General features: G+C 56.2%; 99 protein-coding genes, 1 tRNA gene and 2 riboswitches (1 of these 102 running past the window's edge). Of the genes, 32 read left to right on the forward strand and 68 right to left on the reverse strand.

The window, feature by feature from the left end; genetic code table 11:
• Window positions 1-448: 448 nt before the first annotated feature.
• From IEY11_RS10505 to IEY11_RS10520, 4 genes are all read right to left on the reverse strand, one after another.
• Window positions 449-850, reverse strand: coding sequence for a hypothetical protein (locus tag IEY11_RS10505; protein WP_188886504.1), 402 nt, complete (start codon window positions 848-850; stop codon window positions 449-451).
• 65 nt (window positions 851-915) lie between these two features.
• The gene (locus tag IEY11_RS10510) at window positions 916-1332 is read right to left on the reverse strand and encodes a hypothetical protein (RefSeq protein WP_188886505.1); all 417 of its coding nucleotides are present in this window, start codon (window positions 1330-1332) and stop codon (window positions 916-918) included.
• A gap of 81 nt (window positions 1333-1413) precedes the next feature.
• A complete protein-coding gene (locus tag IEY11_RS10515; protein WP_118478176.1) occupies window positions 1414-1680 on the reverse strand; it encodes a metal-sensing transcriptional repressor in 267 nt (88 codons plus the stop codon).
• Complete coding sequence (locus IEY11_RS10520; RefSeq protein ID WP_188886506.1) at window positions 1677-4220, reverse strand: heavy metal translocating P-type ATPase; 2544 nt, start codon at window positions 4218-4220, stop codon at window positions 1677-1679. Before IEY11_RS10520 ends, IEY11_RS10515 begins: the two co-directional genes overlap by 4 nt.
• A gap of 267 nt (window positions 4221-4487) precedes the next feature.
• Here IEY11_RS10520 and IEY11_RS10525 point away from each other — a divergent pair, with 267 nt between their 5' ends.
• Window positions 4488-4988, forward strand: a complete 501-nt coding sequence (locus IEY11_RS10525) for a DUF2798 domain-containing protein (RefSeq protein ID WP_118728855.1) — start codon at window positions 4488-4490, stop codon at window positions 4986-4988.
• 622 nt (window positions 4989-5610) lie between these two features.
• Here the strand turns inward: IEY11_RS10525 and panD are convergent.
• From panD to IEY11_RS10605, 16 genes are all read right to left on the reverse strand, one after another.
• Entirely contained in the window at window positions 5611-6006 is a 396-nt protein-coding gene (gene panD / locus IEY11_RS10530; protein ID WP_117751412.1) for an aspartate 1-decarboxylase, read from the reverse strand.
• Window positions 6007-6009: 3 nt separating this feature from the next.
• Window positions 6010-6858: a pantoate--beta-alanine ligase gene (gene panC / locus IEY11_RS10535; RefSeq protein WP_118728854.1), complete on the reverse strand. Its 849-nt coding sequence runs from the start codon at window positions 6856-6858 to the stop codon at window positions 6010-6012.
• 20 nt (window positions 6859-6878) lie between these two features.
• Complete coding sequence (gene panB, locus IEY11_RS10540) at window positions 6879-7724, reverse strand: 3-methyl-2-oxobutanoate hydroxymethyltransferase (RefSeq protein ID WP_117489630.1); 846 nt, start codon at window positions 7722-7724, stop codon at window positions 6879-6881.
• Window positions 7721-8587: a Rossmann-like and DUF2520 domain-containing protein gene (locus IEY11_RS10545; protein WP_188886507.1), complete on the reverse strand. Its 867-nt coding sequence runs from the start codon at window positions 8585-8587 to the stop codon at window positions 7721-7723. The genes panB and IEY11_RS10545 overlap by 4 nt, the downstream gene beginning before the upstream one ends.
• A gap of 273 nt (window positions 8588-8860) precedes the next feature.
• A complete protein-coding gene (locus IEY11_RS10550; RefSeq protein ID WP_118728852.1) occupies window positions 8861-10543 on the reverse strand; it encodes a GspE/PulE family protein in 1683 nt (560 codons plus the stop codon).
• Window positions 10540-11244: a type II secretion system protein M gene (locus IEY11_RS10555; RefSeq protein WP_118728851.1), complete on the reverse strand. Its 705-nt coding sequence runs from the start codon at window positions 11242-11244 to the stop codon at window positions 10540-10542. The genes IEY11_RS10550 and IEY11_RS10555 overlap by 4 nt, the downstream gene beginning before the upstream one ends.
• The gene (pilM, locus tag IEY11_RS10560) at window positions 11241-12680 is read right to left on the reverse strand and encodes a type IV pilus biogenesis protein PilM (protein WP_118728850.1); all 1440 of its coding nucleotides are present in this window, start codon (window positions 12678-12680) and stop codon (window positions 11241-11243) included. The genes IEY11_RS10555 and pilM overlap by 4 nt, the downstream gene beginning before the upstream one ends.
• A gap of 41 nt (window positions 12681-12721) precedes the next feature.
• Window positions 12722-13978 (reverse strand): type II secretion system F family protein, encoded by a 1257-nt coding sequence (locus IEY11_RS10565; RefSeq protein WP_188886508.1) that lies wholly within the window; start codon window positions 13976-13978, stop codon window positions 12722-12724.
• 21 nt (window positions 13979-13999) lie between these two features.
• Window positions 14000-14767: a prepilin peptidase gene (locus IEY11_RS10570; RefSeq protein WP_188886509.1), complete on the reverse strand. Its 768-nt coding sequence runs from the start codon at window positions 14765-14767 to the stop codon at window positions 14000-14002.
• A 257-nt stretch (window positions 14768-15024) separates the two neighbouring features.
• Window positions 15025-15468: a prepilin-type N-terminal cleavage/methylation domain-containing protein gene (locus tag IEY11_RS10575; RefSeq protein WP_118284678.1), complete on the reverse strand. Its 444-nt coding sequence runs from the start codon at window positions 15466-15468 to the stop codon at window positions 15025-15027.
• Window positions 15469-15554: 86 nt separating this feature from the next.
• Complete coding sequence (locus IEY11_RS10580; protein WP_188886510.1) at window positions 15555-16250, reverse strand: type IV pilus modification PilV family protein; 696 nt, start codon at window positions 16248-16250, stop codon at window positions 15555-15557.
• A gap of 4 nt (window positions 16251-16254) precedes the next feature.
• Window positions 16255-16617 carry a type IV pilus modification PilV family protein gene (locus IEY11_RS10585; protein WP_118564084.1) on the reverse strand — a complete coding sequence of 121 codons (363 nt, stop codon included), beginning with the start codon at window positions 16615-16617 and terminating at the stop codon, window positions 16255-16257.
• Window positions 16610-17464 carry a hypothetical protein gene (locus IEY11_RS10590; protein ID WP_188886511.1) on the reverse strand — a complete coding sequence of 285 codons (855 nt, stop codon included), beginning with the start codon at window positions 17462-17464 and terminating at the stop codon, window positions 16610-16612. Before IEY11_RS10590 ends, IEY11_RS10585 begins: the two co-directional genes overlap by 8 nt.
• A gap of 21 nt (window positions 17465-17485) precedes the next feature.
• Window positions 17486-26806 (reverse strand): prepilin-type N-terminal cleavage/methylation domain-containing protein, encoded by a 9321-nt coding sequence (locus IEY11_RS10595; protein ID WP_188886512.1) that lies wholly within the window; start codon window positions 26804-26806, stop codon window positions 17486-17488.
• Window positions 26807-27035: 229 nt separating this feature from the next.
• Window positions 27036-28397: an NCS2 family permease gene (locus tag IEY11_RS10600; RefSeq protein ID WP_188886513.1), complete on the reverse strand. Its 1362-nt coding sequence runs from the start codon at window positions 28395-28397 to the stop codon at window positions 27036-27038.
• A gap of 62 nt (window positions 28398-28459) precedes the next feature.
• Window positions 28460-28984: an adenine phosphoribosyltransferase gene (locus tag IEY11_RS10605; protein WP_118753490.1), complete on the reverse strand. Its 525-nt coding sequence runs from the start codon at window positions 28982-28984 to the stop codon at window positions 28460-28462.
• Between the two features lie 440 nt (window positions 28985-29424).
• Here IEY11_RS10605 and IEY11_RS10610 point away from each other — a divergent pair, with 440 nt between their 5' ends.
• Window positions 29425-29619 carry a hypothetical protein gene (locus tag IEY11_RS10610; protein WP_118728843.1) on the forward strand — a complete coding sequence of 65 codons (195 nt, stop codon included), beginning with the start codon at window positions 29425-29427 and terminating at the stop codon, window positions 29617-29619.
• Between the two features lie 81 nt (window positions 29620-29700).
• Here the strand turns inward: IEY11_RS10610 and IEY11_RS10615 are convergent, their stop codons facing one another.
• A complete protein-coding gene (locus IEY11_RS10615) occupies window positions 29701-30075 on the reverse strand; it encodes a DUF4186 domain-containing protein (RefSeq protein ID WP_118728842.1) in 375 nt (124 codons plus the stop codon).
• A gap of 138 nt (window positions 30076-30213) precedes the next feature.
• On the opposite strand from IEY11_RS10615, the gene IEY11_RS10620 reads away from it, so the two are divergent.
• Entirely contained in the window at window positions 30214-32628 is a 2415-nt protein-coding gene (locus IEY11_RS10620; protein ID WP_118728841.1) for an ATP-dependent helicase, read from the forward strand.
• Between the two features lie 36 nt (window positions 32629-32664).
• On the opposite strand, the gene IEY11_RS10625 is transcribed toward IEY11_RS10620, so the two are convergent.
• A complete protein-coding gene (locus tag IEY11_RS10625) occupies window positions 32665-32901 on the reverse strand; it encodes a helix-turn-helix domain-containing protein (protein WP_118728840.1) in 237 nt (78 codons plus the stop codon).
• Between the two features lie 136 nt (window positions 32902-33037).
• Between IEY11_RS10625 and IEY11_RS10630 the strand changes: the two genes are divergently transcribed.
• Window positions 33038-33661 carry a hypothetical protein gene (locus tag IEY11_RS10630; protein WP_118728839.1) on the forward strand — a complete coding sequence of 208 codons (624 nt, stop codon included), beginning with the start codon at window positions 33038-33040 and terminating at the stop codon, window positions 33659-33661.
• 37 nt (window positions 33662-33698) lie between these two features.
• On the opposite strand, the gene IEY11_RS10635 is transcribed toward IEY11_RS10630, so the two are convergent.
• The 8 genes from IEY11_RS10635 to pflB all read right to left on the reverse strand — a co-directional run bounded on the left by IEY11_RS10635 (window position 33699) and on the right by pflB (window position 42320).
• Window positions 33699-34406 (reverse strand): sigma-70 family RNA polymerase sigma factor, encoded by a 708-nt coding sequence (locus tag IEY11_RS10635; protein WP_243022600.1) that lies wholly within the window; start codon window positions 34404-34406, stop codon window positions 33699-33701.
• Window positions 34403-34840 carry an anti-sigma F factor gene (gene spoIIAB, locus IEY11_RS10640; RefSeq protein WP_110435313.1) on the reverse strand — a complete coding sequence of 146 codons (438 nt, stop codon included), beginning with the start codon at window positions 34838-34840 and terminating at the stop codon, window positions 34403-34405. Before spoIIAB ends, IEY11_RS10635 begins: the two co-directional genes overlap by 4 nt.
• Window positions 34840-35160: an anti-sigma factor antagonist gene (locus tag IEY11_RS10645; RefSeq protein WP_110435314.1), complete on the reverse strand. Its 321-nt coding sequence runs from the start codon at window positions 35158-35160 to the stop codon at window positions 34840-34842. The genes spoIIAB and IEY11_RS10645 overlap by 1 nt, the downstream gene beginning before the upstream one ends.
• Window positions 35161-35317: 157 nt before the next feature.
• The gene (locus IEY11_RS10650) at window positions 35318-36622 is read right to left on the reverse strand and encodes a bifunctional folylpolyglutamate synthase/dihydrofolate synthase (RefSeq protein ID WP_188886514.1); all 1305 of its coding nucleotides are present in this window, start codon (window positions 36620-36622) and stop codon (window positions 35318-35320) included.
• Between the two features lie 183 nt (window positions 36623-36805).
• Window positions 36806-37246, reverse strand: a complete 441-nt coding sequence (locus IEY11_RS10655) for a NifB/NifX family molybdenum-iron cluster-binding protein (protein ID WP_110435316.1) — start codon at window positions 37244-37246, stop codon at window positions 36806-36808.
• The gene (locus IEY11_RS10660; RefSeq protein ID WP_188886515.1) at window positions 37243-38061 is read right to left on the reverse strand and encodes a P-loop NTPase; all 819 of its coding nucleotides are present in this window, start codon (window positions 38059-38061) and stop codon (window positions 37243-37245) included. The genes IEY11_RS10655 and IEY11_RS10660 overlap by 4 nt, the downstream gene beginning before the upstream one ends.
• A 1149-nt stretch (window positions 38062-39210) precedes the next feature.
• Window positions 39211-39909, reverse strand: a complete 699-nt coding sequence (gene pflA / locus IEY11_RS10665) for a pyruvate formate-lyase-activating protein (RefSeq protein WP_118645964.1) — start codon at window positions 39907-39909, stop codon at window positions 39211-39213.
• Between the two features lie 182 nt (window positions 39910-40091).
• Complete coding sequence (gene pflB / locus IEY11_RS10670; RefSeq protein ID WP_188886516.1) at window positions 40092-42320, reverse strand: formate C-acetyltransferase; 2229 nt, start codon at window positions 42318-42320, stop codon at window positions 40092-40094.
• Window positions 42321-42396: 76 nt separating this feature from the next.
• Window positions 42397-42511: riboswitch (ZMP/ZTP riboswitch) on the reverse strand.
• A 191-nt stretch (window positions 42512-42702) separates the two neighbouring features.
• Between pflB and IEY11_RS10675 the strand changes: the two genes are divergently transcribed.
• Entirely contained in the window at window positions 42703-43782 is a 1080-nt protein-coding gene (locus IEY11_RS10675; RefSeq protein ID WP_117751038.1) for a 6-phosphofructokinase, read from the forward strand.
• Window positions 43783-44192: 410 nt separating this feature from the next.
• Here IEY11_RS10675 and IEY11_RS10680 read toward each other — a convergent pair whose 3' ends face one another.
• Complete coding sequence (locus IEY11_RS10680; protein ID WP_188886517.1) at window positions 44193-45476, reverse strand: adenylosuccinate synthase; 1284 nt, start codon at window positions 45474-45476, stop codon at window positions 44193-44195.
• Between the two features lie 223 nt (window positions 45477-45699).
• On the opposite strand from IEY11_RS10680, the gene IEY11_RS10685 reads away from it, so the two are divergent.
• The 10 genes from IEY11_RS10685 (at window position 45700) to IEY11_RS10730 (ending at window position 59677) form a co-directional block, all read left to right on the forward strand.
• Complete coding sequence (locus IEY11_RS10685; protein WP_188886518.1) at window positions 45700-46827, forward strand: cysteine desulfurase family protein; 1128 nt, start codon at window positions 45700-45702, stop codon at window positions 46825-46827.
• Window positions 46828-46867: 40 nt separating this feature from the next.
• Window positions 46868-47542: a hypothetical protein gene (locus tag IEY11_RS10690; protein WP_188886519.1), complete on the forward strand. Its 675-nt coding sequence runs from the start codon at window positions 46868-46870 to the stop codon at window positions 47540-47542.
• A gap of 5 nt (window positions 47543-47547) precedes the next feature.
• A complete protein-coding gene (locus tag IEY11_RS10695) occupies window positions 47548-47934 on the forward strand; it encodes a hypothetical protein (RefSeq protein ID WP_188886520.1) in 387 nt (128 codons plus the stop codon).
• Between the two features lie 23 nt (window positions 47935-47957).
• Complete coding sequence (thiI, locus tag IEY11_RS10700; protein WP_110435324.1) at window positions 47958-49127, forward strand: tRNA uracil 4-sulfurtransferase ThiI; 1170 nt, start codon at window positions 47958-47960, stop codon at window positions 49125-49127.
• Window positions 49128-49213: 86 nt separating this feature from the next.
• A complete protein-coding gene (locus tag IEY11_RS10705; protein ID WP_110435325.1) occupies window positions 49214-50443 on the forward strand; it encodes a competence/damage-inducible protein A in 1230 nt (409 codons plus the stop codon).
• Window positions 50444-50686: 243 nt separating this feature from the next.
• A complete protein-coding gene (gene glgB, locus IEY11_RS10710) occupies window positions 50687-52858 on the forward strand; it encodes a 1,4-alpha-glucan branching protein GlgB (protein ID WP_188886521.1) in 2172 nt (723 codons plus the stop codon).
• Between the two features lie 96 nt (window positions 52859-52954).
• Window positions 52955-54163, forward strand: a complete 1209-nt coding sequence (locus tag IEY11_RS10715) for a glucose-1-phosphate adenylyltransferase (RefSeq protein WP_118478122.1) — start codon at window positions 52955-52957, stop codon at window positions 54161-54163.
• A 15-nt stretch (window positions 54164-54178) separates the two neighbouring features.
• The gene (glgD, locus tag IEY11_RS10720) at window positions 54179-55306 is read left to right on the forward strand and encodes a glucose-1-phosphate adenylyltransferase subunit GlgD (protein WP_118478120.1); all 1128 of its coding nucleotides are present in this window, start codon (window positions 54179-54181) and stop codon (window positions 55304-55306) included.
• A gap of 192 nt (window positions 55307-55498) precedes the next feature.
• Complete coding sequence (glgA, locus tag IEY11_RS10725; protein WP_188886522.1) at window positions 55499-56935, forward strand: glycogen synthase GlgA; 1437 nt, start codon at window positions 55499-55501, stop codon at window positions 56933-56935.
• 294 nt (window positions 56936-57229) lie between these two features.
• Window positions 57230-59677, forward strand: a complete 2448-nt coding sequence (locus IEY11_RS10730; RefSeq protein WP_188886523.1) for a glycogen/starch/alpha-glucan phosphorylase — start codon at window positions 57230-57232, stop codon at window positions 59675-59677.
• 234 nt (window positions 59678-59911) lie between these two features.
• Here the strand turns inward: IEY11_RS10730 and spoIID are convergent, their stop codons facing one another.
• Window positions 59912-60871: a stage II sporulation protein D gene (spoIID, locus tag IEY11_RS10735; protein ID WP_188886524.1), complete on the reverse strand. Its 960-nt coding sequence runs from the start codon at window positions 60869-60871 to the stop codon at window positions 59912-59914.
• A gap of 156 nt (window positions 60872-61027) precedes the next feature.
• On the opposite strand from spoIID, the gene IEY11_RS10740 reads away from it, so the two are divergent.
• Both IEY11_RS10740 and IEY11_RS10745 read left to right on the forward strand, forming a co-directional pair.
• The gene (locus tag IEY11_RS10740) at window positions 61028-61270 is read left to right on the forward strand and encodes a hypothetical protein (RefSeq protein ID WP_118359956.1); all 243 of its coding nucleotides are present in this window, start codon (window positions 61028-61030) and stop codon (window positions 61268-61270) included.
• On the forward strand, window positions 61248-61565 hold the full coding sequence (locus IEY11_RS10745) for an RNA polymerase sigma factor (RefSeq protein WP_110435333.1): 318 nt from the start codon (window positions 61248-61250) through the stop codon (window positions 61563-61565). Before IEY11_RS10740 ends, IEY11_RS10745 begins: the two co-directional genes overlap by 23 nt.
• A gap of 241 nt (window positions 61566-61806) precedes the next feature.
• On the opposite strand, the gene thiC is transcribed toward IEY11_RS10745, so the two are convergent.
• The 3 genes from thiC to IEY11_RS10760 all read right to left on the reverse strand — a co-directional run bounded on the left by thiC (window position 61807) and on the right by IEY11_RS10760 (window position 65460).
• On the reverse strand, window positions 61807-63129 hold the full coding sequence (gene thiC, locus IEY11_RS10750; protein WP_188886525.1) for a phosphomethylpyrimidine synthase ThiC: 1323 nt from the start codon (window positions 63127-63129) through the stop codon (window positions 61807-61809).
• 353 nt (window positions 63130-63482) lie between these two features.
• Window positions 63483-64673, reverse strand: a complete 1191-nt coding sequence (thiH, locus tag IEY11_RS10755) for a 2-iminoacetate synthase ThiH (RefSeq protein WP_188886526.1) — start codon at window positions 64671-64673, stop codon at window positions 63483-63485.
• Between the two features lie 22 nt (window positions 64674-64695).
• Window positions 64696-65460, reverse strand: coding sequence for a thiazole synthase (locus IEY11_RS10760; RefSeq protein WP_118478112.1), 765 nt, complete (start codon window positions 65458-65460; stop codon window positions 64696-64698).
• A 78-nt stretch (window positions 65461-65538) separates the two neighbouring features.
• Between IEY11_RS10760 and mscL the strand changes: the two genes are divergently transcribed.
• Complete coding sequence (mscL, locus tag IEY11_RS10765) at window positions 65539-65952, forward strand: large conductance mechanosensitive channel protein MscL (RefSeq protein WP_188886527.1); 414 nt, start codon at window positions 65539-65541, stop codon at window positions 65950-65952.
• 47 nt (window positions 65953-65999) lie between these two features.
• On the opposite strand, the gene thiF is transcribed toward mscL, so the two are convergent.
• Entirely contained in the window at window positions 66000-66635 is a 636-nt protein-coding gene (gene thiF, locus IEY11_RS10770; RefSeq protein ID WP_117489694.1) for a sulfur carrier protein ThiS adenylyltransferase ThiF, read from the reverse strand.
• A 205-nt stretch (window positions 66636-66840) separates the two neighbouring features.
• Window positions 66841-67035, reverse strand: coding sequence for a sulfur carrier protein ThiS (gene thiS, locus IEY11_RS10775; protein WP_192924392.1), 195 nt, complete (start codon window positions 67033-67035; stop codon window positions 66841-66843).
• A gap of 73 nt (window positions 67036-67108) precedes the next feature.
• Window positions 67109-67211, reverse strand: a riboswitch (TPP riboswitch).
• Window positions 67212-67309: 98 nt separating this feature from the next.
• On the opposite strand from thiS, the gene dinB reads away from it, so the two are divergent.
• Window positions 67310-68524 carry a DNA polymerase IV gene (dinB, locus tag IEY11_RS10780; protein ID WP_188886528.1) on the forward strand — a complete coding sequence of 405 codons (1215 nt, stop codon included), beginning with the start codon at window positions 67310-67312 and terminating at the stop codon, window positions 68522-68524.
• Between the two features lie 33 nt (window positions 68525-68557).
• On the opposite strand, the gene IEY11_RS10785 is transcribed toward dinB, so the two are convergent.
• The 11 genes from IEY11_RS10785 to yajC form a co-directional block, all read right to left on the reverse strand.
• On the reverse strand, window positions 68558-69598 hold the full coding sequence (locus tag IEY11_RS10785) for a hypothetical protein (RefSeq protein WP_117489696.1): 1041 nt from the start codon (window positions 69596-69598) through the stop codon (window positions 68558-68560).
• On the reverse strand, window positions 69564-70064 hold the full coding sequence (locus IEY11_RS10790; RefSeq protein ID WP_117751052.1) for an RNA polymerase sigma factor: 501 nt from the start codon (window positions 70062-70064) through the stop codon (window positions 69564-69566). The genes IEY11_RS10785 and IEY11_RS10790 overlap by 35 nt, the downstream gene beginning before the upstream one ends.
• A gap of 87 nt (window positions 70065-70151) precedes the next feature.
• Window positions 70152-71558 (reverse strand): MocR-like pyridoxine biosynthesis transcription factor PdxR, encoded by a 1407-nt coding sequence (gene pdxR, locus IEY11_RS10795; RefSeq protein ID WP_188886529.1) that lies wholly within the window; start codon window positions 71556-71558, stop codon window positions 70152-70154.
• A gap of 710 nt (window positions 71559-72268) precedes the next feature.
• Complete coding sequence (locus IEY11_RS10800; RefSeq protein ID WP_110435343.1) at window positions 72269-73219, reverse strand: AEC family transporter; 951 nt, start codon at window positions 73217-73219, stop codon at window positions 72269-72271.
• Window positions 73212-73676, reverse strand: a complete 465-nt coding sequence (locus IEY11_RS10805) for a MarR family winged helix-turn-helix transcriptional regulator (RefSeq protein WP_110435344.1) — start codon at window positions 73674-73676, stop codon at window positions 73212-73214. The genes IEY11_RS10800 and IEY11_RS10805 overlap by 8 nt, the downstream gene beginning before the upstream one ends.
• 225 nt (window positions 73677-73901) lie before the next feature.
• On the reverse strand, window positions 73902-74435 hold the full coding sequence (locus IEY11_RS10810; protein WP_188886530.1) for a hypothetical protein: 534 nt from the start codon (window positions 74433-74435) through the stop codon (window positions 73902-73904).
• A 71-nt stretch (window positions 74436-74506) separates the two neighbouring features.
• Window positions 74507-75001 (reverse strand): NAD(P)-binding domain-containing protein, encoded by a 495-nt coding sequence (locus IEY11_RS10815; RefSeq protein ID WP_188886531.1) that lies wholly within the window; start codon window positions 74999-75001, stop codon window positions 74507-74509.
• 98 nt (window positions 75002-75099) lie between these two features.
• The gene (scfB, locus tag IEY11_RS10820) at window positions 75100-76479 is read right to left on the reverse strand and encodes a thioether cross-link-forming SCIFF peptide maturase (RefSeq protein WP_117751057.1); all 1380 of its coding nucleotides are present in this window, start codon (window positions 76477-76479) and stop codon (window positions 75100-75102) included.
• Window positions 76480-76549: 70 nt separating this feature from the next.
• Window positions 76550-76693 (reverse strand): six-cysteine ranthipeptide SCIFF, encoded by a 144-nt coding sequence (scfA, locus tag IEY11_RS10825; protein WP_110435348.1) that lies wholly within the window; start codon window positions 76691-76693, stop codon window positions 76550-76552.
• Window positions 76694-76705: 12 nt separating this feature from the next.
• On the reverse strand, window positions 76706-77122 hold the full coding sequence (locus IEY11_RS10830; RefSeq protein WP_110435349.1) for a TIGR04086 family membrane protein: 417 nt from the start codon (window positions 77120-77122) through the stop codon (window positions 76706-76708).
• Window positions 77123-77182: 60 nt separating this feature from the next.
• Complete coding sequence (gene yajC / locus IEY11_RS10835) at window positions 77183-77536, reverse strand: preprotein translocase subunit YajC (protein ID WP_242988051.1); 354 nt, start codon at window positions 77534-77536, stop codon at window positions 77183-77185.
• Window positions 77537-77880: 344 nt separating this feature from the next.
• Between yajC and sigK the strand changes: the two genes are divergently transcribed.
• The 4 genes from sigK (at window position 77881) to IEY11_RS10855 (ending at window position 81259) form a co-directional block, all read left to right on the forward strand.
• Window positions 77881-78588, forward strand: a complete 708-nt coding sequence (gene sigK, locus IEY11_RS10840) for an RNA polymerase sporulation sigma factor SigK (protein ID WP_110435350.1) — start codon at window positions 77881-77883, stop codon at window positions 78586-78588.
• A gap of 134 nt (window positions 78589-78722) precedes the next feature.
• A tRNA-Gln gene (locus IEY11_RS10845) sits at window positions 78723-78796 on the forward strand.
• Window positions 78797-78919: 123 nt separating this feature from the next.
• Window positions 78920-79384: a zinc ribbon domain-containing protein gene (locus IEY11_RS14660; protein ID WP_201309088.1), complete on the forward strand. Its 465-nt coding sequence runs from the start codon at window positions 78920-78922 to the stop codon at window positions 79382-79384.
• A gap of 120 nt (window positions 79385-79504) precedes the next feature.
• Window positions 79505-81259 (forward strand): 1-deoxy-D-xylulose-5-phosphate synthase, encoded by a 1755-nt coding sequence (locus tag IEY11_RS10855; RefSeq protein WP_188886532.1) that lies wholly within the window; start codon window positions 79505-79507, stop codon window positions 81257-81259.
• Window positions 81260-81418: 159 nt separating this feature from the next.
• Here the strand turns inward: IEY11_RS10855 and ppdK are convergent, their stop codons facing one another.
• The 5 genes from ppdK to IEY11_RS10880 all read right to left on the reverse strand — a co-directional run bounded on the left by ppdK (window position 81419) and on the right by IEY11_RS10880 (window position 90244).
• Window positions 81419-84052 carry a pyruvate, phosphate dikinase gene (ppdK, locus tag IEY11_RS10860; protein ID WP_188886533.1) on the reverse strand — a complete coding sequence of 878 codons (2634 nt, stop codon included), beginning with the start codon at window positions 84050-84052 and terminating at the stop codon, window positions 81419-81421.
• A gap of 220 nt (window positions 84053-84272) precedes the next feature.
• The gene (locus tag IEY11_RS10865; RefSeq protein ID WP_188886534.1) at window positions 84273-85988 is read right to left on the reverse strand and encodes a trypsin-like peptidase domain-containing protein; all 1716 of its coding nucleotides are present in this window, start codon (window positions 85986-85988) and stop codon (window positions 84273-84275) included.
• Between the two features lie 124 nt (window positions 85989-86112).
• On the reverse strand, window positions 86113-86607 hold the full coding sequence (locus tag IEY11_RS10870; protein WP_110435354.1) for a flavin reductase family protein: 495 nt from the start codon (window positions 86605-86607) through the stop codon (window positions 86113-86115).
• A 97-nt stretch (window positions 86608-86704) separates the two neighbouring features.
• Window positions 86705-89272 (reverse strand): DNA translocase FtsK, encoded by a 2568-nt coding sequence (locus tag IEY11_RS10875; RefSeq protein ID WP_188886535.1) that lies wholly within the window; start codon window positions 89270-89272, stop codon window positions 86705-86707.
• Between the two features lie 150 nt (window positions 89273-89422).
• Window positions 89423-90244, reverse strand: a complete 822-nt coding sequence (locus tag IEY11_RS10880; protein WP_188886536.1) for a Cof-type HAD-IIB family hydrolase — start codon at window positions 90242-90244, stop codon at window positions 89423-89425.
• A 163-nt stretch (window positions 90245-90407) separates the two neighbouring features.
• Here IEY11_RS10880 and IEY11_RS10885 point away from each other — a divergent pair, with 163 nt between their 5' ends.
• The 9 genes from IEY11_RS10885 to IEY11_RS10925 all read left to right on the forward strand — a co-directional run bounded on the left by IEY11_RS10885 (window position 90408) and on the right by IEY11_RS10925 (window position 98581).
• Window positions 90408-90620 carry a hypothetical protein gene (locus IEY11_RS10885; RefSeq protein ID WP_118728809.1) on the forward strand — a complete coding sequence of 71 codons (213 nt, stop codon included), beginning with the start codon at window positions 90408-90410 and terminating at the stop codon, window positions 90618-90620.
• Between the two features lie 20 nt (window positions 90621-90640).
• Window positions 90641-91915 (forward strand): phage terminase large subunit, encoded by a 1275-nt coding sequence (locus IEY11_RS10890; RefSeq protein WP_118728808.1) that lies wholly within the window; start codon window positions 90641-90643, stop codon window positions 91913-91915.
• Window positions 91916-91930: 15 nt separating this feature from the next.
• A complete protein-coding gene (locus IEY11_RS10895) occupies window positions 91931-92122 on the forward strand; it encodes a hypothetical protein (protein ID WP_118728807.1) in 192 nt (63 codons plus the stop codon).
• On the forward strand, window positions 92112-93671 hold the full coding sequence (locus IEY11_RS10900) for a hypothetical protein (protein ID WP_188886537.1): 1560 nt from the start codon (window positions 92112-92114) through the stop codon (window positions 93669-93671). Before IEY11_RS10895 ends, IEY11_RS10900 begins: the two co-directional genes overlap by 11 nt.
• Window positions 93646-94137: a hypothetical protein gene (locus IEY11_RS10905; protein ID WP_118728805.1), complete on the forward strand. Its 492-nt coding sequence runs from the start codon at window positions 93646-93648 to the stop codon at window positions 94135-94137. Before IEY11_RS10900 ends, IEY11_RS10905 begins: the two co-directional genes overlap by 26 nt.
• 48 nt (window positions 94138-94185) lie before the next feature.
• The gene (locus IEY11_RS10910) at window positions 94186-95217 is read left to right on the forward strand and encodes an FN3 associated domain-containing protein (RefSeq protein WP_117751069.1); all 1032 of its coding nucleotides are present in this window, start codon (window positions 94186-94188) and stop codon (window positions 95215-95217) included.
• A gap of 112 nt (window positions 95218-95329) precedes the next feature.
• Window positions 95330-95698 (forward strand): hypothetical protein, encoded by a 369-nt coding sequence (locus IEY11_RS10915; protein WP_119191251.1) that lies wholly within the window; start codon window positions 95330-95332, stop codon window positions 95696-95698.
• Window positions 95698-97518, forward strand: a complete 1821-nt coding sequence (locus IEY11_RS10920; protein ID WP_188886538.1) for a hypothetical protein — start codon at window positions 95698-95700, stop codon at window positions 97516-97518. The genes IEY11_RS10915 and IEY11_RS10920 overlap by 1 nt, the downstream gene beginning before the upstream one ends.
• Window positions 97519-97534: 16 nt before the next feature.
• Window positions 97535-98581, forward strand: a complete 1047-nt coding sequence (locus IEY11_RS10925) for a hypothetical protein (RefSeq protein ID WP_188886539.1) — start codon at window positions 97535-97537, stop codon at window positions 98579-98581.
• Window positions 98582-98931: 350 nt separating this feature from the next.
• On the opposite strand, the gene eno is transcribed toward IEY11_RS10925, so the two are convergent.
• From eno to rnpM, 15 genes are all read right to left on the reverse strand, one after another.
• A complete protein-coding gene (gene eno / locus IEY11_RS10930; protein WP_117489732.1) occupies window positions 98932-100251 on the reverse strand; it encodes a phosphopyruvate hydratase in 1320 nt (439 codons plus the stop codon).
• Between the two features lie 251 nt (window positions 100252-100502).
• Window positions 100503-102236: a 2,3-bisphosphoglycerate-independent phosphoglycerate mutase gene (gene gpmI / locus IEY11_RS10935; RefSeq protein WP_279220761.1), complete on the reverse strand. Its 1734-nt coding sequence runs from the start codon at window positions 102234-102236 to the stop codon at window positions 100503-100505.
• A gap of 116 nt (window positions 102237-102352) precedes the next feature.
• Entirely contained in the window at window positions 102353-103123 is a 771-nt protein-coding gene (gene tpiA / locus IEY11_RS10940; RefSeq protein WP_110435367.1) for a triose-phosphate isomerase, read from the reverse strand.
• A 112-nt stretch (window positions 103124-103235) separates the two neighbouring features.
• Window positions 103236-104426, reverse strand: coding sequence for a phosphoglycerate kinase (locus tag IEY11_RS10945; RefSeq protein ID WP_118728802.1), 1191 nt, complete (start codon window positions 104424-104426; stop codon window positions 103236-103238).
• 223 nt (window positions 104427-104649) lie between these two features.
• Window positions 104650-105528, reverse strand: a complete 879-nt coding sequence (locus IEY11_RS10950) for a DegV family protein (protein ID WP_116704728.1) — start codon at window positions 105526-105528, stop codon at window positions 104650-104652.
• 11 nt (window positions 105529-105539) lie between these two features.
• The gene (gene trmL / locus IEY11_RS10955) at window positions 105540-106025 is read right to left on the reverse strand and encodes a tRNA (uridine(34)/cytosine(34)/5-carboxymethylaminomethyluridine(34)-2'-O)-methyltransferase TrmL (protein ID WP_116704729.1); all 486 of its coding nucleotides are present in this window, start codon (window positions 106023-106025) and stop codon (window positions 105540-105542) included.
• A gap of 175 nt (window positions 106026-106200) precedes the next feature.
• Window positions 106201-107121, reverse strand: coding sequence for a hypothetical protein (locus IEY11_RS10960; protein ID WP_188886540.1), 921 nt, complete (start codon window positions 107119-107121; stop codon window positions 106201-106203).
• Complete coding sequence (locus IEY11_RS10965; RefSeq protein ID WP_188886541.1) at window positions 107042-107608, reverse strand: RNA polymerase sigma factor; 567 nt, start codon at window positions 107606-107608, stop codon at window positions 107042-107044. Before IEY11_RS10965 ends, IEY11_RS10960 begins: the two co-directional genes overlap by 80 nt.
• 574 nt (window positions 107609-108182) lie before the next feature.
• Window positions 108183-109088, reverse strand: coding sequence for a riboflavin biosynthesis protein RibF (ribF, locus tag IEY11_RS10970; protein WP_117489865.1), 906 nt, complete (start codon window positions 109086-109088; stop codon window positions 108183-108185).
• Between the two features lie 153 nt (window positions 109089-109241).
• Window positions 109242-110159, reverse strand: coding sequence for a tRNA pseudouridine(55) synthase TruB (gene truB, locus IEY11_RS10975; RefSeq protein ID WP_188886542.1), 918 nt, complete (start codon window positions 110157-110159; stop codon window positions 109242-109244).
• Window positions 110146-111105: a DHH family phosphoesterase gene (locus IEY11_RS10980; RefSeq protein ID WP_118728798.1), complete on the reverse strand. Its 960-nt coding sequence runs from the start codon at window positions 111103-111105 to the stop codon at window positions 110146-110148. The genes truB and IEY11_RS10980 overlap by 14 nt, the downstream gene beginning before the upstream one ends.
• A complete protein-coding gene (gene rbfA, locus IEY11_RS10985) occupies window positions 111102-111473 on the reverse strand; it encodes a 30S ribosome-binding factor RbfA (RefSeq protein ID WP_110435377.1) in 372 nt (123 codons plus the stop codon). Before rbfA ends, IEY11_RS10980 begins: the two co-directional genes overlap by 4 nt.
• Window positions 111474-111724: 251 nt before the next feature.
• A complete protein-coding gene (gene infB / locus IEY11_RS10990) occupies window positions 111725-114034 on the reverse strand; it encodes a translation initiation factor IF-2 (protein WP_117489859.1) in 2310 nt (769 codons plus the stop codon).
• Window positions 114035-114242: 208 nt separating this feature from the next.
• Window positions 114243-115112 (reverse strand): ribosomal L7Ae/L30e/S12e/Gadd45 family protein, encoded by an 870-nt coding sequence (locus IEY11_RS10995; protein WP_188886543.1) that lies wholly within the window; start codon window positions 115110-115112, stop codon window positions 114243-114245.
• On the reverse strand, window positions 115102-115343 hold the 3' portion of the coding sequence (gene rnpM / locus IEY11_RS11000) for an RNase P modulator RnpM (RefSeq protein WP_117489855.1). The gene runs 40 nt beyond the window's last position; 242 of the gene's 282 nt are visible here — the last part of the coding sequence; its start codon lies beyond the right edge, outside the window; it ends in the stop codon at window positions 115102-115104. Before rnpM ends, IEY11_RS10995 begins: the two co-directional genes overlap by 11 nt.

Below are 115343 nucleotides of genomic sequence, written 5' to 3' on the forward strand. Positions count from 1 at the left end.
TTGCAGCCGGGTTCGTCATGTACCAACCGGCAGAGGGTCACAGGTTCGAGCCCTGTAACTTCCACCATCAAGCACTCATTGTAAGATGAGTGCTTTTCCTTTTTATCTTTAGCAGAGGCCATTCTCGACACCGGTTTTGCTTGGCACACGAGGCGCGTATGCGCTACGCCCTGTCCGGGCGGCAGCTTTTTCAGCACCGGCTGAGCGGAGTACTCGAACTGCGTAAGCGTGTTCGTCTCTAACGGACTGGATGTTTTTCGCTGAGATTCAACGGGGATGTGCCTACCCGGCAGGGGCACAAGAGGGTAGACACCTACGGTTTCCACCCTCTGATTTTCATCCCTTTCCCTTGTTTGTTAGTCTGGCGCAGACCAGAGACCGGCGACCGCTCCGAAATGGGGAACGGCAGTCGGTTACCGTCGAGTGTCTTTCGTGAAATATTCGCAGTTCACAGACAGCGTACTGCTACACATACGGTTAAGGCGATACCGCAAGCGCGACACGAGGTGAATCGCCGAAGAGCAAGAGAGAGGCCCTGGGTGATAACAGTGCTGCACAACTCGTCAGTCTGGTGGCGATGGACAACACCTGCGAATCTAACAATTAGTACAATCCACCCCGCAGGGTGCGCCGAGGTCGGTACATCATCCGGAATGTCAACGGTCGGCTTGCTGCTGCCGCCGCCACCGCCGGACGATCTGCGGGTCCATACGCCGATCAGCTTGACATCCTGCTGAATGTCCTTGATCTCGGTTACAACATCGCCACTACAGTTGATCCGCCAGCCGCTGAACGTGTAGCGGCTCTGCGAGATGGTCTGTACCGGTGCTACGGTGTAGCTACCGTTCATCTTAACCTTGGCTGCCGCCGGAACTGCGCCTGCATCAGACGGAATGTCGCCGGTTACTTCGTAGGTTACGCTGCAGAACTGACCGTGTGCAGCCTTGAGCGCAGTGCATCGGAAACAGCCTCTTCGCTAACCGTATATTCGTCAGCGTAGTAGGCATCGCCTTCACCATCACCGTTCCAGCGCTTGTAGGCATTGTCCGTCAGCTTTTCCTTGCCGTCGTGATACCAGCCTACGATCGGGTCGTTGCAGTCGTCCAGTACCCAGTCCTTGCCGACAGGGGCAAAAGTGATGCGGCCATCGCAAGTGTAAGTTTTATACTTATAGGTACCGTTGTAAATATCATCGCCAGCAATCAGTGCATGGTTGTTATACAGCTGTGCACCAGCAGAAACAGTAATTTCACCGTAATTGCGGATACCGCCGCCATACTGAGTTTTGCTGCCGTTGTTCTTGATAACCGTGTCGGCACCGATTTCGATCATACCGCAGTTTCTGATTGCGGAAACTGCAGAAAACTTCAATTTTCAAACAAAAAGGACGTGCCTTTTAGCACGTCCTTCCGTTTACGCTTTATCCAGCAGCTTGATGATCTCTGCGATCTTCTGCTCGCGTTCGTTCTGATCTCCGGTCTCAAACGCATCCTGCACACAGCCGGAAAGATGTCCGCGAAGAACCTCCCTCTGCGCCTTATGCACCAGCGATTCCACCGCCTGCAGCTGCATCATAATATCCATGCAGTAGCGGTTGTCCTCGATCATTTTGAGCACGCCGTCGATCTGCCCGCGCGCAGTTTTGAGCAGCGGCTCGACCTTTTTACGATCTGCCATCATTTGATGTCAACCACCTCATAGCCCGCCTCGGTGACGGCTGCGGTCAGAACGGCATCCTCCGGCAGCGTTTTACCCGAAACAACTGCCTTGCCTGCATCCAGATCGACCGCAACATTACAGCCGGCTGCAGCACCCTCGAGCGCCTTTTTGACGTGTGCCACGCAGTGCTGACACATCATGCCCTCAACCTTGATTGTCTTTTCCATAACATTTTCCTCCTTTTTATGTGCCGTAAGCGGCTTTTCGCCGCTTATGGGCAAAACAGCAGGCGTCCCCGCCGTTTTTCTCGGTGTTGCGCTGAAAAAGCGCAGGCGCAGCGCGTTGGATACCACGCAGACGGACGAAAGGCTCATTGCCGCCGCGCCGATCATCGGACTGAGCTTGATGCCGAACGGCACCCACAGCAGACCCGCCGCAATCGGAATGCCGATGCAGTTGTAGAAGAACGCCCAGAACAGGTTCTGGCGAATGTTGCGCATAGTCCGGCGCGACAGCCGGATGGCGTCCACCGCGTCCATCAGGTCGCTCTTCATCAGCACAACGTCCGCAGACGAGATAGCCACGTCCGTGCCTGCACCAATCGCAATGCCGACATCGGCACGCGCAAGCGCCGGTGCATCGTTGATGCCGTCACCGATCATGGCAACCTTGCGGCCCTTGCCCTGCTTTTCGCGCACGATGCGCTCCTTGTCCTGCGGGAGCACCTCAGCGATCACATCGGTCACGCCAAGCTCGGACGCGATAGACTGGGCGGTTTTCTTATTGTCGCCGGTGAGCAGCGTTACGTCGATGTGCATGCTGCGCAGCGCTTCGACTGCCGCTTTGCTGGTCGGCTTGAGCACATCAGCGACCGCAAAAATGCCGACAATCTGACGGTTTGCCGCGAAGAACAGCGGCGTTTTGCCTGCTGCGGCAAACTCATCGCCCAGCTTCTGCATCGAGCCGGACAGCGCGAGACCGTTGGCGAGCAGCATGCGGCGGTTGCCCGCAAAGCACGGCACGCCGTCCACGGATGCGCGAATGCCCTGCCCCTCGAGCATCTCAAAGTCGGTTACCGAACGCTCCTGCGCGTTCTTCTCGCGTGCATAGCGCACAATGGCGTCCGCCAGCGGATGGTCACTGCGGCTCTCGAGTGACAGTGCCAGCGAGAGCAGGTCACCGGACTCCACGCCGAAGGATTTTACGTCGGTTACGACCGGACGTCCTTCGGTTACGGTACCGGTCTTGTCCATGATGACCGCGTTTACGTTGTGCAGATTCTCGAGCGCCTCCGCCGACTGGAACAGCACGCCGTTTTTCGCACCGACACCTGTGCCGACCATGATAGCGACCGGCGTAGCCAGTCCCAGTGCGCACGGGCACGAGATAACCAACACTGAAATCGCGCGTGTGAGCGCAAAGCTCGGCGTTTCGCCGGCCAGCAGCCAGATGATTGCCGTCACGAGCGCAATACCCATAACGACCGGCACAAACACGCCTGCCACCTTATCCGCCAGCTTGGCGATTGGCGCCTTGGACGCGCCTGCCTCCTCTACCAGACGGATGATCTGGCTCAGAGTCGTATCGTCACCGACACGCAATGCCTTCATGACAACATAGCCGCTCTTGGACACGGTTGCACCGATTACGGTATCGCCGACATGCTTTTCGACCGGCATGCTCTCGCCGGTGATGGCGCTTTCGTCCAGATAGGCGCTGCCCTCAGTGATCTCTCCGTCAACCGGCACGGACTGACCGCCGCGCACGATAACGAGGTCGCCAACCTGTACCTGCTCGATGGGAACCTGCACGGTTTCACCATTGCGGATGACCTCGGCGGTCTGCGGACGCAGGTCCATCAAAGCCGCAATGGCTTCGCCGGTCTTGCGCTTGGCACGCGCTTCAAAGAACTTGCCGAGCGTTACCAGCGTCAAAATCATGCCTGCGGACTCAAAATACAGGTCGTGCATAAAGCTGTGGGCTGCCTCAGGCGTGGGCGCGAGAGCGATTTGAATCAGCGCGTAAATGCCGTACACGAGCGCCGCACCCGAGCCGACGGCGATGAGTGCGTCCATAGTCGGGGCACGATGCAGCAGCGTTTTGAAGCCGTTGATATAATATTTGCGATTGATAATGACAATCGGCAGCGTGAGGATCAGCTCCGTGAGCGCCAGATTGAACATGCCGTCCATGCCTGCCGCATAGGACGGCAGCGGCAGCCCGACCATCTCGCCCATCGAGAAGTACATCAGGACAAGCATGAAAATCGCCGAAACGATAATGCGGGTCTTCATTTCCTTCAGCGCCTCGTCCGCCTGCGGGCTTTGCGCCGGAGCCGAGGTCTGCCTGCCATCGTCCACCGCAGCCGTGTAGCCGCCGGACTCGACCGCCTTTATAATCGTCTGTGCGTCGCACGCGTTTTCGTCGTACTCGACCGCCATGCTGCCGGCGAGCAGATTTACCTGCACGCCGCTGACACCCGGCACCGCCGAGACGCTTTTCTCCACATGGGCGGAGCAGGCCGCGCAGCTCATGCCGCCCACCCGAAACCGTTGTTTCATATCGCATCTCCTATCTGCACCCCTCCCCCAAGGGAGGGGGTTCTCATTTACAGACACAGTATACACCCAGGGAACAGTATTGTCAAGAACGAAGTTAGCCTTGACGAACACCCACAAAATATGGTATGATATTTATAATTAATGGTAGTTGAAGTAGTCCATAGGACGAAGTAGACGAAAGTTTACTTCGTCCTATTTTTTTGCGTTCAGCTGCATTTCTATTCGTTATCAAAAAATATTTCACATACACAAAAAGGAGAAAACAAAATGCCAAAAAACAAATTTCAGGACGTTATTTACACCATTATCATGGCTTCTGTCATGGTATACGGCATGGTAGCGTACAACATCGTGCTGAACACCGGTTCCATGCAGAACTGGGTATTTCTCGCAGTGTTCCACGAGTGGCCGATCATGACTGTTATCGCAATTCTGCTCGAGCTGGTGTTTGTCGGCAAGCTGGCGATGAAGGTTGCATTCCGTCTTGTCAATCCGCGCGAAGCCAGCCAGACCAGCATTATGCTTGCTATCTCGGCCGCATCCGTATGGCTGATGTGCCCGTGCATGAGCTTCTTTGCCACCCTGCTGTTCAAGGACAGCCATAACTCACAGTTCTTTGCAATCTGGGTGCAGACCACCGTTATGAACTTCCCGATGGCGCTGCTGTGGCAGTTCTTTGCAGCCGGTCCGCTGGTGCGCCGCATTTTCGGTCTGCTGTTCCGAGAGAACGCAGACAAGTCCTCTGCGGCGGAGATGGAGTCGGTTTAATCTTCAATCGAAAATTTTGATTTGCCGGTTTACTCGGCACCGGTTTTGCGGGACACACGAGTTGCGTTAGCAATACACCCTTTCCGGGCGGGAAGGTTTTCGCTTAATCCAAGCAGGGAATTGCGCTCTGCGGAGCGCGGGGACGTGCGCTGACGCCGCGCGGGCGCATAAGAGGGATGGACACCTAAGGTTTGCCCGTAGGCCACTAAACCTTTTTCCCGCGCCGTGCGCGGATTTAATGAGTGCGTACCCCTCTTATGAATCTCCCCGTTTCCTCTTAGCACGGCGAAATTTGCAGAACTGAGACTATAAAGGAACGGCAGAGGATTCTTTCTACCGTAGGGGCGGCCATTGGCCGCCCATTTCTTTCCCTCTACGCAATGCCAGATTCCATACTGCTACACATATCGGCTACTCTCCGCAGGCGCGACACAAGGTGAATTGCCCGAAGGGCAAGAGAAGGTCCCCTGAGGGATACCCGTGTCGCGCAACTCGTTTGTCTGGATATTACGGACGGCACCTGCGGATTTCACCTATCCATCAACTCCTACCTCCTACCTTGCAGAACCGCTCACCTTGACACCAACAAAAAAGGAGAACCCACCCGGGTTCTCCTTTTTCATTACGCCATATCCTTGAGCAGACCATGCTTCTCATAGGTGGTGGTGCGGACGATCTTATTTTCCTCATCCACGAACACGACCTGCGGAGCATAGCCGTTCTTGACCTCCTCCGGCGTCAGCTGCGCGTACGCCATCAGAATGACCTTATCACCGACGCTGACACAGCGTGCTGCGGCGCCGTTCAGGCAGATCATACCGCTGCCGCGCTCACCGGCGATGGTATAGGTCTCAAAGCGGTTGCCGTTTTCAATATCCACGATGGCAACCTTCTCATATTCGTAAATGCCGGCCGCATCCAGCAGGTCGGCGTCAACCGTGATCGAGCCGACGTAGTTCAGCTCGGCCTGCTTGACCGTTGCACGGTGGATTTTACCCTTGAGCATCTGTACTGTCATGACTTAGCCCTCCACCGAAAAGTTGTCGATCAGGCGTGTTTTGCCGATATAGACCGCCATAGCGACCAGTTCGCCGCCGTTGATCTCATGCACCGGCAGCATGGTCAGGCCGTCCACTGCGGAAACGTAATCAATACGCGCGAGCGGCTCCTGCTCGATAAGCGCACGCATGGCACCCACGACCTTATCCGCGTTCTTCTCGCCGTTCTGTACCAGCTCCTGGCCGAGCTTTACAGCGCGCGACAGCACGAGTGCCGCCTTGCGCTCCTCTGCGCTCAGATAGGTATTGCGCGAGGACTTCGCCAGACCGTCCGCCTCACGGATGATCGGGCAGCCGACGATCTCAATGCCCATAGACAGGTCGAGCACCATACGGCGGATGATCGCCAGCTGCTGTGCGTCCTTCTGACCGAAGAACGCCTTATCCGGCGTTACGATGTTGAACAGCTTGGAAACGACCGTGCACACGCCGCGGAAATGAATCGGACGGGTCTTGCCGCACAGCTGGCGCGGCATTTCGGACTGCACCTCAACAAAGGTGGCAAAGCCGTCCGGATACATCTCGGACACCTCGGGATGGAACACCATGTCACAGCCGCACTCGGTCAGCAGCGCACAGTCGTGCTCGAAATCACGCGGATAGGTCTCCAGATCCTCACCCGGACCGAACTGGGTCGGATTGAGGAACACGGACGCTACCGTGCGGTCGCACTGCTGCACGGACGTTTTGACCAGACTGGCGTGTCCTTCATGCAGATAGCCCATGGTCGGCACCAGACCGACGGTCAGACCCTGCTGTTTCCACTCGCGCACCTGTGCGCGTACTTCTGCGATGGTTGTTGCGATTTTCATTGTATATGCTCCTGTTTCTCTCAAAATTCAGCGTCGAGTTTGGCGAGATATTCATCGCTGCAGTCGGACTTGACAAAGCTCTGCTTTTCGGTCGGGAACGTGCCGTTCTGCACCTCGTTCATGTAAGCGCGGAACGCGTCCACCATGCGCTCACCGATATTGTCGAACTGCTTGGCGAACTTGGGCGTAAAGTCCATGTTCATGCCGAGCATATCCTGATAGACCAGCACCTGTCCGTCACAGCCTGCGCCCGCGCCGATGCCGATAGTCGGGATGGTCAGCTTTTTCGAGATGAGCGCCGCCAGCTTGGGCGGTACGCACTCGAGCACGACCGAAAATGCACCGGCCTCCTGTACGGTAAAGGCATCCTCGAGCAGCCGCTTTGCCGCATCCTCGCCCTTGCCCTGTACCTTAAAGCCGCCGAACACGTTGACGCTCTGCGGCGTCATGCCGATATGTGCCTGCACCGGAATACCGGCGTCTGTAATCGCGCGAATCTGCTCGGCAACGGCTGCGCCGCCCTCCAGCTTGACCGCATGTCCGCGCGCTTCCTTCATCAGCCGGCCTGCGTTGCGCACGGCTTCGGAAACCGACGCCTGATAGCTCATAAACGGCATATCCATGATGACCATGGTGTTCTCGCACGCGCGCACGACGCATGCACTGTGGTGGATCATATCCTCCATCGTAACCGGCAGAGTCGTGTCATAGCCCATCATGGTCATGCCGAGCGAATCGCCCACCAGAATGGCGTTGATGCCCGCTTTTTCCACCAGCTTGGCGGTCGTGTAATCGTAGCTGGTAATCTCGGTGAGGCGCTCGCCGTTTTGCTTCATCGAGAGAAATGTACTCACTGTGTTCTTCATTCTTTCTGCTCCTTTTCCCTGTTCAGCAGGGCGGCAAGCGTGCCGTAATCCTGCTCAGGATGTTTTTCCTGTGCCATTTTGACCTGTTCGAGTCCCAGCAGCGCGTAAAGCTGCCGATCGTCTCGTTCCGTCAGGCACGACAGATGCTTTTGCACGGTCTGCGTGTCGCCGCGCTCAATGGGGCCGGTCAGCGCTGAGACGGCACCGTGCTCGATCACATGCGCCAGATTGCTCCGCATGAGCGGCGCAAGCGCGTGCAGTGCGTCCGTTTCGGAGAATCCACAGCCGCTCAGCAGCTCTGCGCTGCGCTGCACGAGTGCACAGACAAAGTTGCTCGCCAGCGCACAGCTGAGGTGGTACTGCGCCTTGCTCTCCGGCGAAATGGTCTGCACCTGCAGTCCCAGTCCGCGCAGCAGCGGCACAAAGACCTCGACCGCCTGCGTGTCTCCCTCGACGCAAAAAAAAGCACCTGCCAGCTCCCGCCAGCAGTTATACTTGCTGCTGATCGGAAATAGCAGATGAATGGATATTGCATAGGCTCCCTGCGCGTGAATACCGGGAAAGGCTTCCCCGGCTGTGCAGGCGCCGCTGCAATGACATATATACTTGTCCTGAATTTCAAATTCTGCGACCTGCCGATATACCTCGGTAATCGCATTATCCGGAACGGTGATGAAAATCGCGTCACTATCTTCGATGAGTTTGCCCAGGGCGGTATAGTGTCCGGAATTTGTAAATTCTGCGGCTTCTCTTGCGCTGTCGGAATTGCGGCTGTAATAGCCGGATATCCGCACGCCTTTTTCGGCAAGCAGTCTGCCGAAGGAAAAGCCGACTTTTCCTGCTCCAACAATGCCAATGTTCATGCTGTCACCCGCTTTCTGTGGTGTGACGCAACGTAAAATCACTGTCGGAAAAATTTGAAAAACATGTTGTGACAAGGTATAGCTTCCGCTCTGCGGAATGCCATCCATCAATGGGTATTATACCCGCTTGAAATGAGAATGTAAAGGAAAAGTTTTCGGCTCCGGGGAGTCAATCAATAATGAACGTCAGTTCATTTATGCGAATTTCGTTCTGTAATTCTGTTCATAATCGTTAAAACCGCTCTGTATCAAAAGATACAGAGCGGTTTCCGGTTATGCGTAATACGCGATCCTGAGCAGCTCCTCCGGTGTAGTAACACCCTGTTTTACCAGCTCCAGACCCTTTTCCTTCAGGCTGCGCATGCCCTGCTGCTCCCGCGCGTAGGCCTCGATCTCCTCGGTTTCGGCGCCGCGGCTGATCATGCGGCGGATATTGCGGTCGATCGTGACGATCTCATGCACAGCAATACGGCCGCGGTAGCCGGTGCCGTTGCAGTGCGTACAGCCTGTGCCGCGCTTGATGGTCGTGATATCCTTGCCGAGCAGCGCCTGCTCCTGCGGCGTAACTGCGACCTCTCTGCCACAGTGCGGACACACCTTGCGCATCAGTCGCTGCGCGACCAGACCGACCAGCGAATTTGCGATCAGATAATGGTCGATGCCCATATCGGCCAGACGGACGATACTCGAGACCGCATCGTTGGTATGCAGTGTACTCAGCACCAGGTGACCGGTGATGGCGGCACGAACCGAAATACCGGCTGTTTCGCCGTCACGGGTCTCACCGACCATGATGATATCCGGGTCCTGACGCAGCAGCGCGCGCAGACCGGACTCAAACGTCAGTCCGGCAACCGGATTGACCTGCGTCTGGTTGATGCTCGGCACGTTCTTCTCCACCGGATCCTCAACCGTGGAGATATTCACCTGCCGGTGCGACAGATACTCGAGCGCCATGTACAGCGTAGTGGACTTACCCGAACCGGTAGGACCGGTGATATAAATAATACCGTTCGGTGAGTTGAGCATAGGCAGGAACCTTGCATAGCTTTCGTCATCCATGCCGAAGTGGCTGGCGTGATCGACCTGACCCGCCGTTGCCAGAATTCGCAGCACGGCCTTTTCTCCGAACACGGTCGGCAGCAGCGATACACGGATGTTAACGTACTCGCTCTGTCTCACACGGATACGGAAATGACCGTCCTGCGGCAGACGGCGCTCGGCAATATCGAGGTTCGCCATGATCTTGATTCGCGCAATCAGCGGCTGATGCACACTGCGCTGCAGCGTTACATAATCGACGATCGTGCCGTCGATACGCATGCGCACGCGCGTGCTGCCCTCAAACGGCTCGATATGCACGTCGCTCGCACCGGTGCTGATTGCACGGTCGAGCAGGCTGTTGAGCAGCTTGACGATCGGCGCTTCCGGATCGCCGCTTTCGCTTTCTTCGACCTGCAGCATCTCCACATTACGCTCTGCAAAGTCCTCGTTGGCGGTCTGTGCCGCCTGCTGCGCGCCGACCTCGGCGTAATAGTAGCGAATCGCGCTCTGCAGCGGACCCATTTCACTCAGGCGGATGACCACCTGACAGCCGGTCAGCTGGCGCACTTCCTCAAAGGCAAAGTAGTTCAGCGGATCGTTCGTCACGACCTCGAGGCTCTTGTCCGCAAAGCCGACCGCAAGCAGGTTCTGCTTTTCCGCCAGCTCGCGCGGAATCATGCGGACAGCGGTCAGATCGACCTGCATCTGTCCGATGCTCACAATTTCCAGTCCCAGACGGGCAGCCAGCGCCTCGATCACCTGCGTCTCGGTGACAAAGCCCAGCTCGATCAGGATTTGACCGACTCGCTTTTCACGGTGCTCCTTCTGGTAGGCGAGCGCCTGCTCCATCTGCTCCTGCGTGATGTAATTGCGCTCCATCAGCACTTCGCCGATACGCAAATTGGTTTTCATGCGTCTGCCTCCTTGTCGCTGACACACATATAGATCTCCAGCGTGCCGGTGATCAGATTGGTGCTGACTGCCTGCGTGTTGTTCTCCACATAATCATAGTCTGCAATACTGAAATTGGTCACGCGCAGACCCTTATACCTGTGCTCTACCTCATCGAGAAAGTTCAGCCACTGGGTTACGGCGCCCTGCGCCGAGATAGTCGCAGTGCCGATGTAAACGCAGTTGACCGGCTGCACCGGCGCTGCCGATGTATCGTCGGTCGAATCGGCGGATTCCGCATCGGACGAGGTGTCCGCACTGCTGTCCGTCTGTGCAGCTTCCTGCTCGGCGAGATACGCGCTGACCGCACCCGGAGCGGCCTCCGTCAGCGTCAGCGACTGCGGAAACAGTCCGTTCTCGAGCGCGATACCCGTGATGATATCGTCCATCTGACGGGTTTCCAGATCGCCCTTGTAGTATTTTTCGCTTGCCGTGTTCAGCGCGGCTTCATTCTGCGCGATAATATCGTCAATCGTCGCGAGTGTGGCAATCTGCGTCTGATATTCCTGTTGTTTCTGTTCGGCGGCGTCATACTCGTTCTGCAGCGTTTCGTGATTTTTCATCGCAGGACGGATGAGATACATGCCGAAAATGACGATTATCGCCAGACAGGCCACCAGCCGGAGCAGCTTTTTATCACGTTCGGTTACAACGATGTTCATTCGGCTGCCTCCTCTCCCAGCAGGATACAGTTCAGGCTGAGAACGTACACGCCGTCCTCATAGGTATAGCCGGTGTAGTCCACCTTGCGAAACAGACCGGTTTTCTGCAGCTTGAGCACATAGCTCGGAATGTCGATAACGCTGCCGCTCTGTGCATCAAACTGCAGCGCGCCGGTGGCCGCATCGTAGCCGGTCAGCACCATGCTGACCTGAGCGCCGCCTGCCGCGCCGATTTTGCTCATCAGGGTGCTGTCCACCTGCGGATAGGTGGCAAGCGCGTCCGTCAGATTGCGTACCTGCTGCAGTCCCTGCACCAGATTGTCATTGCGCTGCTGCTTTTCGGCAGATTCGTTGTACTGCTCGATCACGGTCGGATCGTTCAGCCAGTCGTTGATGTCGTCGGTTCTGTGGCTCAGGCTGCTGTTCATCCGCAGGAACACACACCAGACCGCGGCGCACACCACCAGACACACCGCAATCGGTGTGTAGAAGCTGTGCAGCAGGCCGGTCTGCTTTTTGCTGCCGCGGGACAAACGCCGATAGCTGCGGAGCAGATCCAGTTCCTTGTTTGCACGAAGCACGGTTCGAATCAAAGCCTCGGCACAGCCGAGCCAGTCGTTCAGCCGCTCGCCGTTCGGCAGGGCGCGGAACGCACGGCATTCGGGCAGACGGCTCACTTCCAGACCCAGACCGCGGATACCCGCCAGACACACCTCGAAATCATCATCCGAGCAGCCGGCGTAATACACATCGGTCAGCGTGCCGCCCGAGCGGCTTGCCGTGTGGAACTGCATCGTACCGGAGACATCCCTCGTCATCTCAGTGCCGAAATCCACCGTGCCCGGCTCACTGAAAATACGGCTGCGGCTGGAATAACGGTACTCTCCGTTCTCGACCAGCAGCGAAAGCACGCTGCTGCCCTCAAAGCACAGCCAGATACAGGTCTTGCCCTGCATGGGCTGCATGGCATGCAGGAGCTTGAGCCGTCCTGCCATGGTAACGGTAACGTTTTCCAGGCGCAGACCGAGCCGGTCGGTCATTGCAAGGTATTCCTCCATCGTTTCCTTGCGGCAGGCAGCGCAGAACAGCTGCTGACGGCCTTCGGCATCTGTGCCGAGCGGCACATAGTCCGCCGCCACAAGCTGATCCTCCCGCGGACGCATTTCGTGCCGCACAAGCTCCTCCAGCTTGTTTTCCGGCATGCTCGGTGCGGTGATAGTCTTGGTGGCAACCGCCTCATCCGGCAGGACGAGCGTGATGCCGCGGGTCGGCAGCCTGTGCTGCTGCCAGAGTGCGCCTATCGCCTTCTCCCAGTTTTCCATGCCGCCGCCGTGTGCGGGGGCACTGTAAAGCGCCTGCACGGAAGGCTGCGCGCCGGACTTGCCGACCGCGACAAGCACCTGCTCCTCCTGCAGCGCCAAAACGGTTGTGTTCATTCTCATTTCTCCCCTTTTGTGAGGTTTACACGTTTCCGAGGTTATACGTTCCCCGAACTCTCTATCGCGCTGTACGAGCCGATGATCGGCGACATGACCGCGATGATGATAAAGCCGACCACAAACGCCATCAGCACGATCAGCATCGGCTCCAGAATGGTCATCATGCGCTTGCTCGCCTGCTGTGCATCGTACTCCATCGAATCCGCAATGGAATCCAGCATGGAGTCCAGACGGCCGGTCTCCTCGCCAACTGCAATGCTGCTGCACAGCTTGCGCTGAAAGCCGTCTACGGCCTCGAGGGCGGCGGACAGGCTGACGCCCGAACGCACCTGCACGAGCACATCATCGAACTGCGAAACGATGTAAGCGTTGCCGATGGTATCACGGGCGGTCTGCAGCGCAGTGACGATCGGCAGACCGCTCGAGTACAAGCTGCTGATGGTTCGCGCGAACCGCGCCGTGCAGATAACCTGATTGAGCGGACCGAAAACCGGCATTTTGAGCTTGCGTCGATCCATTTCCAGCCGGACGGCCGGAATGCGCAGCAGCGAGCGGATAACCATGACCACAGCCGCGACACCCAGTATCATCAGATACCATTTGGTAACCATAAAACCGGAAAACGCCATCAGCGCCAGCGTAACGCCCGGCAGCGAATCCATTGTGGAGAACAGATCGCTGAACTGCGGCAGCACGAAGGTTACGATAACGATAACGACCGCGACCGCCAGAATCGCAAGGATCATCGGGTACATGAGCGCCGACTTGACCTGCTGGTTCATCTGGTGCGCCTTCTCGTAGTGGATGGCGAGCCGCTCCGCGACCTGATCCAGCTTGCCGCTGCCCTCGCCTGCGCGGATCATGCCGAGCATGAGCGGCGGGAACACCTGCTGCGCCTCGAGTGCGGCAGAAAGGCTCGAGCCTTTCCGGACTTCACCCAGCACACTCTCGTAAATGCGGCGCAGACCCGCGCTGATGCCCTCATCCTGCGAGATGATCGTCAGCGCGCGCACCAGACTGACGCCCGAAGCCAGCAGCGTGGACAGCTGGCGGCACAGGTCGCTCAGCTCCTGCGGACGCAGTGTGCGCGGCTTGCGGCCCGCACCGCGGCGGGTCGCACTCTGCAGATACAGCCCCTGAGCGAGTAACTGGGTATACAACGTATCATAGTCCGCAGCCTCCATTGCGCCGCGGACTACCTTTCCGTCTATGTCCTTTGCCGTGTAGCGGAACAGCGTGTGACCGCTGTTCGGTTTGACCGTGACGGTCAGCCTGTGGTTGTTGGATGCAGCCATGCTGACCCTCCTCTCCATTCATTACAATAATCCCATATACCAGTCCGCGATCGTTTCTCCGAAAAACATGGCAATCGCAATGCCGATGCACAAAAACGGACCGAATGCGAACTGGCTTTTCCGGTTTGCCTTCTTTTGGGCGAGCAGCAGCGCGCCGAAGCCGCCGCCGAGCAGAATGCCGATAAACGCGGCAACGACCGTCAGCTTTGCGCCGAGGAAAAAGCCCGCGCCGAACATCAGCTTGATATCACCGCCGCCGAAGCCGCCGGGCACGATGAGCGCCAGAAGCAGCATCGGTACGCTGACGATCACGCAGCCGATCAGCCGCGATTTTATCCCCAGGCTGGGGATAAGTATGTGCGCAGCGATGCCGCAGACAAACAGCAGCACCGGAAACCGGTCGTAGATTTCAAGCGTGTCCATGTCCATGAGCGCCACGACCGTCAGAATACCGAGCACGGCGAACGCCAGCGCCGCCTGTGCGGTCTCGCCGCCGAAGGCGTATGCGCAGGCACAGGAGCACAAGCCGCCGAGCACCTCGATCCAGAAATCCCTTGCGGGAATTTTTGCACCGCAGCCGCGGCATTTGCCGCCCTGCAGGAGATAACTCAGGCACGGGAGCAGCTCCGCCGCCGACAGCGTGCGCCCGCACACCGGACAGTGACTGCGTCCCTTCACCACGCTCTCTCTGCGCGGCAGGCGCCATACCACCACTCCGAGAAAGCTGAATACGCACGCGCCCAATGCGAACCGTAACAGCCATAATACAGCATAGGCGATGTAAGGCATTGGTTTCCTCCTCGTTTGGGTTGGTTTGGAATGATTTTTTACAAATAGAATCTGCCATACAAAAACCGCATGGCAGGTCACAGCCACTTAAACGTTAAGGGGCTGTGACCCGCCATACCGTCCGCAAGCCGAACGCAGGCACCGTTACTGCGTTCCGCATCGTTACAGCGGTATGAATCAAGTCACCACCGACGTGCACCGTACCGCACCGTGGTTAGACGGTGCGGTGCGGGCGTGGTGGTTGGTGGGGTTAGGCATTAAGACTTCTTGGTTACGTTGTACTGACCCGTAGACTGGGTATAAGTGCAAACTCTATTATTGCGTTCATAAACAACGGTAGCAATCTTATTATTCGAAACAGTAATAGTAGTAATATTGTCCTTGTCTACTTCTGCCAGTTCTGCAATCTTTGCTTTCGTGAAATTACCAGCACCCGTATCCGCCGGAGCAGTTACCGGAGTAGCATTAGTAGCCAACGTACCGTAGTATTCATCATACAGCGTCTGAGCAGCCATTACTACCTGACGGGTTTCAGCAACCAGAGACTTCTCCTTCGCCTTATCAATATAACCAGTCAGCGCCGGAATCAGCAGCGCTGCCAGAATCGCCAGAATAACCAGAACCACGATCAGCTCTACCAGCGTAAAGCCGCCCTTCTTGCTGCGGCGCTTCTGCTGCAGCGCGATCATTTTTTCCATCATGATCTTATTCCTCCAATTGTATTTTTGTTTTTCTATCTCTGTAAGCTGCGGCGGTGCTCCGCAGAGTTACACATATTGCATTGCCGTTATGCCGGCTTTTTCGTTGCCGTCACCTCGGTTTTCACCGGAATATCGTACCGCAGGTCGATAATGAGCGAATCCGAATAGATTTTATCGGTCAAATCCTTATCGCGGTAAATTGTCACGGTGGCGGTAACGGTGTGCTTTGCTTCGTCGATTTTGAAGTGCAGTCCGGCGCGGAGACCCATATAAAAGCCCTCTGCGTAGGTTTTCGTCATGGCTCGGGCAATGGGATTGCCGTCCGCATCCTGACTGTAGCCATCTTTATAATAACGCTCGACAAGATAACCCTTTTCCACCCGAGGCTGCTCGCCGGAGTCCTTATCGGCAATCACGATTTTGGTTGGTCCGCAGCCGTCTGCCGTCAGCAGCTCCGCCGCGTTGTATCCCTGTTCGGTCTCATAGCCAAACTCGATCGCCGAGCCTTCGGACGAGCCGGTTTTATTCGTCACGTCCGTGCCGCTGTCATAGCATTTGATGTAATCCGTGGCGGTCTCCACCTTGCTGCGCACGGTTTCGAGCAGGTCGTCCGCGATCAGCTCGGCGCTGTTCAGCTCCTGCGTGCGGCGCGATACCTCGGCCGCCGGCCGCAGCGACGCACTGAATACGCCGATGACCAGACACAGCAGTCCGGCGCCGACCACCAGCTCCACCAGCGTCATGCCTCCCCGGCCGCGCAGGATTGAGCGAATGCGTTTCATGCCGTCACTCTCCCTTCGCAAACCGGTAGAAGGGCACGGTTTTGCCGTCCTCGGTTTTGGCGTTTACGGTCTGCTTTTTTACCTTTACGCGGAAGGCGTCAATATCGGTATCTTCGCCGTTCGACGTCGTCACCTTAAAATCGTACGCGGCAGCTTCGCCGTCCGCGACTTCTGCATTTTCGCGCACGCTTTCCTGCAGTTGGGTCGCGTCCCTGCGGAGCTGCTCCGACTTGCGCTGCGCATTTGAGGCAAAGCCGACTGCGCCGTTCAGCGCGCCCAGCAGCAGCATGAACACCACCGTGGAAACCAGAATTTCCACCATAGATTCGCCCCGGCGGTCGCGCAGCACGCGAATCAGTCTATTCATCGGCTGCACCTCCGGTTGTCCGGGCTGCCGGCTTGTGGATGGGTTCGTATCGGCTGTACGTCGGATTGTTGATATCATAGGTATAGCTGATCTCCACATGCTCCGTGCGGGCATCCTTACCCTCGCCAATGACCTTGGGTTTTACCGGGTCCTCGCCGTTGGCACTTCGGCAAAAACGGCCGTTTACCCAGTAGACCGTGAACTGTCCGCTGACGCCGTCTTCCCCTTTCCATGTGTAGATTGGCTGAAAACTGTCCTTTCGGCGGTATTCTGTGGTGTACATGTAGCTGTCCGCTCCCTTTTCCGCCTTGACGCCCACCCAAACCTGATGTCTGTTAAAGGTTGTCTGCTCTGCCTTTTCGGTGCCTTCGTCCCGAGCACCGTATGCAAAGGTATCGCCTGTGATCGGGTCCTGCACATCGGTAACATCACGGAGCAGAATCGTAATCCTGCCGTAGTTATCCTCGGTCGAACCCGCATTATAGCAGGCAGTGGTTTCATCCGAACGGTCCGGATCGTAAATACCCAATCCCGTATCTTCCGCTAAAATGTTGTTCACTTCACGGTAGAAACAGCCTTCCGGCGCAAAATTGGTATCCAATTCCGGCTTTATTGTTTTGTATTCCTGCAGTTCGCTGTCCAGCACCTGTGAAAAGGACTGCGCCAGCTGATAACAGCGTTCCCTGCCGATCTTGCGGTTGGCCCGCGAGAGCAGCATGGATGAGGAATACACGATACTGAGCGAAAGCCCGATCAGAACGGCGACAGCGCAAAGTGCTACGATCAGCGAAACACCGCTTCGCCTGCTGCGCCGCAGGGTGTTCCATCCCTGACGTATCCGCTTCATGTCTGCCGCCTCCCTTCGTAACTAAAATCTGCGCTCAGCAGGATCGGATTCCGTATAACGGTCGCTCTTGCTGTCCGCAATGACAGTTACCCTGCTGATCTGTATACCATTCGTCAGCTGCAGGGTCTGATTCTCGTGGGTTACCACGGAGAAAATGTTAGGCAGCTTCAAGGTAAATGTGCCGTCCTTCACCTGCAGCATGGTATCCGGCTGATAGCTGTAATAACGAATGCTGCCATTGGTAAGGCTGTATCTGCCGTTGACCACACTGCCCTGTTTTACAGTATACCAGTCATCCCCTGCAACTGCAAACGTATTTTGACCATTTATGATAATCTCCGGCAGGTTCCCGCTCATATCGACGGTAACAGTCGTGGATTTATCGTCCTTATCGGTCAATTCAATCCGATAGCGGTCAGCGTCTGCCACCTCGTCCCACGAGAGCGCGGTAAGCTGTGCATCCCACTCTGCCGTGTTGATAAGACGATTCATCGGGCCATAGCTGACCGCAAGCGCCTCATTCACGTTTGCCAGCGACGCACTCGGTGCTTCCAGCTTCACACGCGGGAATACCACATCGCCGCTCGATACCCAGACCGAGCTTACCTGTCCCGCCGACTGCGAAATACGAGCCTCGAACCGTACAGAACAGCCTGCGTATTTCGTATCCAGATCGGTCAGGCTGCAGACGTAGCTGTCGCCGCTTTCGCTCATTGCAGAAACGGGGTAAGTCACTATTGTGCCGTCCGTCCCGGTGATTTTTGCCCGCAGCAGATAGGTACTGCCGCCGGGCGGTACGCTGGCCGCATTCTCCGGCGTAACGGTGACCTGCAGGCCGCCGCTTCGGAAGCCGGCCGCCGGAATCGGGTTGTTTGCTGTCGCATTCCAGTTGTACGACCACTTGACGCTCGGCGTATTCAGACGCATCGGCACGGTCATCGTGTACACGATACCGTTCGGGCTGTCCGCGTAGCCGGAATCATCAGCAGCCACCGCCACCAGATAGAGATCGATGGTCTTGCCGGCGTAATCCTCCAGACTGCGGCTTACCGAGCAGGTGCCGCCCCTGACGTGCACAAGCTCACCCAGGACAGCGGCCGTTTCGCCCTCTGGCTGCACATAAATCTGATAGCCTGCACAGCCGTTTTCGCTGCCGATGGCACTCCAGCCGATGGTGTATTCCAGCTCGTTGGTATCCGGGTTGATTACCAATGGCTGTCCCGGACGCTCGAGGCGCTGCTTGACAGCGTACTTCTTCGTCGTACTCAGGCCAACCTCGCCGTATGCCTGTCCCAGACGGGTAACGGTCAGCTCAACCTCGGCGTACTGCCAGTCATCCGCGCTGATGGTGAACGATTGGGAAGTATTCGGATTCTCCTGCGTACCGTAAACCTCGTTGACCGGAATGCCGATTCTTGCGCCTGCCGCAGTAATGCCGGTCAGCTTGACCGTGTACTGCGCTCCGCTCTCATTCGGCTGTGTCCACGAGAATTTGTAGCTCATGCTGCCGTTTTCAACAAGCTTCATCGGTTCATTGAGTTTCGGCGCTGCCAGCGGCTTGATGTTCAGCGCTGCGGCTTTAATGTAGTTTGCAAAGTCATTCGCATGGCCAAGAACATGGCTGTAAATGGTCTTGTCCTGCTGCTGAACGCCCTCCGCGCTGTAAGTCCGCAGCGTAACGGATGCATCGTCGGCCTGCCGGGTATCGCCATAGGTGTAAACCGGTCCCAGACCGGAGGCGGCGTACCATGCACGCACCTGACGATTTGTGACATTCTCCGCGAAATACTCCTTCGGCAGGTCGCGGAAGTTTGCCGTAACCGTGTTGCCCGCCGAGGTCAGCACATCCTCATACGCAAACACATACTCATTTGTGCCAACCGTGCCGAGCACCTCGATACGGTAAATCGGCGGTGTTTCCATCTGCGGCTCGTTGACCGTCAGTGCAGCCGTGACCGTGCAATCATCCACCGTACTGCCCGAGTACGATACCGACAGATTGTTAATACTGCCGTCCGGCTTGTACTTCGGCGTGTCGGTCGGGATGGTATCCGTCACGGAGGCCGGCTGAATGCCGTTCGTAATGCCCGCCGCTGCCGTGACGATCAGCTCCTTCAAATCATCGCCGTTGATCTCGGCGGTATGATTGTTCTGATCAATGGTCACGGTCTGCGAGCCGAGCCTGAAGGTGACTTTCCAGTTGCTGAATACCGCATAATCCGCAAGGTTTTTCAGCGAGATCTGGTATTTCGCGCCATTGTTCCAATGGCTCACCAGTCGGATATTGACATCCGGTGTCGGCAGTACCGACACATCCTGCGTCGCCGCAGTTTTCCATGCAGAAGGCGCGGTATCCTCAAACAGACTGACAGCACGAACCGACAATGTAATGGTCTTGCCTGCTGTGTCTGCCGCAAGGCTTGCCGGCAGCTGGAACGAACCGCTGGTCGTACCGGAGCCGTACGCCTGCGTGCCGTTCAGCTTCGTGTCCCACTGTCCCTGTCCCTTTTGGTTCGGGATAAAGCGCAGATTGGACATTACTTCCTTGTCATCAACGAGCACTGTACCCTCGTAGTACAGAGGACGGTCCGTATCCTCGATGGATACATCGAAACTGCCGTCTGTCTGCTGTTTCAAATCGACCATGAACGAGGCATCCAGCTTTTTGTCGGTTTGGCCGTGCTCCATGTCGCGATAGTTCTCTCGAACATACTCATCAAACAGCTTTTGCTTTGTGTTGAACACCGTATTCTTTTGATACAGCAGCGGGCGCAGCCACGAAGCACCGTGTCCATTCGTCTGTGCAATCTCTCTATATGTTGGTGTATCCGGCATGGTGAACAAAATCCGTCCCGTAATTTGGTCAGAACCATTGATATTCGTACGGATAATGCCATGCTCATCGATCGTAGAGTTTGCCGTTGTTACATTGTAATACATCCGGTTGTCTGTATAGTCGATCACGCCAAGCTGCGGACCGGCAATGGCGGCAAAGCTCTTATTCGCCCATTTTCCGTCACTGCCTGCCCAGTATCCATAGGCAACCATGCGGGAAAATCCCTTTCGTGATTCATTGCGCGTATTACTGCTGTCAAAGATTCGTCCGGCAGTGTTCGTCAAGCCCCATGTATCAAAGAAATAATAATTGTTTCCCACCTTATCACCGCTCAGGGAGCTGCTCAGGCTGGCGTTATTCAGCGATACGATGCCTGTACTGGTACCCGCATCCGAACCGATGACCGAGTAACAGTTCTGGATATAAGTATTATCCTGCGCCACAGTGCCGTCCTTATACCGGTCGCCAAAGATGCCGGCGATATAATTGTTGCCGCCGACCAGTGTTTCCGCATAGTTGCGGCAGCGGTCGATATTCAGCACGATATTTGCGGTCGAAGTGCCGATTGGACCGCCGTTCTTGCTGCTTGCCGTATCTGTTGAGAAGTAACCCACGATACCGGAGGCCATGGAGGATGAATAGATCTTAACGCCCGGCGCATTGACACAATCCGAAACGTTAATGGTGAACTTCTGTGCAGCATTTATATCATACGTCGTATAAACCGTAACGTTGCCAAGGATGCCCGCACTGTCGTTCGCGCAGTCCTTGACCCTCTTGCCGTTCTCCCAATGATAATAGTTTGCACCATCCCGGCCAAAAACGCTGCCGTGATTCTGACAGCTGATGATATTGAAATCCTGACCGGAGGCCGCATGATACAGCTGTGCCACGATACCGCCGGATGCACCGACCCAGCCGGTTTCATACGTGGTCTGCAGATTGCCGTAGTTGTAGCAGTTCTCAATCGTACCGCCGTTATTGGTCCACTGGCCGACGATACCGCCCGAATAGTGCGATTGATAGCCGTACACCGTGCCATAGTTGACACAGTTTTCGATCGTCCAGTCGGTTGTGGTCTGGTTGGTCTGTGTGCCGATGATACCGCCTGCAAATCGGCTGGTCGCGCCGTTTGCCAGCTGGCGGCCGACAAACGCCTGATTGAGCAGATAGGACAGGTCCTTTTCGCTCTCGTTCATGCCGACAATACCGCCGGTGCCGACACCGATGCCGTCCGACTTGTTGACCAGCAGCCAGCTGCCGCTGACGCAGCGATTCAGCTCACCGGTCGGCGCGTTGTAGCCCGCCACGCCGCCAAGGTTGCCGTTGCTCGATACGATGATCTGCATGGTGCGGTCTGCCGCTATGCTCTTGCTGCCGCCGTTGTAGGATAGTCTTTCCACATCCGTCCGGTCTGCCCACTTTACCCAGGTGGAATCCGCAGACAGCTTCTGTGCCTCGGCATTGGACAGCAGGTCGCTCACCTTGCTGACATTTTCCATCAAGGTTTCGGTGCTCTTATCGCCGGACATGGTGATCGTGCCCTTGTTATAGCCGGTCACACCGCCGACCATGCCGTTTTTGACCGTGATCGTGCCGGTTCCGGTATTGTCTATGTAGCACTGCTCGATGATGCCGGTCGTATCATTCTTGCCTGCAATGCCGCCGATATGCGAGGACAGGCGTTCCTTCTCAGCCGCCGAGCTGGTGGAGGTTGCGGTGTACACACCGTCCGCCGTCAGTGTCAGCCTGGAAACGGTGCTGCCCTGCAGCAGACCGCCGTTCAGTCCGGCAATGCCGCCGTAGCAGTTGCCGACCGCGCTCTTTCCTTCGTCGATCGTGCCGGAGTAAGTGCATTCGGTTACCTTGCCGCTTGCATTATTCTGACCGACTACACCGCCGAGATAGGTATACTTCGTGAATTTTTCAAAATCCGAGGTGACCTTCACCTTGCTGACCGTACCGCCCGCTCGATTGATGCCGACTGCACCGCCGACCTGCAGCGTGCTTGCGGAAACGCTGTATGTCGGCTGCTGCGAAACCTCGGTTGCAGTGACCGTACCGCTGTTGTCTCCGACAACAGCACCCAGAATGAATGCACTGCCGGAAATCGTGATATGATCGCCGAGTGTCGCTCCCTGAACCGTACCGCCCTTGTGGTTTACCGCACAGATCGCGCCTGCCGCAGTCTTGTTGCGGGTGATAAGCGTTACCCTGTTATCCGTGCCGACGCTGCAGCTCCTGATCGTGCCGTAGTTTTCGCTCGCAACGCCGCCTGCATAGCCGTCGTTACTGGTGACACTGCCGTTGCCGATACAGTTCTCGACCATGCTGCCCGCGCTGTTCATGCCGACAATGCCGCCTGCCGCACCGACATTTGCGGTCACCTGACCGAGATTCTTCGCGTACCGCAGAACAGCCTTTGCGCCCTCCTGCGCGCCAACAACGCCGCCTGCACTGCCCGCCGCTGCGCGGACCTCTGCCGCCTGATTGGTCAGGCAGTTGATGCTCGTGCCGCCGAGTGCGCCGCGGTTGATGCCGGCAATACCGCCGACCATACTGCTGCCGCGCACGGTCAGCTTGTGATCCGCGGCAATGACATCGCCCTGCACGCTGCCGCTTGCCGGACTGAGCGTGCCGGTTGCGGTATTCACGCCGATCACGCCGCCGACACCGCTGCCGCTGCCGTTGACACGGCGCTTTCCTGCCGGTGTGCTCGAAAGCACGATCGTACCACCGTTTTCGCCCGCAATACCGCCGACACGGCCTGCACCGCTGACATTGGCACTGCTGGTGTTGTTCTGTATCCTGCCGCCGCTGAGATTATAGCCGACGATGCCGCCGACCGTGTTCCGTCCGGTGACGGTGCAGTTTTTCTCGGTCGTACAGTTTTCAATCGTGCCCGCTGTCCTGCCGCCGACATTCAGACCCGCGATACCGCCGATATAATCCTGCGTTGCGCTGCCCATGCTGCCGGAGAGCGTGCAGTCGCGGATGATGCCCTCGTTCAGACCGACCACGCCGCCCATGGCATTCAAGCCGTTCATCGTGCCCTTGCTGGCACAGTGGTCTATCACCTGATTCTCACCGTTGACGCCGATCACACCGCCGATAACGGAAACACGCAGTTCGCTGCTGCCCAGCTCATCGGAGAGCGCCTTCGCGGCATCCGTGTACTTCTGCGCCTGCAGATAGGATACCATATCCACACCGGTTTTCAGCTTGCTGTCCGGGAAGGTGTCCTCTGCCGGACGGTCAAAGCCGCCTGCGTTCAGGCAGTGCTCCACCTTCATCCGGGTCTGCGGCTCACAGCTGCCGATAATGCCGCCTGCATACGCATACGCGCGGATGGTCATGTTGTTGGAAACTGCAGACAGCCTGCCTGCACTGTTGCCGTCCGCTGTGATGGTGATGGTATGCGTATTGGTAGATGCCTTGACCGTTCCCGGCACATTGCTGTTGTTTGCCGCGATGCCCGGCAGAAGCGCATACAGCGTTCTGCCTTCCCGGTCTGTCTCCGTGTAGGTGCGCTGATAACCGATCAGACCGCCGCAGAATGCCTCTGCAGTGACCGTGCCAAGGCTGTTATCGACCTTGAGACCGCCGATCGTGACATCCTCTCCCGGATTGACCACATTTGCACCGATCGCACCGCCGACATAGTACCGTCCCTGCACACTGCTCGGCTTGATGGTCAGCTTCTTCTCGAGCAGCTTTGTCGAAGCATTCAGACCGATCAGACCGCCGACGCAGTCTCCGGTTGCGGCAACACGGCCGCCGATGAGCGTATAATTGATATCAATCGTGCCGTCCGTGTCGTTATAGCCGACCAGACCGCCGACATAGTGTCTGCCGACAACGATACCCGCCACACTCCGGTTGGAGACTGCGTTGTCCTTGTCGCTGAAGGTGATCGTGCCGCTGTTGTAGCCGGTCAGACCGCCCGCATAGCTGCCGACGGCTCCCCAGTCCGTGACACGCCTGTAGATCGCATTATTGGTGTCCGAAACATAACTTGCACAGTTTATGATGGCCGCATTGTTCTCATTTGCACCGCAAATACCGCCGATAAATACATTGTATCCTGCAACGACACCTGTGTTGACGCAGTTTTTGATCGTCGAACCGCCTTTATTCTCACCGATGATGCCGCCGACATACGAATTGCCGATGACATAGCTTGCGTTAACGGTTGTTCTTGTGCCGTTTTCACTGAGCAGTGCCGTCTGCGTATCAGACTGATTCAGCGCACCGATGATGCCGCCGACATACTCGCTGCCAAGAACATAGCCGTTTGCCTCGGTCTCGCAGTCATACAGCACACTTTGTTCGCCGTAGCCGACAATGCCGCCGACATATCTGCCGCGCAGCTTGTCTCTATCCTCCTGCTTATAGGTGTAGCCGTCCGCATATCCGGCACGGCTCCTGCATTCCGAAAGAGACGCATTATGCGCGTAGCCGACAATGCCGCCGATATAATGTCCTGCCAGCGAATGATCATCTGCGGCTGTGCTGCTGAGAATCAGGCCCTCATTTTTGCAGTCAGCCATATCTTTTCCCGTGGCCTGATCCTTGCCGGAAAAATAGCCTGCAATGCCGCCAACCGAGCGATTGCCCGTTACAGCAGCGCTGTTGGTGAGGGTCTTGACTGCGGCATCGTTTGTTGTCAGGCTGCCCGCAATACCGCCGATACCGCGCGCAGTACCGCCGGTCGGCAGCGTACCAGTTACAGTACCCGATGCAGACAGCTTGATTACTGACTTAGAATCGCTGACTTCAATCACACCGGCCACACCGCCGATGCCCTGCGCCTGTGCCGAGGTCAGCGCAGCTTCCACCTCGGCTTCGGTGCCGTCCACGGTATCGCCCTTCAAAGAGCCGTTGCTGTAACCACAGACTGCGCCGACACCCTTGAGCTTGCCCGATGCGATCTTCACCTGCGGATTGAGCAGGCGCAGATCATGGATCGTGCCTGCGTTTTTTTGGAACAGACCAAGATACTCTGCGTCATCGGCAATCGAGGTCTTATCCAGCTTGAGATTACTGATGACATTCCCGCCGGTAAACACGCCGGCAATGCGGTTCAGCAGACCGCCTGTGCCATCCAGTGTCTGATTGCTGCGCAGCGCAGGGATGCTCGGGAAGCCGATATCCTTGCCGGTGGAAACCGAAAGTGCGCCGCGGGCTGCCGTACCGTAAACCTTTACACTGTCGCTCATCCAGTCCAGTGAACGCGCGGTAACGGCAAATGCCGCCGCCGTATCCATATAACGGATATTGGACAGATGACGGAAGGTTTCGATCTCGCACCGGCTGTTATCCGACCGGGTACCGTCACCGAAAAGCGTGTTCGCCTTATTGGATTCGATAGCGTCACTCTTTTGATACTCCTCACCGCCGATGTTTTCTGCATTCGGGTCCGGAAATACCTGCACAGCTGCGTAAACATTCAGCGGGTTTTCCAGTTTGCCGCCGAAGCGCGTGATGCTGGTATCGCTGCTCTGCCGGAAGGCTGCTTTGTTATCAGCGAACAGCTTATCCAGCCGGTCGTACAGCTTCGCATTCATCATACCGTCCAGCACAAGTGTTGCCCGCTTGTTGGAACGGTCGTATTCCACGGGGAAGGTATAATCCTTCGTCGCATTGTCCTCGGTCGTAACCGCAACCGACTGCGAACCCGTTTTCAAATTCCTGCCCGGAATATTGATCGACAGGAGCTGCGCTTTGTCCTCACTGCTGTACAGCTTGACCTCGTAATAAACCTTATCCAGATCCTGATCCTTCACATTGCTCGACCAGTTCAGCGACAGGGTTTCACCATTTACCAGATTGATCGAGGTGATCTTCAGCTTGGTCGCATCCAGACTGACCGCATTGACTGCATCCTGAACCGAGTAATAGCCCAGCCGTTCTTCCCGGCGCGTATCGCGGTCGCGCTTGCTGTAATCAATATCCAGCCAGCTGCCGGACATATCCGCCGGTTTGCTGTCCTCATTCGATCCGTAGTATAGTCCCTTGCAGTTTGTGCCGTAGAAAACCGAATAAACCTGACCGCTTTCCACGTCGATTTCGATGCAGATTGCAGCATTCAGCACACTTTTATCGTAGGTATCCTGCGAAAGAAGCGCACCGACGAGCGCACCGTCACCCGACAGCTCGCCTTCTGCGTATTCGCCTGCATCCAGACGAATGCCGTAAATACGGCCGACCAGCTTTTTCCGGTCCTCATCCGACTCATCAAACGACTGATTCAGCACGCCTTCCTTCTTCACCTTGCTGCAGAATGACTCCCATTCACCGCCGGTACGAAGGTAGGTCAGCTCGGATTCTGCCGACAGATACATGGTCTTAGCGTACGATTCATTCTTTCGGAACTGCGACAGATGGATATACCCCAGAAGGCTCGGTACAGCGATGGCAAACAGAATGCTCAGAATGACCAGTGTAACCACCAGCTCTACAAGAGTAAAGCCGCCTTTTCCGCACTTTTTGCGCTGCTGTGTCATATTCGCTGCCTCCTTCCCTTTGGATACAAGATAAACGGGTATACTGCCCCAATTTAGTCGTTTTATATTTTACCAACTCCTACGTTTTCTGTCAAGTATCGACACCGTTCAACTGCAATCCCCGCTGTTTTCGCTTATTTTCTCCGATATTCACCATGGTTTTCATGCCATACAAAAAGGCTGCCGAAGCGAGCTTCGGCAGCCTTCTGCAATCTTTACGATTTCTGAATTAGAGGAAGATATACTTGAGTACGAACAGTACTGCCAGAACATACATCAGCGGAGCAACCTTCTTGCCCTTGCCGGCTGCAACATTCAGCAGAACGTAGGAGATAACGCCCAGAGAGATACCCTCGGAGATGCTGTAGAACAGCGGCATAGCGATGATGGAGAGATAAGCCGGGATGGACTCGGTCAGGTTGTCCAGATCGAAGTTGATCTCGGTTACGGTGCCTACCATCAGGAAGCCGACCATGATCAGCGCCGGAGCGGTTGCGAAGGACGGGATGGCAGTGAAGATCGGTGCAAACAGCGTGGATACAAGGAACAGGATGCCGGTAACCAGAGCGGTCAGGCCGGTACGGCCGCCGACTGCAACGCCGGATGCGGACTCAACAAAGGTGGTGGTGGTGGAAGTACCCAGAATTGCACCTGCGGAGGTTGCAATCGAGTCTGCCAGCAGAGCGGGCTTGATGCCCGGCAGCTTGCCGTCCTTATCGAGCATCTTCGCCTTGGTGGCAACACCGATCAGCGTGCCGAGGGTGTCGAAGATATCAACGAACAGGAACGAGAAGATGACAACAATGAAGTTTACGATGCCAACCGCGCTGAAATCCACGTTGAAGCACTGGCCGAAGGTCAGACCCAGTCTGGAGAAGTCGGTCATGCCCCAGCTCGGGAACAGAGAATAGAAGCCTGCGTCCGGCGTCGGAACGTAAAGGCCGGTTACCTGACAGATCATGCCGAGGATCCAGGTCAGCAGGATGCCGTACAGGATGGCGCCCTTCATCTTGCGGGTATAGAATACTGCGGTGAAGAACAGGCCGATCAGCGTCAGCAGCGCGCAGATGCCTGCGGTGTGGAAATTCTCCGGGAAGCTGATGATGCCGACCAGCGTTGCGGAGTCCACGCACAGGCCGGAGTTCTGCAGGCCGATGAAGGCGATGAACAGACCGATACCAACCGAAACACCCTTTTTGAGCGTCAGCGGAATGGCATTGAAGATGGCCTCACGGATGTTGGTCAGCGACAGGACGATGAAGATCAGACCCTCAATGAATACGGCCAGCAGAGCGACCTGCCAGCTGTAGCCGTAGCCTGCAACAACGGTGTACGCCATGAAGGCGTTCAGACCCATGCCGGCAGAGAGCGCGAACGGCAGGTTTGCCATAAACGCCATGCACAGCGTGCCCAGGCAGGATGCCAGAGCGGTTGCCAGCAATACCGCGGTGGTATCCATACCGGTGGAGCCGAGTACACTCGGGTTTACGGCAAGGATGTACGCCATGGTCATAAAGGTAGTGATACCGGCCATGACCTCGGTCTTGACTGTGGTTTTGTGTTCCGATAGCTTGAAAACACGTTCAAACATCGAATAACCCCCTTTTAAATTTTCAGGCTTTCGCCTTGATTACTGTGAAATGATACTTTTACTTACTTCCCCTCGTAAGCGACAACCGTCTCCGCCGGACAGGTAGTGATGCGGTCGCGTCCGTGCAGACCCTTGAGCTCCAGCAGGCAGACAACCTTGACCACCTTCGCGCCGAGCTGCTCCAACAGATGGACAGCTGCCTCAAGCGTGCCGCCGGTAGCGATGAGGTCGTCCACAACGACGATCTTCATACCCGGCTTGATGTCATCGCGGTGTACCTCGATGGTCTCCATGCCGTATTCCAGCTCGTAGGACATGCGGGACGTTGCACGCGGCAGTTTGCCCTGCTTGCGGATCGGAATGAATGCCTTATGCAGATTGTACGCCATCGGTGCACCGAACAGGAATCCGCGGGATTCCAGACCGGCGATTGCGTCAAACTCCACGCCGTCCAGCAGCGCAGTCATCTCGTCCACCGCCAGATGGAAGCCGTCCGCGTCACCGAGCACGGTGGTAATATCGCGGAAGATGATGCCTTCCTTCGGAAAATCCGGAATGCTGGTGATATACTGCTCAACCTTACTCATGAAACCTCAATTTCCTCCTTATCCCTGCCGCCCGGCAGAGAATCAATTATGCTGTTTTTACCATTTAGCGCGTAAAACAGCAACACTTCTTATATATTATCAAATCGTGTCGTTTGTGACAAGAGATTGATTGTACGAAATGCAGATTTTTTAACATGAAAATTATTACAGCTATACAAATCCTCATCAAATTGTTCACTATCGGATACGGAGCGAGTGCCAGCCCTTGGCTCGGTGGTTCGCCACACCCGCGGCGGCGGGTAACTCGTTGGCCCAGTAGTTACGGACGGCACCTGAGAGTTTCATCTTTAGTACCTCTTACCTTTTATATAACCGCTATTTACTGTAACCATCTGCATCTCATTTATTGCGTTCTTCCTATCGCTGTGCTATGCTGTGTATATACCGACTAACCTCGTTTATGATGGGAGGCTACTGTGATGAATCGAAAAAGCGTTATCAATATTCTCTGTGCCCTGTCGGCCATGATTGCTGTCGGAATTGCGGTTTGGATCACTCTGACTGCCCACACACCGCACACGATGGACGATTATATCAACCATCAATACTTGATTGGTGTTTCCAGCGGAATCGCACTCATACTATGTATTATCCGCAGCTATATGTCAAAATAGCAGAAGAGACGCAACTGCGTCTCTTTTTTATTCTATGGAGAGCGGTAAACCGCAAGTCTCTCTTCACTCTCACTCTAATTCTCAATTTTCCATTTCTCTCCTCATCCAGCTCATCAGCATTCCAACGATATAGACCTGCTGCTCCGCCGAAAGCGGCACCCCCTGCGGGATGCCATGCCATTTTGCCAGACAGCCGCGGCAGCAGCAGGCGGTCGCGTGCTGCGCGATGAACACCGGATGCCCGCGCATGGGTGTCTGCTTGCCGTCGTTTTTCGGCTCGGCCGGTGCAAGCCGCTTGGAAACGAAATCTGCCGCGTGGTCGGCAACCGTGTTCCATCCCTTATCGCGGATATACTGCTTATCCTGCGTCTTCAAATGAAAACGGCTGCGGAAATTCGAGCGCGAAAGCCGCACGAGCATCTGTGCATAGGTTTCCTGCCGCTGTTTGTCTGTCATTACGCTCACCTCTTTTTATAGTATACTCCGATCGACTTTTTTACGCAATCCGGATAGAACATTTGTTTTCTTTTCCCGAATATGATATACTATCTCTGCATTTGATTTTCTGTATCTTCAAACGAAACGAGGAAACCTATGGAACCGACCAAATTTGATATGAAATATGCCGCTGTCCGGCGTGCGATCATCGAACAGCGCTTTTCCAAGTTAAACGACAAGCAGCGCGAGGCTGTCTATCAGACCGAGGGTCCGCTGCTCATCCTGGCGGGTGCAGGCAGCGGCAAGACGACCGTGCTCATCAACCGCATCATCAACATTCTCAAGTTCGGCGACGGACTGGAAAGTGAATTTGCGCCCGACTGGGCGACCGAAGACGATCTTCTGTTTCTGACCGAATACCTGACCGATCCTAAGCCGGAGAACCGCGCCCGCGCGGAGCACCTGTGCGCGATGAATCCTGCCCGCCCGTGGCAGGTGATTGCGATCACGTTCACCAACAAAGCCGCGCGTGAGCTGCGCGAGCGTCTGGAGTTTGCCCTCGGTGACGAGGAAGCCGCGTCCGCTGTCTGGGCGTACACCTTCCACACGGCCTGCCTGCGCATTCTGCGCAAGCACGTTGACCTGCTCGGCTTTGAGAGCGCGTTCACCATCTACGATGAGGACGACAAGAAGCGCGTCATTCTCAACGTAATGAAAAAGCTCGATCTCGATCCCAAGAATTTCGATCCGCGAACCGTGATGGGCATGATCTCCCGCGCAAAGGACAAGCTGATGACCCCGCGTCAGTTCAGCGCGGATGCCGTCGGTGACTACTTCCGTGAAAAGGTCGCAGACGTCTACCGCGATTACGAAAAGGCCATGAAAAAGGCCTGTGCACTGGATTTCGACGATATTATCATGAAAACCGTGCTGCTGCTGCAGAACAACCCCGAGGTGCTTGAATACTACCAGCGCCAGTTCCGCTATGTGCTCGTGGACGAGTATCAGGATACCAACTACGCGCAGTATGTGCTCACCAGCCTGCTGGCAGGTTATTATGAGAACATCTGCGTGGTCGGTGATGACGACCAGAGTATCTACAAATTCCGCGGTGCAACGATCACGAATATTCTGGAGTTTGAAAAGCAGTTCAAGGACGCGAAAACCATCCGTCTGGAACAGAATTACCGCTCGACCGGCAACATTCTCAATGCTGCAAACGAGGTTATCCGCAACAACGTCGGCCGCAAGGGCAAGGAGCTGTGGACCGACCACGGTGACGGTGCGAAAATCCGTCTGCATCGCTCGGACAGCCAGGAAGGCGAAGCTGCCTACATTGCCGATACCATCCGCGAGGGCGTGGAGCAAGGCCGAAAATGGGGAGATTTCGCCGTTCTGTACCGCAATAACGTCCTGTCGGATAACATTGCCGCCGCATTCATCCGCGCAGGCATTCCGTACCGCGTGTACAAGGGCCGCGACTTCTTCTCGCGCGCCGAGGTCAAGGACATGTTCGCCTACCTGTGGGTGATCGAAAATCCGGCGGACGAGCTGCGTCTGCGCCGCATCATCAACACGCCTGCCCGCAAGATTGGCGATAAATCGGTCGAAACCGCCATGCAGCTTGCCGTCGAGTACGGCACGACACTGTACGATGTGGTATGCCATGCCTCTCAGTACCCTGCCCTGTCCCGCGGTGCCGCGGCAATGGAGAAGTTCGGCGAGATGATCGAAAATCTGCGCAAGCTGCGGGAATTTGTCTCGCTTTCCGAGCTGTACGATGAACTCATGGACAAAAGCGGCTACATCCGTGCGCTGCAGCTCAAGGGCGGTGTAGAAGAGGAAAGCCGCATTGAGCACATTGAAGAGCTGAAATCCTACATTGTCGATTACGAGGACAAGACCAAAACGCCGTCGCTCGGTGATTTTCTCGAGAACATGGCGCTGTACACGGATGCCGACCAGTCCGGCGAGGACGATGACGCGGTTATCATGATGACCATGCATGCCGCCAAGGGTCTGGAGTTCCCTGTCGTGTTCCTCGCGGGCATGGAAGATGGGCTGTTCCCCGGCTTCCGTGCAATGGAGAAAGACGAGGACATGGAGGAGGAACGCCGCCTGTGCTACGTTGCCGTCACCCGCGCAAAGGAGCAGTTGTATCTCACCTGTGCGGAGCGCCGCCTGCTGTATGGCCGCACGCAGTATTCGCATCCGTCGCGCTTTGTTGATGAGATGCCGGAGGAGCTGCTTGAGAGCAATATCACCGAAAGCCGCCGGTTCTCAAACGCAACTGCACCCGATCCCACGCTTTCACGTCCGCAGGTGGCGCGCGCGCGGTATGTCTCTGCCGCAAATACTGCGCCGAGCGCGTCACTGGCCTCGGCAGCTAAAAGCAAGCCGCTGCCGAACTTTGCCGCCGGCGACCGCGTGTTCCATAAGGCCTTCGGCGATGGACTGATCGTATCGGTAAAGCCGATGGGCGGCGATGCCCTGCTCGAAATTGCATTTGATCAGAAGGGCACCAAGCGACTGATGGCCAAGTCGGCCGGACAGTTTATGCACAAAACTTAATATGCAAAAACCCTCTGAACACATTCATTCAGAGGGTTATTCAAACTTAAATTCTACATTTTCTTCAATAATTTCAACCAATTCATGCGGTTTCATATTCAGCGCAAATGCAATCTTAAATAGCGTATCAACATTAGGACTTCTTAATCCACGTTCGATTTTGCTGTAATGTGTACGGTCTAAAGCCGCTAAACCGCTTAATTGTTCCTGCGTAATGCCCTTTTTCACCCGTAATTCTCGTATAATTATGCCAATGCTCTTCGCATCTATCATTCCATCATCCTCCCTATTGTTATGATAACAATAGGGCATTTATTTTATGAGGTCAGTTGACCTCACACAGTAAATATGCTATATTGAATATAAAGAAATTTCCATTACATTCAATGTTTGAATAGGAGATGGCATTATGAGCGATTTGGCATTATTAAAACAATCCGCCGTGAAAGGCTCTATTCGCAATGTACTTATCGATGAATTTGGGAATATCGCCAAAACCCTTGCACCCAAAATCATCGATGCTGTCGTAAAGCTGAAAACAAGGAAACTAACTGTTCTATCGAAGGCTTTGGATACCACACTTCCCAAATTATTGGAAACCGTAGACAAGGGCGTTGCTGCTGCATTTGCTCCAGACCAGCAAACAGTTGACTACTCCAAAGCAATGCTGGATCTTCTTAAATATCAAATGACCATTATTCAGAACGACAACACTTTGTCCCTCTCTGAAAGAAATGCACAGCTTGATGATCTTACGATTAGATACAACGAGTACCAGAGTCAACTTGAGCAATATAAAGATCACGATGCTGGCCGCAAGAAATCCTTTATCGGCTCCATTGTTGCAGGTACTTCTGCTGTTATCGGCGCAGCCGGTATTGCAGCTTTTGTGGCACATCCCAAGGATTTATCTTCTATTATTAAAACGCATCAAAGAACAAAAGCAACCAAGCATGTTTTTGATGGCCTCTTTGATACGTTCAAAAGCATTTTCAGCATATCCCATATTTTCCGCAATCTTTTCACAAAATAAGGACATAAAAAGGAGTTCTCTCACGAGAACTCCTTTTTCACTCTCTCAGCATTTCCCTCAGCTTCTCTATGGCACGTTTTTCGATGCGCGAGACCTGCACCTGCGACACACCGACAATGCGGCTGACCTGCTGCTGCGTCAAATCACGCGAATAGCGCAGACTGAGCACCTGCCGGTCGCGCTCGGGCAAGTCCTGCAGTGCGTCATGCAGCGACAAATGCAGGCAGGTTCTCTCCTCCATTCCCTCGTCACCGACCAGATCACCTACGCGTCCGCCGTCGGACAGTTCCCGCTCGAACGAGTCCACCGACACGTCCGCCTGCTCGCAGGCCGCTACTTCCTCGACCGTCAATCCGGCGGCCTGTGCCAATTCTGATACGGTCGGTGACCGTCCGTTCCGGCTCTCCCAATCGCTTTGCAGGCGGCGCACACGAACCGCGCGTTCCTTGACCGCCCGGCTGACCTTGACCGCGCCGTCGTCCCGCAGAAACCGCCGAATCTCACCCGCGATTTTGGGCACCGCATAAGTAGAAAACTCGTTGCCGCGCGACACATCGAAGCCACGCACGGCCTTGATGAAGCCGACACACGCCAGCTGATACAGATCGTCCGGCTCGGTGCCGCGCCCGTAATACCGCCGCGCGATCGACCAGATTAAACCGCTGTTGTCCTCGATCAGCCGCGCTTCCGCATCCCTGTCGCCCGAAGCCGCCTGCTCGAGCAGCGTGCGCATTTCTCCGGTCACGCCTGCCGCTCCTTCAGCACCTTGACCATCGCAACCAGCGTTCCCTTCCCCGGCGTGGAGCGCACGCGCATTTTGTCCGTGAATGTCTCCATGATGGTAAATCCCATGCCGCTGCGCGTGTCGTCGCCCGTGGTGAACATGGGCTGGCGCGCCTGCTCGACATTCTCAATGCCGCAGCCGGCGTCCTTTACTTTCAGTTCCAGGGCGCGTCCCTCGAACAGCCGCACCGTGACCGTGATAAACCCGCATTTGTCCGCGTAGCCGTGCACAATGGCGTTTGTCACCGCCTCGGAGACCACGGTTTTGATGTCGCCAAGTTCCTCCATCGTTGGGTCCAGCTGCGCGACAAACGCGCCGACCGCCTGCCGCGCAAACGCCTCGTTGACCGAATGGCTCTCGAATTTCAGGCTCATTTTGTTGATGACCGCCCGCATTATTCCTTCCCCCTTTCAAAAACCATCACCTGCGGCAGACCGGCTGCCTCAAACACCCGCATCGGCTGCGGCGGCGTGCCGCGCACCGCAAATTCGCGTCCGCTGCGGGCACAGGTGCGGTACAGGTGCAGGACGACCGCCAGACCGGAGCTGTCCATAAACGTCAGCTCGGACAGGTCGAGCACCAGCTTTTCACACGGAAACAGCACCAGCAGATCCTCGGTCTGCTCGATCGCCGCCCGTGCTGCATGATGGTCCAGTTCACCGGTGTACACCGCGATCAGCGTGCCCTCCTGCCTTCTCTGCGTGATTTGCAGCATATATGTCACCTCGAAATCAGCAAAATATTACCTCTTATATCGCAGGGCACCCCGCCCTGCGATATACCAAACAATATACCTATTGAAAACAACTGACACAAAAATAAAAGGCTTGTACTTTCAAAGTACAAGCCTTATTTTACCTGTTTATTCCATTTTAATCTGTCGCTTTCGGTCGGCCGCGCAAAATCTTCTCGCACTCACCGATGAGGTACAGCGAACCGCAGATAAGAATGCAGTCGTTCATCTTCGCATGCTCCAGCGCAAGCTCGATGGCGTGCTCGGCGGATTCACACTCGTACACGCGCTTGCACGACTGCCGCGCCAGCTCTGCAATCGTGTGTACATCCAGCGAACGCTCACCCGCATCCGGCACACAGGCGTAAAAGTCATCCGCGCGGCTGGCGACCTCGTGAACACAGGTTTCGTAGTCCTTGTCGCGCACCATGCCCATCACAACGTGCAGCCGCTTCATCTTGAGCAGCTCATCCACCGCGTGACACAGGGCATCCGCGCCTGCGGCATTGTGTGCACCGTCGAGCAGGATGAGCGGCTGATCGACCACGCGTTCCAGCCGGCCTGCGATACGCGCCCGCGCCAGACCGCGCACGGCGGCTTCGGTCGGAATGTTCCAGCCGCGCTCGCGCAGTGCGTTTAGCGCCCGCAGAGCCGTCCGCGCATTCTGCAGCTGATGCCGTCCGGGCATGGCAATGGTGTAGCCCTGCGCCTCGTATACGAACGCCGAACCGCCGATGTCACACCGCAGTACGCGGCAGTCCTCCGCTCCGCCGAACCAGACAGCGCCCGCCGCATCACAGGCACGGCGCAGCACCCGCTGTACATCGTTCGGCTGACCGTCCGCGCAGACAACCGCCGCACCCGGCTTGAAAATACCTGCCTTCTCGGCCGCAATGACCGCCGTTGTGTTGCCAAGCACCGCCATATGGTCGAGCGAAATCGGCGTAATAACGCAGACCTCCGCATTTTTGATGACATTTGTCGCATCACAGCGGCCGCCCAGACCGGTTTCGAGAACCACAATATCGCATTCCTGCTCAACAAAACAAAGGAATGCCAGTGCGGTCGTAAACTCAAACTCGCCGATGGTCTCACCCTCGGGCAGTGTGAGCGATTCACACGCCACCGTTACCCGTTCGCACAGGCGCGTCAGATCGTCGTCCGAGATCATCACACCGTCCACGCGGATGCGCTCGTAAAACTGCACCAGATACGGCGAGGTATACAGTCCGGTGCGCAGTCCGGCCGCCTGCAGCGCCGAGGCGATCATGCACGCGGTCGAGCCCTTGCCGTTCGTGCCCGTAAGATGAACAAACTTCAGCCTGTCCTGCGGGTTTCCCAGTGCCTCGCACAGCGCCGTGATGCGGTGCAGACCCGGCTTGCCGGAAAATCTGCCGAGAGAGTGTATGTATTCGATTGCCGTTTTCGGATTTTCGGTATCCATAATAGCTTCTTTCCTTGTATTATAATGATACATTTGATTATAACACAGTTTCATCAAATTGAGAATGGAGAATTACCTTTCCGCAAAAGGAGCGGCACTTACTTCATCTGAACATTCATTCTCCATCTTCACCTCTCCATTGGAAACATAAAAACCACCGAAAATCGGTGGTTTTTATGCTTTTTACTTGATTTCCTCGACCGGAATCTGCTTGAGCAGCTCGCTCGGGCCGCAGCCGGAGCACTTTGCACAGTCGTGCATGCATGCCATCGGATCATCCGGATCTTCCTCACGACCGATCTCGAGGATGGTCGGGTCACCCTGCTTTTCACCGACGAGGAACTTTGCAACCGATTCCTCCGCCGAGCCTTCACAGCCGGGCACGAGCAGCACGCCGAGCATCTCGAGTGCGTTGCGCGTTGCCAGACCGAGTGAACCGCAGATGAGCACGTCGATCTGCTCCAGACCGGCGAACTTGATCAGGTCGGTCGCGGACGTGCCGGCAATCCCGGCAATGCGCTTGCCGACCGGTTCCCGGCCCTCAGTGGTGATAATGAGCACCTCACGGCAGTCGCCCAGATTCTTGGCGATCCGGCCGTTTTCATATGCTACGCCAATGTTCATAACAGACCCTCCACGGTCTTAAGCGCACCGGAAAGCTCGTCCGGCAGCTTTGCATCCTCGATCTTGCCTGCGTCAACCGCCGCAGCCAGCTTCGGGTCGATCGGCAGCTTGGCCAGAACCGGCAGTTCGTAGTGCGCGGCTACCTCGTCAATGTGGCTCTCGCCGAATACCGAAATGTGCTTGCCGCAGTCCGGGCATGCCAGATAGCTGTAGTTCTCCACGATGCCGAGCACCGGAATGTTCATCATCTTCGCCATCTTAACCGCCTTGCCGACGATCATGGAGACCAGATCCTGCGGCGAGGTAACAACGATGATGCCGTCCACCGGCAGGGACTGGAACACGGTCAGCGGTACGTCGCCCGTTCCGGGAGGCATATCGACAAACAGGAAGTCCACGTCATCCCATACAACGTCCGACCAGAACTGCTTGACGGTCTCCGCGATGATCGGACCGCGGTAAATAACCGGATCGTCCTCATGCGGCAGTACCAGATTGATCGAGATCATCTGTACACCGCCTTCGCTGCGTGCCGGAAGAATGCCTTTCTCGCAGCCCTCGAGCTGACCGTGTACGCCGAAGGTCTTGGGGATAGACGGACCGGTGATGTCGGCATCCAGCACACCGCAGGAATAACCCTTGCGCGTCATGCCGACCGCCATCATCGAGGTGAGCAGGCTCTTGCCTACGCCGCCCTTACCGGAAACAACGCCGATGACTTTTTTAACAGAGGCCGCCGGATTGGCTGCAACCTTGAGGCTCTTTTCGCCGCCGCAGTTAGACGAGCAGCTATCGCAATTATGCGAGCAACCCATAAAAAACAACTCCTTACCTATATATCTTGCCTAAAAAACAGTATACCCTAAAAAAGCGTTTTCCGCAAGCATAGCACCGGCTTATTTATTGACAAATGCCAAAAACAGAAAAGCACCGCTGTTTCGTGGGGGAACGAAACAGCGGTGCTTTCGGTTAATAACACAAATTGAAAAAAAGGGAAAAAGAGAAATGAAAAAATCGGATGACGTCAATGCGGGATTTGCGGCTCTCCCTCACTGACAAGTACAGTATACCGTCTTTTTATGCCGAATGTGTGAACGAAATTTGAATATGCTGTGAAGGATATGAAAAGAAAACAGCATATCGTCCAAACCGCAGTTTGGCAGCCAAAAGAGAAACGCCCTGTTTCCCGGGGGAAGGAAACAGGGCGTTCTCGTTGATGCAAATGAAAAGAGTTTAAGAAAAGGTGATAAAATCAAAGAAAAGAGGTTGCCAGCTTGAGAAAAGGGGGAACTCTTACTGACACCTATAGTATATCGCGCAGACACCCTTTAATTGTGAACAAATCGTGAACAGACCTTGAAATATTTTTAACAATGTAAACAAGTACCCCGCTTAACCATTTCAAAGATACTCCGAGACAGGAAAACACCCCGGCTCTGTGGGGGAAACGGAACCGAGGCATTTTCGATCATTTCACAAAATAAAGGGGGTAAAAGAGAAATAAAAGATTGTAGATGACTATCGATTGGGGATTGCGGCTTCCCTTATCGACAATGTTAGTATACCGCACTTTGCTTCAAAATGTGTGAACGAATTTTGAACAGAATTTGAAAGGTTTGTGTACTGCCGAAAGCCCGGTTTCGGACAGGAAAACACCCTGCCTCCGAGGGGGAACGGAAACAGGGTGTTTTCGGTCATTTCACAAAATAAAGGGGGTAAAAGAGAAATAAAAAAAATCAGTAGGCTGTGTCGTTCGGGATTGCGGCTTCCCTCATCGACAATGTTAGTATACCGCACTTTGCCGCAAAATGTGTGAACGAATTTTGAACAGAATTTGAAAGGTTTGTTTCTAAGGCAACACCGCATAATTGAACAAGAGAGATTTGCGAGTAAATTTTGCGTACTGGCAAGACGCGGTGTTGCCTAAAGTTCCTAATTTGCCGTTCGGTGATGAATTTTCCGTGTTACAGCTGTTCGACCATGGTTTTCAGGGCATCCGGGTTCATGGCAGGCGTGTCCTTCAGCGGAAATTCCAAACCAAGCCGTTCATATTTTTCCATGCACAGCTTGTGGAACGGCAGAAACTCCAGCTTTTCAAAGTTGGGATAGCTTTCCGCCTTGGCTTTGACGCGGCGCAAATGGTCCATACCATCGGTCAGACCGGGCACGACCACATGCCGAATCCACAGCGGCACGTTTTTCATCGCGGTCAGCTGCAGGAAACGCTCAATCTGGTCGAAATCCGCGCGGCAGTTCTTGAGATAATCCGCTTTAGTGAGAAATTTCAGGTCGCACAGGACTAAATCTGTGTGCGCGAGCACCTTTTCCGCTTTGGAGAGATTGCCCACGCCGGAGGTATCAAGCGCGGTGTGTACGCCGTGCTCATGCAGCTTGGCGAAGAATTCCTCAACGAATTCGGCCTGCAGGAGCGGTTCGCCGCCGGTGACGGTTACGCCGCCGCCATTCTTCCAGTACGGACGAAACCGGAGAGCCTTGCGGACCAGCTCGTCCACATCGGTCGGTGTGCCGCCTTCGGTCAGCCAGGTATCGGGATTGTGGCAATAGACGCACCGCAGCGGGCAGCCCTGCATAAATACGACGTATCGCACGCCGGGGCCGTCCACCGCGCCGAGGGACTGAATGGAATGAATGTTTCCGGTCATATTGCCACTTTCCTTTCTATTCGGGAAAAATAAATGGCTCCGTGGCTTTGCCGCGGAACCATACCTCTGCCCGCGCCGCGGCGGCGCGTCCTCGTCCGCTGTGCGGGCGAGAGGGGGTTATCCCAAACGGTTTCGCAAGGAACCGGTTGGGTATCTAAGGGGGACAGCGTCCCCCTTAGAGGTTAAATCGCCTCGTGGAAGGTACGCGAAATAACCTCACGCTGCTGCTCGCGGCTCAGCTTGTAGAAGTTGACCGCGTAGCCGGAAACACGAATGGTCAGGTTCGGATACTGCTCCGGATGCTCGTAAGCCGCCATGAGGGTTTCGCGGTTGAGCACGTTTACGTTCAGGTGATGCGCGTTCTGCGCGAAGTAGCCGCCCATGATGGCAACAAGGTTGTTCACCTGCTCCTCATCGGTCTTGCCGAGCGCACCCGGCGTGATGGAGAACGTGTTGGAGATACCATCGCGGCAGTAGGTGTAGCTCAGCTTTGCAACCGAGTTGAGGGAAGCCAGCGCGCCGGAAACGTCGCGGCCGCTCATCGGGTTTGCGCCCGGTGCCAGCGGTTCGCCGTGACGGCGGCCGTCCGGCGTGTTGCCGGTCTTTTTGCCGTACATAACGTTGGAGGTGATGGTCAGGATGGACAGCGTGTGGATCGCACCGCGGTACAGCGGGAACTGCGTCAGCGCCTGATAGAACTTCTCAACCTGCTCGCACGCGATCTGATCTACACGATCGTCGTCATTGCCGAACTTCGGGAAATCGCCCTCGATCTCGAAATCCACGATAATGCCGTTCTCCGGATTGCGGATGGGCTTTACCTTGGCATACTTGATCGCGGAGAGCGAATCCGCCATGCAGCTCATGCCCGCAATGCCGAACGCCATCAGGCGGCGCACCTCAGTATCATGCAGCGCCATCTGGCTCTTCTCGTAGGCGTACTTGTCGTGCATGTAATGGATGGTGTTCATCGCGGAAACGTAGGTCTTAGCCAGCCACGGACGGTAGAAGTCCATGCGGCGGAGAACCTCCTCATAATCCAGCACATCGCCGTCCATGACCGGCATCTCCGGGCCGACCTGCTCGAACTTGTTCTCGTCACGGCCGCCGTTGATCGCCATCATCATCAGCTTTGCGATGTTGGCACGCGCACCGAAGAACTGCATGTCCTTACCGACGCGCATCGCGGATACGCAGCACGCGATTGCGTAATCATCGCCGTAGTACGGGCGCATAACGTCGTCGTTCTCGTACTGGAGCGCATCCGTGTCGATAGATACCTTTGCGATGAACTTCTTCCAGTTCTCCGGCAGGTTTTCGCTCCACAGAACGGTCAGATTCGGCTCTGCGGCAGCGTTCAGGTTGTACAGGGTGTTGAGCATGCGGTAGCTGTTCTTCGTAACCATGTGACGGCCGTCCTCACCGATGCCGCCGACTGCCTCGGTGATCCACATCGGGTCGCCGCCGAACAGCTCGTTGTACTCCGGCGTGCGCAGGTGGCGCGCCATACGCAGATGCAGCACGAAATCATCCATGATCTCCTGTGCCTCGGACTCGGTCATGAGACCTGCCGCAATATCGCGCTCAAAGTAGATATCGAGGAAGGTGGAGGTGCGGCCAAGGCTCATTGCGGCGCCGTTCTGCTCCTTGATGCCGGCCAGATAGCCAAAGTACAGCCACTGAACGGCCTCCTTTGCGTTCTCTGCCGGACGGGTGATGTCAAAGCCGTAGGAAGCCGCCATTGCGATCATGTCCTTGAGCGCCTTGATCTGGTCACTCAGCTCCTCCGCGCAGCGGATCTCCTTTTCGGTGGTAGGCACATCGCCGAGCGCATCCTTGTCCTTCTGCTTCTCCTCGATCAGACGGTCCACGCCATACAGCGCTACGCGGCGGTAGTCACCGATAATGCGGCCGCGGCCGTAAGCGTCCGGCAGGCCGGTCAGCAGACCAACGTGACGCGCTTCACGGACATCCTTGGTGTATGCGGAGAATACGCCGTCGTTGTGGGTCTTGTGGTACTTGAACTCCTCCTCAATCTTGGGAGAAACCTCATAGCCGTACTGCTTGCACGCATCACGGACCATACGCATGCCGCCGAACGGATTGCATGCACGCTTGAGCGGCTCATCGGTCTGCAGGCCGACAATTACCTCGTTGTCCTTGTCGAGATAGCCCGGGCCGAATGCCGTGATGGTGATAACGGTCTCGGTGTCGATATTGCGGACACCGCCCTTTTCGCGCTCCTCCGCGAGCAGTGCGTCGAACTTCTCACGCAGCGCAGTCGTGCGTGCGGTAGCCGGAGCCAGAAAAGCGCCGTCACCATCATACGGGGTGTAATTCTTCTGGATAAAGTCGCGGACATTGATCTCGTTTTCCCAGTTGCCGCCATTAAAGTTGTTCCATGCGTTCATGTTCTTTTCCTCCTGTTTGTGCTGTCTGCTGTCCTTTTTATGGCAACAAAAAAAGGACAGCATCGCGTATTGCTTGCGACACTGCCCAGACGGTCGGCATTGAGACACACTTCACGGTGCATCTGATTACGGAACTCCCTGCTCCCCGGTGGTTTGCGCTCCACCTGTGTCCGTCAGTTGCAGGGAATCTGTCTGGCATTAGCATAACACATCTGCCGTTCAATATGCAACTGCCGAAAGTCACAAAAAATCCATGTGAAAAAACCGTGGAATCTGTGTAAAGTATCTTTTCAATTTACACAAAATAGGGTATAGTAAAAAAATGATACTGCGCATTATACACATATAGAATGCGGAAAACAGAGTCAGGAGGCAGACGAGTATGTTGAAGATTGGTATGCTGACCAGCGGCGGCGACTGTCAGGGGCTGAACGCGGCACTGCGCGGTGTAGCGAAAACACTGTATAACGAACTGGGAGATAAAGTAACCATCTATGGTATTCGGGACGGCTACCGCGGTTTGATCGAGGGCGATTACCACGAAATGCTGCCCGAGGATTTTTCGGATATTCTGACGGTCGGCGGCACTATTCTCGGTACGTCGCGCCAGCCGTTCAAGGAAATGCGCAAGACCATCGAGGACAGTGAGGAGACCAAGCTGGATAAAATGCTGCACACGGTGAAAAAGGCAGGCTTTGACTGTCTGGTCATTCTTGGCGGCAACGGCACGCACAAGACCGCAAACCTACTGAGCATGAAGGGTGTCAACGTGGTAACGCTGCCCAAGACGATCGACAACGATCTGTGGGGCACCGAGCTGACGTTCGGTTTCCAGTCCGCGATTGATATCGCGTCCACGGTTATTGATTCCATCCATTCCACCGCATTTTCGCACTCGCGTGTGTTCATCGTGGAGGTTATGGGACATAAAGCCGGCTGGCTGACGCTGTACGCAGGCATTGCCTCCGGCGCGGATGTCATCGTCATTCCGGAGATTCCCTACTCCGCAAAAAAGATTGCCGCAGCGATCGAAAAGCGTGCCAAGGCGGGCAAACGATTCTCCATCATCGCGGTCGCGGAGGGTGCCATCAGTCAAGACGAAGCCAAGCTGAGCAAAAAGGAATTCAAGGCTGCCCGCGAGGCGATGACCTATCCGTCCATCTCCTACCGCATTGCGGACGAACTCAAGGAGCTGACCGGTCAGGAGATCCGCGTTACCATTCCGGGCCATTACCAGCGCGGCGGCGCTCCCTGCCCGGCCGACCGTGTGCTGACAAGCCGGTTCGGCGTAGCGGCAGCGCAGCTTATCACGCAAAAAAAATTCGGCTATATGGTCGCGCTGCAGGATAACCATATCGTGCCGGTTCCGCTGACCGAGGTCGCAGGCAAGCTGAAAACCGTTCCGCCCGATGGCGAACTGGTGAAGCAGGCAAGAGCGCTCGGACTGTCGATGGGCGACTGATTGTCGAATTGAGAATTGAAAACGGAGAATGAACGCAGCTATTTAATCCGTTCCAAAAAGGACGCATAATATGCGTCCTTTTTTCGTGCGAAAGCACATATAAAATTCCGGTTTGCTTGCAAACCGCAACTACATGACAGGATTTCGTTCAGAAATCTGAGTCATTGTCCCGTGCCGTGCACGACCGCCGTTTCACGGCGGCATTCAATCGCGTTTGCCGTGCAAATGCAAAAAAACGCAGGACATGCGCGCGCAGCGCGGACATAGCCGCGCAAGGATAGCGCCTGCGTTTTTTTACAAGAAAGGGATTTTGTGTGCCCGCCAAGGCGGACGCGCAAAATCCCGTATAGGACGTACCGAGCCATTGGCTCGGTACGTCCCTCTCGTCCGAAAGCGTGGTTTCGGACGAATTATTTGATGGTCATAACCTGATCACGAGCAGGGCCTACGCCAAGCATGGTGATCGGGCACTCGATGATGCGCTCCAGCTCCTTGATGTAGGACTGCACGGTTGCCGGCAGTTCCTCGAAGGAACGGCAGTCCGTGATATCCTCGGTAAAGCCGTCGAACTCCTCGTAAACCGGCTCACAGTCTACCAGATCCATGAAGTTTGCCGGGAACTCGGTAACGGTCTCGCCGTTCTTCAGCTTGTATGCAACGCAGACCTTGAGCTTCGGCAGGCCGCGCAGCGGGTCGATCTTGTTGATGACAACATCGGTCAGACCGTTTACACGAACCGCGTAGCGTGCAACAACTGCGTCGAACCAGCCGGTACGGCGCGGACGGCCGGTAACGGTACCGAACTCGCCGCCTGCATTGCGGATATAGTCACCGGTTTCGTCGAACAGCTCGGTCGGGAACGGACCCTCGCCCACACGGGTGGTGTAGGACTTGAAAATGCCCATGATCTCGTTGATGGCAGTCGGGCCGACACCGGAACCGATGCAGCAGCCGCCTGCTACCGGATGAGACGAGGTAACATACGGATAGGTGCCCATGTCGAGGTCGAGCAGTGTGCCCTGCGCACCCTCGAACAGCACTTCCTTGCCGGACTTGATGGCGTCATAGGTCATAACGGTGGTGTCGCGCACCATCGGACGCAGACGGTCTGCGTAAACCTTGTACTCTGCGATAACAGCGTCCGCGTCGATCGGCTCGCCGCCGTAAACGCCGGTGATCACGCGGTTCTTGCGGGCACAGGTCTCGCGGATAACCTCCTCGAAACGCTCTGCGTCTACAAAATCGTGCATGCGGATGCCGCTGCGCTCGGACTTGTCCATGTAGGTCGGGCCGATGCCCTTCTTGGTGGTGCCGATTGCGGTGCCTTCCTTGGCCTTCTCTGCCTCGCTGAGCGCATCCAGCTCAAGGTGCCACGGCATGATGCAGTGGCAGCGTGCATCGATGAACAGCTTGTCGGTGGAAACGCCTTTCTCGTGCAGGCCGTCGATCTCGCCGAGGACAGCCTTCGGATTGACAACAACACCCGGGCCGATGACGTTGACGCACTCCGGATACAGGATGCCGGACGGAATCAGCTGCAGCTTGTACTTCTCACCGCCGGCTACAACGGTGTGACCGGCATTGTTGCCGCCCTGGCTGCGGACAACCAGATCCGCCTTGCCTGCGAAAATATCAATAAACTTACCCTTGCCTTCGTCGCCCCACTGGGCGCCGAGAATTACCTTACCTGGCATTAGGATTTCCTCCCTTTCTATCTGCAACGTGCTCTTGTCACGCAGTATACTTATAATAGGTAACAGCCATACCCTTAAAATTATAGCATACCCTTTTCTACTTTTCAATGCCGTTTTGCACGTTTTTGTCTTGTAAAAGGCGGCCCGCCGTTGTAAAATATTTTATAATAGCGGGAAGTATGGCCGCACGGCGGTCTGCCCCGATGAAGGAGTTCGTTTTTCTATGCATTATCTTGATAACGCGGCAACGACCCGCGTGCTGCCCGAAGCGGCCGAAGCGGCCGTTCACGCGATGTGCGAGGAGTTCGGCAACCCGTCCAGCCTGCACCGCATGGGGCTGGAGGCCTCGCATCTGCTCGAGGACAGCCGCAGGACGGTCGCGTCTGCGCTCGGCTGTCTGCCCGAGGAAGTATATTTCACCGCCTGCGGCACGGAGAGCACCAACATTAGCCTGCGCGGTACCGCTCACCTCAACCGACATAAAAAGGGCCGTATCATCACGACCGAGATCGAACACGCGGCAACCATCAACACCGCAAAGCAGCTTGCTGCGGACGGCTTCGACGTGGTTTTCCTTGCACCGGATGCAACCGGTCACATCACGCCCGAGGTGCTGAGCGAAGCACTGACCGAGGACACCATTCTTCTCTCCTGCCAGCTGGTCAACAACGAGATCGGCACGGTACAGCCGGTCGAACAGCTCGGCAGGCTGCTCAAGGCCAAGGCACCCAAGGCACTGTTCCACATTGATGCCGTGCAGGGTCTTTGCCGTGTACGCCTGACGCCGAAAAAATGGAACTGCGACCTGATGAGCGTTTCCGGCCACAAGATCGGCGCACCCAAGGGCATCGGTGCGCTGTATGTGAAAAAGGGTCTGCGCCTGCCTCCGCTGACGTTCGGCGGCGGTCAGGAGCGCGGCATACGCCCGGGCACCGAGGCCGTGCCGAATATTGCCGCATTTGCCAAGGCGTGCGAGATCCGCATGGCGCATTTCGACGAGGATTACGCCCATGTGCAGGAGCTGGCCGACTACCTCAGGCAGCAGGTCAGCGCCGAGCTGCCGGATGCTGTAATTAACGGCGAAGGCGATATCCCGCATGTGGTCAATCTTTCCGTGCCCGGCTGCAAGAGCGAGGTCATGCTACATGTACTCGAGGGGGACGAGGTTTACATTTCCAGCGGTTCGGCCTGCTCCAAGGGCAAGCAGAGCGGTGTGCTCAAGGCGCTCGGTCTGCCGAAAGCGCGCACGGACAGCGCACTGCGCGTGTCGTTTGCACCGTTCAACACGAAGGAAGATGTGGATGCCTTTATTGCAGCCGTCAAAAAGGGCGCGAAAATGTTCCGCAGATAAGCTAATTCGTAATTAGGAATTATTGCGAGGAGGTAGGGTTATGAGCAAAAAACATATTATGAACGCCGGTATCTGCTGTATCTGCACGGCCGTGATTTTCGGTCTGCACTTCTTCGTGTACGGCCGGATGCTGCTGGACAATCCTGTGCTGGTTGGCGCTACCTGCGCTGTTTTTATTGCATCAGCCGCAGGGCGTACAGGCGAGGAACGAGAACCATGGTTTCCGCCTAATCATATCGTTACACGGCTTTGTCAGCTGATATTCTGCGGTATCCTCTGCACCATTCCGTACATACTGTTCACGGAACCGTATTCTCTCGACAACTGGATTTTCCTGCCGCTTTGGGCTACGTTGAGCATTATCGAGCTAAGATATCGAGAGCAAAATTCCACTGCCTATGCGGCTGCTATGGTAGCTGTTCTGTGTATTACCGGCGCATTTCTGCTGATTACCCACCCGATTACCGCATCACAGGCGCAGAATATCGTTGAGCAGGCAGGCTACACAGACTGTGTTTACTACAAAGTCGATCCCAATAACAATACCGCGTATAAAGACGGTCGGGACAGCGAGGCTCTCTACTTTTCTGCGCCCGAACCGGCTGACAAGTCCGACTATTACGCCTTTTCCGCAAACAAGGATGGCGAAAAATACGGTGTTCTTGTTTCTTATTTTCGCGGGACCATTGACGAGGAACAAAAACAAGGAGTTTAATCTATATGGAATACAAAACCATCACCAAACCGAACGGCTCCGCGCAGCAGATTGCCGTTTACGACGGCAAATGCCGCTTCTGGATGGAGGGTCTTTACGACAGCCTGCCGGACACTGCCGAAAAGCGTGCAGCGGAATGCAGTCTGCCGGTCAAAATTGACCGCCGGGAGGACGGCACGGTCAGCGTCGGCACGCAGTCGCTCGTACCGTGGGAGACCGATTACGGCAAACTGGAAATCATGGCGGACGTTTACTTAAACTATCTGGCACAGGTGTTCAACCTGCCGGATGATGATTACGTCAAGACCCGCTTGGAGTTCGGCTCGGACAGCGCCGACCGCGACAGCCTGATGACCGCCGAGGAGAAGGAAATCATCAGCGCAAACAAATAAATTTACCATCAAGGAGACAATAAATGAAAGAAGTATTACTGCTCAAGTGCGGTGAGATCGTCCTCAAGGGACTCAACCGCAAAACCTTTGAGGATCGTCTGCTGAAAAACCTCAAGCGCCGCATGGCGCACGTTGCAGACTGCGAGATCACCATGCGCCAGTCGGTCGTTTATGTGGAGATTCCGGACGATGCGGACGCAGATGCGGTTATGGAGTGCGCAAGCCGTGTGTTCGGCTTTGCGACCATCTCCCGTGCAGCGGTCTGCCCGGAAAAGACGCTCGAGAGTGTCATTGCGACCGCAAAGGACTATCTGGCACCCAATTTTGCGGCGGCTAAGACCTTTAAGGTCGAGTCCAAGCGCGGCGACAAGAAATTCCCGATGACATCGACAGAGATCAGCCAGCACGTCGGCGGCGAGCTTGCTGATCTGTTCCCTGATGTTCGTCCGGATATGCACCATCCTGACCTGACCGTGCACGTTGAGATGCGCGAGAAGTACGCCTTCGTTCACGCCGGTCCGGTTCCGGGTGCGGGCGGCATGCCGATCGGCTCGAACGGCCGTGCAGCGCTGCTGCTCTCCGGCGGCATCGACTCCCCTGTTGCCGGCTGGATGATGGCCAAGCGCGGTCTGGAGCTGTGCGGCATCCACTTTTTCAGCTATCCGTATACGTCCGAGCGCGCCAAGGAGAAGGTGCTTGAGCTGGGCCGCAAGCTGACCGCATGGTGTGGCCGCATGAGCGTTATGGTCGTGCCGTTCACCCACATTCAGGAGGAGATCCGCGACAAGTGCCACGAGGAGCTGTTCACGCTCATCATGCGCCGCTTTATGATGCGCATTGCCGAGCGCGTAGCTGTCGAGTACGGCTGCGGCGCACTCATCACCGGTGAGTCGCTCGGTCAGGTTGCCAGCCAGACCATGCCCGCCATGGCCGTTACCGGCGCAGTGTGCGACCTGCCGGTGTTCCGTCCCTGCATCGGCATGGATAAAGAGGAAATTGTGACGATCGCCCGTAAGATCGACACCTTTGAGACCTCTATCCTGCCCTACGAGGACTGCTGCACCGTATTCACCCCGAAACACCCGAATACCAAGCCGAAGATGCCGAAAATCCTCGAGGCGGAGAGCCACCTCGACGTTGAAGCACTCGTGGACGAGGCGGTTAAGGGTGTGGAGATTATTCATCTGCCATAAACACAGGTATTCGCTATGCCGCAGGGCGGGGACACCCCGCCCTGCAATATAACCTCTATCACGTTTTTCCAAAGGAGGAAAATCCATTGAACGCAGAACTTATCGCAGTCGGCACAGAGATCCTGCTGGGCGACATCGTAAACACCGATGCACAGCTCATCTCGCAGGGTCTGTCCGAGCTGGGCATCAATGTATTCTACCAGACCGTTGTCGGTGACAATCCGGCGCGTCTCGAGCGCGTAGTCCGCGAGGCAAAGGACCGTGCTGACATCATCATCACCACCGGCGGCCTTGGCCCAACCCTTGATGATCTGACCAAGGAGACGCTGGCGACCGTTTTCGGCAAAAAGATGGTGCTGCATCAGCCGTCCATGGACCGTCTGACCGACTTTTTCAAGACCATTGGCCGCGAAATGACCAAGAACAACGAAAAGCAGGCATGGCTGCCCGAGGGCTGCACCGTATTCACCAACCTGTGGGGCACGGCGCCCGGCTGTGCGTTTGAGGCCGATGGCAAGCATGTTCTTATGCTGCCCGGTCCTCCGCGCGAGTGCAACCCGATGTGGAAGGAATGTGCAATGCCGTATCTGTACAAGCTGGCAGGCGGCTGCATCGTATCCCGCAACATCCGCGTATTCGGTCTCGGTGAGAGCAACATGGAGAATATCCTGCATGACATGATGGAAAAAAGCGCAAACCCGACCATCGCGCCGTATGCCCGTACCTCGGAGTGCTTCGCGCGCGTTACCGCCAAGGCGGACACCCCAGCAGAATGCGAGAAGATGCTCGATCCGGTCGTTGACGAAATCCTGAAGCTGCTCGGAGACGATGTTTACGGCGTAGATGTTGACTCTCTCGAGCAGGTAGTCGGCGACGGCCTGCGCGAGCGCAAGCTGACCCTCGCAGTAGCCGAAAGCTGCACCGGCGGTCTGCTGTCCAAGCGTCTGACCGACATCCCAGGCGCATCCGATTACTACCTCGGCGGTGTGTGCTCGTACAGCAACAGTGTCAAGGAGAAGGTGCTCGGCGTGAAGAAGGAGACCCTCGACACGGTCGGCGCGGTATCTCCCGAAACCGCAGAGCAGATGGCAGTCGGCGTTGCAAATGCGCTCGGCTCGGACATCGGCGTCGGCATCACCGGCATTGCCGGCCCGGGCGGCGGCACCGAGGACAAGCCGACCGGTCTGGTCTATATCAGCGTTTGGTACGACGGCAAGTTCTTTACCCGCAAAATGCAGTCCTCGCTCGGCCGCGACCGTGTGCGCATGCAGGCCGCTTCTACGGCGCTCGATCTCATCCGCCGTCACATTTTCTGAACAAATTTATATCGAATTGTACGTTATTTTGTCATTTCCACTCAAATGATGTGGAAAGCAAACAAAATTTCTGTAAAGAAAGTCCAGTAATTGTGCTAAATTGCTGGACTTTTCTATTTATGTGATGTATACTATATCTAACTAAAGTGAGGGTATTCCGCCAAAATTCTGTCGAAGTACACAAACTGTTGGAAAATATTCGTATTTTCCTTCATTTGGCGGCTGTAAAGGGAGAGATGCTGTATGAAGAAAAAATCCGCAGCACCCGCCGCGGAAAAGCGAAGCGAGCTTTTCTATTCCGGCCGGGATTGTCGCGCGTTCGATTACATGGGAGCCCACCCTTTCGTGCAGGATGGTGAACAGGGTTATCTGTTCCGTGTTTATGCACCGGAGGCCGAAAAAGTTTCCGTCATGGGTGAGTTCAACGACTGGAATCGCGACGCCGATTATATGACGCGCGATGAACAGGGTATCTGGGAGAAATTTATTCCGAATATTCCGGAATATGCCGCATACAAGTATAGTGTATGGGCCAAGTCCGGCGATGTGTTTGACAAGTCCGACCCGTATGGCTTCCATTTTGAGACCCGTCCGGGCAACGCCACCAAGGCGTATGACCTCGACGGCTACGAATGGGGCGACGCCTCGTGGCTGGACTGGCGTAAAAAGCACCTGCCGTATTCCAATCCGGTCAACATCTACGAATGCCACCTCGGCTCGTGGAAGATGCACGAGGACGGCAACTTCTACTCCTACCGCCAGCTGGCGGACGAGCTTGTGCCGTATGTCAAGGAAATGGGCTACACCCACATCGAGTTTATGCCGCTGACCGAGTATCCGTTCGACGGCTCGTGGGGCTATCAGGTAATCGGCTACTTTGCCGCCACCAGCCGCTACGGCACGCCGAAGGATCTGATGTACCTGATCGACAAGGCGCATCAGGCCGGTCTGGGCATTATCATGGACTGGGTTCCGGCGCACTTCCCGAAGGACGGCTGCGGACTGGTCGAGTTTGACGGCTCGCACCTGTACGAATACGCCGATCCGCTCAAGATGGAGCACAAGGAATGGGGCACGCGCGTATTCGACTACGGCAAGGTCTCCACGAGAAACCTGCTGTTCTCCTCCGCGATGTTCTGGATCGAGAAATTCCACATGGACGGCCTGCGCGTGGACGCGGTCGCTTCCATGCTGTATCTGGATTACAACCGTCAGGGCGAATGGCGGCCGAACGTTCACGGCGGCCGTGAGAACCTCGAGGCCGTTGACTTCCTGCGGCTGCTCAACGAGTACATTCTGACCGATCATCCGGACGTTATGATGATCGCCGAGGAGTCCACCGCATGGCCGATGGTGACCAAGCCGGGTTATGACGGCGGTCTGGGCTTCAACTTCAAGTGGAACATGGGCTGGATGAACGACATGCTGTGCTACTGCTCGGCGGACCCGTTCTTCCGCAAGGACATGCACGACAAGATCACCTTCTCGTTCATGTACGCCTTTTCCGAAAACTACATTCTGCCGCTCTCGCACGATGAGGTCGTGCACGGCAAGTGCTCGCTCATCAGCAAGATGCCGCCTCCGTATGAAAATCAGTTCGGCGGTCTGCGCGCGCTGTACGGCTATATGGCCGCACACCCGGGCAAGAAGATGCTGTTCATGGGCGGCGAGTTTGCACAGTTCTCCGAATGGGCGTACCAGCGCGGACTGGACTGGATGCTGCTGGATTATCCGGCGCACCGCCAGATGCAGGCGTACGTCAAGGCGCTCAATCACTTCTACCTTGCTACTCCGCAGCTGTGGGAGCAGGATACCGACTGGCGCGGCTTCGAGTGGATCAGCCATGAGGACAACCGCAACAACATCATCGCCTTCCGCCGTGTGGCGAAGGACGGCTCGGATATCGTGGTCGTTGTCAACTTCTCTCCGGAGGAGCAGCAGGAATACCGCATCGGCGTTCCGATCACCGGCACTTATGAAGAGATATTCACCTCGGACAAGACCGAGTTCGGCGGCAGCGGCATGGCAAATGGCAAGCTCAAGACCGAAAACAAGCCTATGCACGGTCAGGAACAGTCCATTGTTCTGAAGATTCCGCGCTTCGGCGTGCTGTTCCTCAAGGGCAAGGCAAGAGCCAAGCGCCGCACCAAGGCAGAGATCGAGGCCGCAAAAGCCGCAGCTGCCAAGAAACCGGTAAAGCGCACCCGCTCGACTAAGGCGGTTGCGAAATCCGGCACCAAGGCCGTAGCCCGCACAACCGAGAAGTCCGTAGCCAAGACCGGCTCCAAATCCGTTGCAAAGACCACTGAAAAGGCGGTGGCACGCACCGGAACCAAGGCAGTTGCGAAAACCACCGAAAAGGCGGTTTCCGTACCGACAGACAAGGCAGTAACCGCAACCGGCGGTTCTAAATAAGCAAGCGCAAGTTTGCTGCAAAAGAGATACACAGAGGGGATACGCCAGACGGCGTATAGATTGCAGCGATGCAAACTGTGAAAAAGGAGAATTTACATGTATCGGAAAAAAGAATGCGTAGCCATGCTGCTCGCAGGTGGCCGCGGCAGCCGTTTGTATGTGCTGACCAAAAAGGTCGCTAAGCCTGCCGTACCGTTCGGCGGTAAGTACCGTATTATCGACTTCCCGCTTTCCAACTGCGTCAACTCCGGCATTGATACTGTTGGCGTGCTGACCCAGTACGAGCCGCATGTGCTCAACGCTTACATCGGTTCCGGCCAGACGTGGGACCTCGACCGCCTGCGCGGCGGCGTCTATGTTCTGCCGCCGTACGAGAGCAAAAAGACCGAGTGGTACAAGGGCACCGCAAACGCCATCTACCAGAACATTCAGTTCCTGGAGGATTACGATCCCGAATACGTCCTCATTCTCTCGGGCGACCACATCTACAAGATGGACTACAACAAGATGCTCCAGCAGCACAAGGAGACCGGCGCTGACGCGACCATCGCGGTGCTGGACGTTCCGCTTTCCGAGGCTTCCCGTTTCGGTATCATGAACTGCAAGCCGGACGGCACCATCTACGAATTCGAGGAGAAACCGAAGGAGCCGAAGTCCACGCTGGCTTCCATGGGCATCTACATCTTCACCTGGAAAAAGCTGAAGGAATACCTCATCAATGACGAGGCCAACGAGCAGTCCTCCAACGACTTCGGCAAGGACATTATTCCGGCGATGCTGAATAACGGTGAAAAGCTGGTTTCCTACCGCTTCAAGGGCTACTGGAAGGACGTAGGCACCATCGAGAGCCTGTGGGAAGCAAACATGGATCTGCTCTCTCCGAACTCCGGCCTGCAGCTTTCCGATGACAGCTGGAAGATCTACGGCCGCACCACCGGTTCGCCTCCGCATTTCACCTCCAAGCAGGCTAAGGTTACCCATACCCTGCTCTCCGAGGGCTGTGAGATCTACGGCGACGTTTCCGAGTCCGTCCTGTTCTCGGATGTTAAGATCGGCAAGGGTGCCAAGGTGGAATATTCCATCCTGATGCCGGGTGCCGTGGTTGAGGAAGGCGCGACCGTGCGCTACTCCATCGTAGCCGAAAAGGCCGTTATCGCCAAGGGCGCGGAAGTCGGCGGCAGCCCGTCCGACAGCGACGTAGACAACTGGGGCGTTGCGGTAGTAGCCGAAGGCGTTCGCATCGGCAGCGGCGCAAAGCTGGCCGCTAAGGAAATGGCAGATAAGGATCTGCCGGACGTAAAGTAAGGGGGCGGCACAAACATGAACAGCGTTTTAGGCATGATCATTGCATTTGATACCGACAGCGATCTCCGTGAGATCACCGAGCACCGCACGGTCGGTGCGGTACAGTGGGGCGGCCGGTATCGCATTATCGACTTTATGCTTTCCAATATGGTAAACAGCGGCATTTACCGCGTGGGCGTACTGATGAAGGACAAGTACCAGTCCCTTATCGACCACATCGGCAACGCCAAGGACTGGGATCTTTCCCGCAAGAACGGCGGCGTAACCATGCTGCCGCCGTATTCCTACTCCAAGAAGGCGTCTCCGCTGGTAACCGGCGAGTACCGCGGCAAGATCGACGCACTGGCCGGTGCGGTTGACTTCCTGCAGAAGAACCGTGCAGACTATGTAGTCGTAGCGGACGGCGACATTGTTGCCAATGTACCGCTCGACGACGTTATCGACCGCCACATCAAGTCCGGCGCAGACCTGACCATGGTATGCACCAAGAAGCAGAAGGATTCCCCATTTACCACCTATGTGGAGCTGAACCGCAAGAAGGAAGCCGTTGACATCCGCGTTGGAGACTGCAACGAGGGCAAGTGCAAGCATGCGGCACTCGGCATTTACGTCATGAGCCGCCAGTACCTTATCCACATGCTGTCCGACTGCGTAACCCATAACTGCATCCACTTTGAGCGCGAATTCCTCACCCGTGCCCTGATGGACGGCACGGTAGCCGGCTACCTGTTCAACGAGTACGCCGTCAAGGTCGAGGACACCTTCGACTACTACCGCTCCAACATGGACATGCTCGACAAGGATGTCCGCAACGAGGTATTCAAGCGCACCCGTCCGATCCTGACCCGCATCAAGGACGAGGCTCCGACCTACTACGGCGATGAAGCCGACGTAGAGGACTGCCTCATCGCCGACGGCTGCCGCATCGAGGGCAAGGTAAAGAACTCCGTTCTGTTCCGCGACGTTGTGATTGAAAAGGGCGCCGAGGTCAATAACTGCATCATCATGGAAGGCGGACGCATTATGACCGAGGCTTCGCTCCGTCATGTCATCACCGACCGCAATGTTATTATCCGTGATGGCCGCACGATGATGGGACACGAAAATTATCCGATCACCATCGCAAAAAACGCAACCGTTTGATCCTTTTCTGTTAAATCCGCATAAACTTCTGTTTAGAAGTTGCTATCACAGCAAAAACGCATTTTCCGCAGCGCAAATGTTCGTGAAATATTGCTATATTACATTCAGACAGAAACGAGTATAATAAAATTACAACGGGTGCGGAAACGGTCAGCGCTGTTTCCGCACTCTCTGTTGGGGAGGCTCGGCTTTATGAAAATCATGTATGTTACCAGCGAATGCGCTCCGTTCATCAAAACCGGCGGATTGGGCGATGTAGCAGGTTCGCTCCCGCAGGCACTCGCTGCCAAGGGACATGACGTGCGTGTATTCTGCCCGCTGTATTCTGCGATCGACCAGAGTATGCGCGAAAAGTTCTATTACATCAAAAACGCTTACGTCCGTCTGGGCTGGCGCAACCAGTACTGCGGTATCTTCCGCTATGAGGCAGACGGCGTTACCTATTATTTCATCGATAATGAGTATTACTTCGCACGCGGCCAGATCTACGGCGAGTACGACGACGCAGAGCGCTTCGCGTACTACTCCAAGGCGGTACTCGAGGTACTGCCCGATCTGGACTGGAAGCCGGATGTGATCAACTGCAACGACTGGCAGACTGCCCTCGTTCCGGTTTATTACAACCTGATGTTCGCTTCCCGTCCGTTCTACGAGAATATCAAGACCGTGTTCACCATCCACAACATCCAGTATCAGGGCCGCTACGGCCGTGAGATTCTGGAGTATGTGCTCGGCATTGACGACGCACACTTCCGCTCCGGCTTTATGGCGATGGACGGTGACGTCAACCTGATGAAGGCTGCTATCGTGGCTTCCACGGCTATCACCACGGTTTCGCCGACCTACGCAAACGAAATTCAGACCGAATACTACGGCTACCGTCTGGATTCCGTGCTGCGCATGAACAGCTACAAGCTGCACGGCATCCTGAACGGCATCAACATGGATGCCTTCAATCCGGAGACCGACAGCAAGATCTTCAAGAAATACGGCCCGAACAATCCGCAGGATAAGCAGGTCAATAAGACCGAACTGCTCAAGCTCTGCGGCCTCGAGGGCGATGCAAACACGCCGGTTATCGGCATTGTCACTCGCTTTGTTGACCAGAAGGGACTCGACCTCATCGAAGCAGTCCTGCCGGATATTCTGGCAGATGATGTTCGCCTGATCGTGCTCGGCACCGGTGACTACCGCTATGAGCAGATGTTCATTGAGGCAAAGCGTCGCTGGCCGGATAAGGTTTCCGCGTCCATCATGTTCTCCGGCGATCTGGCAAACCGCATTTACGCAGGCGCCGATATGTTCCTGATGCCGTCCAAGTTTGAGCCGTGCGGCCTGGCACAGATGATCGCACTGCGCTACGGCACTATTCCGATCGTCCGCGAGACCGGCGGCCTCAAGGACACCGTTCACGCCTTTGTCGATTATGCCGGCACGGGCAACGGCTTCACCTTTGCAAGCTACAACGCGCACGACATGCTGCACGTTATCCGCGAGGCCTGCGGCGTATTCCGCTTTAACAAGCCTGCGTGGAGCAAGCTGATTATGCAGGGTATGCAGAGCGACTTCAGCTGGGGCAGCTCTGCCGATAAATATATCGAGGTTTACAAGACCGCGATGGGTCAGTAACCGACCTGTCAGCCCGACCCGTCACCCGATTTGAGGGAATACGGTGACGGTAACTGGTGATTCCGTAATTTTCATCCCATTGAAATCTACGGCACCCTTAGAGGTGCTGACGAGTGATACGGCAAGAGTGATTTGCGAGTAAAGTTTGTGATTTGGCTAGGCGCGGTTCCGCAGCAATACTTTGTGTATTGCAAGGGATCGCAACGACGCCAAAGCGCAAAATTTCCGCAAAGCACCGCAGACGTATCGCTCGGCAGTGCCTCCAAACAACTATGTGAGGAGATAAGAAAGACCATGCCAAAGACCCAGTACACAAAGACCGCTTTGAAAGAAGCCATTGCAGGTAAACTGCAAAGACATTTCGCCTGCGAGGTAGAGGACGCTACCAAGGATCAGGTATACGAGGCTTGTGCCCTCGTAGTGCGCGATGCACTGACAGAGCACATGATCGAAACCCAGAATGAGGTAGAGCGCGACGGAGAGCGTCAGGTGCATTATCTGTGCATGGAATTTCTTGTCGGCCGCAGCCTGCGCAACAACGCCTACAACCTCGGTATGCTGGATGCACTGACCGCAGCCCTGAAGGACATGGGCTTCGAGATGGCGGACATCTTCGAGGAGGAAGCGGATCCCGGTCTGGGCAACGGCGGTCTTGGCCGTCTGGCTGCCTGCTATATGGACGGCATGGCGACCGACGGCGTACGCGGCACCGGCTACTCCATCCGCTACGAGCACGGCATTTTCAAGCAGAAGATCGTAGAAGGCCAGCAGGTCGAGCTGCCGGATTCCTGGCTGTCTACCGGCGAGGTTTGGCAGATTCCGGCAATGGATGAGACCCGCGAGGTCAAGATCGGCGGCACGGTTGACACCTACTTCGACGATAACGGCAAGCTGGTTGTCAACTACCACGATTACACGCCGGTTCTGGCAGTTCCGTATGATATGCCGATCTCCGGTTACGGCACCAACAACATCGCGCGTCTGCGCCTGTGGAAGGCACAGAGCCCGATCGCACTGGACATGAAGCTGTTCTCCTCCGGTGAGTATCTGAAAGCACTGGAGAAGCACGCACTGGCAGAGACCATCTCCATGGTCCTCTATCCGGAGGATAACCACCGCGAGGGTCAGTCCCTGCGTCTCAAGCAGCAGTACTTCCTGGTTTCCGCAACCCTGCAGGACATCTGTGCAAAGCACAAGGCCAAGTACGGCACGCTCGAAAACTTCGCGCACAAGCACGTCCTGCACATCAACGATACCCATCCGACCCTGGTTATTCCAGAGCTGATGCGCATCCTGATGGACGAAAACGACATGAGCTGGGAGCAGGCCTGGAACATCACCAGCCAGTCTGTTGCTTACACCAACCACACCGTTATGCCTGAAGCCCTCGAGTGCTGGCCGGTATCGCTCGTTCAGGAGCTGATGCCGCGTATTATGCAGATCATCTACGAAATCAACGAGCGCTTCTGCAAGGAGCTGTGGAACTACTTCCCGAACGACTTCCAGAAGATCTCCAAGCTGGCTATCGTTGCCGACGATACCGTCCGCATGGCGCATCTGGCTATCGCAGGCTCGTTCTCTATTAACGGCGTATCCGCGCTGCACTCCGAGATCCTCAAGGAGCGCGTATTCACTGATTTCTACAAGATCTACTCCTCCAAGTTCTGCAACGTCACCAACGGCATTGCACACCGCCGCTGGCTGTGTGAGGCCAACCCGGAGCTGGCTGAGCTGATCGAGAGCAAGATCGGCACCGGCTACCGCACCCATCCGTCCGAGCTGCAGGTTCTGAACAACTATGCGGATGACAAGGAGCTGCTCGACAAGCTGGGCGAGATCAAGCGCCACAACAAGCAGCGTCTGGCGGACTATATCAAGGAGCACAACGGCATCGAAGTCAACATGGACTCCATCTTCGACGTACAGGTTAAACGTCTGCACGAGTACAAGCGCCAGATGCTGAACATTCTGCACATTATCAGCCTGTACCACAAGCTGAAGGACAATCCGGATATGGATTTCGTTCCGCGCACCTTCATCTTCGGCTCCAAGGCCGCACCGGGCTACGCAGTTGCGAAAAAGACCATTCAGCTGATCAACTCCATCTCTAAGATGATCGACAACGATCCGGCAGTACGCGACAAGCTGAAGGTCGTATTCCTCGAGGACTACAAGGTATCGCTGGCTGAGATCATCATGCCGGCTGCCGAGGTTTCCGAGCAGATCTCCATCGCCGGCAAGGAAGCGTCCGGTACCGGCAACATGAAGTTCATGATGAACGGTGCTCTGACCATCGGTACGATGGACGGCGCAAACGTCGAGATCTGCGAGGCAGTCGGCAAGGAGAACATCTTCATCTTCGGCATGGAGACGCCCGAGGCTGAGGCACTGGCCGCTTCCGGCAGCTATGAGCCGATGGTCATCTACCAGAACGATCCGGTGATCCGCCGCGTGCTCGATCAGATGATCCACGGCTTCGGTGACGGCGTGGACTACACCGATATTGCCAACCTGCTGCTGCACGGCGGCAACGGCGGCCCGGCTGATCGCTATATGAGCCTGAAGGACTTCGCATCCTACGCTGAAGCACAGGAGCGCGTAAGCCAGACTTACCGCGATCAGGATCAGTGGAACCGCATGGCGCTGATCAACATTGCCAACTCCGGCCGCTTCGCAGCGGACCGCTCGATTGCTGAGTATGCACAGAATATCTGGAGAGTTAAGACCAACTTCGCTTTCTAAGGCTTCGCCTTCGATAGAAAGGACGTAACCGTCCTTTCTATCGAGAAACGCCCTTGCCAGGCAAGCCTGTAAGGGCTATTGCAGAGAAATCCCCCGAAAACTTCCCGGTTTTCGGGGGATTTTCCTGTTTGTTAAAAAAGGCAGGCACATATCCTGCCTTTTTTGTCGCGCAATGCGCTCCTTTTCATATGCGAACAAGGTTCGCAATTTTCCATTCTCATTTTTCCATTTTCTTCACTCTCTGCTCTCCAATTTCAACTCTGTATGCGGATAATAGTGAGCCAGTATTTCCGTGTAATCGCTTCCCTGCTCCGCCATATATTTAGCACCATACTGCGACAGACCAACACCATGTCCGTATCCGATGGTGTGAAACGTAATACTGTCCTCGGTGGTTGTGATGGTGAAATTCGTGGACTGCAGGCCGAACAGCGCCCGCACTGCGGTTCCCTCGACGGTCACGCCGCCGAGCTTCACGGTTTTCACGCCGCCAGCCGCCGAGCGCACCGAGGACGCAAACCAGCGGTCGGGCTTGCCGCTCACATCCGCTTTGGGCAGAGTCTGCGCGACCTTTTCGCGGAACGCATCCGCCGTTAGTGTCACCGCGCTCTCGTATCCGGCGTACTGCGTGCCGCCCGGACTGACCACGCTCTGCAGATACGGAATATCCTCGCCCCAGACATCGGCGGCAGACTCGGTCTTCGGACCGCTGACGCAGTGGAACACAGCCGCAATCGGTGCACCGTCGCAGGTCAGGATCTGCCCTGCCGTGTCCTTGACGGCCTTGCGTATCCGCGAATAGCCGGTGCTGAACGTCTTGACCGCGTCCGGCTGGTATGCCGCACAATGGCTGTAATCGTCGCAGACGTCCGCATCCGGATGCTCTGCCGGCCGTCCTCTCGACTGCTTATACACCGCGTACGTCCGCGCTGCGACCGCCTGTGCGCGGATGGCTTCAACCGGAAAATCGTCCGCAATCTCTGCCGCCGTCACGCCCTCCACATAGGTCTCCAGCGGCATTTCCTGCGCCTTGCCGTTCACCAGAACCGTGATGTCCGAACCGCCTGTCGCTGCCGCTGTGACGCTTTCTGAGGGTGTCTGCGGCTCTGTCTTGTCCGTTTCCGCTGGGTAAAATACCGGCAGCAAATACAGCACCAGCACCAGCCCGACACCGGTCAGCAGCAGTCTGTGCATGGTATCTCCTCCTTCCCTCTCTACCACAATGTATGATGCGAATTTTAGGAATATAACACAAAATATAGTTTTTCATTGACAACTCATACTTTATGTTGTATTATAAGGGACATAAAGAATCGAACATTTGTTCGTATATCGTAAGGAGGGGCCGCCATGAAATTGTGTGAGATGGCGCAGGAATACCGTGTAAATGTCGCTCTGCTGGAGCTGCGTATCAAGCAGCTTCAGGCGGCACAGAAGCGTACGCGTCAGCCGGAGGTGCGCTACCGGCTCAAGCAGCGTGCAAAATTCCTGCAGACGCTGATCAACGAGAGCCGTCAGACCGTATTCCTGATGGAGCACTACCACGACCACAGCGAAGAAGGTGACGCGCATGCGGACTGTCGCGCTGTCTGAGCACACAGCGACACGGCTGGCCTACCGGCAGTATCTCGGTCTGCTCGCGGAGGACGACCGCGGCTTCCGGCAGGCATTCCGCACGGCCTTCTTCCGGGCCATGCGCGAGCAACTGACACCGCGGCAGTACGAGGTGCTGTGGATGATCGAGGTGGAGGGATTATCCTGCAAGCAGTGCGCCGAACGGCTTGGGATCAGTCCATCGGCGGTATCGCGGCACTGCTCCCGCGGCAAAAAACGGCTGCGGACGCTGCTTGCGTACAATCTGGAGCTGAGACATCAGTATTTTTCTTAGCTGCAAGCGAAAACCGGCACATACAGAGGTTTTTCTCCTTATGTGCCGGTTTTGTTTGTTTGATTGCCAAATCGAGATCGAACACTTGCGAAGCAAACAGAATCCTGCCTGCAAGGCGCGATTTTTCTTCAGAATTCGACCGAAAGCGTGGTTTTTATCGAGAGGCGGCTCGAAAAACGGTAGTTTTTCGACAGCTTCAAAAAAGAGCGGTCTCCCGACCGCTCTTTTTTATTCCGAAGCATCAGCATGCGCCCTTTTCCGAGCAGAATTTGACTTCTTTGCCCTCAAGGATCATATTTGTGGTACGCACGGCGCACATTTTACCGCACATCGAGCAGGTATGACGCTCGGTCGGCGGAACCTGATTATAGAAGCGCTCGGCCTTTTCCGGATCGAGTGCCAGCGCGAACTGTGCATCCCAATCCAGCTTATGACGCGCGTCCGCCATTGCGTTATCGCGGTCACGCGCACCGGGCAAACCGAGTGCGATATCGGCGGCATGGGCCGCGATCTTGCTGGCAACGATGCCCTCGCGCACGTCATTTTCATCCGGCAGGCGCAGGTGCTCCGCCGGTGTAACGTAGCACAGGAAGTTCGCGCCGGCCTGTGCGGCGATGGCGCCGCCGATGGCCGAGGTAATATGGTCGTAACCCGGTGCAATATCGGTGACGAGCGGCCCGAGGACATAGAAAGGCGCTCCATGGCAAAGGCGCTTTTCCATCTGCATATTGGCCGCAATCTCGTTCATCGCCATATGGCCGGGGCCCTCGATCATAACCTGTACATCCTTCGCCCACGCACGCTGCGCAAGATTGCCCAGTTCGATCAGCTCGCTGATCTGACCCGCGTCGGACGCATCATCAATGCAGCCCGGACGCAGTGCGTCACCCAGCGAAATGGTAACGTCGTAGCGGCGGAGAATGTCCAGCACCTCGTCGTAATACTCGAAGAACGGATTCTCATTTCCGGTCATCTTCATCCACGCGAACAGCAGCGAGCCGCCGCGGGAGACGATGTTCATCCTGCGGCCCTCACGCATAAAGGCTTCGACCGCACGGCGATTGATACCCGCATGAATGGTCATGAAGTCCACACCCTCCCTGGCGTGCGCCTCAACAACCTTGAGGAAATCCTGTGCGGTGATCTCGAGCAGATCCTTTTCCAGATACCCGATCGCGTCGTACATCGGTACGGTGCCGATCATCGCGGGCGACATGTCGATCAGCTGCTTGCGGAAGGTGTTGGTCTTGCCGTAGTTGGACAGGTCCATGATGGACTCCGCGCCCATGTCAACGGCCATGCGCACCTTGCGCAGCTCCATCTCGTAGTCCTTGCAGTCACCCGAAATGCCGAGATTGACATTGATCTTTACGCGGGTGCCGTCGCCGACCGCCTCTGCGGACAGGCTTTTGTGATTGATGTTCGCCGGAATCGCAATCGTACCCTTTGCGACTCGTTCCATGATGAACTCGACCGGACGGTTTTCCTTTTTGGCGACCGTTTCGATCTCCGGCGTGACGATACCGCGCTTTGCGGCATCCATCTGCGTTGCATAATTTCTCATGGCTTACTGATACTCCTTCGGAATAAAATTTATTGCTTCCGGAGTGCGGTTTTCATATAAATCTGCAGTGGCATGCGGTGCGCTCTGTCCTCAGCAGATTGCCGCACTTCGGCGGCTGACAAGCCTTGTTCTAAGGGGGACTCCGTCCCCCTTAGATGCCGGACAAGTTTCCCTGGGAACTTGTCCGGATATCCCCCTCTCGTTTGCACAGCAAACGAGGCCGCGCCGCGGCGGCGCGGGCAGTGGTAAGAAAGTCAGGTACACGCCCTGACTTTCTTAGGGAATTTTATGCGGCGCACTGCGGTGCGCCTGTTCTGCTTGTTTTGCTTTCGGCAAAATACAGCAGAAATGTGTTAAACATACAGATAATCTGCCATTACAGGCTGCAGATTATGCTCTACGATTGCGTTATATACCTCATCGACCGAACGGCCGTCCGAAATCTCGAACTGCTCATCTCCCTTATCCTCGCCGGAGTGACCGCCGATACCGACGTCTACGCCGGCGGAAATCTTGGTGGCGGCGATGCCGATGATATTATCGCGGAAGCCCGCGCGCTCGCGGGTCGAGATAGTGATGGACGCGAACGGCATGAAGATGCGGTAGGCACATACCACCTGCAGCAGCTGCGGCTCGTGCACGTCCTTCGGATTGATCTTATCGTTATTGATGATCGGGCGCAGACGCGGACACGAGAAAGCAATCTCTGCGTGCGGATACTTGCGCTGCAGCAGGTACGCGTGCAGACCGGTCGCAAACGCGTCCTTTCGGAAGTCGGACAGACCGAGCAGCGCCGCAAAGCCGACACCGCGCATGCCGCCCATTAAGGCACGCTCCTGTGCGTTCAGGCGGTACGGGAAAATGCGCTTGTGACCGCCGAGGTGCAGGGTTTTGTACTTCTGGTCGTCATAGGTCTCCTGAAATACGGTAACGTAGTCCACACCGCACTCATGCAGATAAGCGTACTCATCCACGTTGAGCGGATAAATCTCGATGCCGATGACACGGAAATACTTGCGCGCCAGCTTAACGGCCTCGCCGATGTAGGATACCGGCGACATGGCACGGCTCTCGCCGGTCAGAATGAGGATTTCCTGCAGACCGGTCTCCGCGATGGCCTTCAGCTCCTGTTCGATCTCGTCCATATCCAGCTTGGCACGGCGAATCTTGTTATGACAGTTGAAACCGCAGTAAATGCAGTAATTTTCGCAGTAATTGGCGATATACAGCGGCGTGAACATCTGCACCGAGTTGCCGAAATGCTTGCGTGTTTCGGCCTGTGCGCGCTGCGCCATCTGCTCAAGGAACGGCAGCGCCGCGGGAGACAGCAGTGCGCCGAAGTCCTCCGGCGAGAGAACGTCCTTGCGAAGCGCACGCAGCACGTCAGCCGCCGTATAGGCATCCGCGTCATAGGCGTTCATGCGGGAAATGACCTCGTCCTGCACCTCGGAGCCGATGTTGTCCATGCCCAGCTGATACTCCATGTGATCGGTATCAGCGGTGATGTATTTCGCGGAAATCATTTCATTTTTTTCGTTTTCCATGACAAATATCCCTCTTTCCGTCTTAATCCTGCAGGAAACCGGTCAGCGGAGAGGATGCCGACGCCGTCTCACGGACACGGCCCAGACCGGCAAGGTATGCCGTGCGGCCTGCCTCAATCGCCTGCTTGAACGCCTCAGCCATCGCCGGAATATCGCCTGCGGTGGCAATCGCGGTGTTGGCCATGATAGCTGCCGCGCCCATCTCCATCGCCTCGCAAGCCTGCGACGGACGGCCGATGCCTGCGTCTACAATGATCGGCAGGTCGATTTCGTCGATCAGGATTTTGATGAACTCGCGGGTGGCAAGACCCTTGTTCGTGCCGATGGGAGCCGCCAGCGGCATGATGGAGGCCGCGCCCGCGTTGACCAGATCACGCGCAACGTTCAGATCGGGATACATATACGGCATGACAACAAAGCCTTCGTTTGCGAGGATCTCGGTCGCGCGGATAGTCTCCTGATTGTCCGGCAACAGGTACTTGCTGTCGCGCATGATTTCGATCTTGACGAAATCGCCGCAGCCGCACGCACGCGACAGACGCGCAATGCGAACTGCCTCGTCGGCATTGCGGGCACCCGAGGTGTTCGGCAGCAGCGTTACGCCCTCCGGAATATAGTCGAGGATGTTAGCCGTGCCGCCCTCATTTGCTCGGCGCAGTGCCAGCGTGATGATCTGTGCGCCTGCATTCTGCACAGCAGCGTTGATCAGGTCGAGCGAATACTTGCCGGAACCAAGGATAAAGCGGGACTTGAACTCGTGTCCGCCGATTACAAGTGTATCTTTCATGTGAAAAACTCCTTTTTCTTGACCCATTTAAGGGAAACGTATAAACTGATAGTATAAATAAGAAAGGGGAACGTAAAAGTGAAAAAGTTTATCGAAGAATTCAAAGCCTTCGCGCTGCGCGGCAACGTGATGGACATGGCGATCGGTGTTATCATCGGCGGTGCGTTCACCAGCATCGTGACTTCACTGACCGATAACCTCATTAACCCGATCCTCGGCCTGTTCGGCGGCACCGATTTAAGCGGTTTCGTGCTGAACCTCGGCGGTGTGGAGCTGCGCTACGGCGCGTTCATCACCTCGATCATCAATTTCCTGATCATGGCGTTCGTGCTGTTCTGTCTGCTCAAGGCAGTCAATAAGCTGACCGCGCTCGGCAAAAAGCCGGAAGCACCCGCAGAGCCGACCACCAAGGTCTGCCCGTTCTGCTGCAGCGAGATTCCGATCAAGGCTGTCAAGTGTGCACACTGCGGTTCCGATCAGCCGAAAGAATAATGGGGAGTGGAGAATGAAAGCTGCGGCTTCTGTTCTCCGTTTTCTATTTACGGCTCCGTTTCGCCAATGAGCAGGCGCAGCACCATCGTGCCTTCGTGTGCCGAGCAGACCGCTACGCGCGGCGCCATCAGGCCGAGACCGTCGGCTACATCGCTTGTACCGTCGCCGCAGAGATACACATGGCCGAAGCGTTTTTCGGTCTTGATCAGGTTCGCCGAGCCGTAGCCTGCCATGCCGCTGCCCGATACGACCGGCTTTTCCGGCAGTCTGGTAAGCAGATTCTCGAGCAGCATAGCCTTCTGATCCGGCTTGTCGAACGCCTCCACGACCACATCACAGCCGGAGAACAGCCGCTCTACGTTGGACGGAACGACCCGCTCGGTGTAAGTCTCGTAGGTGAGATAGGGATTGATGGCCTCAAGCTGCTCGACAAGTGCGAGCGTTTTCGGAATACCGAGGTCTTTCATCGTGTAATGCTGTCGGTTGAGGTTGGTGATGTCCACCACATCGAAATCCACGAGGATGAGATGACCGACACCCAGCCGCGCCAGAAAAATCGCAAGGTTGGAGCCAAGCCCGCCCAGACCCGCAATGCCGACACACGCCTTGTCCAGCTTAGCCTGAATATCCACGCCGTGGCGTTCCACCAGTGCGTCATGCAGTTGTTCTTTGGTTAAAATCATGGGAATTCTCCTGTAATCACGCACAGCGTGCATTTAATCGGAAATTGCATTGCAATTTCTATGAAAACCGGGAGCATGTATCTCGGTTTTCATACCAGTAAGAAATTTGTGTGCCGCTTGCGATGCGCAAATTTCTTTGGGACATATCCGCGTTTTATGCAGTATGTCCCCTCTCGATTGAAACTGTAGTTTCAATCGAAGAATATCAGCCGCCGCCCACAAAGCATACGACTTCCAGATGGTCTGCATCGGTCAGCTTCTCTTCCGCGAACTGCGCGCGCGGAATGATGGTGCCGTTCTTCTCGACAGCCACACGCTGCGGGTCGTGCCCCAGCTCCTTCAGCAGTGACAGTACGGTTCCTTCTGCGGGAACAGCGCGTTCGTTACCGTTTACTTTCATGCAAATATCCTCTTTTCCGCAAGAAAAAAATGCTCCGGTCTCACCATTCGGTAAAACCGGAGCATTAAAATTTCAAGTGTATGCGACAGCTTCCCTACGATGGTGCTAACCAACAGGTTCAAAAGGTTAGGCTCTCGCCCTCTCAGCCGCTCATCACGGCACCCTTGCTTGCAAATACAGTATGCACCTCATTCTCCCACTTGTCAAGCACATTTTTTTCGGATATAATGCAGTTATACAATGCAAACATTCGTTCGAAAGGAGATGATGACCGATGGACCGAACCATTCTGCACTGCGACTGCAACTCGTTTTTCGCGAGTGTGGAAACGCTGCTCGACCCGTCGCTCGCCGACGGACCGACCGCCGTCTGCGGTGATCCGGAGAGCCGCCACGGCATCATTCTCGCCAAGAACGAGAAGGCCAAAGCCTTCGGCGTACAAACCGCCGAGACCATCTGGCAGGCGAAACGAAAATGCCCGGATTTACGGCTGGTAGCACCGCATCGGAGCGAATATGTGAAGTTTTCGCGCAAGTGCAACGAACTGTACCTGCAGTACACCGATCTTGTCGATCCGTTCGGCATTGACGAATCCTTCCTCGATGTCACCGGCTCGATGCACCTGTTCGGCTCCGGCGAGCATATCGCGGACGAGCTGCGCCGCCGCATGCGCGAGGAGGTCGGGCTGACCATTTCGGTCGGCGTATCGTTCAACCGCGCGTTCGCCAAGCTCGGCAGCGATTACAAAAAGCCGGATGGCACGACGGTCTTTTCGCGCGAAAATTTCAAGCAGCGCGTGTGGTCCTTGCCCGCGAACACGCTCCTGTATGTCGGCAAACGCGCCAGCGACCGGCTCAACCGACTGGGCGTGCGCACGATCGGCGAGCTGGCGGCCTGCGATCCGGCGTTTATCCACAGCATTCTGGGCAAAAACGGCGATCTTCTGCTGCGTTACGCCAGAGGCGAGGACGATGAGCCGGTGCGCTCGTTTTACGCCGAACGAGAGGTCAAATCGGTCGGCAACAGCATGACGTTTGCGCACAATCTGCTCGGCGCGGACGAATGCCGCATGGGCATCACGGCGCTGTGCGACAATGTCGGTAGACGTTTGCGAAAACGCGGCATGGTGTGCCAGACCGTGCAGCTCGGCATCCGCGACCCGGAATTTCACAACCGCTCACGACAGGTAACGCTTGAGCGGCCGACCAACTCCACGCGGACGCTCATCGATCTGTCCATGCAGCTGCTGCTCGGGCACTGGCCGATGGACAAGCCGGTGCGCCTGCTGTCGGTCACGGCTGCCAATCTGCTGCCGGAAAATCAGTCGTGCGAGCAGCTTTCGCTGTTTGATGCCGCCGAGGATATCCAAAAGCGCGACCGCCAGCATAAGCTCGACCAGACGGTTGACGCACTGCGGCAGAAATTCGGTGATCAATCCGTTGTGTTCGCGCATTCGGTGAAGAAAAAGGATAAAACAGATAAAACATGAGGACATATCCATCGGATATGTCCTCATGTTGCGTTACTGCGTCAGCCGGAAGGAAACTGCCCATCTGCCGTCCATCAGGTTGCTTGCGGTGTAGAGATCACCGGTAAGTGTACAGTCGGCAACATCCTTGTATGCCATCGGGAAAACGTACTCGGTGTAGTCGGTGTCGTTGTCAAAATCCTTGTAGGTTACCGTGTAATCGCACATCAATTCCGTGCCGTCTGCAAGGTGCACGGTGGAAAAATCTGCGTGATTGTCCAGCGACAGCGAACCATCTGTGCGATAGTGCAAATGCAGTTCTCCATTTCGCCAGCCGGCGGCAATCAGTGCGCATATACCGTCCTCGCTTTGCCAGAGCGTGCCCTGCGGAACAAGAAAATCATACGAATCCATGTCACCCAGCGCATCCGGATTCATTGTACCGTAACCGTTGATTGCATGGTTCTCGGTCGGTGCGTTTTTCGGCACAGCAGACAAATCCGCCGTTACCGGAACACCTTCCTGCTTTTCTCTGCCGATGAGAAGCTGATTGAACGAAAACCGGAATGCACCTGCCGGAATATGTTTGCCATTCAAATCATCAATCTGCAGAAAATAGGTTGCGGTATGCGTATTCGGGTCGTAATCGAGCGTTGAGCAGCCATAGGAACGTGCTCCACGACCAAAACCGGCGTAATCAAGCGACCAACTGTCGTACATATCCGGCGCGGCATCGCCGAACACGCTGCCGGTGGTGTCGGTCAGCGACAAATAAACCTTTGCCGTGCTGCCTTCCACGTCCGCCGAAACGACCTCCAACTTAACGCCCCGGTCCTCACAGACCTGCCCGACCGGCTGCAGGTACTCTGCCATGCCGGGCGCGATTTGGTACAGCACCCGCAGAACCGCCTCCTGATTGGCGGCTACGGCGGTGCTCACGCAGGCCAGTGCCGCTGCAACCGCAAGGATGATCTTGAGCGGTTTTCGCGCTCTGTGCGGCCTGCCGCTCTCCATTTTGGCGATCGTCTGCTGCACCAGTGTGTCGCTCGGCGTGATATTCTCATTCATGTCGCGGTACTGCTTGTGAAAATCCATCGTCCAGTTCTCCTTTCATCAATTCGCGCAGCTGTGCCCGTGCGCGTGTCAGCCGTGTGCGTATCGTGGACGGTTTTTCCCCGCTCATGCGCGCAATCTCCTCTGCGGTGTAGCCCTCGCAGTAGAATAAATGCACTGCCGTGCGGTACTTAGGCGTCAGCCGCCGCAGGGCTTCATCCAGTGCGCTGTCCTCCGGCTCGGGAAACGGAATGCGGTCATCGAGCGGTGTGTCGTGCCGCCGCCATGCCATGCGCCAGTGGCTTTTCAGGCAGTTGAGCGTCACCCGCAGCAGCCATGCCTTTTCGTGCTCCACACTGTCGAAAACCGGTCGTTTACGCACGGTCTGGAGAAAGACCTCCTGAAAAATATCGTCCGCGTCGTGACGGCTGCGCGTCTGCGCATACGCCAATCGGTATACCATGTCGCCGTAGACGCTGACGAGTTGTTCGGGTGTTTTTGTGGTCATGCTCCATCCTCCTTTCACCGATAATACGAAATAAAAACCCGAAGTGCTACAAATCTTCGCAGAAATTTATCGCACTTCGGGTTGCATTTATTTTGTCCAGGCTTGCTTGAGCAGCTTTGCCGCCTCGCCGATCTGCTGTTCGGTCAGACCGGCATAGCCGAGCACAAGCGTTGCTCGCGGCGGCTTGACCGGCGGCGTATAGTACGCCGAAAGCGGGTAAACACGCACACCGACCGCCTTTGCACGCTCAATAAGTTCGTGCTCGAGCATGCCGTTGCGCATGTGCAGCAGCAGGTGCAGACCGGCCTCCGAGCGCGAGACCTCATGCGGCAGGTCGGCCAGCTCGCGGTCAAGTGCGGCCATGAGCGCGTCGCGGCGTGCCTGATAGACCTTGCGGCTGCGGCTGATGTGCCGCTCGAAGCCGCCGGTGTGCATGAAGGCCGCCAGCGTGTACTGGTCAAAGCTCGGCACGGTAGATGAGTACCGCGAAAACCGTTCACGATAGCGCGCCATCAACGCATTCGGCAGCACCAGATAGCCGATGCGCAGTCCGGGGGCAAGGCTTTTCGCGAAGGTGTTGACGTACACGACGCGTCCGGTCCTGTCCAGCTCACCCAACGCCGGAATCGGGCGTGAGGCATAGCGGAATTCGCTGTCGTAATCATCCTCGATGATGTAGCGGTCGGGCGCTTCCGACGCCCAGCGGAGGATTTCCAGTCGGCGGGCAGCCGTCATAACCGTGCCCAGCGGGAAATGGTGCGACGGCGTAAGGTATACCACCGATGCGTCACTCGCGGTCAGCGCGTCAGCACGCAGACCGTGCTTGTCCAGCGGTGTCGGACGCACGGTCACACCGTTCGCTGCGAAAATCTGGTACAGCTTGCGGTAGCCGGGATTCTCGAGCGCGTACACGCGGTCGCGGCCGAGCAGCTGAATGACAAGATGCATCAGATACTCCGAGCCTGCACCGATCAGGATGTTGTCCGGCGAGACGTTGATGCCGCGGAAGTCGTGCAGGTATCGCACGATCTCCTCTCGAAGTTCCGCCGCGCCGCACGGGTCGGTCGCACGGAGCAGCGCACTCGAGTATTCGCTCAGCACACTGCGCGACAGCCGCGCCCATGTGGAGAACGGAAAGCAGCCGTTATCGACAAAATCCGTGCGAAAATCGTAAGGATAGGTCTCCTTGGAGGCGGAAATCGGCGGCAAAGGCGGTGTGGATGGCTCCTGTGGCTCGGAAACCGGCACGGCAAGCTGCTCCTGCACAAAGTAGCCGCGCCTTGGTGCAGAGGCGATGTAGCCTTCGGCGGCAAGCTGGCCGTAGGCGGTTTCTACGGTAATCTGGCTGACGCGCAGATTGGCCGCCAGCTTGCGTTTGCTCGGCAGGCGCGTGCCGCCGGGCAAGGCGCCGGACATGATGTCCGCGCGGACAGCGTGGTAAAGCTGCTCATAGAGCGGCTGTTGATCGTGCGGTTTAAGGTGATAAGTCAGCATGGCCGGAGGCTCCTTTCTTTGCGTCTTTTGCAAAATCTGTGCTGATTTTATGAGTTATCGCTTGCGAAGCGAACGAAATCTGCGCTGACGCCGCGCGGGCGCACAAGAGGGTAGACACCAAGGTTTCTACCCTCTTGTGAATCACCCGTTTCCTGTCATAGTCTGGCGCAGACCAGAGACCGGCGACCGCTGCGAAAATAGGGGTACGGCAGTCGGGTTGCTCTTGCGTTTGTTTCGTAAAATATTCGCAGTTCCCGGATAGCTTACTGCTACACAGACCGGCTACTTCCAGCAGGCGCGACATACCCGTGTCGCGCAATTCGTTAGCGTGTTATCACAGACGGCACCTACGAAGATAAATGTTACCAAGTGTCTATATTCGCAGGTGCTGTCTACAATCTCCAGACTAACGATTCGTGCGGCACTGTTATGCCGCACCCAGCGTAGAGTCGCCGATCTGTGTAGCAGTCAGAAAACAGCTTGAGCATCTGCGGTTGAGAAATGGGCGGCCATTGGCCGCCCCTACGGAAGATGAACAGTACGGCCGTTCCCCCATAGTCTCAGCTCTGCAAATTTCGCCGTGCTCCCCCAAAGGGAAACGGGAGTCCCAAGAGGGTAGAAACCGCAGGTGTCTACCCTTTTGGTTTCCCCGGCGAAACCGCCGGGGAAACCGCCGGCGTTCCCCTCGCCTCGAAGGCGAAAACCTTACGTTAAATAAGCGCCATCGAACGCAGGATAAACAGCGTCAATGTCAGCGTAACCGCACTCAGCGCCGTGCTGAGCACAATGATCGACGATGACAAAACATGATCGCCGCCCATATTTTTCGCCATAACATAACCGGACGCCGTGCTCGGCGCACCGCACAGGATGACGATAGCCACCAGTGTCTGCTCGCGGAAGCCGAGCGCCACGCCCATCGGCAGAAAGATAGCACTCAGCAGCACCAGCTTGATAAACACGGCTGCACAGGTCGGGCCCAGCTTTTTGATTGCCTTTGCGCCCTCAAAACCCGCGCCGATGCTCAGCAGCGCCATCGGCGTTGCACAGTTGCCCAGCATGGACAGACCCTTGTCCAGCATCGGCGGAAAGTCGATTGCCAGGAGCGAGAACGGCAGACCCGCGAAAATGCCCAGTATGATCGGGTTGGTGATGATACCGCGCAGCGTTTTGCCGACCAGGCCGCGGTGGTCCGCCTGCTGTGCGTCCGGCGCGGTGACAGTCAGCACCAGCACCGAAAAGATGTTGTACAGCGGCACGCTTGCCACGATCATCAGCGGCACAAGACCGGCATTGCCGTACAGATTCTGCACAAAGGCCACGCCCAGAATCGCCTGCGAGCCGCGGAACGCGCCCTGTGTGAACGCGCCAACCATGCTCTTATCTTTAAGAAAGAGGGACGCGCCGATCCAGACGGCAAAAAAATACACCGTCGTCGCACCCGCACAGAAAAAGAAAAACACGGGGTCGAACTGCTCGGTGATGCGTCCCTGCGCGATATCGCGGAACAGCAGGATCGGCAGCAGCACCTTGAACGACAGACGGTCGATGTCGGTCAGCGTCTGCTTGGTGAAAAAGTTTTTGCTGCGCAGCCAGCGGCCAAGCACAATGATCGCAAAAATCGGCACGGTGGCATTCAGACAGAATATCAGGTTATCCATTGGTTTCTCCCTCCACGGCTGCTTCCTCGTGGCGGAAAAAGTCCTGCAGTTTCTCCAAACTCTGCGCTAAAAGCGCGGTCTGCTCGGGCGAGAGCGTATCCACCAAAGACGCGATCATGCGCTCGTGAAAGTCCTTGTGGTACTCGTAGGCGGCTCTGCCCTTGTCGGTGAGCATGATATTGACAACGCGGCGGTCCTCCTGGCTGCGCACGCGGCGCACCAGTCCCTTGGCGACCAGCTTGTCGCACGCAACCGTCAGCGTAGCCAATGTTACGCCGATTGACCTGGCAACCTCGCTCATACGCACAGGTTCCCTGTCACCGATCTTCTCGATGATGTGGATTTCGGTGATGGACACCGCGCTGCCCAGTCCGCCGGCCATGGCGCGTTCTTCGATTTTGTTGATCCGGCCGAACACATCGACCAGAAAGGAATTGAGCTGCTCTGCGTCTTCCATGTTCGCGCTGTCCCTCCGTTAGTTCGTTAATCTAACTAAATATTAGCATGGATTTGTCGAAATTGCAACACTGCCGTGCCCTCGGCAAGAGCAAAGAGGAAGGGACACCTACGGTGTCCCTTCCTCTTTGAACGCCTGCCTTGCAGAATCTCTTCACTCTTTGCAAAACTTTCAATCTATGTTTCACGCTATCCTGATTGTGCATTTGTGCATTTTTGTGCAAACTTACACATTGCACAGTGCCGCTATCGCGGCCCTCAGGAGGGCGCTCAGCACGGCGAGCGTAATACACAGGAAATAAGGCATCCTGCACGTTCGAAGCGAATACCGTCCGGTGGCTTCACCGCCCTGCCAGACCATCGAGCACGCGGCAAGCAGCGCGGAGACGCTCAGTACGGCGGGTACGCCGGTCGCTCCGATGATGATGGCACTTTCTTCTCCCACACTGACCGCGACGGTCATGGCAAGTACGAAGCCGCGTGCCGCGGCAACCGCACTCAGCAGCAGCTCTCTCGGGCGCAAAAATGCGCACACGAGCGGCAGCAGCACCCAGATAAGCGCGCACAGCGTGCTCTGCACCACATGCGCGGGCAATTCAGCCAGCAGACCGGAAAGCACCGCCGCGCCGTCCCCTTCGCCGGCCCGCAGACCGGTCAGACCGCCCGCCGCTGCACCGCACAGGAACATCGCACACAGGAACAGGAACACCGGCGTCCGCACCAAATCGTCAAAAAAACCGAGAATATGCTGTTTGTTCATACGTCTTCCCCCTTGGAAAAGTCATAGAACAGCATATTCCCGGTTTTATCTTTTTAGAACAACAGACGGACTTAGCCTTCCTCGTTGATCATCTCGCACATCGCGTTCACCATGTCCTTGCAGGGCTGGCGCAGGAACGGGCGTGCCTTTTTGTTGATCTCGTAGGTTGCATACAGCTTGCCTTCCTCGTCACGGTGCAGCACGGCCGCGATCAACTCGGTTGCAGCGGCGATGCGGTCAGCCAGATACGCAAGATCCACCTTTTCGCTGTCGCACACGGAAACTACCACGCGCTTCTGCGAACTGCTGGAAATCTTGGCAAGCTCGGTCGGCATTTCACGCTTCGAAGCGGTGAGCAGCACGATCTCACTCTTGATCACGGCAGCAAGTTCGTCCTCGCAGATACGAACCTCGTCGTAGCCCTCTGCAGCCTTGCAGGCCGCCGCATTCTTCGCGGACAGGAACAGATTGCGCTGCGGTACGACCTCCTTCTCCAGGATGGCGCGGATCAGCTTCTGAAGATATTCACCTTCACCAAGCACGGAAACCAGTACATTCTGCGGCATAATATCATCTCCTTCACAGGGCAGTACAAATACAAGAGCAATTATACGCACAAACAGTCCGTTTCGCAACGAATTTTACAGATTCTTTTTACAATTCATCACTTCGACTGATTTGCACAAATTTTATCCATTGCCTTTAGGTAAATTGCACATTCCAGACGCTTACGCTCCATCTCGCAGCCGAGGTCGTAGGAGTCGTTCATGTCGTGGTTCATGTTGTAGTTTGCTGCCGAGCAGCCGCCCGAGCAATAGAACTTTGCCCAGCACTTCTGGCACTTCGGACGAGAATAGATGTTCATGCCGGCAAACTTCTGCGCGATGTCCATATTGAAGGACTGGTCGAGCACGCTGCCCTGCTTGAACTCATCCTTGCCGACAAACTGGTGGCAGGGATAGATGTCGCCGTCCGGCGTTACGGCCACATACTCGTAGCCCGCACCGCAGCCGCGCAGACGCTTGACAACGCACGGCCCCTGATCCAGATCGACCATGAAGTGGAAGAAGGTAAACGGCTTGCCTTCCTTCTTACGCTCGAGCATGATATCGGTCAGACGGTCGTACTCGGCCTCGATTTTAGGCAGATCGTCCTCGGTCAAGTCGTATCCGCAGCCTGGGTCTGCCGTTACCGGCTCAACGGACAGACGGTCAAAACCTGCATCTGCAATGCTCAGCACGTCCTCGGCAAAATCGAGGTTGTGCGAAGTGAACGTGCCGCGCGCGTAGTAATCGAGGTTCGGGTCGCGCTCGTCCACCAGCGCCTTGAACTTGGGCACGATGGTGTCATAGCTGCCCGTACCGGCTACCGTCTTGCGGAACTCGTCGTTGACCTCACGGCGGCCGTCGAGCGACAGCACGCAGTTGTCCATGTTCTCGTTGATGTACTTGCGCTTGTCCTCATCGAGCAGCAGGCCGTTGGTGGTGATGGTAAAGCGGAACTTCTTGTTATACTTCTCCTCCAGGCTGCGGGCATAATCGACCGTCTGGGTAACGGTATCCCACGCCATGAGCGGCTCGCCGCCGAAGAAATCGACCTCGATGTTGTGACGCACGCCGGAACGCGCGATAACAAAGTCGATGGCCTTCTTGGCGATCTCGGGCGGCATGATCTTGCGGCCCTGGCCAAAGTCGCCGGTGGATGCGAAGCAGTACTGGCAGCGCAGGTTGCAGTCGTGCGCTACATGCAGGCACAGGGCCTTGACCGGTGCATTCACCGGAATGTAGCGGCTTACGTCGATGTAGTCATCCTGCGCGAACAACTGACCGGCCTTTTTCAGCTCGTACAGCTCGTCATATGCCTCGCGGATCTCGTCCGCGGTGTAGTCCGGCAGGGCGTCAATGATGCTCTGCGGACAGGTATCACCCATGTTTTCATCCAGCAGTCCGGACACTGCATAGCTGATATCATCGAGCAGATGTACCGCACCCGAGTTGACATCGAGCACGAAATTCAGCCCTTTTTTCTGATAACGATGAATCATTTATTTTCCTCCGATATACAGGAACAAGGCGCACCCGCAGGCGCGCCTTGCATATTCCTTTTAAGCGTGATTACTTTGCGTGCTCGCACTTCTGGTTTGCCACGGTGCAAGAGGTCTTGCATGCGGACTGGCAGGAAGTCTGGCACTCGCCGCAACCGCCGTGTGCTGCAGTCTGCTTCAGGGTTGCAGAAGTCAGGGTAGAAATATGCTTCATTTGATTTCCCTCCTATTTTTTGATGTGGCTGTAACGCTTCTTTTTCCGCATATTGGCACCGGCGTAACCGCCCAGTGCCGAGGCGATCAACGAGCAGAGCAGGCTGATCACCGTGCGTACAAAATGAATGGATTGACCGAGCGGCAGCACCGCAACGATCAGCAGGATCAGAAAAACCGCAAAACCTGCGCCGAGCGACCAGTAAAACTGGTTTTCGCCTGCGCGCTTTGCAGCGACCAGTGCGGCAAGCGCACTGCCGAGTGCAAGGAACACTAGCGCACAAGGCGCTATTGCACCCTCTGCCAATGTGCCGCGGTGAACGAGCACCGCACCGAGCAGCATCAGCAGCAGAGTACCGAGCAATCCGGCAAGCACCGACGGTAAAAGGATACCGACCGGTGACTGACCCTCATTGGTTTTTCTCATCATTTCATAGCCTCCCGCCGAATTTTATTTATATGTCATGCTATTCGGCAAGAAATGGGGTTATTACTTTGCGTCCTTCTTTGCTTCCTTGGGCGCCTCGACCGTCTCGGTCGCCGGAGCCTCCTTACCGCGGATCGCCCAGCGGTAAATCTTGAGCTTCGTGCGGTCGCTCGAAGACTCGATGACCAGAACGTCGTCCTTGATGCTGACAACGCGGCCGATAAAACCACCGATGGTGGAAATCTCATCACCGATCTCGATGGAGTTACGCATATCGCGCTCCTGTTTGTCGCGCTTGCGCTGCGGACGGATCAGGAAAAAGTAGAATACGACGATCAGAACTACAAACGGCAAAAACTGCGCGATGATCGCGCCATAATCCGACAGAGCCGGCATTTTGTCCAATGCCATAACCATGGTTACACCTCCCTATGCAATTTGCTGTAAATACTCACTATATTATACTGGATATTCTGTCAAATTACAAGCCTTTTTTGGAGGCAATACCACATAATTCAGCTGCGGCGCTTTACGGAGATTTTTTGTCCTGATGTCGGCCTCGGTTCCTTGCGCGAGTTCCATCCGCGCTGCCGCAATTTCTTGCAATACACAAAGTATTGCAAGAAACCGCGCCTAATCAGTACGCAAAATTTACTCGAAAATCGCTCTTGCTGTATTATGCGGTACTGCCTCTTTATTTGTGCTACTTAAGCTATTCACAGCATAAAATAGCAGTATCTTATCGAAACGAGGTGCTGACCATGCTTTTCCCTGCTTTATTTGCGCTCGGCGGCGCATTTTTCTTCTTTGTGCTGCGTGTACAGGGCGCGGACGGGTCGTTTCCCAAGCCGCTCACGCCCGATGAGGAGGCGGTTCTGCTGCGCCGCATGCAGCAGGACGGGGACGCCGAGGCACGGGAAAAGCTGATCGAGCACAATCTCAGACTGGTAGCGCATATTGTAAAAAAGTATTACGCCGTAAGTACGGAGCAGGACGATCTGCTGTCCATCGGCACGATCGGACTGATTAAAGCCGTGAACACCTTTAAGGCGGATAAAAATATCCGCTTGGCGACATACGCCTCCAAATGTATCCAGAACGAGCTGCTGATGTATTTCCGGCAAAAGCGCAAGAGTGCGGGCGAGCTTTCGCTCTCGGACACGCTCGAATCGGACGGTGACGGCAATGCGCTTGCCCTGCAGGATATTATCTGCTGCGAGGACAGCGGTCTTTCTGCCGTTGAGGAGCAGGACCGATACCATGCCATGCACCGCGCGCTGGCAGGCTGTCTCTCTCCGCGGGAACGCGAGATCATCCGCCTGCGGTACGGCATCGGTCTGGCATCTCCCCTGCCGCAGCGTGAGATTGCCGCACGGCTGGGTATTTCGCGCAGCTATGTTTCGCGCATTGAAAAGCGTGCGCTCGAAAAGCTGCGGGAGGCTCTCGAACGCGAGGGACGGCCGCCGTAAAAGCGGCGGTTGTCCCCTTCCGAAAAAAATTTTAATTTTTTTTGAAAAAAGGGTTGACGAATCCCGGATTCTGATATATACTAAACAAGTCGTCAGCGATGAGTCATCAAAAGCGACAGCAAAACTTAACAAATAGCCGAATTGTGTAAAGGTAGCACGACAGACTCTGACTCTGTTTGTGAGGGTTCGAATCCTTCTTCGGCTGCCACCGAAAACCGTCTTTTTTGAAAAGACGGTTTTTCTTTTTCCTTTTCGTGGTTTTCCTGTGACGGCTATTTGACAGACGGTCTCTCTCCCGATATACTAAAGTATATGTAAAGGAGCGATTACCATGTTTTGCATGAACTGCGGCACACAGCTGCCGGACGGCGCAAAATTCTGCATGAACTGCGGCACAAAAGTCGGTGAGGTCGGCGCAGGTGCTGTCCCCTCCGGCAAAAAATATCCCTCGTACGCGATGCTGTATCCGAACAGCATGGCTTATCTCGAGTCCCCTGCCTATCAGCGCGAGCGCGGTCTGATGAAGCAGTCCGAGCTTGGCGCGACGCCGTATGCAGGCTTTGATTTTACCAACTATGTTTCTCTGGACGACGGCACGTTGGTCGGCTTTGTGTTCGGGCACACCGTGCGTTACCGCGCTGCCGAGGACTTCGGCTACAATCTCTATCGCCTGAATCCGGACGGCACGGCTGTTTTCCTGAATGCCGGCTGCAAACGCGGCGGCACCGAGCTGTATGTGCAGGACGGAAAAGCGCACTGGACGGTGAATGGAGAAGCGTTTTCCGCATCCATTTGAGTATTAAGGCACCTGGTATCAGGTGCTTTTATTTTTGCATAATTTTTCGTAAAACCGCTTGACTTGGAGCACACTCCAAGTGATAGAGTGGGTTTAGAAAAAATATTCAGGAGGAAAACTATGTATATCGAGAACATCAACGGTCCCGCTGACGTGAAGAAGCTGAACATTAAGCAGATGACCGTGCTTGCGTCCGAAATACGTGATGCACTGCTGACCAAGCTGAGCCGTCACGGCGGCCATTTCGGTCCGAATTTCGGCATGGTAGAGGCAACCATCGCACTGCACTATGTATTCGAGTCCCCGAAGGATAAGTTTGTATTCGATGTTTCCCACCAGTCCTACCCGCACAAGATGCTGACCGGCCGCAAGGACGCTTTTCTCTACGAGGAGCACTACGACGACGTTTCCGGCTACAGCAGCCCGCACGAGAGCGAGCACGACCATTTCACCATCGGTCACACCTCCACCTCGGTCAGTCTGGCCTGCGGTCTGGCCAAGGGCCGCGACCTCAAGGGCGAGGACGGCAACGTGGTTGCTATCATCGGTGACGGCTCGCTCAGCGGCGGCGAAGCACTGGAAGCGCTCGACTATGCGGCAGAACTGGACGGCAACCTGATCATCCTCGTCAACGACAACGATATGTCCATCGCGGAGAATCATGGCGGTCTGTATCAGAACCTGCGCCTGCTGCGCGAGACGGGCGGCAAGGCAGAATGCAATCTGTTCCGCGCGATGGGTCTGGATTACCGCTTTGTAGCCGACGGCAACGATATTGCTTCGCTTATCGAGGCATTTAAGGCCGTAAAGGACAGCACGCAGCCGGTTGTTGTGCACATCGTCACCCAGAAGGGCAAGGGCTACGCGCCTGCCGAGCAGCACAAGGAGGAATGGCACTACTGCGCTCCGTTCCATCCGGAGACCGGCGAGCCGCTGATGGACATGAGCGGCGAGTGCTACGAGAGCATTACGCTCGACTTTATGATGAAGAAGATGCAGGCTGACCCGTCTGTGTGCATGATCACCTCGGGTACGCCGACCGTGCTTGGCTTCACCGAGGAGATGCGCAAGAAGGCCGGCAGGCAGTTTATCGACGTAGGCATCGCCGAGGAGAACGCAGTTGCGCTGGCGTCCGGCATTGCGGCAAACGGCGGCAAGCCGGTCTACGGCGTGTACAGCACATTCATTCAGCGCGCTTATGACCAGATTTCGCAGGACCTGTGCATCAACAGCAACGCGGCTACCATTATTGTTGCGTGGGGTTCGGTTTACGGCATGAACGATGTAACGCATCTCGGTCTGTACGACATTCCGATGCTGGCGAACATCCCCAACCTGGTTTATCTGGCGCCGACCACCAAGGAAGAATATCTGGCGATGCTCGACTGGAGCATTGAGCAGAACGAGCATCCGGTCGCTATCCGTATGCCGGGCGGCGCACTGGTTTCCGACGGAAAGGCTGTTACTAAGGACTTCGGCAGGCTGAACACCTACGAGATTAAGGAGAAGGGCGCAAAGGTCGCTTTCATCGGTCTGGGTTCGTTCTACCCGCTCGGTGAACAGGCGGCGGCGCTCATCAAGGAAAAGACCGACGTACAGCCGACTCTTATCAACCCGTACTATATCACCGGCGTGGATACTGACCTGCTCGAGAGCCTCAAGGCGGATCACGACGTGGTCATCACCCTCGAGGACGGCGTACTCGACGGCGGCTTCGGAGAGAAGATCGCGCGTTTCTACGGTGATTCCAACATGAAGGTACTGAACTTCGGCCTCAAGAAGGAGTTTCTCGACCGCTATGACGCAGACGAGGTATTGAAGGACAATCACCTCACCGCAGAACAGATTGCGGAGGATGTGGAGAAGGTTCTGTAAGATTCCCTTTCCATTAGGCATTCGGTAACTCTCCTCCACAGAGCGGGCTGCCCTACGATTCTCTAAACACTGTTGCACGTATTTGTGCATGAAAAAACACGAAAGGCTTCGGAGCAATGCTCCGAAGCCTTTCGCGCTGTATGTCAAGTTTGGGGAGGTTTATGCCAGTCCAAGTTCCTTTACACGAGCCTGTGCTGCTGCCAGACGTGCGATCGGCACGCGGAACGGCGAGCAGGAAACGTAATTCAGGCCAACATTGTGGCAGAACTCGACGGAGGACAGGTCGCCGCCGTGCTCGCCGCAGATGCCGAGCTTGATGTCCGGGCGGGTGCGCTTGCCTTCTGCAACAGCGAAGCGGATCAGGCGGCCTACGCCGTTCTGGTCCAGGCGAGCGAACGGATCGGACTCGAGGATCTTCTTGTCGAAGTAGGTCTCCAGAATGCGGCCCACGTCATCACGGGAGAAGCCGTAGGTCATCTGGGTGAGGTCGTTGGTGCCGAAGGAGAAGAACTCCGCTTCCTTGGCCACATCGCCTGCGGTGACTGCGGCACGCGGCGTCTCGATCATCGTGCCTACCATATACTTCATCTTTAGGCCGGACTGCTCGATCAGCTCGTCAGCCTTAGCCTTGATAACCTTCTTTACAAAGCGCAGCTCGTTGACCTCGGATACCAGCGGAACCATGATCTCCGGCGTGATATGCAGGCCGTCTTCCTTCCAGACATTGATAGCTGCGGATACGATAGCCTCGGTCTGCATCTCGGCGATCTCCGGATAAAGAACGTCCAGACGGCAGCCGCGGGTACCCAGCATCGGGTTGAACTCGTGCAGGCTTTCTACCTTGCCCTTGAGCTTGTCGAAGGATACACCCATCTCATCGGCCAGCTCCTTGATCTCGTCATCCTCGTGCGGGAGGAACTCATGGAGCGGCGGGTCAAGCAGACGGATGGTAACCGGCAGACCGCCCATTGCGCGGTAAATTGCCTCAAAGTCGCCGCGCTGCATCGGCAGGATCTTGGCCAGAGCGGCCTTGCGCTGCTCGAGCGTATCGGAAATGATCATCTCACGAACCGCCTTGATGCGGGCCGGCTCGAAGAACATATGCTCGGTACGGCAGAGGCCGATGCCTTCTGCGCCGAACTTGCGGGCCTGCGTTGCATCACGCGGGGTATCGCCGTTGGTGCGAACGTGCAGGGTGCGGATCTCGTCAGCCCAGCCCATGAAGCGGCCGAAGTCGCCGGTCAGCTCAGCCTCCTGCGTTGCGATCTCGCCGAGGTATACGTTGCCGGTGGAGCCGTCGAGCGAAATAACATCGCCCTCGTGTACTACCGTGCCGTCAGCGAAGGTCAGGGTCTTATCCTCTTCGGAAACCTTGATGCCGTTTACGCCTGCTACACAGCAGGTGCCCATGCCGCGTGCTACTACGGCTGCGTGCGAGGTCATGCCGCCGCGGGCGGTCATGATGCCCTCGGATACGGCCATGCCGTCGATATCCTCCGGAGAGGTCTCCTGACGGACGAGAACAGCCTTGATTCCGGTCTTGTGGGCCTTGGCTGCATCATCAGCGGTGAAGTAAACCGCGCCGCAGGCTGCACCGGGAGATGCCGGCAGGCCGGTGGTGATCGGCGTAGCTGCCTTGAGAGCTGCCGGATCGAACGTCGGGTGCAGAAGTGCGTCAAGCTGCTTTGCCTCAACCTTCATAACCGCCTGCTCCTTGGTGCAGACGCCTTCGTCTACCAGATCAACCGCTACCTTGAGCGCTGCCTGTGCGGTGCGCTTGCCGTTACGGGTCTGCAGCATGTAGAGCTTGCCGTTTTCGATGGTGAACTCCATATCCTGCATATCGCCGTAATGCTTTTCAAGGCGGCTGGAAATGTCAACAAACTGCTGATAAACCTCCGGCATGGTATCTGCCAGCGCGGAGATCGGCTGCGGGGTGCGGATGCCGGCTACAACGTCCTCGCCCTGTGCATTCATCAGGAACTCGCCGTACAGCTTCTTTTCGCCGGTGGCCGGGTTGCGGGTGAAGGCTACGCCGGTGCCCGAGGTTTCGCCCATGTTGCCGAATACCATCGACTGGACGTTTACTGCGGTGCCCCAGCTGTGCGGGATGTCGTTCATGCGGCGGTAGGTGTTTGCACGCGGATTATCCCACGAGCGGAATACTGCGCGGACAGCCTCCATCAGCTGCTTCTTCGGGTCCTGCGGGAAATCTTCGCCGAGGGACTTCTTGTAGTGATCCTTAAACAGAACGATCAGCTCGGACATATCGTCCGCGTCCAGTTCATTATCCATCTTAACGCCCTTTTTGTCCTTTACCTGGTCGATAAACTGCTCGAAGGTGGACTTAGGCAGCTCCATAACAACGTCAGAGAACATCTGAATGAAACGGCGGTAGGAATCGCGTGCGAAACGCGGGTTATTGGTCAGCTTGGCAACTGCTTCGCAGATCTCGTCGTTCATGCCGAGGTTAAGGATGGTATCCATCATGCCGGGCATGGATGCGCGCGCACCCGAGCGAACGGATACGAGCAGCGGGCGCTCGGGATCGCCGAGGGTCTTGCCGGTGGTCTTTTCGAGCTTATCGAGGTACTCCAGAATCTGATCCTGAATATCCGGATAAATAGTCTTGCCGTCCTCATAATAACGGGTGCAGGCCTCGGTGGTGATGGTGAAACCCTGCGGCACAGGCATGCCCAGTCCGGTCATTTCAGCCAGATTGGCACCCTTGCCGCCAAGCAGCTCACGCATTTTTCCGTTGCCCTCCGGGAACATGTAAACATACTTTTTCATTTGGGTATTTCCTCCGTTTCGATTGATGCTCTCTCTAATACTCATTCTCTTTATCACGCAAGCACATTATAGCACGTTAGCGGTGAAATATTCCATTGTAGTATTATACCGATTTCCCACGAATATATTGTGCACTTTGACCAATTATGTATTTTTAACCAAAGCTCAAACGTTTGCGTAAAATCTGTCTTTTTAATTTATCAGAAATTTTATCCGATTTTTATTTTATCTTTTCCTGTTTTTCTCGATTTTTACGGTGTTTTGGGCGTAAATACGTTTCATGCCCGTCAGCTTTCATTCCATTAGGCGTAATGCACAAATTCCTGCAAAGAAAATCGGCGGTCTGAGGCAGACCGCCGATAGAAGCGAAGGAATTGCTGGAAACCACGACACTGATCGCAGGGATGCCGTCGTAGCTGGTCTCGTAGAGCTTGACCGAATACGGATACGTCGAGGACGAGGTGAACGAACCGCCGGTGAACTGGTAGAAGGTGTTTTCACCCAGTGCGGCGTAGTAGCGGAGCAGAATCTTGTCGCCGGCTTCTACCTCTTCCCTGTCGTAGTAGTAGGTGGTCGTGGTGCCCTCCCGGATGGTGCCAAGCAGTGTGACACCGGTCACCATACCGAAATCCGGCACCGGATAGTGCTTGCTGTAGCAGCGCGACGCGTCCGGCTTGTGGTTGCGGTTATACTCGCCGGGAGAGTACGCCGTACCGTCTCCGATCAGGTTGTTCAGGTAGCGAATCGGCACCGAGTAAGACGGTACGCCGCCGGAATGGCTGCTGACCGTAATGCCGACAACCTTGCCCTCATCGTTGATGAGCGCACCGCCGGAATTGCCGCTGATGACCTGCGCCGTGCTTTCGATCATCGGTGCAAGGTAATCGTCGTTTTCCGGGTCGGTCACCTTACCGGTCGTGACCGTTGCGGCGCCGCCGCCCGGGTAACCAAGCGCGTAGACCGTGTCGCCTTTCTCGACCTCGGTGGTAACACCGAGGTACGGCAGCGTGCTGCCGACGACACGGATATGCGCGATGTCCGCGTCCGCGTCAAAGTTGTAGATCGTGACCTCACGCTTGGTGCCGTCGTACATCTCGGCCACAAGGCGGTAAACGCCGTTGACAAGGTGTCCGCAGGTCACCGCATCGCCGCGTGCGCTGAGCACAACGCCGCTGCCGATGCCGAGGATGTTGTTCTTGTAATCGTAGGCGTACAGCTTGAAAATCGCCGGTACACAGGCGCTGAACACCTCGTCCGCCGTCATGCCGACATGTGCTTCGATGGTGAAGCTCTGCCGCAGATCCGGCTTTGCCATACGGGTGACGATAGCCGCAACCTCGCTGCGGCGAATGTTGGTGTTCGGCTTGAAATCGTGCGTGCTTGGGCTGCCCGTCAGCACGCCCGCCCGGTACAGACGGTACACATCAGCGGCATAGCCTGCCGACATGTCCACGTCCGCAATCGCACCGTCCGCAATGTCGTTGATCGCGGTCAGAGCGTCCTCCGGCAGCGCGTTTGCAAAGATGGACGCAAACTGTGCCCGGGTCGCCGGCTGATCGTAATTCACATAAGTCGTGTTAATAATACCATTTTCCAATGCATACGTCACATACGGCTGATACCACGGACGGACTTTGTCAAAATCCGCACTGCCGTTAACATATATACTATGTAGGCAAGCCGCCAGTTTGATTGCCTGAGCAATCGTCAGGTTGCTGTTCGGCTTGAACTGGGTGGCGTTTACGCCGTCCACCAGCTTGTATTCATACGCCGCCTGAACATTCTGCGCGTACCACTCGGTTGAGGGCACGTCGGTGAACTGTCCGGCAGGATACGTTGTTTTCGAAGTAAAGTTTTCATAGCCCGCAAAAGCCGCAGGCAGCATGCCGACCATCAGCGCAGCCGCTGTGATCAGACTGAGCAATCGTTTTTTCACGAATTGCATTCCTCCCTTTTGAGGCGTGGGTTTGTGGATCGGGATACAGGGCCGCAGAGCGACCCTGTACTTCTTTCTTGATGATACACCAAAACCGTGAGGAATTGGTGAATTTTCTGTGAAATCAGTTCTCGTAAGCGGCTACGATCTCGCCGATATACATGGTGTGGTAGTCGTGATCGCCGTACCACTTGTCCTGCACTTCCTGAGCCATGTCGTCCGGTGCGATGTCGGTCACACCGCGCTTGCGGCAGATGAGTACCAGCTCGGCCTCCTCGAAGGTCGGCTGACCCTCTACGAATACCGGGGTAAGGCCGCTCTCGTGCATCTTATCCATGTCACGGCCAGACTTGGAGCCCATCTTGTTCAGCGCATCACGGTTGCCGTCCTTGAGCACGGTCAGGGTGAAATACTCGCCCGCATCTACAAACTCCTTGGTGAAGCGGCTCTTGCGAATATAGCAGGTCGCACTCGGCTTGCCCCACATAACGCCTACGGCACCCCAGCTTGCAGTCATGGTGTTCCACTTGTCCTCGGTGCCTGCGGAAATCAGCATCCACTTCTGACCGATCAGGTCGAACGGATTGAAAGACTTTTCGGCAATGTTGATCTTCTTCATGATATGTTACCTCCTAAGAGATTTGTTTAGCAAATTGAGAATTGAAAATGGAGAATGGAGAATTATAGAACGGCACAAAGATAGCGTTCATTTTCCATTACTGCTGCTTGTCGAGCGGCATTGTGCGGCGCAGTTTCATCTCCTGCCAGTCCTCACGCGAGATGAGGATCTGGCGCGGCTTGGAGCCTTCGGACGGGCCGATGATACCGCGGTCCTCGATCTGGTCGATGATACGCGCGGCACGCGAATAGCCCAGCTTCAGACGGCGCTGCAGCATGGATGTGGATGCCTGACGGCAGTCCATGATGACCTCAATGGCTTCCTCGATGAGTTCATCCTCATCGTCGCCCAAATCGCTCGTGCCGCTGCTGCCGCCGCCCTTGTTATTGCCCACCTGCTCGGCCTGCTGCTCGATGTGCTCAAGGATCTCCTCGCTGTACTCGGCGGTGCTGGTCTCCTTGATGCGGGCAATGACAGCCTCAATCTCCTCGTTGGAGATGAAGCAGCCCTGTACACGGGTCGGCTTGCCCTCACCGAGCGGCGCATACAGCATATCGCCCTTGCCGATCAGCTTTTCTGCGCCGGTCGTGTCCAGAATGATACGCGACTCGATCTGGCTGGCTACCGCAAACGCGATACGCGACGGGATATTTGCCTTCATAATACCGGTGATAACGTCAGCCGACGGACGCTGCGTTGCTACAACAAGGTGCATGCCTGCGGCTCGTGCCTTCTGCGCGATACGGCAGATGGAGTTCTCGACTTCCTTGGCGGCGACCATCATCAGGTCAGCCAGCTCGTCGATAACGATGACGATCTGCGGCAGCACCTGATACTGCTCGGGATGACCGTCCTCGGTCTGCTCGGCTTTGGCCTTTTCGGAACGCATGAGGTCGTTATAGCCGACCAGATTGCGCACCTGATGGTCTGCGAACAGCTTGTAGCGGCGTTCCATCTCACCAACCGCCCAGTTGAGCGCACCGGCGGCCTTTTGGGGATCGGTAACAACCGGAATCAGCAGGTGCGGAATGCCGTTATAGTTGCCCAGCTCAACCATCTTCGGGTCCACCATGATGAGGCGGACTTCCTCCGGCGTGGACTTGTACAGCAGCGAGATCAGCATGGAGTTGATGCACACCGACTTACCGGAGCCGGTGGTACCGGCAATCAGCATGTGCGGCATCTTGGCAATGTCACCGATGACCGGCTTGCCGGTGATGTCCTTGCCGACGGCAAAGGACAGGCGGCTTTTCGCGTTGGCAAACGCAGGCGAGCCGATACACTCGCGGATAAAGACCGTATTGACGGTTTTGTTCGGCACCTCGATGCCGACCGCGACCTTATCCGGAATGGGCGCGATACGCACGTTTGCCGCGCCGAGCGACAGTGCAATGTCGTCCGCCAGTGCGGTGATGCGCGAGATTTTGATACCGCGCGGGATGGTCAGTTCAAAGCGGGTGACGGACGGGCCGCGCACGATGCCGATGATCTGTGCCTCGATGTTGAACGAGTCGAGCGTATCGAGCAGGCACGCCGAGCTTTCGCGCAGCTCGGTCTCCGCACCGGCTACCGAAGCGTGCTTGCCCTGCGTCAGCAGGTCGATCGGCGGGTAGTCGTACACCGGCGCGGGAGCCTTCTGGCTCTCATCGATCTGCTCGTTCATGGCCGCCTGCTCGATTTCCGAGATGTTCTCGGTCTTTTTCGGCTTGGATGCCGGTGCAGGAGCCGCCTCATGCTCGGGCTCCGACTCGGAAACGTGCGCCGGTTCTTCCTCCGGCTGCTTGTTTTCGACCAGATCCATAATGCTTCCGGCCTTTTTCTTCACGTTATCGCGCAGTGAGCGCAGATATTCGTCCGGCGCGATTACCTTGCCGTGGTGCTTGTTCGGGTCGATCAATTCCTCGCCCGGCTTATCCTCTCCGGGCGGATCGGCGTCGATCGGGATGTCAAAGTCGGATTTACGGTGCGCACGGCGCTCTTCTCGGCGCTGTGCATGCGCAGCTGCCGCTTCGTGGATGTTCGGCAGCTGAACAGGCGCTTCGTAGCGCTCACGCTCCTCCTCGTCCTCGTATTCATACTCAGGCGGACGAACCATGTCGTACAGCGCCTGCGGCGTGATGCGACAGGCCACCAGTAAAGTCACGATGAACAGCACCAGCAGGATGAGCAGTGCGCCGATGGACGAGAGCGCCCACTCGAGCAGGATGTACAGACCGCCGCCCAGCAGACCGCCGGACGAGCCTTCCATACCGGTAGAGAGCAGACCGCTGAGCGTGCTCATGGACAGGTCGTACTCATTTGCACACGAAAAGGCGTGAATGATACTGCCGATCAGCAGCGGCATGAGCGCGATACACGTTCCGCGCAGACGCACGGGACCCTTGGGACGCGCAAACAGCAGCACGGCGATGCCGATCAGCGCAAACGGCATGACATACGCACCCTTGCCGATGAGCGCACCGATGCCGCGGTGCAGCCACTTGAGCAGCACGCCGTCGATCGGCAGGATCGACAGCAGGCACAGCAGACCGACAATGCCCCAGATCGCGCCCCAGACCGGACGGGACAGGATCGGACCGAGTTCCTCCGGCTGCGGCTGTGCCGCACGCTTGCCCTTGGGTGCGCTTTTCGTCGATTTTTTAGTTGTGGTTTTCCTTGCAGCCAAAACTTTTATCCTTCAACTTTCTTTGTGATTCAATCTGACGGCGTTCTGCGCCGTTTTTCCGCTTTCTGCGGATACTCTGCAAGTATATTATAGCATAGAAATCCGATTTTTACCACTGTTTTTCCGGAAAACAGCGGCCGGTCTGCTCGTTTAGCCGTTCTCCGCGATGATGCGGTCGATGGCGGCTGCTACGCCGTCCTGTGCGTTGGTGAGCGTCTCGCGCAGGCACAGATTTTTAACGGCTGCGCTTGCGTTTCCCATCGCAATCGGGAGGGCTACGGCGTTCAGCATTTCGAGGTCGTTTTCGCTGTCACCGATGGCGGCGGCGTGGTCGAGGTCGGTGCCCAGCTCACGGCACAGCATGCCGAGAGCAACGCCCTTGTCCGCGGCCGGCGTGATGACCTCGAGGTTGTCAGCCGCGCTGCTCATCACGCGGATACCCGGGATCTGTTCCAGCTGTGCACGAGCGCGCACGAGCATGACCGGGTCATGGCTGCGGATGAACATTTTATCGACCGAAACATGGTTTGTGGCAATATATTCCGCAACAGACGGCACAACCTTTTTCGAGCTTAAATAGCCTTCATTCGACTTATATTTGCCGAATTCAATATCATCATACGGGGTAATGAGCAGCGTCTCTCCTGCATACACCATTGTGATCATGCCGATGCGCTCCACCACGGCAGACGCACGCACAGCAGCTTCCCACGGCATGGACATGCGCATGGTGCAGCGCTCCTGCGACACGCTCGACAGCGTCGCGCCGCCCGAGGTGACCATCTGGTCATCCGTGCCGAGCATGAGTGCAAAGTCGCGTGCCTCACCGCAGATTCGTCCGGTGGAGACCACAACATGAAGACCGCTCTCGCGGGCACGGCGCACGGCATCGGCGGTCGCCGGAGAGACCTGATTCTGCGGATTGAGCGCAGTTCCGTCTAAATCGAGCGCGATAAGGTCGATTCTTTTCATCTTCTTTCCTCCTGATACTGGCGCTGCTGCGCCGCATATTTTCCATCTTATTCAGCATACCGCAGCTGGGCAAAAATTGCAAGCAAATAAAAAATCGAACATTTGTTCTTGACAAATTTGGATTTTGCTCCTATTCTATGGCTCATCGAAAGGAGGTGAGGCCATGTGCAGCGAAAACGAAAAGCCGGATCGGCTGATCCGCATGCTGTACGACATCGCGGACGATGCGGAAGCACCGGCGAACAGCCGGCTCAGCGCGATCAAGGAAATCCTCGACCGGACGGTCGGCAAGGGCGTGATGCTTGGCGACGAGCAGACCGAAGCTCAGCCGGTGGAGATCGTGTTTCGGATCGTAGACGATACGAATTCCCCGTAACACGGCGGCAGGCAGCGTTCATGCAGTCGGACACGCTCGAAACACTGTTCGGCGGCGCGGCAGGCGGCGGCAAAAGCCACGGTCAGCTGCTCGATGCTTTGCGGTTTGCGGTTTGCTATCCGGGTTCACGGCAGCTCATGCTGCGAAGGACCATGCCGGAGCTGGAGCGCTCGCTTGTACCGGCGGCTTTGCGGCTGTATCCGCAGTGCATTGCAAAGTACAAGGTGAGTGAGCACCGGTGGGATTTTGCAAACGGTTCGGCGCTGGAATTCGGGTACTGCGACGCGGAAAGCGATGTGACCAAGTACCAGAGCGCGGAATACGATGTCATCCGGTTCGATGAGCTGACACATTTCACCGAAAGCCAGTTCACCTATCTGCTGTCGCGTATCCGCGGCACGAACGGATTCCCCAAGCAGGTCAAGGCGACGACCAATCCCGGCGGTGTCGGTCACCAGTGGGTGAAGAGCCGGTTTATCGACTCCATGCCGCCGGACACCGTGCGCGAGTTCGACGGCGGCACGCGGCTGTTTCTGCCCGCAAGACTGGGTGACAACCCGTTTCTCCGCAAGGCGGATGCAGGCTACGAGAAACGCCTGAAGCTGCTCTCTCCCACCGACCGGAAAGCACTGCTCGACGGCGTGTGGGAACTGAACGAGGGGCAGTATTTCAGCGAATTTTCGCGCGACCTGCATGTTGTAAAGCCGTATGCCATCCCGCATGACTGGCGGCGCTGCCTGACCATTGACTACGGTCTGGACATGCTGGCAGCGCTATGGATTGCGCAAAGTCCGGACGGACACAGCGTGGTCTACCGCGAACTCTACCGTCCGGGACTCATTATTTCGGATGCAGCGACGCAGATACTTGCCTGTGAGACGGCCGGAGAACACATTGACTGCCGTCTCGCGCCGCCCGATCTGTGGAACCGACGGCAGGAAACCGGCAGAAGCGCGGTAGAACTGTTCGCGGACAGCGGACTGGATTTTGTCAAAAGCAGCAATGAACGCGTCGCCGGATGGCTGGCGCTGCATGAGCTGCTGCAGCCGCGCAAGGATACGGATGGCACCGTTCGTCCCAGACTGACGATTTTCGACACCTGCCGCAATCTGATCCGCACGCTGCCTGCGCTGCAGCACGACAAGCGCAATCCGTCCGACACAGCGAACACGCCGCACGAGCTGACCCATGCGCCGGATGCGCTCCGCGGGTACGCCGCGACCGTTTATGAGCCGGTTAAGGCGGTCCCCCAGTCGGCGTATGACTGCGAAGTAGGAGAATTTCTCAGGTTTTGAGTGAAAGGAGGCATTATGGAAATTTTATGTTACGCGCTGTCTGCGGCGGTACTGGTCCTGACCGGTGCAATCATCTCCGGCGGTGTGGTTCTGCCGCGACGTTTGCCGAAGGAGCACACGGCAGAATCTACGCCGGAGGATACGCTCAGCCGCGATCTGGCGGCGCTGATGAACTACGGACGAGAGGAGGACAACGATGAAATTTGATCCGTCACCGACGGCAATCTGGAAGAAATATGAGCGCGACCGCGACTACAAGCGCTCGATCGGTTTATACGACCGTGTTCGGCGCAACGAGGCGTTTTACCTCGGCAGGCAGTGGGAGGGTCTGCGCGTGCAGTCCCTCGACCCGCTGATCTTCAACGTGCTGCGCCGCTGCGTCAACCTGTTTGTGTCCATGCTGGTCTCCGACGATGTGGCGGTACGCGCCCAGCCGTTTGACATGGATGAGGACGGGCGGCAGACCGCGCATGTGCTCGAACGCGCGTTTGCATCCGCGATCGAGCGTTCGGGTGTCAAGGCACTCGGCCGCCCGCTGCTGAAAAACGCCTGTGTGGACGGTGATGCTTGCTTCTACATGCACTTTGATCCGGCTCTTGAGACCGGTCAGGCGGTCAAGGGCGATATTGCGGTGGAGCTGATTGATTCCACGAACATCTGCTTCGGCAACGCCGCCTGCGATGAGGTACAGCGCCAGCCGTACATTATCATTGCCATGCGGCGCGACGCGGACAAGGTGCGCCGCGAAGCGCGTGCCAACGGCATCTCCGCGAGTGACGCGGAAGCCATTCGACCGGATGATGTGGGCGAGTACCACCGTTACCGTACCTCGAGCGACGGCGAGCGCGTGACCGTACTGCTGCATATGCGCAGGACCGAGAACGGCATTGCCTTCTGCAAGACCACGCGGAATGCCGTTGTCATGCCCGAAAAGGTGCTTCCCTATCGGCTGTATCCGGTGACGCATCTGTGTTGGAACCGCGTGCGCGGCTCGTGCCACGGCGAAAGTCCACTGACCGAGGCCATTCCGAACCAGATCGCCATCAACAAGCTGTACTCGATGTACGTCCAGTGCATCAAGCAGGTGGCGTTCCCTAAGATCGTGTACGACATGACGCGGTTCCCGAACGGCTGGTCGAACGACGTCGGCAAGGCAATCGGCATGCGCGGCAACCCGAACGACGCCATCGCGGCGGCGTTCCGCGCACCGGATATCTCGGCACAGGTGCTGCAGCTGCTCAAGCAAATGATGACCGATACCGCGGAACTCATGGGCGCAAGCGAAGCCGCACTCGGCACGGTCAATCCGGACAACACCTCGGCAATTATCGCGGTGCAGAACGCAACGGCGGCTCCGCTCGAGCTGACAAAAATGGAGTTCTACCGCTTCACTGAGGACTGGGCGCGCATTTTCCTCGATATGATGGGCGCGCACTACGGCGTGCGCACGCTCGTTCTGCCGAATGAGGACGGCGGCGAACCCGAAAAATGCACGTTCGACTTCTCCGCACTCGCCGGACAGGACATGCGCCTGCAGGTGGATGTCGGCGCGGCAAGCTACTGGTCCGAAACCATGCAGACGATGACAAACGATCATCTGCTGGAGAGCGGCGTTATTTCCGACCCGCTCGTATATCTGGAAAACGTACCGGATTATCAGGTACGCGGCAAACACGACCTGCTGCACGCACTTCGCGTACAGCGACAGCAGCAAAAGGAGGCAAACAGTAATGCAGAAAACAGCAATGAATCCTAATCCCGAGCAGGAAATGGCGGTCAATCCGTTCGCACAGGAGCAGACGGCGGAAATCCAGCCGCAGGAAAATGCACAGACCTATCCGGTCGAGGTGGACGGCGATATCGTCGAACTGACGCTCGAAGAGCTGATTGACGCAGCCGCACAGGGACTTTCCAAGCGCAACGCGTACATCCGCCGTAATCGTGCGGCAAACGCCATGCCGAACGGCCAGATCTACGCCGCATTCGTCGAGGAATATCCCGATGTCCGTCCCGAGGACATTCCGCAGCAGGTATGGGAGTGGGCGCAGCAGGAAGGCTCGCTCGTGTCCGCGTACCGCAAGTGGGAGATTGCCGAGCTGAGAGACGAACTGGCAGCCCTCGAGATGAACCAGAAGAACCGCCGTGCGGCGGTCGGTCCGGCGCAGTCGGACGGGGAACCCACGGGAGCAGATCCGGTCACCCTCGCTTTGCTCGGCAAGTAACGCTCTCATTACTTCACGATTTAACATTTATATAGGAGGTAAATTCTTATGGCTATCAATCTCGCAAGCAAGTATTCCGACCAGATTGCAGAGGTATTCACCCGCGCGTCCTTTATCAAGGGCAAGACCGCGGAGACGTATGACCTGACCGGCGTGAAAACGCTCAAGGTTTACACCCCGATCACGGTGGAGGAGGTCGATTACGACCGTGACGGCGGTCTCAAGCGCTACGGCGATGTGACCGAAATGCAGGATGTGGTACAGGAACTGACCATGACGCAGGACAAGGCGTTTACCCTGACCATCGACAAGGGCAACAACCTCGATCAGAATCTGGTCAAGAACGCCGCCGACATGCTGCGCCTGCAGCTGAATGAGAAGTCCACGCCGGCGGCAGACAAGTACGCATTCAAGCGCTTCGTCACCATGGCGGGCAGCATTGTTGAAAGTGCAAAGCCGACCAAGGCGAATATCATCAGCAAGATTGCGGATGCATCGCAGGCGCTCGATGACGCGCTCGTGCCGGACGACAACCGCTATCTGTATCTGACGAGCGAAATGTACAAGCTGGTGTGCACCTCGGACGAGTTTGCCGGTGTGGATGTGCTGGCGCGTCAGTCCATCGCCAAGGGCGTGTGCGGCGAGGTATTCGGCATGAATGTCGTCCGCGTTCCCAAGAGCTATCTGCCGGAGGACGTGTACTTCCTCGTTGCACACAAGGATGCCGTGCTCATGCCGTACAAGATCGCGGATGCCAAGGTGCACGAGGACCCGGTCGGCGTGTCCGGTGCACTGATTGAGGGCCGTCACTACTACGACGCGTATGTGCTCGGCGCAAAGTGCGGCGGCGTATATGCACTGGTCGATGAGGACTGCCGCTCGAGCGCACCGACCATCAGCCAGGGCAAGATCACCGCGTTCGGCAAGGTGCGCTACACTCTGGACGGCTCGGATCCGCGCTACTCGGATTCCGCGAAGGATTATGTTGCCGGCACCGTGCTAACGCCTGAAACCGGCTGCAAGATCCGCGCATACTGTGTGCAGTCCGGCGCGTATCCGTCCGAGGTAGCGGAAGGCTAAATTCAGATAGGCGTTAGGAGTGAGGAGATAGGAGGTTTTCTTCGTTTACTCCTCACTCCTTCTCCTAGCTTCTCACTGTATCCAATGAACCCATCACAAAGGAGGTAATCCTATGACCGGAACCGAATGCTTTCGTGCAGCGCTGAATATTTTATCCGAAACACCGGACAGCGGTGTGTATTACGAGCAGTTTGCGCTCGGTGCGCTCAACCAGCTGTTAGCAAACAGCCTGCGCGAGATGAACGCGGAACGTGCGTCTGACGGCAAAGACGTGCTGCTTGTGCCGCCGCGCATGACGGCGTTGACCGAGGAACTGCCCGCCGGTGACTGGCTGGCGCGCGAATGTTTTCCGTACGGACTGGCGGCGCTGCTTGTCGCGGATGACGACAAGGCCAAGTTCAACTGGGCGGCAACCGAATACAGCGAACGCCTGCTCAATCACTGTCCCGCGCAGTTTACCGCCGTGCAGGAGATGATTTAATGCGAAGCTATGAATTTCCCTATCCGGAGACCGAGCAGCAGACTGTGGTCAGCCGGTTCGGCGGCATCGACTGCCGCACGCATCCGACCAAGGTGTCTCTCTCCCGCTCGCCGGATATGCAGAACATGATCTGCGACCAGAACGATTTTCTGGTAAAGCGCACCGGATGGCGCACACAGGCGCAGTTTAACGCACCCATCTATGGGTTATTCGCTATGCCGGATGGCATTGGCTGTGCCGTTCACGCAGGTGCAAAGCTGTATTTTCGGGCGCCGGACGGCACGCAGACCGAGCTGTGCGCGGACATGAACGAGGCATTTTCTCAGTCGTTCACGGTGAAGGGTGTACTCTACCTGATGGACGGCAAAACCTATCGTGCGGTGCGCAAAAGCAGCAAAAACACGGTCTGGGAAGCCGTTCCGGTATCCGGCACAGCCTATGTGCCGACCACGACCATCTCTGCGGCGCCGACCGGCGGCGGCACCAGCTACGAGGCGGTAAATCTCTTGACGCCTAAGCGCATCAACACCTTTATCGGTGACGGCACGGCGACCCAGTTCAAGGTGGACGCGACCGACCTCGACGAGACAGCTGTCACGGCTGAGGTGAACGGCTCGGCGGTTACCGTTTCGGCGGTCAACCGCTCGACCGGTCTGGTAACGCTGGCCTCTGCTCCGGCAAACGGAAACGGATTGGCGAATGTGTCCATCGCGTTTGCCAAAACCGTCAGCGGGCATGCGGACAAGATCAACAAATGCCGCTTTGCCGGTCTGTACGGCGGCAAAAACGACACGCGCGTGTTCCTTTCCGGCAACCCGGACGAGCCGGACTGTGACTGGCAGAGCGGCCTATACGACCCGACCTACTTTCCGGACACCGGCTACACTCGCATGGGCACGGACGCATCTGCGATCGTCGGCTATCTCAAGCAGTACGAAAGTCAGGTCGTGGTCAAGTCCGGCGGCGCACAAGAGGCGACCAGCTATCTGCGCACCTATATGATGGCGGATGACGGTTCCGCGCTGTATCCGCTCAAGCAGGGTGCGCAAGGTGAAGGCGCGATTTCGAGCCGCTGCTTCGCCGTGCTGAATGACCTGCCGCTGTATCTCTCGGCGCGCGGTGTGCAGGGCGTGTACGGCACCGCCGTTGCCGAGCAGCGGACGATCCGCTTGGTATCCGATGCCATTGTGCCGAAATTATCGCAGGAGACCGACCTCCAAAGTGCCTGTGCGGTGGTATTCGAGGGCAAATATTATCTGGCAGTGAACGGACACATTTATGTCGCGGACGGCTCTCTGACCGAGGAAAACGGCGATCCGGCGTGGTTTTTCTGGGTGAACGTGCCTGCACAGTGTCTGGCGGTGCTGAACGGTCATCTGTGGTTCGGCACGGCAGACGGCCGACTGTGCCGTTTTGCCAAAAGCGAGGAGGAGCACGCCTATCTTGATGACACGGCGGCGATTGCCGCGTACTGGCGCACGCCTACCCTGCCCCTATCCGACTGGAGCCGCTTCAAGACCGTGCGGGATGTGATTCCGACGCTCATGCCGCATTCCCGCTCGGGCGCGACCGTGCAGTACGAGAACGAAAACGGTGTCCAGCTTGCGCTTTCCCGCAATATGGACCTGTTTTCCTTCCGCACACTGGATTTTTCGCGGTTCTCCTTCCGGTGCATTCCGGGTGCGGTGACGTACCGTACCCGCTGGAAGCAGCACCGCAGTCCGCTGTTTGCCGTGCGCATCGGCAACGACCGGCCGGATGAGCCGTTTGGTCTGCTCGCGCTCACCATCCGCTGGACACAGGGTCAGACCGTAATTTAGAAAGGAGGATTCCCCTTTGGCAATCATCAAATCAACTTCCACACGCCGAACATCAACGATAAAGTCAACCACATCCAAGTCCACTTCGGCTAAGACGGCGACAAGCAAATCGACGGCAAGCAAGTCCTCCGGCACGCTCAATTCCAATGGCTACCGCGACAATTTTGACTACTCGGCGGCGATCGCCGGCACGACTGATTCAGCGAAACGCCAGCAGCTGCTGAGCGAACGCCAGAACAAGATTGACTCGCTCGGTCTCGGCGGCAAGGTTGCGTCCAACGACGCGGTTTCGACATGGAACGGCAGCTACCGTCCGTACTCGGTTTCAAGCACAACAACCGGTGCAAACCGCGTCAGCAGCCTGTATGACGCGGCGGAAAATGCCCGTTTCAAGCGATTTGAAACCGCCCGCAGCCGCATTGCAAGGCAGTTGGAGAGCAATCTCGCGTCCATCGAGAACGACTACGCCGCCGGTATGCGTCAGACCGACATCAATGCCCGACAGTCCGCAGTGAATAACGAGGAAAAGCTGGCGGCGCTCGGACTTAACATGGGCGCACGAGGGCAGGCGACCACCAGCGGCATGGCGGAGACCAGCCGTATCGCGGTGGACAACCGGTACCGCAGCGACCTGAATGCGCTCGGTCAGGCGCGTCTGTCCGCGCGCGCGGCGGCGCAGAATGCTGCCGATGAACAGACCGCAGCCGCCGAGAGCAGCTACTATACCGCATCGGAAAATGCAGCGCTTCAGCAGGCGCAGGCGGCGCTGAGCCAGTTTAACGCCGACCGCGATTACGGCTTATCCGTAGCCGGTCTGACCGGCTTCCTGAACGGCACGCCGACGCTGAACTGGCGCAATTATCAGCTGAATGTCAGCAGTGCAGCGGCGAATGCACAGACCCGTGCCTACGAGCAGGCGCTTGAGCGCTGGAAAACCAGCGGCTACGTTCGTCAGAGTGACGCAGCTATCCTCGGTGTGCCCGCCGGAACGCCGACCGCCGATGTCAGCTACAAGAACGCAGCGCTCGCGCTGCAGCGATGGAAGAACGGCTACGGCGGCTGATTTTTTCAAGCCGTGTCTGTCCGAAAAAATAAATCACCTCTGCGCACAAGGCGCAGAGGTGATTTATGATAAAGAAATGAAAATGTGAGCAATTTTATCCAAAAAAGCCAGATTCTCCGTTTCAGCACAGAGAATTCGCTATGTTACTGCAATTATGATAGCACAGGTTTGTCCGTCCGTCAACCCAAGTGCAAGAATTTACTATATATTCGCAAGAAATTTCTATATAAAAAGGCTCAATCATTATATCAGAAATCCTTCATCCCACAGCTTTTATGATTAAGCCATAAAAAAACCGCACGCAAAAGCGTGCGGTTTTCTCATATTGCAGTAACGGTAAGGACGGAGACTTACTTGTTCTTCAGGTTGAAGAAAGCCTTCTTGCCCAGGAACTGTGCAACATCCTCGCCCAGCTCTTCCTCGATGCGGAGCAGCTGATTGTACTTTGCAACGCGGTCGGTACGAGACGGAGCACCGGTCTTAATCTGGCCAGCGTTCAGTGCAACAGCGATATCAGCGATGGTTGCGTCCTCGGTCTCGCCGGAACGGTGGGATACAACTGCAGTGTAGCCAGCGCGGTTAGCCATCTGGATAGCATCCAGGGTCTCGGTCAGGGAGCCGATCTGGTTAACCTTGATCAGGATGGAGTTAGCAACGCCAAGCTCGATGCCCTTGGACAGACGAGCGGTGTTGGTTACGAACAGGTCGTCGCCAACCAGCTGGATCTTGTCGCCCAGAGTCTTGGTCAGCATAGCCCAGCCTTCCCAGTCTTCCTCTGCCATGCCGTCCTCGAGGGAGATGATCGGGTACTTCTCAGCGAAGTTCTTCCACATCTTAACCAGCTGCTGCTGAGTCAGCTTCTTGCCGGACTTCGGCTGGATATAGCACTTCTCCTCGTCGTTCCACCACTCGGAGGAAGCAGCGTCGATTGCGATCATGAAGTCCTCGCCCGGCTTGTAGCCAGCTTCTTCGATTGCCTGAACGATAACCTTCAGAGCATCCTCGTCCTTCTTCAGGTTCGGAGCGTAGCCGCCCTCATCGCCTACACCTGCTGCCGGAGTGCCGTTCTCCTTCAGGGTGGTCTTCAGCTGATGGAATACCTCTGCACAGCGGCGCAGAGCCTCGCGGAAGGACGGAGCGGAAACCGGCATGATCATGAATTCCTGAATCTCAACGTTGTTGGTAGCGTGTGCACCGCCGTTCAGGATGTTCATCATCGGCATCGGCAGGGTCTTAGCGTTGCAGCCGCCGATGTAGTTGTACAGCGGCAGGCTCAGAGCCTCTGCAGCAGCCTTGGCAACAGCCAGGGATACGCCGAGGATAGCGTTTGCGCCGAACTTGGTCTTGTTCGGGGTGCCGTCAGCCTCGATCATAGCCTTGTCGATTGCCTGCTGGTCGAGAGCGTTCATGCCGATAACAACCTCAGCGATCTCGCCGTTTACAGCGTCAACAGCCTTGAGTACGCCCTTGCCGTTGTAGCGGGACTTGTCGCCGTCACGCAGCTCGCAAGCCTCGAAGATACCGGTGGAAGCACCGGACGGAACAGCAGCGCGGCCCATGTATGCGCCGGTGTCGCCCTCAACGTAAACCTCAACCTCAACGGTCGGGTTGCCGCGGGAGTCCATAACTTCGCGGCCGATTACATCAACAATTTCAATGTAGCCCTTCATAATTCTTTCTCCTTCTTATTATAAAATAAAATGGTTGGCTAACGAAACAGCAAAAATCACATTTTTGCTGCGCCGCGCGCACGCGGCGATAAAATTCCCCATAAAAGTCCAGCTCTGCCGGACTTTTATACCACTGCTTCGGGACACGTGTCCCGAACCGTCTTTGCCGTGCAAAGATGAGGGGGATATCCGAAAAAGTTTCCTTGGGAACTTTTTCGGTATCTAAGGGGGACAGCGTCCCTCTTAGAGGCTCACTTTACGAGCAGCGAGTGACCCGTCATCTCCTCCGGCTGCTTGAGACCCATCATATCCAGCATGGTGGGAGCCAGATCAGCCAGTACGCCGCCTTCTGCCAGCTTGCCCTCGTGACCGATCATTACGAGCGGCACCGGGTTAGTGGAATGTGCGGTGAACGGAGTAACACCATCGGCATCAAGCATCTGATCGACGTTGCCGTGGTCGGCGGTGATCAGGCACTGGCCGCCCATCTTGAGGATGGCGTCAACGACCTTGCCTACGCCGTCATCGGTAGCCTCAATCGCCTTTACGGCAGCCTCGAATACGCCGGTGTGACCGACCATATCGCAGTTTGCGAAGTTGAGGATAACAACGTCGTACTTGCCGGACAGGATGCGCTTTACGCACTCCTCGGTAACGGCAGGCTCGCTCATCTCCGGCTGGAGATCATAGGTTGCAACCTTCGGGGACGGGATCAGAGCACGATCCTCGCCCGGGTACTCCTTCTCAACGCCGCCGTTGAAGAAGAACGTAACGTGTGCGTACTTCTCGGTCTCGGCAATGCGGAGTTGGGTCATACCCAGATCGGAGATATATTCGCCGAACGTGTTCTTCAGGCTCTGCGGCTTGAAGGCGATTTCCACGCCCGGAATAGTAGCATCATACTGCGTCATGCAGACGTAGTGGATCTTAGGCTGTACGCGCTCAAAGCCGGTGAATTCCGGATCAACGAATGCACGGGTGATCTCACGCGCACGGTCGGGGCGGAAGTTTGCGAAGATGATCGCGTCGTCGTCCTTGACGGTCGCGCCCTCGGTAACGATAACCGGAACAACGAACTCGTCGGTTACGCCGTTTGCGTAGGACTGCTCCATAGCCTCGTGTGCGGTAGCAGCGTGCTCGCCTTCGCCGAGTGCGATAGCGTTGTACGCCTTCTGTACGCGATCCCAGCGGTTATCACGATCCATTGCGTAGTAACGGCCGGATACGGTTGCAATGCAGCCGACCTCGACAGCGTCGATCTTGGCCTGCAGGCGGTCGATATACTCGATACCGGACTGCGGCGGCGTGTCGCGGCCGTCCATGAAGCAGTGGAAGCAAACCTTGCGCAGACCATTGCGGCGTGCCAGCTCGAGCAGTGCAAACATGTGGTCAATGTGGGAATGCACACCGCCGTCAGACAGCAGACCGAAAATGTGCAGGGTGGAATCGAACCACTTGCACTGGTTGATAGCGCTCATCAGAGCCGGATTCTCGAAGAAATCGCCGTCCTGGATGGCCTTGGTGATGCGGGTCAGCTCCTGATATACAATGCGGCCTGCACCGATGTTGGTGTGGCCAACCTCGGAGTTGCCCATCTGGCCGTCCGGCAGACCAACGTCCAGACCGGATGCACCGATATAGGTGAGCGGGTTCTCTGCGAAAATCTTATCGAGATTCGGCTTTTTAGCAGCCTCGATGGCGTTGCCCTTGGTCTCCTCGCGGTGACCGAAGCCGTCCATGATAATCAGAGCGGTCGGCTTCTTCGGGCCCTCTGCCTTCTTGGCAGCAGCGGCGGCTGCCTTGGGCTTGCGGCCGCGCTTTGCTGCCGGCTTTTTCTCCTCGGCAGTCTTAGCAGCGGTCTTGCGAGTACGCTTTGCCGCCGGCTTTTTTGCAGGAGCCGGATCTGCCAGAACATTAACCGGTGCGGAAGTCTTGATCTCGACTACCTCTACCTCCGGCATGCCCGGCATAGTGGTTTTTTTCATACTGATAAAACTCCTTTACAGAAGCGAACGATAAGAGAATAAAAGGGGACACGATATGCACCATGTCCCCCTCCGCAAAACGGTGAGGGAGCGTTTCCCTTTCCCGTATCCTTATCTTACTGGTTAGCTGCTTCTACGATGGTAGCGAAGTCAGCGCTCTTCAGGGAGGCACCGCCGATCAGGCCGCCGTCAACGTCCGGCTGAGCCAGCAGCTCGGAAGCGTTCTTCGCGTTCATAGAGCCGCCGTACTGGATGGTGATGCCGCGTGCAGCGCGTGCGCCGTACTTCTCGCGCAGGCAGTCACGGATAGCGGAGCAAACCTCGTTAGCCTGCTCTGCGGTAGCGGTCTTGCCGGTACCGATTGCCCAGATCGGCTCGTAAGCGATGACAACCTTCTTAATGTCCTCAACAGCTACGTTCTGCAGAGCGATCTTGATCTGCTTGCGGATAACTTCCATGGTAACGTCCTGCTCGCGCTCGGTCAGAGACTCGCCTACGCACAGGATCGGGCGCAGACCGTTCTCGAGAGCGACCTGAACCTTCTTGCCGCAAGCCTCGTCGGTCTCGTTGAAGTACTGACGGCGCTCGGAGTGGCCGATGATAACGTACTTAACGCCCAGCTCCTTGAGCATGTCAGCGGAGATCTCGCCGGTGAAAGCGCCGGACTTCTCGAAGTGCATGTTCTCAGCGCCGATTGCAATCTTGGAGCCCTTAGCAGCCTTTACAGCAGCCTGAATATCGGTAAACGGTACGCAAAGAACCATCTCGCACCACTTGGTCTTGGACAGGAGCGGCTTCATCTCTTCGATCAGAGCCTTAGCCTCTGCCGGAGTCTTGTTCATCTTCCAGTTGCCGGCGATAATGGTCTTACGATATCTGCGATTCATGTTGGTTTTACCCCTTTCAAACATTCGGACGGACTTTTCCGTCTTAAATCTTTATGTATTTATACGGAGCGCTCAACAGAACGCGCTCCGATATAAAGCGTTCCTAATGGACTTACTTGTCCTGCAGGCATGCGATGCCCGGCAGCTCCAGACCCTCGAGGAACTCCAGAGAAGCGCCGCCGCCGGTAGAGATGTGGGTCATCTTGTCAGCAAAGCCCAGCTTCTCAACAGCAGCTGCGGAGTCGCCGCCGCCGATGATGGAAACAGCCTTGCTCTCAGCGATTGCCTTGGCAACAGCCTTGGTGCCGACTGCGAAGGTGTCAAACTCGAATACGCCCATCGGACCGTTCCAAACAACGGTGCCTGCGTCCTTGACAGCCTCGGAGAACAGCTCTACGGTCTTCGGGCCAATGTCCATGCCCATCATGTCAGCCGGGATCTTGCCAGCCTCGTATACGACCGGAGCAGCGTCCGCGCCGAAGTGATCTGCACAAACGGTATCAACCGGCAGGAGCAGCTTAACGCCCTTGTCAGCAGCCTTCTTGAGCAGGCCGAGTGCCAGCTCGATCTTGTCTTCCTCACAGAGAGAGGTGCCGATCTCGCCGCCCTTTGCCTTGGAGAAGGTGTAGGCCATGCCGCCGCCGATGATGATGGTGTCGCACTTGTCAATCAGGTTCTCGATAACGCCGATCTTGTCGGAAACCTTAGCGCCGCCCAGGATTGCAACGAACGGACGAGCCGGGTCGCTCAGAGCCTTGCCCATGATGGAGATTTCCTTCTTGATCAGGAAACCGCATACAGCCGGCAGGTAATCTGCGATGCCTGCGGTGGAAGCGTGTGCACGGTGTGCGGTGCCGAATGCGTCGTTGACGTAAATGTCAGCCATGTCAGCCATAGCCTTTGCCAGCGCAGCGTCGTTCTTGGTCTCGCCCTTTTCAAAGCGAACATTCTCAAGCAGAACGACCTCGCCCGGCTTAACCTCAGCGGCCAGCTTCTTAGCATCCTCGCCTACAACGTCCTTTGCCAGCTTGACTTCCTTGCCAAGCAGCTCGCCCAGACGCTTAGCGACCGGAGCCAGCGAATACTTCATGTTTACTTCGCCCTTCGGACGGCCGAGGTGCGAGCACAGGATTACAGCAGCGTTGTGATCCAGCAGGTAGTTGATGGTCTCCAGCGAAGCACGGATGCGCTTGTCGTCGGTGATGTTGCCGTTCTCGTCCTGCGGTACGTTAAAATCGCAGCGGGCAATTACCTTCTTGCCGGATACGTCGATATCCTCAACGCTCTTCTTGTTATACTGCATAAATATCCCTCTCCTTTAAGATGTATTATAAAGTTACGATAAGGAACAAAAGCACGAACTTATTACTTAAATAATTCCGTTTCCAATACAGAATTATACTCGTAATTCGTGTCATTCGCAAGCAAAATTGTGAAAATCATCACATTCCAACTCGCTTTTAGAGGATTTTTGCGTTTTTCGCCAAAAAGTTGCGAAATATTAAACAACATTCACAATTTTTGCATCAATCCCGCGGCGTTCCATAATACGCTACAGCCATCGCCAGCGGACCAGTATTTGTCAGAACCGAAGGACCGATCGCTACGCGTTCCACATCGCGGAATCCAATTTCGGTACGCAGACGCTTTTCCATTTCATCCAGACGCTCGGCGGGTACGTCGCCGTAGAGCAGGATAGCCGTCTGCTTATCCGGCTGCACCACACGGGCGGAGACTTTTTTGCTCATTCCGGCAACGAGTGCCTTCTCACCGCGCACCTTGTCACACACCTTTACCGCACCGTCATACACATGGCTGATGGGCTTGAGACCGAGCGCCTCACCCACGAAGGCCGCGCCGCCCGAAATACGGCCGGACTTCTTGAGGAACTTGAGGCTGTACACACCGAGGTAGGCTTCCACGCGGTTAAGACGGCTTTTTACCACGCTGACGATCGCGTCAAAGCTCTCGCCCTGCTCACGCATTTCGGCAGCCTTGACAACAATGTGTCCGTAAATATAGGTGTATGTCTTGGAGTCGATGACCTCGATGGTCATTTTGCCCTCACCCTGCTCCTCCTCGAACATGGATTTTGCAAGGCAGGCCGCCTGATAGGTACCCGAGCCGCCGCCGTTGATGAGCACTGCCAGCAGATGCGTGCAGCCGCGCTCAAATGCACGGTTGTAGGACTCGAGGAATACGGTCGGCGTAGTCATGGCCGTGCCGGGAATCTCGCTGCTGGTCTCGAGCAGCCTGCAGTAGTCCTCAGATGTGATGTCGTAATATTCGCGGAAGCTGCGTCCCTCATGCGTCAGCATGATCGGAACGATCTCAATGCCGTGCGCCTCTACCAGATCGTGCGGAATATCCGATGAGGAATCGGTCAAAATATGAATCTTTTCCATTCTTTACTCCTTTATGCCTGCGGAAACGGTCCCGCAAGTCTCAGATTTTCAAAGCCGGTCTGCCGCAGTGCCTCAAACACAATAACAGCGACCGAGTTAGACAGATTAAGGCTGCGCGCGCCCTCTCTCATGGGAATGCGGACGCAGCGTTCCGGGTGCTCGATGAGCAGCGCTTCCGGCAGACCGCGGGTCTCTTTGCCGAACATCAGGTAGTCGCCGTCGCAGTATTCCACCTCATGATAGGCGTGCGGTGCCTTTGTTGTCGCATAGAAGTAGCGGCCGTCCGGATTTTTCTCAAAAAATTCATCCAGATTTTTATACATACGCACATCGAGCAGGTGCCAGTAATCCAGACCGGCCCGCTTCATGCGCTTATCGTCGATAGCAAAGCCGAGCGGCTCGACCAGATGCAGCACACAGCCTGTCGCCGCACAGGTGCGGGCAATGTTGCCGGTGTTCTGCGGGATCTCCGGCTCGACCAAAACAATGTTGAGCATACTTTCGCCTCATTTACGAACTAAACTTCTTCTATTTTATGCGATAACACCGTATTTTTCAAGGTATATTCCCATTTTTCCGCAAAAAAGTTTCCTCTGAACACAAGATTCAGAGGAAATTTTCATGCACTATACTAATTTTTGATGATTTTGAACGAACGGCACATATCTTCAATTACTCAATATCCGCATAGACGCCATAGATATAGCCTTCCGCTGCGGCCTGCTCATCGGTCAGCACTTCGCCGGTAAGGCTCGGACCGGACGTATCGTCCTTGTATTCCACGCCCAGCTTGCCGGTGTGCAGCGTCATCGAGCGGGTCTGCTCCGAGCCGTCAGTAAAGGTGATGGTAACGGTCAGCTTTGCGCCCTCAAAACCGTCCACGGCCGCGTGCCACGAATCCTGCAGATCATCGTCCGTAGTTTCCGGCTGGCTGGGCAGCCACAGACCGTAGCCGGCGTCCGGGTCGTACTCGTCGGTGAAGCCGTTGTCCAGCTTCCAGCACAGGTCGGCGTACATATGCATCTCGTCACTGCCCCAGACCATGATCCGGTCTGCACCGTCGAGTTCGGGGTTGGTGCCCTGATGCATCGAGCGCACCCACTCGTCACGGTCGGCCGATGTATCCTTGACGGTTTTCGCGCGGTAGACTGCGCCCTTGTCGATGGTCGCGGATATGGTTTTGATATTCTCGCCGGTGACTTTGAACAGACAGCCGGAGTAAAAACCCTTTTCCGGATCGTCTGCGCCGCTGCCGGTGTCGAACACGATTTTGCTGTCCTTCGGCTGACGCAGCTCGCCGGTGTCGGCGGCATAGGCTGCAAAGCCGAATGTGTGACTGATGGCATCCGCTACGACTGCACTGCCGGTCTGCGCGGTGCCATTATGCATGCGATAAACCGCCGTACCGCCCAGCACAATACCGAACGCGCAGGCTGCCGCCAGAAGGCGCTTTGCCATTCCCCACGGATGGCGCGGCACCGCATGCAGCGGTTCGTTCGTCAGCTTACGCGCCTCACGAGCTGCTGCCAGCGTTCGCTCCTTGAGCTCCTGCGGAGCCTTGATGTCCTTCAGTTCGTTCCAGTTGTTCTTCATCGTAAGATCCCTCCAAATCCAGCTTTAATTGCTTTCTTGCGCGATACAGCCGCGTGCGTACCGTTGCCGGACGGCATCCGACCATTTCCGCGATTTCCTCTGTGCGGTAGCCCTCCACATAGTGCAGCCACACCGCGATTCGCTGATCGTCCGGCAGTGCGTGTACCGCCTGCCACAGCTCGCTGCTGCTTTCCGGTTCCGGAGCGGCAGCATCCGCGGCGGCTTCCATCGGTGCGGTGCGCTTAAACCACGCCGAGCGGCGAAGATCGGTGCACCGGCTGAGCGTTACGCGCAGCAGCCATGCTTTCAGATGCTCGGTGTCGCGGAAATCGGTGTCGTCCCGCAGCAGCCGGAGAAAGACTTCCTGATAGACGTCCTCTGCGTCCGCACGGCTGTTCAGTCTGCACAAAGCTAATCGGTAGACCGCGTCGCCGCAGGTGTCCATCGCCTGCTGCAGAAATGTGTCCGACCTGAGTTTTGTCTGCATTGCTCTCTTCTCCTTTCACCACCAACACGTTTTGCAGCGGCAAATCGTTCCCGCTTCCGCCGGATTTTTTGAGATTTCGGCTTGTTTTCCCTTTACTTTGTGTTTACCTACAATTTACAGAGGTTATTCTTGTGATATATGCACAAAAACTTTCGCATTTTCTCTGGAACATTAAACAAAAAATCTATTGCATTTTTATCTAAAACGACTATAATAATAATTGTTCTAAGGAACACAACAAATCGACAATAACCAACAACCACATTGGTTTTTATATTTCATTTGCTCTCTTTTTTTCTTTTTTCTTTCTTTACTCTTTACCTGCTCTTTGAGGGAAAATCGCCGTCTGATTCATCAGGCGGCTTTTTTCCGCCCTTTTTCACTTCGTGAGGACAAAAGGATGGACACCAAGGTTTCCATCCTCTTGACTCCAGCTTCCTCACACCGCCGTCTATCCGATTTGCACCACTTTATAATGAACAAATGAAATTGTTACGTTAATTTTCCATTCTCAATTTTCCATTCTGCATAACGCAAAAGGCGATACCGCGTTCAACCGCGATATCGCCTTTTCTCATTCCGCGAAAAAGTCTCTGGTCTGCTGCACATTTTCCTCGATGGCGGTCTTGAGCGCCTCCACCGATTCAAACTGCATTTCCGGACGCAGGAACTTATGCAGCTCCACATGGATCATCTTGCCGTACAGATCGCCCGCAAAGTCAAGCAGATGCGGCTCGATGGTCGGTGCACCGCCGTCTAAAAATGTCGGCTTTACACCGATATTGGTCGCTGCGATATAGCTTTGTCCGTCCACCAAAACGCGGGTTGCGTACACACCGTACGGCGGCAGCGCCATTTCGGTCGGCAGACGCAGATTGACCGTCGGCACCTGCAGAACGCTGGTTCCCACACGCCGTCCGTGCTCCACAATACCGGAAACCGTATACGGATGACCGAGAAACTTAGCCGCACCTTCCATATCGCCCTGCGAAATCAGCTGACGAATATAGGTGGAGGACACCACAATGCCGCCAATCTTGACATCCTCAATGCAGTCATAGCCGATGCCGGCCTTTTCACACTCAATAGCCATGCCTTCTGCGTTGCCCTGCCCCTTATAGCCGAAACGGTTATTGCGCCCCGAGATGATCCAACCCGCGTTAAAGCGACCGATGAGCAGCTTGTGGATAAAGTCGCGCCAGTCCATGTGCTGCATTTCATGGTCAAAGTGACCGAAAATAACCTCGTCCACACCGCCGAGCTTTTTGATCTCCTCGGTGCGATATGCATTTGCGGTCAGCAGCGGCACCTGACGGCCCATAACGACCGAATCCGGATGCACATCAAACGTAAAAACCGCACTCGTGCCGCCGATTTGCTTGGCCCGCTCGACCGCACGCTGCATGAGCGCCCGATGCCCCAGATGCACGCCGTCAAAGTAGCCGAGCGCGATGGCACGCGGCTTTGTAACTTCTATCATAAGGGAATCCCCCTGAAAAAAATTGATAATTGAAAATTGAGAATTGAGAATGAATGCGGCGCTTTGCGCTTATTAAATCATCGCGCAAGGCGCGATACCTTCATTATCCATTTTCCATTTTCAATTCTCCATTTCTGTTTGTATGCAAAAAACTTATCGAAAGTTTTTGTATACAAACAGACCTAAACCACCCTTATCCAGCTCTCTCACCTGACCGAGCATAAGGAACCTGTCCTGATGGTACACACGGCAGATGGTATCTGCGGTCTCCGGCAGACTGTCGGTCTGGCGCGGAAACACAACTGCACCTCTCGCAATGCGCTCTGCGCCCTCGTCGGTGAGCGAAACGGCGGGTCTATCGGTAAACAGGCTGTCGGTCGGCAGCAGAAGCTGCTGCATGGTGCCCTCTGCCATTGCCTGCTCACACTCGGCAAAGGTATGGCACTGCGCCAGCTCATACGCGCCCGAACGGGTGCGCTCCAGACTGTGCAGCACGGCCAGCGTGCCCAGCTTTTCGCCAAGGTCATTGACCAGTGTGCGGACGTAGGTGCCCTTGCTGACCTTACACCGCAGCGTGCCCTTCTGGGCATTCTCATCGAAGTCGAGCAGGTCCATTTCGTGCACAATGATATCGCGTGCCGGACGCTCGACTTCCCTGCCCTTGCGGGCCAGGTCGTACAGCTTCTGGCCGTTCACCTTGACCGCCGAGTACATGGGCGGCACCTGCTGCTGCGGACCGATAAAGCGCCGCACCATCTGCTTTACTGCGTATTCCGCGGCATAGCGTTCGCTGGTCTGGAGCATTTCGCCGGTGACATCCTGCGTATCTGTGCAGTAGCCGAGCGTAAACCCGGCAACGTATTCCTTATCCTGCGCTGCGGCAAAATCGGCCGCCTTGGTCGCACCGCCGACAAATACCGGCAGAACACCGGTCGCCATCGGGTCCAGTGTGCCGCCGTGACCGATCCTGCGCGTATGCAGAATGCCGCGCAGCTTGGCTACCACGTCATGTGAGGTAAAGCCCTGCGGCTTGTTCATCAGCAGGATGCCGTTCAGGTCACTTTGCTGCATGAAACTGCTCCTCTGCCGCCTTCAGCATAGCAGCCTTGGCTTCCGCCATGCGGCAGGTGAAGCTTGCACCTGCCGCACGGACATGACCGCCGCCGCCGACCTTCTTGCAGATAGCAGCCGCGTCCATCTCCTTGGTGGTGCGGACGGAAACGCGAACCGTACCGTCCGGCTTCTCGGTCAGCGTGATGCCGATCTGTACGCCCTCAATCTGGCGCGTGAGCGATGCAATCGAGTCCAGATCGTCCATATCCGCGCCTGCATGGTCGATATCCCTGCGCCAGAGCACGGCAACCGCGATCGCGCCGTTCTCGTGGAACTCCATCGTATCAAATACAATGCGCTCCATCTCAAAACGCGGACGCGATTTGGTCTCAAACAGCACGCGGTTGATCTCACCGCCGTCGATACCGGCAGTCAGGCAGGCCGCCGCTACCGCATGCGAATGCGCGGTCGTATTCGAGAACTTAAAGCAGCCCGTATCGGTCGAAACACCGATATAAATGCACTCTGCAATGTCGGCCGTGAACTTAACGCCGAGCGCGGTCAGCACATCGTACAGCACCTCGGCACAGCCGCCTGCATCCGGCCGGATGAGGTTTTTTTTGCCGAAGCCGTCGTTCGAGCCGTGATGGTCAATGACCAAATCGACCTTGCCCTTGTACGGCTCGGCCGTGTCCGGAAACAGCTTCTCCTCAGCGATATCAGTCGAAACCACATACGCCGGAACGAAATCCTCCGGCGGATAATACGGCACGATCAGCGGCGCATAACGCCTGGTAATCTCCGGATTTTCCAGAATATATGCGCGCTTGCCAATCTGCTGCAGACCGCGGCAGAGCGCACCGGCACAGCCTGCCGTGTCGCCGTCCGGTCTGCGGTGAGTCAGGATGAGAATGTCGTCCGCTGCCTGCAGCGCAGCAGCAGCGCCAGCAACGTCAACGATCATTCTGCGTCCTCCTCTCCCAGCTTGCCTTCATTTTTCAGCTCGTGCAGCACCTCGGAGATGTGTGCACCGTGGGTGATGGACTGATCCAGCTCAAATACCAGCTCCGGCGCGTAGCGCAGCTGTACCTTGTGGCCAACCTCGCGGCGCAGCCAGCCTGCCGCAGACTTCAGGCCCTTCATCACGTCCTTGGTCTGCTGCTCGCTGCCGAGTACGGAAATATAGCACTTCGCATAACGCAGATCGTTGGTAACATCGCAGTGTACCACGGAAACCATAGCCTCCTGTACACGCGGGTCCTTAACAGAGCGCATCGCCTCTGCCAGAGCCTTCATCACTTCTTCGGAAATACGATCAATTCGAGTAGACATAACTTTCCTCCTTTGAGGATTGATTAAAATCTGCTTGTACAGAAAATGCGATAAGCATTTTCACACGCACCGCAGTGCGTGATTCAATCCCCCATAAAAGTCCAGCTCCGCCGGACTTTTATACCACTGCTTCTGGACGCGTGTCCAGAACCGCCTTTGCCATGCAAAGGCGAGGGGGATATCCGCCAAAGTTTCCTCGGGAACTTTGGCGGTATCTAAGGGGGACAGCGTCCCCCTTAGAAGAAGCGGTTTTACCGCTTCACTTCTTCCATAACAAAGCACTCAATGATATCGCCTTCCTTGATATCATTGTAGTTCTCGATGCTCATGCCGCACTCATAAGAGGTTGCAACTTCCTTCACATCGTCCTTGAAGCGCTTGAGGGTATTCAGGTGGCCCTCGTGGAATACGATGCCGTCACGGACTACGCGAACCTCAGCGTTACGCTGAATCTTGCCGTCCTGTACATAGCAGCCTGCAACCGCACCTGCGCCGGTGATCTTGAACACCTGACGAACCTCTGCGTGGCCGAGAACAACTTCCTTGAACTTCGGCTCGAGCATGCCCTTCATGGCCTGCTCCATCTCCTCGATGGCATCATAAATAACGCGGTACATACGCATATCAACGCCCTGCTGTGCAGCGGAGTCGGTAGCGGTGCGGTCCGGACGAACGTTAAAGCCAACAATGATCGCGCCGGAAGCGGCAGCCAGCATAACGTCGGACTCGTTGATGGCGCCAACGGCACCGTGGATAACGCGCACGCGAACCTCTTCGTTGGTCAGCTTCTCGAGAGAGGAACGAACCGCCTCGACAGAGCCCTGAACGTCTGCCTTGACGATGATATTCAGCTCCTTCATCTCGCCCTGCTGGATGGAATCGAACAGGTTATCGAGCGTTACCTTGTGGAACAGCTTGTTGCGCTCTTCCTTCTCCTTGTCCTTGCGCTGCTCAACCAGCTCACGAGCCATCTTCTCGTCGTCTACGGCGTCAAAGATGTCGCCTGCACCCGGAACCTCAGCCAAACCGATGATCTCGACCGGAACGGACGGGCCTGCGGACTCAATCTTCTTGCCGTCGTCGTTGGTCATTGCGCGAACGCGGCCGACAGAGGTACCCGCGATAACGGTATCGCCTGCATGCAGGGTGCCGTTCTGTACCAGAAGGGTTGCAACCGGACCGCGGCCCTTATCCAGCTTTGCCTCGATGACGGTACCGTGCGCCTTGCGGTTCGGGTTTGCCTTGAGGTCAGCCATTTCAGCAGTCAGCAGTACCATTTCGAGCAGGTTGTCAATGCCCTGACCGAACTTTGCGGAGATGTTGCAGACGATGGTCTGACCGCCCCACTCCTCCGGTACCAGCTCGTACTCGGTGAGCTGCTGGAGCACACGATCCGGGTTTGCACCCTGCTTGTCGATCTTATTTACGGCAACGATGATCGGCACGTTTGCTGCCTTGGCGTGGTTGATCGCCTCGATGGTCTGCGGCATAACGCCGTCATCGGCTGCTACGACCAGAATAGCAATATCGGTTACCTGCGCACCGCGTGCACGCATGGAGGTAAACGCAGCGTGACCCGGGGTATCGAGGAAGGTGATCGGCTTGCCGCCAATCTTAACGCGGTATGCGCCGATGTGCTGGGTAATGCCGCCGGCCTCGCCCTCGATGACCTTGGTCTTGCGGATCGCGTCGAGCAGAGAGGTCTTGCCGTGGTCAACGTGGCCCATAACAACAACGACCGGATCGCGCGGCTGCAGCTCCTCTTCCTTGTCCTCGTGCTCATCGAACAGCTGCTCCTCGATGGTAACGTGTACTTCCTTCTCCACCTTGCAGCCCATTTCCTCTGCAACGATGGCTGCGGTATCGTAGTCGATCACCTCGGAGATGGACGCCATAACGCCCAGCTTGATGAGACCCTTGATAACATCCGCTGCGGTGCGCTTCATACGGGAAGCCAGCTCACCGACGGAAATCTCCTCCGGGATCATTACCTTTACCGGAATCTTCTTAAGTGCTGCCATCTGCTGCTGACGCTGCAGGCGGCGCATCTTCTCCTGCTCCTCCTGACGGCGCTTGTTGCCGAACGGCTTGGAGCGCTGGTCGGACTTCTTGGTCAGCTTCTGCTTCTTGCTGCCCTTGGACTCCATTCGCTCGGCCTTTGCGTCAACCAGCTTATCTACATGATCATCATATTTTGCAAGGTTTACGTCGCCGGTGCCGCGGGTATCAATGCGGTGAACCTGCTTAACCTTGCTCTGTGTCGGCTGCTGCTGCACGATAGGCTCCTCTCTCTTGGACTCGGTCTGCTGTTTGGTTTCCGCCTTGGACTGCTCCGGCTTCTTGCGGGATGCGCCCTGTGCGTTCAGCGTACCTTCCATGTCACTTACTTGATTATGCTGGGTGAGATACTCGAAAATGACCGACAGGTCGGTATCGTCAAGCACCTGCATGTGGTTCTTCGGTGCAGAGCGATACTTCGTCAGGATTTCGGTGATCTCCTTGGTGGATACGCCGAAGTCCTTTGCGACCTCGTGTACCCGATATTTATTGTCTAATGCCATGGGCAATAACCTCCTTACACACTTCGTTCAAAACCACGGTTTTGAACGAGAGAGGACGTACCGAACAATGTTCGGATACGTCCAAAGCTGCGAAAAGTTCCTCCTGTGTCGAAACTTTTCTCCGCTCTGGTATCAAATGCACGGGCAAAGCCCGCACATTTGATGCAAAGCTGCGCTTTGCTATTTATATACGCGCTTCGCGCGGGAATCAGGTTTTATTGCGGAAGCTGCGCTTGCCGCTGTTGAAGCTCGGCTTGCCTGTGCTGCTTTTACGGAACGGACGGTCGCCGTCCTTACAGAACGGGCGCTTCTCGCCGTCGTTCTTGCGATACGGACGGTATTCGCCGTCCTTGCGGAACGGGCGCTTTTCGCCGTCATTCTTGCGATACGGACGGTATTCGCCGTCCTTGCGGAACGGGCGCTTCTCGCCATCGTTCTTGCGATACGGACGGTCGCCGTCCTTGCGGAACGGGCGCTTCTCGCCGTCGTTCTTACGATACGGACGATATTCGCCGTCCTTGCGGAACGGGCGCTTCTCGCCGTCGTTCTTACGATACGGACGATATTCGCCGTCCTTGCGGAACGGGCGCTTTTCGCCGGACGGCTTGCGGTAGGTGCGCTTGGGCTTCTCCTCTGCCGATTTTTCGGTCTTGACCGGCGCTTCCTCGGTCTTTTCCGCCTTATCCTTATGCTTTTTGACGCCTCTGCGGGACTGGATCTTTGCGTTTTTTTCGCTAAGCTGCTGCGCCACTTCGGCGTATGCAGGATCCTGCTCCGCCAGCTTATTTACGGCTGCTGCCGCCATACCGATGTCCGCTACCGCGCACATCGCGCAGCCTGCCTTGCCGATCGCGCTGCCGAGTTCCAGCTTGCCGTGCGGCAGCGTCACGCACGGAACATTGGCCTTATCGGCGTAAAATGCGGCCTTTTTCGCTGCATTTGCGCCTGCATCACCCGCGATGAACACACAGCGGGTCTTGTGGTCGAAGCACGCTTCGCGCACCAGCTCGTCGCCGTAGGCCAGCTTGCCAGCACGGCGTGCCAGACCGAGCATTCTCAGAACCGGATCAGTTGCCATTTGCACCCTCCTGTTCCATCTGCTGCTCAAGCTGGTCATAGACCGACTCGGGCACCTCTACACTGAGCGCACGCTCGATCGCACGGCTCTTGCGGGCCTTTTTCAGACATTCCGGCTTGCCGCACAGATATGCGCCGCGGCCAGGTGCCTTGCCCTTGAAATCCAGCGAAAGCTCGCCTTCCGGCGAACGCACCACGCGGATCAGCTCCCGTTTCGGGAACATTTCACGGC

The sequence above is a fragment of the Butyricicoccus faecihominis genome (assembly GCF_014648015.1).
Lineage (GTDB): Bacteria > Bacillota > Clostridia > Oscillospirales > Butyricicoccaceae > Agathobaculum > Agathobaculum butyriciproducens.

Coding starts and splice junctions, on each gene's coding strand:
- IEY11_RS10510 (WP_188886505.1), bottom strand. CDS start 1,332: ATGATCGAAATCGGTGCCGACACGGTTATCAAGAACAACGGCAGCAAA.
- IEY11_RS10525 (WP_118728855.1), top strand. CDS start 4,488: ATGCCAAAAAACAAATTTCAGGACGTTATTTACACCATTATCATGGCT.
- IEY11_RS10595 (WP_188886512.1), bottom strand. CDS start 26,806: ATGACACAGCAGCGCAAAAAGTGCGGAAAAGGCGGCTTTACTCTTGTA.
- IEY11_RS10945 (WP_118728802.1), bottom strand. CDS start 104,426: ATGCAGTATAACAAGAAGAGCGTTGAGGATATCGACGTATCCGGCAAG.
- IEY11_RS10515 (WP_118478176.1), bottom strand. CDS start 1,680: ATGATGGCAGATCGTAAAAAGGTCGAGCCGCTGCTCAAAACTGCGCGC.
- IEY11_RS10815 (WP_188886531.1), bottom strand. CDS start 75,001: ATGCCGCAGAATGTACTGGTTTCCGTGCTTGGTGAAGGTGAATATCTT.
- IEY11_RS10890 (WP_118728808.1), top strand. CDS start 90,641: ATGCAGTCGGACACGCTCGAAACACTGTTCGGCGGCGCGGCAGGCGGC.
- IEY11_RS10965 (WP_188886541.1), bottom strand. CDS start 107,608: ATGCAGACAAAACTCAGGTCGGACACATTTCTGCAGCAGGCGATGGAC.
- panD (WP_117751412.1), bottom strand. CDS start 6,006: ATGACAGTACAGATGCTCAAGGGTAAAATCCACCGTGCAACGGTCAAG.
- sigK (WP_110435350.1), top strand. CDS start 77,881: ATGCTTTTCCCTGCTTTATTTGCGCTCGGCGGCGCATTTTTCTTCTTT.
- IEY11_RS10645 (WP_110435314.1), bottom strand. CDS start 35,160: ATGCTGCAAATCACGCAGAGAAGGCAGGAGGGCACGCTGATCGCGGTG.
- panB (WP_117489630.1), bottom strand. CDS start 7,724: ATGAAGAACACAGTGAGTACATTTCTCTCGATGAAGCAAAACGGCGAG.
- IEY11_RS10805 (WP_110435344.1), bottom strand. CDS start 73,676: ATGGAAGACGCAGAGCAGCTCAATTCCTTTCTGGTCGATGTGTTCGGC.
- IEY11_RS10585 (WP_118564084.1), bottom strand. CDS start 16,617: ATGAATAGACTGATTCGCGTGCTGCGCGACCGCCGGGGCGAATCTATG.
- glgA (WP_188886522.1), top strand. CDS start 55,499: ATGAAAATCATGTATGTTACCAGCGAATGCGCTCCGTTCATCAAAACC.
- IEY11_RS10905 (WP_118728805.1), top strand. CDS start 93,646: ATGCAGAAAACAGCAATGAATCCTAATCCCGAGCAGGAAATGGCGGTC.
- IEY11_RS10580 (WP_188886510.1), bottom strand. CDS start 16,250: ATGAAACGCATTCGCTCAATCCTGCGCGGCCGGGGAGGCATGACGCTG.
- IEY11_RS10630 (WP_118728839.1), top strand. CDS start 33,038: ATGAGCGATTTGGCATTATTAAAACAATCCGCCGTGAAAGGCTCTATT.
- IEY11_RS10715 (WP_118478122.1), top strand. CDS start 52,955: ATGTATCGGAAAAAAGAATGCGTAGCCATGCTGCTCGCAGGTGGCCGC.
- IEY11_RS10995 (WP_188886543.1), bottom strand. CDS start 115,112: ATGGCAACTGATCCGGTTCTGAGAATGCTCGGTCTGGCACGCCGTGCT.
- IEY11_RS10655 (WP_110435316.1), bottom strand. CDS start 37,246: ATGAACATTGGCGTAGCATATGAAAACGGCCGGATCGCCAAGAATCTG.
- rbfA (WP_110435377.1), bottom strand. CDS start 111,473: ATGTCTACTCGAATTGATCGTATTTCCGAAGAAGTGATGAAGGCTCTG.
- IEY11_RS10615 (WP_118728842.1), bottom strand. CDS start 30,075: ATGACAGACAAACAGCGGCAGGAAACCTATGCACAGATGCTCGTGCGG.
- panC (WP_118728854.1), bottom strand. CDS start 6,858: ATGAAAATCGCAACAACCATCGCAGAAGTACGCGCACAGGTGCGCGAG.
- IEY11_RS10675 (WP_117751038.1), top strand. CDS start 42,703: ATGTTGAAGATTGGTATGCTGACCAGCGGCGGCGACTGTCAGGGGCTG.
- IEY11_RS10855 (WP_188886532.1), top strand. CDS start 79,505: ATGTATATCGAGAACATCAACGGTCCCGCTGACGTGAAGAAGCTGAAC.
- dinB (WP_188886528.1), top strand. CDS start 67,310: ATGGACCGAACCATTCTGCACTGCGACTGCAACTCGTTTTTCGCGAGT.
- IEY11_RS14660 (WP_201309088.1), top strand. CDS start 78,920: ATGTTTTGCATGAACTGCGGCACACAGCTGCCGGACGGCGCAAAATTC.
- IEY11_RS10915 (WP_119191251.1), top strand. CDS start 95,330: ATGACCGGAACCGAATGCTTTCGTGCAGCGCTGAATATTTTATCCGAA.
- scfB (WP_117751057.1), bottom strand. CDS start 76,479: ATGATTCATCGTTATCAGAAAAAAGGGCTGAATTTCGTGCTCGATGTC.
- spoIIAB (WP_110435313.1), bottom strand. CDS start 34,840: ATGCGGGCGGTCATCAACAAAATGAGCCTGAAATTCGAGAGCCATTCG.
- pflB (WP_188886516.1), bottom strand. CDS start 42,320: ATGAACGCATGGAACAACTTTAATGGCGGCAACTGGGAAAACGAGATC.
- IEY11_RS10520 (WP_188886506.1), bottom strand. CDS start 4,220: ATGAAACAACGGTTTCGGGTGGGCGGCATGAGCTGCGCGGCCTGCTCC.
- IEY11_RS10960 (WP_188886540.1), bottom strand. CDS start 107,121: ATGAAGAACAACTGGAACGAACTGAAGGACATCAAGGCTCCGCAGGAG.
- IEY11_RS10900 (WP_188886537.1), top strand. CDS start 92,112: ATGAAATTTGATCCGTCACCGACGGCAATCTGGAAGAAATATGAGCGC.
- IEY11_RS10650 (WP_188886514.1), bottom strand. CDS start 36,622: ATGGATACCGAAAATCCGAAAACGGCAATCGAATACATACACTCTCTC.
- IEY11_RS10870 (WP_110435354.1), bottom strand. CDS start 86,607: ATGAAGAAGATCAACATTGCCGAAAAGTCTTTCAATCCGTTCGACCTG.
- IEY11_RS10895 (WP_118728807.1), top strand. CDS start 91,931: ATGGAAATTTTATGTTACGCGCTGTCTGCGGCGGTACTGGTCCTGACC.
- ppdK (WP_188886533.1), bottom strand. CDS start 84,052: ATGAAAAAGTATGTTTACATGTTCCCGGAGGGCAACGGAAAAATGCGT.
- IEY11_RS10555 (WP_118728851.1), bottom strand. CDS start 11,244: ATGAACATCGTTGTAACCGAACGTGATAAAAAGCTGCTCCGGCTGGTG.
- IEY11_RS10950 (WP_116704728.1), bottom strand. CDS start 105,528: ATGGAAAAGATTCATATTTTGACCGATTCCTCATCGGATATTCCGCAC.
- IEY11_RS10550 (WP_118728852.1), bottom strand. CDS start 10,543: ATGAAAACCAATTTGCGTATCGGCGAAGTGCTGATGGAGCGCAATTAC.
- eno (WP_117489732.1), bottom strand. CDS start 100,251: ATGAAGGGCTACATTGAAATTGTTGATGTAATCGGCCGCGAAGTTATG.
- IEY11_RS10880 (WP_188886536.1), bottom strand. CDS start 90,244: ATGAAAAGAATCGACCTTATCGCGCTCGATTTAGACGGAACTGCGCTC.
- thiC (WP_188886525.1), bottom strand. CDS start 63,129: ATGAGAAATTATGCAACGCAGATGGATGCCGCAAAGCGCGGTATCGTC.
- ribF (WP_117489865.1), bottom strand. CDS start 109,088: ATGATAGAAGTTACAAAGCCGCGTGCCATCGCGCTCGGCTACTTTGAC.
- IEY11_RS10610 (WP_118728843.1), top strand. CDS start 29,425: ATGAATCGAAAAAGCGTTATCAATATTCTCTGTGCCCTGTCGGCCATG.
- IEY11_RS10605 (WP_118753490.1), bottom strand. CDS start 28,984: ATGAGTAAGGTTGAGCAGTATATCACCAGCATTCCGGATTTTCCGAAG.
- glgB (WP_188886521.1), top strand. CDS start 50,687: ATGAAGAAAAAATCCGCAGCACCCGCCGCGGAAAAGCGAAGCGAGCTT.
- IEY11_RS10690 (WP_188886519.1), top strand. CDS start 46,868: ATGAGCAAAAAACATATTATGAACGCCGGTATCTGCTGTATCTGCACG.
- thiI (WP_110435324.1), top strand. CDS start 47,958: ATGAAAGAAGTATTACTGCTCAAGTGCGGTGAGATCGTCCTCAAGGGA.
- IEY11_RS10625 (WP_118728840.1), bottom strand. CDS start 32,901: ATGATAGATGCGAAGAGCATTGGCATAATTATACGAGAATTACGGGTG.
- IEY11_RS10575 (WP_118284678.1), bottom strand. CDS start 15,468: ATGATGGAAAAAATGATCGCGCTGCAGCAGAAGCGCCGCAGCAAGAAG.
- pdxR (WP_188886529.1), bottom strand. CDS start 71,558: ATGCTGACTTATCACCTTAAACCGCACGATCAACAGCCGCTCTATGAG.
- IEY11_RS10505 (WP_188886504.1), bottom strand. CDS start 850: ATGAACGGTAGCTACACCGTAGCACCGGTACAGACCATCTCGCAGAGC.
- IEY11_RS10590 (WP_188886511.1), bottom strand. CDS start 17,464: ATGAAGCGGATACGTCAGGGATGGAACACCCTGCGGCGCAGCAGGCGA.
- IEY11_RS10545 (WP_188886507.1), bottom strand. CDS start 8,587: ATGAACATTGGCATTGTTGGAGCAGGAAAAGTCGGCTTTTCCTTCGGC.
- trmL (WP_116704729.1), bottom strand. CDS start 106,025: ATGCTCAACATTGTTTTGGTCGAGCCGGAGATCCCGCAGAACACCGGC.
- IEY11_RS10620 (WP_118728841.1), top strand. CDS start 30,214: ATGGAACCGACCAAATTTGATATGAAATATGCCGCTGTCCGGCGTGCG.
- IEY11_RS10685 (WP_188886518.1), top strand. CDS start 45,700: ATGCATTATCTTGATAACGCGGCAACGACCCGCGTGCTGCCCGAAGCG.
- IEY11_RS10760 (WP_118478112.1), bottom strand. CDS start 65,460: ATGAAAGATACACTTGTAATCGGCGGACACGAGTTCAAGTCCCGCTTT.
- pilM (WP_118728850.1), bottom strand. CDS start 12,680: ATGAACACAACCGTTTTGGCGCTGCAGGAGGAGCAGGTGCTTGTCGCG.
- gpmI (WP_279220761.1), bottom strand. CDS start 102,236: ATGAAAAAAACCACTATGCCGGGCATGCCGGAGGTAGAGGTAGTCGAG.
- IEY11_RS10740 (WP_118359956.1), top strand. CDS start 61,028: ATGAAATTGTGTGAGATGGCGCAGGAATACCGTGTAAATGTCGCTCTG.
- IEY11_RS10785 (WP_117489696.1), bottom strand. CDS start 69,598: ATGGATTTTCACAAGCAGTACCGCGACATGAATGAGAATATCACGCCG.
- IEY11_RS10810 (WP_188886530.1), bottom strand. CDS start 74,435: ATGAACAAACAGCATATTCTCGGTTTTTTTGACGATTTGGTGCGGACG.
- IEY11_RS10660 (WP_188886515.1), bottom strand. CDS start 38,061: ATGGGTTGCTCGCATAATTGCGATAGCTGCTCGTCTAACTGCGGCGGC.
- IEY11_RS10600 (WP_188886513.1), bottom strand. CDS start 28,397: ATGTTTGAACGTGTTTTCAAGCTATCGGAACACAAAACCACAGTCAAG.
- IEY11_RS10800 (WP_110435343.1), bottom strand. CDS start 73,219: ATGGATAACCTGATATTCTGTCTGAATGCCACCGTGCCGATTTTTGCG.
- infB (WP_117489859.1), bottom strand. CDS start 114,034: ATGGCATTAGACAATAAATATCGGGTACACGAGGTCGCAAAGGACTTC.
- IEY11_RS10980 (WP_118728798.1), bottom strand. CDS start 111,105: ATGATCGTTGACGTTGCTGGCGCTGCTGCTGCGCTGCAGGCAGCGGAC.
- IEY11_RS10885 (WP_118728809.1), top strand. CDS start 90,408: ATGTGCAGCGAAAACGAAAAGCCGGATCGGCTGATCCGCATGCTGTAC.
- thiS (WP_192924392.1), bottom strand. CDS start 67,035: ATGAAAGTAAACGGTAACGAACGCGCTGTTCCCGCAGAAGGAACCGTA.
- IEY11_RS10680 (WP_188886517.1), bottom strand. CDS start 45,476: ATGCCAGGTAAGGTAATTCTCGGCGCCCAGTGGGGCGACGAAGGCAAG.
- pflA (WP_118645964.1), bottom strand. CDS start 39,909: ATGACCGGAAACATTCATTCCATTCAGTCCCTCGGCGCGGTGGACGGC.
- yajC (WP_242988051.1), bottom strand. CDS start 77,536: ATGGTTATGGCATTGGACAAAATGCCGGCTCTGTCGGATTATGGCGCG.
- thiH (WP_188886526.1), bottom strand. CDS start 64,673: ATGGAAAACGAAAAAAATGAAATGATTTCCGCGAAATACATCACCGCT.
- glgD (WP_118478120.1), top strand. CDS start 54,179: ATGAACAGCGTTTTAGGCATGATCATTGCATTTGATACCGACAGCGAT.
- IEY11_RS10910 (WP_117751069.1), top strand. CDS start 94,186: ATGGCTATCAATCTCGCAAGCAAGTATTCCGACCAGATTGCAGAGGTA.
- tpiA (WP_110435367.1), bottom strand. CDS start 103,123: ATGAATCGCAGATATCGTAAGACCATTATCGCCGGCAACTGGAAGATG.
- IEY11_RS10730 (WP_188886523.1), top strand. CDS start 57,230: ATGCCAAAGACCCAGTACACAAAGACCGCTTTGAAAGAAGCCATTGCA.
- spoIID (WP_188886524.1), bottom strand. CDS start 60,871: ATGCACAGACTGCTGCTGACCGGTGTCGGGCTGGTGCTGGTGCTGTAT.
- thiF (WP_117489694.1), bottom strand. CDS start 66,635: ATGATTTTAACCAAAGAACAACTGCATGACGCACTGGTGGAACGCCAC.
- IEY11_RS10790 (WP_117751052.1), bottom strand. CDS start 70,064: ATGACCACAAAAACACCCGAACAACTCGTCAGCGTCTACGGCGACATG.
- truB (WP_188886542.1), bottom strand. CDS start 110,159: ATGCAGCAAAGTGACCTGAACGGCATCCTGCTGATGAACAAGCCGCAG.
- IEY11_RS10570 (WP_188886509.1), bottom strand. CDS start 14,767: ATGCCTTACATCGCCTATGCTGTATTATGGCTGTTACGGTTCGCATTG.
- IEY11_RS10830 (WP_110435349.1), bottom strand. CDS start 77,122: ATGATGAGAAAAACCAATGAGGGTCAGTCACCGGTCGGTATCCTTTTA.
- IEY11_RS10695 (WP_188886520.1), top strand. CDS start 47,548: ATGGAATACAAAACCATCACCAAACCGAACGGCTCCGCGCAGCAGATT.
- IEY11_RS10920 (WP_188886538.1), top strand. CDS start 95,698: ATGCGAAGCTATGAATTTCCCTATCCGGAGACCGAGCAGCAGACTGTG.
- scfA (WP_110435348.1), bottom strand. CDS start 76,693: ATGAAGCATATTTCTACCCTGACTTCTGCAACCCTGAAGCAGACTGCA.
- IEY11_RS10565 (WP_188886508.1), bottom strand. CDS start 13,978: ATGGCTGCATCCAACAACCACAGGCTGACCGTCACGGTCAAACCGAAC.
- IEY11_RS10745 (WP_110435333.1), top strand. CDS start 61,248: ATGCGGACTGTCGCGCTGTCTGAGCACACAGCGACACGGCTGGCCTAC.